This window comes from Pseudomonas sp. TE6288 (genome assembly GCF_054062095.1).
Map to the genome: position 1 here is coordinate 57672 of NZ_JBSSEW010000011.1, position 113127 is coordinate 170798.

Sequence of the window (113127 nt, forward strand, 5' to 3'; positions counted from 1 at the left end):
CAAAAAGCAGAACATCTGCCAGCGCTCACCCACGGAGATCCCGTAGCGCAGGGTGTAGTAGCTGAGACAGGCAGCAAAGCCAAGCAGCAGCATCTGCCCACGGAACTGCCGCCACCAGGCCGCCAGGCCATCCACCCTCGCCAATACCGCCAGCTGGGTCAACAGCCCGAGCAGCGCCACGCCGATCAACCAACGGTCGATCTGCACGGCAATATCCTGCACCAGCAATGGCGCAAGGCCACTGACCTTGAGCGCCGGCACCAACCCCACGTGGAACACCCACAAGCCACCGACCCAGAAAACCTGGGCCAGCTGCCAGAGGATCCCCTCGAGGGATGGCGCCCGCAGGCGCCGGTCAGATGTGCTTGACTTCGACAATCTCGTACTCGACCGTGCCACTTGGCGTCTTGACGACGACAGTATCACCTTCTTCCTTGCCGATGATGGCACGGGCGATCGGCGCACCGCTGGAGAGCTTGCCCTGCTTCACGTCGGCCTCGTCCTCGCCGACGATCTGGTAGGTCACCTCTTCATCGGTCTCGGTGTTCGCCAGCACCACGGTGGTGCCGAAAATCACCTTGCCGGTGTGGGCGATGGTGGTGACGTCGATCACCACCGAGTTCTGCAGGCGGCCTTCGATATCGCGGATACGCGCCTCGACCATGCCCTGCTCCTCACGGGCGGCATGGTATTCGGCGTTTTCCTTGAGGTCGCCCAGCTCGCGAGCTTCGCCGATTGCCTGGCTCAGGCGCGGACGCTCGGTCTTGCTCAGGAACAGATGCTCTTCTTCCAGGGCGCGAGCGCCCTGGACGGTCATCGGATACTTGGTAATGCTCATGCTTTGAGTCCTGCATGCAGATCCTGCAGGCGACGAACGGTCTTTTCCGGACCGAATTTCAGCGCCTCGCAGATGGCTTCACCGGCCGCAATGGTGGTGGTGCAGTAAATCTTGTGCTGCAGCGCATTGCGACGAATCGAGTAGGAGTCGGCAATCGACTGGCGGCCTTCGGTGGTGTTGATGATCAGCGACACTTCGTCGTTCTTGATCATGTCGACCACGTGCGGGCGACCCTCGGTCACCTTGTTCACACGGCGTACTTTCAGGCCGGCCGCTTCGATAACCTTGGCGGTGCCTGCAGTTGCAACCACTTCGAAGCCCAGGGCGATCAGGTCGCGAGCAACCCCAGCCACTTGTGGCTTGTCGTCGTCACGCACGCTGATGAACGCGGTACCGCCGGTCGGCAGCACTTCGCTGGCGCCCATCTGGGCCTTGGCGAAGGCTTCACCGAAGCTGTCGCCGACACCCATGACTTCACCGGTGGATTTCATCTCAGGGCCGAGGATCGGGTCAACCCCCGGGAACTTGGCGAACGGGAAGACGGCTTCCTTGACGCTGTAGAAGTTCGGGATGATTTCCTGGGTGAAGCCCAGTTCTTTCAGGGTTTTGCCAGCCATGACGCGCGCGGCGATCATCGCCAGCGAGGTGCCGATGCACTTGGACACGAACGGCACGGTACGCGAGGCGCGCGGGTTGACCTCGATCACGTAGATCTTGTCGCCCTGCAAGGCCAGCTGCACGTTCATCAGGCCGACCACGCCCAGCTCCAGGGCCATTTTCTTGACCTGTACGCGGACTTCGTCCTGCACTTCCTTGCTCAGCGAGTAAGGTGGCAGCGAGCACGCCGAGTCACCGGAGTGAACGCCGGCCTGCTCGATGTGCTGCATGATCGCGCCGATCACCACGTCGGTACCGTCGCAGACCGCATCCACGTCCATCTCGATGGCGCAGTTGAGGAAGTGGTCAAGCAGCACCGGGCTGTCGTTGGACACTTGCACCGCTTCACGCAGGTAGCGCTTGAGTTCGTCCAGTTCGTAGACGATCTCCATCGCACGGCCGCCCAGTACGTAGGACGGGCGCACCACCAGCGGGTAGCCGATAGTGCCGGCCGCCTTGATGGCTTCGTCTTCGCTGCGCACGGTGGCGTTTGGCGGCTGCAGCAGGTTCAGGCGCTGAACCATCTGCTGGAAACGCTCGCGGTCTTCGGCGCGGTCGATGGCGTCCGGGCTGGTGCCGATGATTGGCACGCCGGCTTCTTCCAGGGCACGAGCCAGTTTCAGCGGGGTCTGGCCGCCGTAGTGGACGATGACGCCCTTCGGCTTCTCGACGCGGCAGACTTCCAGCACGTCTTCCAGGGTCAGCGGCTCGAAGTACAGACGGTCGGAGGTGTCGTAGTCGGTGGAAACGGTTTCCGGGTTGCAGTTGACCATGATGGTCTCGTAACCGTCTTCACGCAGTGCCAGCGCGGCGTGCACGCAGCAGTAGTCGAACTCGATGCCTTGGCCGATACGGTTCGGGCCACCGCCCAGGATCATGATCTTGTCGCGGGTCGACGGGTTGGCCTCGCACTCTTCCTCGTAGGTCGAGTACAGGTAGGCGGTGTCGGTGGCGAACTCGGCGGCGCAGGTGTCGACGCGCTTGTACACCGGGAACACTTCCAGCTTGTGGCGGTGACGGCGCAGGTTCTTGTCGGTGATGCCGAGCAGCTTGGCCAGGCGCTGGTCCGAGAAGCCCTTGCGCTTGAGGCGCAGCATGTAGTCCTTGTCGATTGCCGACAGGGCCAGGGTCTTGACCTTCTCTTCTTCCTTGATCAGGTCTTCCATCTGCACCAGGAACCACAGGTCGATACCGGTCAGCTGGAAGATTTCCTCGATGGTCATGCCCGAACGCATGGCGTCGGCCACGTACCAGATACGCTCGGCACCCGGCACGGTCAGTTCGCGCTTGAGGATGCTGGCCGCTTCCGGGCTGGCCAGGTCGACTTTCGGGTCGAGGCCGCAGGCGCCGACTTCCAGGCCACGCAGGGCTTTCTGCAGGGATTCCTGGAAGGTACGGCCGATGGCCATGACTTCACCGACGGATTTCATCTGGGTGGTCAGGCGGGCATCGGCCTTGGGGAATTTCTCGAAGGCAAAGCGCGGCAGCTTGGTGACGACGTAGTCGATCGACGGCTCGAAGGACGCCGGGGTACGGCCGCCGGTGATGTCGTTCTGCAGTTCGTCGAGGGTGTAGCCGATGGCCAGCTTGGCGGCGATCTTGGCGATCGGGAAACCGGTGGCCTTGGACGCCAGAGCCGAGGAGCGAGAGACGCGCGGGTTCATCTCGATCACGACCATGCGGCCGGTGTTCGGGCAGATGCCGAACTGCACGTTGGAGCCGCCGGTTTCGACACCAATTTCACGCAGCACCGCCAGCGAGGCGTTGCGCATGATCTGGTATTCCTTGTCGGTCAGGGTCTGTGCCGGAGCAACGGTGATCGAGTCACCGGTGTGCACGCCCATCGGATCGAAGTTCTCGATCGAGCAGACGATGATGCAGTTGTCCTTCTTGTCGCGGACCACCTCCATCTCGTATTCCTTCCAACCGATCAGCGATTCGTCGATCAGCAGTTCCTTGGTCGGCGACAGGTCCAGACCACGGGTGCAGATTTCTTCGAACTCTTCACGGTTGTAGGCAATCCCGCCCCCGGTGCCGCCCATGGTGAAGGACGGGCGGATGATGCATGGGAAGCCGAGCTTCTCGAGGACCGCATTGGCCTCTTCCATGCTGTGGGCGATACCCGAGCGCGGGCACTCCAGGCCGATATCCTTCATGGCCTTGTCGAAGCGCGAGCGGTCTTCGGCCTTGTCGATGGTGTCAGCGTTGGCACCGATCATTTCCACGCCGAATTTTTCCAGAACGCCATGGCGTTCCAGGTCCAAGGCGCAGTTCAGCGCAGTCTGGCCGCCCATGGTCGGCAGGACGGCGTCCGGGCGCTCTTTCTCGATGATCTTGGCCACCGATTGCCATTTGATCGGCTCGATGTAGGTGGCGTCGGCCATGGCCGGGTCGGTCATGATGGTGGCTGGGTTGGAGTTCACCAGGATGACGCGGAAACCTTCCTCGCGCAGGGCCTTGCAGGCCTGGGCGCCGGAATAGTCGAACTCACAGGCCTGGCCGATCACGATCGGGCCAGCGCCGAGAATCAGGATGCTTTTGATGTCTGTACGTTTTGGCATGGTGGTCACTCAAATCCGGGGTCAGTCGGCAAGCCGCTTTGAACAATCTGGGTCAGGCGCTTCCGGGCACGGCACAAGCCGGCCCGGGGCCTTGAAGCAGGATGCTCAGCGGCGCTTGGCCATGGCATCGGTGAAACGATCGAACAGTGGCGCGACGTCGGTCGGGCCCGGGCTCGCTTCAGGGTGGCCCTGGAAGCTGAACGCGCATTTGTCGGTGCGCTCGATACCCTGCAGGGTGCCGTCGAACAGCGACTTGTGGATGGCGCGAACATTGCCTGGCAGGGTGGCTTCGTCGACGGCAAAGCCGTGGTTCTGGCTGGTGATCATGACCACACCGGTATCCAGGTCCTGGACCGGGTGGTTGGCACCGTGGTGGCCGTGGCCCATCTTCACGGTCTTGGCACCGGAGGCCAGGGCCAGCAGTTGGTGGCCGAGGCAGATACCGAAGACCGGAATCTCGGTCTCGAGGATTTCCTTGATCGCCTGGATGGCGTAGTCGCATGGCTCCGGATCACCAGGGCCGTTGGACAGGAACACACCATCGGGGTTGAGCGCGAGCACTTCGCTGGCCGGGGTCTGGGCAGGCACCACGGTGACGCGGCAACCACGCGCGACCAACATGCGCAGGATGTTCAGCTTGACGCCGTAGTCGAAGGCAACCACGTGGTACGGCAGGTCGGCAGCATCGATGGTCGGGTGGCTGTCGGTCTTCAGCTCCCACACGCTGGAACGCCACTCGTAGCGCTCCTTGGTGGAAACGACCTTGGCCAGGTCCATGCCCTTCAGGCCCGGGAAGGCACGGGCAGCGGCGATCGCCTGCTCTTCGGTGATGTTGTCACCGGCGAGGATGCAGCCGTTCTGGGCGCCCTTTTCACGCAGGATACGGGTCAGGCGGCGGGTATCGATGCCGGCGATGGCGACAACGTTGTTGGCCTTGAGGTACTCAGGCAGCGACTGGGTATTGCGCCAGTTGCTGGCCAGCAGCGGCAGGTCGCGGATGACCAGGCCAGCGGACCAGACGCGGTTGGATTCGGCGTCTTCCGGGGTAGTGCCGGTATTGCCGATGTGCGGGTAGGTCAGGGTGACGATTTGCTGCGAGTAGGAAGGGTCTGTAAGGATTTCCTGGTAGCCGGTCATAGCGGTGTTGAATACCACCTCGCCAACGGTCTGACCGTCGGCACCAATGGCTTCACCGCGAAAAATACTGCCGTCGGCAAGGGCGAGTATGGCTGGCTTTGTCAAGAAGACCTCCCGTAAATCAAGCATGAAAGGGCGATCGCAGGTTGCAAAAAAGCGGAGTGACGTATGGACACGTCACCCCGCTTTTAAGTGCTGAATTCAATTCGCTGCGCGCTTTTAGTGGACACACTAAAGCTGTAGCTTACAGAAAAGTGCGTTTTCGGTCTACCGTAGATGTGTCTCTAAAACACTTGGATGCGACAAGGGGCTGCCAGGCAGCCCCGCGGCATCAACGCAGCTCGAGCACGTCCTGCATGTCGTACAGGCCAGGCTCACGCCCTTCCAGCCACAGCGCAGCGCGCACGGCGCCCTTGGCGAACGTCATGCGGCTGGAGGCCTTGTGGGTGATCTCCAGGCGCTCGCCTTCGGCGGCGAACAGCACGGTGTGATCACCGACCACATCACCGGCACGCACGGTGGCGAAACCGATGGTCTTGCGATCACGAGCACCGGTCTGGCCTTCACGACCATAAACCGCCACTTCCTGCAGGTCGCGCCCCAACGCATTGGCAACCACTTCACCCATGCGCAGCGCGGTCCCCGACGGCGCGTCGACCTTGTGCCGGTGATGGGCCTCGATGATCTCGATATCCACATCATCGCCCAGCACCCGGGCCGCCATGTCCAACAGCTTGAGACTGAGGTTCACACCCACGCTGAAGTTCGCGGCGAAGACGATCGGGATCTCCTTGCCCGCCTCTGCCAGCAGCTCTTTCTCTTCCGGCGTGAAACCGGTGGTGCCGATAACCATGGCCTTGCCCGCCTTGCGACAGAACGCCAGGTTCTTCAGGGTCACCGAAGGATGCGTGAAGTCGATCAGCACATCGAACTCGTCGGCAACCTTGGCCAGGTCATCACAGATCGGCACGCCGATACGCCCCAGGGCCGCCAGCTCACCGGCATCAGCCCCGACCAGCGAGCTGTCCGGGCGATCGATCGCCGCCGTCAGGCCCGTCAGGGGCGCCTGCTGCTGCACGGCCTCGACGAGGGTCTTGCCCATCCGCCCCGCCGCGCCCATTACCGCAATACGTCGCATAGCCTGTTCCTTCTCAGAGATCGCCGAAGAAGCGCTTCATACCCTCGAACCAGCCACTGGCCTTGGGCGAATGGGAGCTGTCGCCCTCGAGCGAGTCACGCAGCTCTTCGAGCAGTTCGCGCTGGCGACGGCTGAGGTTGACCGGCGTTTCCACCGCCACGCGGCACAGCAGGTCGCCTGCCGCACCACCGCGCACCGGCGCCACACCCTTGCCACGCAAGCGGAACTGCTTGCCGGTCTGGGTGCCTTCGGGAATTTTCAGCTTCACGCGACCATCGAGGGTCGGCACTTCCAGCTCGCCACCCAGGGCGGCGTCGGTATAGCTGATCGGTACTTCGCAGTAGAGGTGCTTGCCGTCGCGCTGGAAGATCGGGTGCTCGCGCACATTGACGACCACATACAGGTCACCGGTCGGACCGCCATGGGCACCCGCCTCGCCTTCGCCGGACAGGCGGATGCGATCGCCGGTATCGACGCCAGCCGGCACCTTGACCGACAGGGTCTTGTATTCCTCGACACGACCTTCGCCGTGGCACGAGCCGCAAGGGTCGGTGATGATCTTGCCCTGGCCATGGCAGCGCGGGCACGTCTGCTGCACCGCGAAGAAGCCCTGCTGCATGCGCACCTGACCGATACCGCCACAGGTCGGGCAGGTCGACGGGGTCGAGCCCTTCTTGGCGCCGGAGCCGTCGCACGGCTTGCAGTTGACCAGCGTAGGGACGCGGATATTGACCGTGGTACCGCGCACCGCCTCCTCGAGATTGAGCTCGAGGGTGTAGCGCAGGTCACTGCCACGCTGGGCGCCGCCACGACCACCACCACGGCCACCGCCGAAGAAATCACTGAAGACATCACCGAAGATATCGGAGAAGTTGGCACCACCGAAACCGGCACCGCCGCCACCCATGCTCGGGTCGACGCCGGCGTGGCCGTACTGGTCGTACGCCGCACGCTTGCTGGCATCCGACAGCACTTCGTAGGCCTCGTTGGCTTCCTTGAACAGGTCTTCCGACTCTTTATCACCCGGGTTGCGGTCAGGGTGGTACTTCATCGCCAGACGGCGGTAGGCCTTCTTCAGATCACCTTCACTGGCGCCACGCTCGACACCCAGGACTTCATAAAAATCACGCTTTGCCATAGGTCATTTGCACTCTTGGGGGCGTTCGGCATACCTCTGCGCATCGGTGCGCCATGCCGTCAGCACCTGCCGCCATACGCGAATGCGCCCAGACAGATGCTGTAAATAATTCTCGTGTTCCAGACACGCCAACGCGGGAGCAAGCCCCCGCGCGGCGACATCCTACCAGCTCACCGGCAAACGACGGTGAACTGGGCGACAACATGCAGGACTTACTGCTTGTTGTTGTCTTTTACTTCTTCGAACTCGGCGTCAACCACGTCGTCGTGCTTGGCTTCCGGTTCGGCCTGCTGGGCGCCGCCCTGCGGTTGCTCGGCCTGTTGCTCGGCGTACATCTTCTGGGCAACAGGGGCCGAAACCTTGGACAGCTCCTCGACCTTGGCGTCGATGGCAGCCTTGTCGTCGCCCTTGACGGCGGCCTCCAGGGCAACCACGGCGGCCTCGATGGCAGTCTTCTCTTCGGCGGTGACCTTGTCACCGGCTTCAGTGACCATCTTGCGGGTCGAGTGGACCAGCGCATCACCCTGGTTACGGGCGGCGGCCAGCTCTTCGAACTTGCGGTCTTCCTCGGCGTTGGCCTCGGCGTCACGCACCATTTTCTCGATTTCTTCGTCGGACAGACCGGAGTTGGCCTTGATCACGATCGACTGCGCCTTGCCGGTAGCCTTGTCCTTCGCACCGACGTGCAGGATGCCGTTGGCGTCGATGTCGAAGGTCACTTCGATCTGCGGCACGCCGCGTGGAGCCGGCGGGATGTCAGCCAGGTCGAACTTGCCCAGCGACTTGTTCTGCGAAGCTTGCTTGCGCTCGCCCTGCAGCACGTGGATGGTCACGGCGCCCTGGTTGTCGTCGGCGGTCGAGAACACCTGCGACTTCTTGGTCGGGATGGTGGTGTTCTTCTCGATCAGCGCGGTCATCACGCCACCCATGGTTTCGATACCCAGGGTCAGCGGGCTGACGTCCAGCAGCAGCACGTCCTTCACGTCACCGGCCAGAACGGCACCCTGGATGGCGGCACCCATGGCAACGGCTTCGTCCGGGTTGACGTCCTTGCGCGCTTCTTTACCAAAGAAGTCGGCAACGGCTTTCTGCACCATCGGCATACGGGTCTGGCCACCGACCAGGATTACGTCGTCGATCTTGCTGGCATCAATGCCGGCGTCCTTCAGGGCGATGCGGCATGGCTCGATGGTACGGTTGACCAGGTCTTCGACCAGCGACTCCAGCTTGGCGCGGGAGATCTTCACGTTCAGGTGCTTCGGACCGGTTGCGTCTGCAGTGATGTACGGCAGGTTGACGTCGGTCGACTGAGCCGAGGACAGCTCGATCTTGGCCTTTTCAGCGGCTTCTTTCAGGCGCTGCAGGGCCAGGGGATCGTTCTTCAGGTCCATGCCGGACTCTTTCTTGAACTCGTCGACAAGGTAGTCGATCAGGCGCATGTCGAAGTCTTCGCCACCCAGGAAGGTGTCACCGTTGGTGGCCAGCACTTCGAACTGGTGCTCACCGTCGACTTCGGCGATTTCGATGACCGATACGTCGAAGGTACCACCACCCAGGTCATAGACGATGACGGTATGGTCGCCCTTGCCCTTGTCCATGCCGTAGGCCAGCGCGGCGGCGGTCGGCTCGTTGATGATGCGTTTTACGTCCAGGCCAGCGATGCGGCCGGCGTCTTTGGTCGCCTGGCGCTGGCTGTCGTTGAAGTAGGCCGGCACGGTGATGACCGCTTCGGTGACCGGCTCGCCCAGGTAGTCTTCGGCGGTCTTCTTCATTTTCTTCAGGACTTCGGCGCTGATCTGCGGCGGAGCCATCTGCTTGTCGGCAGCCTCGACCCAGGCGTCACCATTGTTGGCCTTGACGATCTTGTAAGGCACCAGCTTGATGTCTTTCTGTACGACATCTTCTTCGAAGCGGCGGCCGATCAGACGTTTCACCGCGAACAGGGTGTTGTGCGGGTTGGTGACCGCCTGACGCTTGGCCGACTGGCCAACCAGGATCTCGCCGTCGTTGGCGTAGGCGATGATCGAAGGCGTGGTGCGCGCGCCTTCGGCGTTCTCGATGACCTTGGCAGTGCCGTTTTCCAGCACGGAGACGCAGGAGTTGGTGGTCCCCAGGTCGATACCGATGATTTTACCCATGTTGATTCTCCCGAAACTTGAATTTGGTAGCAGCGACTGCTTTGGCCAACTGCGCTAATACTTGAAGGCTTGACACCTAGATGGGGGTGTCCGAAAAGATTTCAAGCCTTTTCGTTGATCGAAGGCTGCGGGGCGCTCGGCGCCTTGCTGACCACCACCATGGCGGGGCGCAGCAGGCGGCCATTGAGCAGGTAGCCCTTCTGGAACACGTTCAGCACGCTGTTCGGCTCGACATCAGCACTTTCCTGCATGGCCATCGCCTGGTGGTGCTCGGCGTTGAATGGCTGGCCGTGCGGCTCGATGGTCTCGAGGTTGTAGCGCTTGAGAGTGTCCTGGAACATCTTCAGGGTCAGCTCGATGCCTTCGCGCATCGGCTTGATGGTCTCGTCGTCGGCGCTGGACAGCTCCAGACCACGCTCCAGGCTGTCGATGATCGGCAGCAGGTCGCCGGCGAACTTCTCCAGGGCGAACTTGTGGGCCTTCTCGACATCCTGCTCGGCACGGCGGCGGATGTTCTGCAGGTCGGCAGCGGCGCGCAGGGACTGGTCCTTGGCGGCGGCCAGCTGCTCCTCGAGCTCCAGGACACGGGCATCGGCATTCGCGGCGCCTGCTTCTTCGGAATTCAGGTTCTTCTCATCCAGCTGTTCGTCAGCCATTGGGTTTCTCCTCCACGATTTCTGTCGTGCGAGCCAGGCTCGCCATGTCTTGCCGGCTATATGGGGTCGGAAAAACCAGGTTCAAGGGGGAAGGTGCTTTTCCACATTCGTCGACCGGCTATTGGCAGACTCGCGAAAAGCACTGTATAAATATCCAGACAAGACCCTTCGGGAGCCGCTCCATGCTGGTGCACCTGTCCATTCACAACTACGCCATCGTCGAACACCTCGACCTCGAGATCGCCCGCGGCATGTCCGTCATCACCGGCGAGACCGGGGCCGGCAAGTCGATCATGCTCGATGCCCTCGGCCTGGCCCTGGGCGACCGCGCCGACAGCGGCGTGGTGCGCCCGGGCACCGACAAAGCCGACATCCTCGCCACGTTTGACCTGGTCGACATCCCCGAGGCGCACGCCTGGCTCGCCGAGCGCGACCTGGAAAGCGACGGCCCCTGCATCCTGCGCCGGGTGATCACCGCCGAGGGCCGTAGCCGCGGCTACATCAATGGCACCCCTTGTCCGCTGGGCGACCTCAAGGCCCTGGGCGAGCTGCTGATCGATATCCACAGCCAGCACGAACACCAGTCACTGCTGAAAACCGACACCCACCGCCGCCTGGTGGACGAGTACGCCGGCGCCACCGATCTGGCCCGCCAGGTGCAGCTGGCCGCCAAGCGCTGGAACCAGACGCGCCAGGAGCTGGAGCGCCTGAGCAACTCCGGCGACGAGCAGCGGGCGCGCCACCAGTTGCTCAGCTACCAATTGGAGGAACTCGACAACCTCGGACTGGGCGAAAACGAACTGGAGCAGCTTGAGCAAGAGCACAAGAACCTGACCAACGCCGAGGCACTCTTCGGCATTTGCCGCCAGGTCATCGAACAGTGCAGCGAAAGCGATTCAGGCAACGTGCTGAGCGCCCTGACCATGAGCCTCAACCGCCTCGGCGCGGTAGGCAATGCACCCAAAGCACTGGGCGAGGCGGTCAACCTGATTGCCAGCGCGCAGATCCAGGTGGAGGAGGCCGTCGGCGAACTCAACCGCTTCCTCGACAACTTCGACGCCGACCCGATGCGCCTGCAGAGCCTTGAAGAGCGCCTGGACACCATCTACACCCTCGCCCGCAAGCACCGCGTGCATCCCACTGAACTGCCGCACCTGCAACAGCGCCTGATGGAAGAGCTGGAAGGGCTGAACGCCAGCGACGAATCGATCGAGCGGCTGGGCGAGGAGCTCGCGGCCTTCGCACAGCATTATAAAGAGAAGGCCATCGAGCTCAGCACCCTGCGCCGGCAGGCGGCCAAACAGCTGGCCACCGCCGTGGGGCAGGAAATCCAACGCCTGGGCATGCCCGGCGGACGCTTCTGCATCGAACTCACCCCCTTCGAAAGCACGGACCTCTCACCCCATGGCCTGGAGCAGATCGAACTGCTGGTCAGTGCCAACCCCGGCCAGCCACTCAAGGGCCTGGCCAAAGTGGCCTCGGGCGGCGAACTGTCACGCATCAGCCTGGCGATCCAGGTGATCACCGCACAGACCTCACGCATTCCAACCTTGGTATTCGACGAAGTCGACGTTGGCATCGGCGGCCCGACTGCCGAGATCGTCGGCCAATTGCTTCGCCGTCTCGGCGAGCGCGGCCAGGTGCTGACCGTGACCCACCTGCCACAGGTCGCAGCCCAGGGGCATCACCACCTGTTCGTGCACAAGGTGCGCAACAGCGACACCACGCACACCGCCGTGGCCAGCCTGGGCAAGCGCGAGCGGGTCGAGGAAGTGGCGCGGATGCTGGGCGGCATTGACCTCACCAAAGAGTCGCTGGCCCATGCGCGCAAGATGGTGGTGACCAGCAAGACCTGAGCGGGCCCACCCCACGCACGCTCCCCAGAACGCACAAAGGCGACCCGAAGGTCGCCTTTGTCGTCAATAACGAGATAAATCGTTACTTCTTTTTACGCACATACAGAACCAGATTGTGGTCCACCAGCTCGAAACCGTGCTCGGCAACGATTTCCTTCTGGCGCTTTTCGATCTCGACATCGAAGAACTCGATGACTTCACCGCTGTCCACGTTGACCATGTGGTCGTGGTGGCCGCCGTCAGCCAGCTCGAATACCGCGTGGCCGCCATCGAAGTTATGGCGAACCACCAGACCCGCCGCTTCGAACTGGGTCAGTACGCGATACACGGTCGCCAGACCGACATCCTCGCCAGCCTCCATCAGCGCCTTGTACACATCCTCGGCACTCATGTGACGCTGCTCGGTGGAGTCGAGCATCTGAAGAATCTTTACTCGAGGCAGGGTTACCTTGAGGCCCGCTTTGCGCAATTCGCTATTTTCAACCATGGTCAGCTTTCTCGCCGATGCTGCTTCGCAGCTTCTCTTAATACGGGTATGATCGGGGTTTACGTTGTCCAGCCAAGATAGTGGAAGTCGCCCACCGATGCAAAACACCAAGCTCTTGCTAACCAGCCTCACCCTAGTGGGACTGCTCGCACTCGCCGGTTGCTCGTTTCCCGGGGTTTACAAAATCGACATCCAGCAGGGCAATGTCGTCACGCAGGACATGATAGACCAATTGCGTCCGGGAATGACCCGCCGACAAGTAAGGTTTATCATGGGCAACCCCCTGCTGCAGGACACCTTCCACACCAATCGCTGGGATTATCTCTACAGCCTGCAGCCTGGCGGCGGCCAGCGCCAGCAAGAGCGCATGAGCATCTTCTTCAACGAGAACGATCAATTGGTCAACCTCTCCGGCGACTTCATGCCAGGCGTCAGCCGCGACCAGGAAATCCTCGGTGGCAGCGGTGACACCACGGTCAACCCGGACAAGCAGCCGAGCCAACCCGAGAAGCCAGCCAAGCCAGGCTCGCTGGAAGACTCGCTGCAAAAGGAAATCGACAACGTCGAGACCACCCCGGTGCCGACACCAGCACCGCTGGAAACTTCGCCGCAGTAAATGCGCCGATACTAAAAAGCCCGGATCTTGTCCGGGCTTTTTATTGCCTGCATGAATGGCGGGGCTTGCTCACCTGCCACGCGCGCCCTCAACCATTGAGCTGCTTGGCCCGCTGGCAGAAGGCATCGACCATCGTGTTGGCCGCCTGGTTGAACAGCGGCCCCAAGGTGGCCCGCACCAGGGCACCTGCGTAGTCGAACGACAGGTCGAGGCTGATCTTGCAGGCCTTATCTCCCAACGGCTTGAACACCCACAGCCCATGCAACTGGGTGAACGGCCCCTCCTCCAGGTTCATCTCGATCGACTGCCCCGGCACCAGCACATTGCGCGTGATGAACTGCTGGCTCATGCCACCCTTGGCCACTTCCAGCCTTGCCCGCATATGCGTGTCACTGGTCTCGAGCACCGTGGACGCCGAGCACCAGGGCAGGAACTCCGGGTAGCTCGCCACATCGTTGACCAGGTCGTAGAGCGCCTGGGCAGGGTACGGCAGCAGAGCGGAGCGTTGAATATGGGTAGTCATCCAGGCGTCACTTCCAAACTGGGCGGCAGCGCTTGTCAGCGCCTTGAAAACGGCTCTGCGCGGCAGAGCGTGGGTTGCATTGTCCGGGATTCACACAACAGGCTCAAGCGCAGCTAAACCCCGTAGCCGAGGACGCGGCGACTGCCTATAATGCCGCCCCTATGGCTAAACAAAAGAAGCATCCGACCGGGACCATCGCGCAGAACAAGAAAGCGCGACACGATTACTTCATCGAACACAAGTTCGAGGCCGGGCTGGTCCTGTCCGGTTGGGAAGTAAAAAGCCTGCGGGCCGGCAAGGCGCACCTGACCGACAGCTACGTGCTGCTCAAGGATGGCGAAGCCTGGCTGTTCGGCAGCCACATCACCCCGCTGAACACCGCCAGCACCCACGTCATCGCCGACCCCATCCGCACCCGCAAGCTGCTGCTGAACAAGCGCGAGCTCGAGCGCCTGGAAGCGGCCGTGGCGCAGAAGGGCTACACCTGCGTGGCGATGTCGCTGTACTGGAGCAAGCACCTGATCAAGTGCGAGATCGCACTCGGCAAGGGCAAGAAGGAGTTCGACAAGCGTGATACCGTGCGCGAGCGCGACTCCAACCGCGAGCTGCAGCGCACGATGCGCAACAAGGGCAAGGAAGAGTAGGGCTCGGCCTGACCTTTCCCGTGGGAGCGGGCTTGCCCCGCGATAGCGCCAGGCCAGGCAGTACTGCTGCCCCTGCTAGCGCGATCGCGGGGCAAGCCCGCTCCCACGAAGTCCAGAATCAGCGTCCGCTGCGCCGCTCCGCACGCGCCACCCGCTGCGCTTGCTGCTGCGCCTCCTGCAGCACCTCCTGCACATACAGGATGTGCCGGCTGGACACCTCCCGCGCGTCCTCCGCGCGCCCCTCGACAATCGCCAGATACAACTCGCGATGCTGGCTGATCAGCATGTCGCGGGTCTCCGTGCGTTGCTGGTACATGCCGCCAATGTTGGTCACCACATTGCGCTTGAGCAGGTCGAACAACCCGCGAATGGTGTGCAACAGCACGGCGTTGTGACTGGCCTCGGCAATGGCCAGATGGAAGCGCGCATCCGCCGCGCCCTCCTCCGCCCGGTCCACTTCACCGACACGGTTGTAGCAGTCCTGCAAGGCGTCGAACGCAGTCTTCAGCCGCTCGCGATCCGGCTCGGTGGCGCGCTGCGCCGCGTAGTAGGCGCAGGACGCCTCCAGCGTATGACGAAACTCCAGCAGGTCACGCTGCGCCTCGGGACTGGATTCGAGAAGTTTCAGCAAGGGGTCGCTGAAGGTCGAGCCCAATGACTCGGCCACATAGTTGCCGCCGCCCTGGCGACTGACCAGCAAGCCCTTGGCCACCAACTTCTGGATCGCCTCGCGCAGCGACGGGCGCGACACGCCGAACTGCTCGGCCAGGGCGCGCTCGGCCGGCAGGCGCTGACCCGAGGTGAGGGTGCCTTCGAGAATCATCCCTTCCAACCGATCGACGATGTCGTCGGACAGGCGCCGCTGGCGGACCTGATCAAAAACCATCACATGCTCTCCACGAACCCCGGGGATGCGAATCCGGGGGCGCCTATTCTGCGCCTATCCGGCTTGCGCCGACACCCATCAGGCGGCGTTTTTCCCAGCCATTCAGATGCCCGCTCATCGGCGTCCGACCAAAGTTTCCCCCAGGACAAATTGACACACCCGCTGCTGCGCTTTTAACCTAGCGACCAGCCATTGTAAATTGGTCTTACCAATTATCCAATGCCAGTGCCTTGACCAACAACAATTAGGGGCCACCCCATATGCAAACCTGGCAACAACTCTATACCCCGCTTGGTAGCCTTGGCCTGTCCGCGCTGGCGGCGGTCATCCCAATCGTGTTCTTCTTCCTTGCCCTCGCCGTGTTCCGCCTCAAGGGCCACGTCGCCGGCAGCATCACCCTGGCGCTGTCGATCCTGGTGGCGATCTTCGCCTTCCAGATGCCTGTCGACATGGCCCTGGCCGCTGCGGGTTACGGCTTCCTCTATGGCCTCTGGCCAATTGCCTGGATCATCGTTGCCGCGGTGTTCCTCTACAAACTCACGGTCAAGAGTGGCCAGTTCGAGGTCATCCGCAGCTCGGTGCTGTCGATCACCGACGACCAACGCCTGCAGGTGCTGCTGATTGGCTTCTGCTTCGGCGCCTTCCTCGAAGGCGCGGCCGGCTTCGGCGCACCGGTGGCCATCACCGCCGCGCTGCTGGTGGGCCTGGGCTTCAACCCGCTGTATGCCGCCGGCCTGTGCCTGATCGCCAACACCGCCCCGGTGGCCTTTGGCGCCCTGGGTATCCCGATCATCGTGGCCGGGCAGGTAACCGGCATCGACGCCTTCCACATCGGCGCCATGACCGGACGCCAGCTGCCGCTGCTGTCGCTGTTCGTGCCGTTCTGGCTGGTGTTCATGATGGACGGCGTGCGCGGCGTGAAAGAGACCTGGCCTGCCGCCCTGGTGGCCGGCCTGAGCTTCGCCGTCACCCAGTACTTCACCTCCAACTTCATCGGCCCGGAGCTGCCCGACATCACCTCGGCCCTGGCCAGCCTGATCGCCCTGACCCTGTTCCTCAAGGTCTGGCAGCCCAAGCGCGCGCTCGCCGAGGCCAAGGGCAGCGTCGGCGCCGCCGTCGTGCAGTCGAGCGGCAGCCAACCGAGCCCGTACAGCTTTGGCGAGATCTTCAAGGCCTGGTCGCCCTTCCTGATCCTCACCGTACTGGTCACCATCTGGACCCTGAAACCGTTCAAGGCAGCCTTCGCCCCGGGCGGCGCGATGTACAACTTCGTGTTCAACTTCGCCATCCCGCACCTCGACCAGCTGGTGGTGAAGACCGCCCCAATCGTCACAGCGCCCATCGCCATGCCGGCGGTGTTCAAGCTCGACCCGATTTCCGCCACCGGCACCGCGATCTTCCTATCGGCACTGATCTCGATGTGGGTGTTGAAGATCAACTTCAAAACTGGTCTGACCACTTTCAAAGAGACCTTCTGGGAACTGCGCTGGCCGATCCTGTCGATCGGCATGGTGCTGGCCTTCGCCTTCGTCACCAACTACTCGGGCATGTCCTCGACCATGGCCCTGGTGCTGGCCGGCACCGGCGCGGCATTCCCGTTCTTCTCGCCGTTCCTCGGCTGGCTGGGCGTGTTCCTGACCGGCTCGGACACTTCGTCCAATGCCCTGTTCAGCTCGCTGCAGGCCACCACCGCGCACCAGATCGGCGTCAGCGACACTCTGCTGGTGGCGGCCAACACCAGCGGCGGCGTGACCGGCAAGATGATCTCGCCGCAGTCGATCGCCGTGGCCTGCGCGGCCACCGGCCTGGTCGGCAAGGAATCCGACCTGTTCCGCTTCACCGTCAAGCACAGCCTGTTCTTCGCCACCATCGTCGGCCTGATCACTCTGGTCCAGGCCTACTGGCTCACTGGCATGCTGGTTCATCACTAAAGTGACAGGAGCCGGGCGCCTTAACGCGCCCGGCATTCCCCACAAGCAACGCTGCGAGAATCCATGATCATTTCCGCCTCCACCGACTATCGCGCCGCGGCCCAACGCAAGCTGCCTCCCTTCCTGTTCCACTACGCCGACGGCGGCGCCTACGCCGAGCACACCCTGCGCCACAATGTCTCGGACCTTGCCGGCATCGCCTTGCGCCAGCGCGTGCTGAAGAACATGTCCGAACTGAGCTTGCAGACAAAACTGTTCGACGAGACCCTGAGCATGCCCGTGGCCCTGGCCCCGGTCGGCCTCACCGGTATGTACGCCCGTCGTGGCGAGGTGCAGGCGGCACGCGCAGCGGCGGCCCATGGCATTCCGTTCACGATGTCGACGGTATCGGTGTGCCCGATCGAAGAAGTGGCCCCGGCCATCGACCGGCCAATGTGGTTCCAGCTGTATGTCCTGAAAGACCGCGGCTTCATGCGCAACGCCTTGGAGCGTGCGAAAGCGGCCGGCGTGAAGACCTTGGTGTTCACCGTCGACATGCCCGTGCCCGGCGCCCGCTATCGCGACGCCCACTCCGGCATGAGCGGCGCCAACGGCCCGCTGCGCCGCGTGCTGCAAGCCATGACCCACCCGCAATGGGCCTGGGACGTCGGCGTGATGGGCCGCCCCCACGACCTGGGCAATATCTCCGCCTACCGCGGCAACCCCACGGGCCTTGCCGACTACATCGGCTGGCTGGGCAACAACTTCGACCCGTCCATCTCCTGGAAAGACCTGGAGTGGATCCGCGAATTCTGGGACGGCCCGATGATCATCAAGGGCATCCTCGACGCCGATGACGCCCGCGACGCGGTCAAGTTCGGCGCCGACGGCATCGTCGTCTCCAACCACGGCGGCCGCCAGCTCGACGGCGTGCTGTCCAGCGCCCGTGCGCTGCCGGCCATCGCCGACGCGGTGAAGGGCGATATCAAGATCCTCGCCGACTCCGGCATTCGCAGCGGCCTCGATGTGGTGCGCATGATCGCCCTGGGCGCCGACACCGTGCTGATCGGCCGCGCCTTCCTCTATGCCCTGGCGACCCACGGCGAGGCCGGGGTGAAGAACCTGCTGGAGCTGTTCGAGAAAGAAATGCGCGTGGCCATGGTGCTGACCGGCGCCAAGTCCATCGGCGAGATCAGCAAAGACTCGCTGGTCCGCGAACTGGGCGCCTGAGCGCGCCCGCCAACGCCTGATTACCCGGGGCACGCCGCGCACCAGACGCCGCGGCCCCGCGAGGAGACTGCATGAGCCTGCCCGCCGCGTTCCTGCGTGATGCCGAGCGCCTGATCCCCGCCGAGCGCCGCTTCGACGACCCGACTTCGACCCTGGCCTTCGGCACCGACGCCAGCTTCTACCGGCTGATCCCCAAGCTGGTGCTGCGCGTGGAGTCCGAGGACGAAGTGGTCGCGCTGATCCAGCTGGCCCAGCGTGACCGGGTAGCGGTGACTTTCCGCGCTGCCGGCACCAGCCTGTCCGGCCAGGCCATCAGCGACTCGGTGCTGATCGTGCTCGGCGACAACTGGAATGGCCGGGAGATTCGCAACCACGGCGAGCAGATCCGCCTGCAGCCCGGCGTGATCGGCGCCCAGGCCAATGCCTGGCTGGCCCCCTATGGGCGCAAGATCGGCCCGGACCCGGCGTCGATCAACGCCTGCAAGATCGGCGGCATCGTCGCCAACAATGCCAGCGGCATGTGCTGCGGCACCGCGCAGAACACCTACCACACCCTCGCCGGTCTGCGCCTGGTGCTGGCCGATGGCACCCGCCTGGACAGCGAAGACCCGGCCAGCGTCGCCGCATTCGAGCAAAGCCACGCCAGCCTGCTGGACGAACTGGCCCGCCTTGGCCGCGAGACCCGCGCCAACACCACGCTGGCTGAGCGCATCCGGCACAAGTACCGGCTGAAGAACACCACGGGGCTTTCGCTTAACGCACTGGTGGACTACGACCAGCCGCTCGATATTCTGCAACACTTGCTGGTCGGCTCCGAGGGGACCCTGGGTTTCATCAGCGCCGTCACCTACGACACCGTGCCCGACCACCCGCACAAGGCCAGCGCGCTGCTGGTGTTCCCCAGCGTCGAAAGCTGCTGCCGCGCCGTGACCGTGCTCAAGCGCCAGCCCGTCTCCGCCGTGGAGCTGCTCGACCGTCGCAGCCTGCGCTCGGTGCAGGAGATGCCGGGCATGCCGGCGTGGGTCAAGGACCTGTCGGCCAACGCCTGCGCCCTGCTGATCGAATGTCGCGCGGCCAGCCAGAGCCTGCTACACGAGCAACTCGAGCAGGTAATGGCGTCCATCGACGACTACCCGCTGGAGCAGAAGGTCGCGTTCAGCGAAGACCCGGCGGTGTACAACCAGCTGTGGAAGATCCGCAAGGACACCTTCCCCGCCGTCGGCGCCGTGCGCCAGACCGGCACCACGGTGATCATCGAGGACGTGACCTTCCCCATCGAGCAACTGGCCGAAGGCGTCAACCGCCTGATCCAGCTGTTCGACAAGCACCGCTACGACGAGGCGATCATTTTCGGCCACGCCCTGGAAGGCAACCTGCACTTCGTCTTCACCCAGGGCTTCAACAGCGCCGAGGAAGTGGCGCGCTACCAGGCCTTCATGGACGACGTGGCGCAGCTGGTGGCAGTGGAATTCGGCGGCTCGCTCAAGGCCGAGCACGGCACCGGGCGCAACATGGCGCCCTTCGTCGAACTGGAATGGGGGCATGACGCCTACCAGCTGATGTGGAAGCTCAAGCGCCTGCTCGACCCCAACGGCATACTCAACCCCGATGTGGTGCTGAGCGAGGACCCCGACATTCACCTGAAGAACCTCAAGCCGCTGCCGGCCGCCGACGAGATCGTCGACAAGTGCATCGAGTGCGGTTTCTGCGAGCCGGTATGTCCGTCGAAAGGGCTTACCTTGAGCCCGCGCCAGCGCATCGTCATGTGGCGCGACATCCAGGCGAAGAAACGCGCCGGCGTTGATACCCGCGAACTGCTGCGCACCTACCAGTACCAGGGCATCGACACCTGCGCCGCCACCGGCCTGTGCGCCCAGCGCTGCCCGGTGGGCATCAACACTGGCGAGCTGGTGAAGAAGCTGCGCGGGCAGGCGGCCGAGCACGGCAAGGCCGCCGACTGGCTGGCCGAACATTTCCACGCCACCCTGCGCGGTGCCCGCTTCACGCTGGCCGCCGCCAATAGCGCGCGCAAGCTGCTCGGTGCCCCACGCATGAGTCGGCTCAGCGCCCGCCTGAGCAAGGCCAGCAAAGGCCGCCTGCCACAGTGGACACCCGCCATGCCACAGCCGTTGCGGGCCGTCGAGCTCCGCACTGCAAACCACGACGACCGCCCTCGCGTAGTCTATCTGGCCGCCTGTGTTTCGCGGGTGATGGGCCCGGCCTATGCCGACCGCGAGCAAAGCTCGCTGCTGGACAAGACCCGCGCCCTGCTGGAGAAGGCCGGCTATCAGGTAGTGTTCCCGGACAACGCCGACAGCCTGTGCTGCGGCCAGCCGTTCGCCTCCAAGGGCTACCCCGAACAAGCCGAGCACAAGCGCCAGGAACTGATCAACGCGCTGCTGCACGCCAGCCGTGGCGGCCTCGACCCGATCTACTGCGACACCAGCCCCTGCACCCTGCGCCTGGTGCAGGACCTGGGCGAATCGCGGCTGGACCTGTACGACCCGGTACGCTTCATCCGCACCCACCTGGTCGACAAGCTGGAGTTCACCCCCCAGGACGAGCCCGTGGCGGTGCACGTGACCTGCAGCACCCAGCACCTGGGCGAAAGCCAGGCGCTGATCGACCTGGCGCGGCGCTGCAGCAAGCAGGTGGTGATCCCCGAAGGCATTCATTGCTGCGGCTTCGCCGGCGACAAGGGCTTCACCACACCGGAGCTCAACGCCCATTCGCTGCGCACGCTCAAGGACGCGGTGCAGTATTGCAGCGAGGGGATCTCCACCAGCCGCACCTGTGAGATCGGCCTGTCGAGCCACAGTGGCATCGATTATCACGGGCTGGTCTACCTGGTGGACCGGGTGACGCGGGCGCGCAGTCTCTGAGGGCAGGGCTTTCTCGCACCGGCCTCTCGCCGGCAAGCCGGCTCCCACCCCGACCGCGCTAGCCCAAAGCAATGTGCCATCCTGTGGGAGCCGGCTTGCCGGCGAGAGGTCGGTACAGGCAAACAAGCCAGTTGCTCCCACAGGTATGGCGCATGCCGGCATGCGACTTCTGCACAAACCCCACGCACTCAAGTAAACTGGCGGCCTTTTCACGCAGCCTCGGGCTGCCCCTGTCGATTTACCAAAGGTGCCCGCCATGCCCTGGCTGCAAGTACGCCTGGCCATCAGCCCGGAACAAGCCGAAACCTACGAAGACGCCCTGCTTGAAGTGGGTGCTGTCTCGGTGACCTTCATGGACGCCGAAGACCAGCCGATCTTCGAACCGGACCTCAACACCACCCCACTGTGGTCGCACACGCACTTGCTGGCGCTGTTCGAGGCCGATGCCGAGCCCGAGCAGGTGTTCGCCCACCTGCGCCTGCTGACCGGCGCCGAGCTCCCCGAGTACCAGGCCGAGGTGATCGAGGACCAGGACTGGGAGCGCAGCTGGATGGACAACTTCCAGCCGATGCGTTTCGGCCAGCGCCTGTGGATCGTGCCGAGCTGGCACGAAGCCCCGGAAAAGGACGCGGTAAACCTGCTGCTCGACCCGGGCCTGGCCTTTGGCACGGGCACCCACCCGACCACCGCGCTGTGCCTGGAATGGCTCGACGGCCAGCAGCTGCAAGACACGCAAGTGCTCGACTTCGGCTGCGGCTCGGGCATCCTGGCCATTGCCGCGCTGCTGCTCGGCGCCCGCCACGCGGTCGGCACCGACATCGACGTGCAGGCTATCGAGGCCTCCCGTGACAACGCCCAGCGCAACGGCATTGCCGACGACACGTTCGACCTGTACCTGCCCGAGCAGATGCCGGCGATGCAGGCCGACGTGCTGGTGGCCAACATCCTGGCCGGCCCGCTGGTAGCGCTGGCGCCGCAGCTGTCCGGCCTGGTGCGCCCCGGCGGCCTGCTGGCGCTGTCGGGCATCCTCGCCGAACAGGGCGAGGAAGTGGCCGCTGCCTATGCCGCCGACTTCGACCTGGACCCGATCGTCGTGCGCGACGGCTGGGTACGTATCAGTGGTCGCCGCCGCTAAGCGCGCCTAGACTCATCTCCTGCACAGCTTCCCGGACAGCCGCATGACCGACAGTTTCGTCACCCAGTGCCCGCATTGCCAGACCAGCTTTCGCGTCACCCATCACCAGTTGAGCGTGGCCCGCGGCGTGGTGCGCTGCGGCCAATGCCTGCAGGTGTTCAACGCGGCGAAGCAACTGCTGGAGCAGAACCGCGCCACGGCTGGCGAAGGCGACATTCGTGCGCCGGTGCCGGCAGTCGAGCCGGCCGTGCCAGCGCCCGCAGCCGTGCAACCGGAGGCCGCCCCGCCGGCACCGAGCGAAGACAACTGGACGGTCACGGCCGAGGAACTGGATGCCCTCGACCTCGACCAGGAACTGGCGCGCCTTGAACGGCGCAGCCCGGGTGATCGGCGCGCAGCTCCGGCCAAGGGCATGCTCCAGGCCCGCCGCGACGATCAACTCGGCGATGGGCCTGGCGATGAACCGTTCGGCACCGCCACTGACGGCGACCGTGAGCCGGCGCAGGAGCGCGAGGACGCACCGATGCTGGTCGAGCAGGAGCCGCTTGACCTGGCACCGGCCGACGACGAGCGCACCGAGCCTACCCTCGGCGCGACCAGCCTCGATCTGGACGATGAACCACCAGTGCGCGATCGGACACTCGACGACGACCTCGACGAACCCTCGCGGCAGCTGTCCAGCCATGACGCACCGGTGCCGGAAAAGGGCCTTTCGGCGCTGGACGACGAGGTGCACAGCGCACCGTTCTCGGCCCGCGACGATGACCCCGACGAACATCCCGGGCAGCGCCTGGAACCGAGCCTGGCCGCCAAGCCCGAACGCTCGCGCAAGGAGCCGCTGGTCGACGTGGTCGACGACCCGTTGCAGTTGGGCTGGGAAAAGCCCGCCCCGAACTGGGGCAAGCGCCTGCTGTGGGGTTTCCTGACCCTGCTGGCCGCGGGCCTGCTGGCATTCCAGTACGTCTGGTTCCACTTCGACGAAATGGCCCGCCAGGACCAGTATCGCCCCTGGTTCCAGCAGCTGTGTCCGATGTTCGGCTGCCAGGTGCCGACCCGCGTCGACATCTCGCGGATCAAGAGCAGCAACCTGGTAGTGCGTAGCCACCCGGACTTCAAAGGGGCGCTGATCGTCGACGCGATCATCTACAACCGCGCGCCCTTCGCCCAGCCCTTCCCGCTGCTCGAGCTGCGCTTCGCCGACCTCAACGGCCAGCTGATCGCCAGCCGGCGCTTCAAGCCCAGCGAGTACCTGTCGGGCGAGCTGGCCGGGCGCGGCGAGATGCCCAGCCAGACGCCGATCCACATCGCCCTGGACATCCTCGACCCTGGGCCGAAGGCGGTGAACTACAGCCTGAGCTTCCGTTCGCCAGAATAAGCGACAGGCGGCAAGCTTCAAGCCGCAGGTAAAAGCCTGTCTGCAGGCCTCTTGCAGCTTGAAGCTCGCCACTTGGCACTGGGTGTCATAACGCCGCAACTGTTCAGATTTTATCCAGATTCATCTTTATCCGGTCATCGAGAGCGGGTATCATGCCATCCCTTTTTCGAACTCCAATGATTCGGCCCCACAACAGGGAACACCTATGTCGGCGGTACGCATCGGCCCTTACACACTGCAGAACAACCTGATCCTGGCCCCCATGGCCGGCGTCACGGACCAACCTTTCCGAACGCTGTGCAAACGCCTTGGCGCGGGCATGGTGGTGTCGGAGATGGTTTCCAGCGACATGCGCCTGTGGAACAGCCGCAAGTCGAGCCTGCGCCGCATCCACGAAGGTGATCCCGAGCCACGCTCGGTGCAGATCGCCGGTGGCGACGCGCAGATGATGGCCGAGGCGGCCCGGGCCAACGTCGAGGCCGGCGCGCAGATCATCGATATCAACATGGGTTGCCCGGCGAAAAAAGTCTGCAACAAGGCCGCAGGCTCTGCTTTATTGAGAGATGAAGCCTTGGTCACCGAAATCCTCCATGCCGTCGTCGGCGCCGTGGACGTACCGGTGACGCTGAAGATCCGCACCGGCTGGGACCGGGCGAGCAAGAACGGCCTGAACGTGGCGAAGATCGCCGAACAGGCCGGCATCCAGGCGCTGGCGGTGCATGGCCGCACACGCGCCGACCTGTACACCGGTGACGCCGAGTACGACACCATCGCCGCGATCAAGCAGGCGGTGTCGATCCCGGTATTCGCCAACGGCGACATCACCTCGCCGGAAAAGGCCCGGGCGGTGCTGCATGCCACCGGCGCCGACGGCCTGCTGATCGGCCGTGCCGCCCAGGGGCGGCCGTGGATTTTCCGCGAGGTCGAGCATTACCTGCGCACGGGCGAGCACCTCCCCGCCCCGGCGCTGGACGAAGTAGAACGCATTCTGCTGGAGCACCTGGCCGCGCTGCATGCCTTCTATGGCGATGTGATGGGCGTGCGGATCGCCCGCAAGCACGTTGGCTGGTACCTGGCAACCCGACCTGGCGGCAAGGAGTTCCGCAGCCAGTTCAACGCTTTGCAAGACACACAAGCGCAGTGCGCCAACGTTCAGGCATTTTTCGCCGAACGTCGACAGAGCCTTGGGACAGAGGACGAACAAGGGGTGGCCGCATGACGATGATGACCGAGACATTAGTGAGTGGAACAACGCCCGTGAGCGACAACGCCAACCTCAAGCAGCACCTGAACACGCCGAGCGAAGAGGGCCAGACCCTGCGCGACAGCGTCGAGAAGGCACTGCACAACTACTTCGCCCACCTGGAAGGCGCTACCGTCACGGACGTGTACAACCTGGTGCTCTCGGAAGTCGAGGCGCCGCTGCTCGAATGCGTGATGAACTACGTCAAGGGCAACCAGACCAAGGCCAGCGAGATGCTCGGGCTCAACCGAGGCACGCTGCGCAAGAAGCTCAAGCAGTACGATCTGTTGTAAGGCCAGAACCCCAACCAAAAAGGCGCTCATGCAAAGAGGCGCCTTTTTTGCTGACTCCACCGCGTTATGGAATCTGAAATGACCGACCAGACTACCCGCCTGCCGATCCGCCGCGCCCTGATCAGCGTCTCCGACAAGACCGGTATCCTCGAATTCGCCCGTGAGCTGCAACAGCTCGGTGTCGAGATCCTGTCCACCGGCGGCACCTACAAGCTGCTCAAGGACAACGGCGTCAACGCGGTGGAAGTGGCCGACTACACCGGCTTCGCCGAAATGATGGACGGCCGGGTCAAGACCCTGCATCCGAAGATACACGGCGGCATCCTGGGCCGTCGCGGCACCGACGACGCCATCATGAACGAGCATGGCATCAAGCCGATCGACCTGGTCGCGGTCAACCTGTACCCGTTCGAAGCCACCATCAGCAAGCCGGGCTGCGACCTGCCGACCGCCATCGAGAACATCGACATCGGCGGCCCGACCATGGTCCGTTCCGCGGCGAAGAACCACAAGGACGTGGCCATCGTGGTCAACGCCAGCGATTACGCCGGCATTGTCGAAGGCCTGAAAGCCGGCGGCCTGACCTACGCCCAGCGCTTCGACCTGATGCTCAAGGCCTTCGAGCACACCGCCGCCTACGACGGCATGATCGCCAACTACATGGGCACCATCGACCAGGCCAAGGACACCCTGTCCACCGAAGACCGCAGCGAGTTCCCGCGCACCTTCAACAGCCAGTTCGTCAAGGCCCAGGAAATGCGCTACGGCGAGAACCCGCACCAGAGCGCGGCGTTCTACGTCGAGGCCAAGAAGGGCGAGGCCAGCATTTCCACCGCCATCCAGCTGCAAGGCAAGGAGCTGTCGTTCAACAACGTGGCCGACACCGACGCCGCGCTGGAGTGCGTGAAGAGCTTCGTCAAGCCGGCCTGCGTGATCGTCAAGCACGCCAACCCGTGCGGCGTGGCCGTGGTGCCTGAGGACGAAGGCGGTATCCGCAAGGCCTACGACCTGGCCTACGCCACCGACACCGAGTCGGCGTTCGGCGGCATCATCGCCTTCAACCGCGAGCTGGATGGCGAAACCGCCAAAGCCATCGTCGAGCGCCAGTTCGTCGAAGTGATCATCGCCCCGAAAATCTCCCAGGCCGCCCGCGAAGTGGTGGCCGCCAAGCAGAACGTGCGTCTGCTGGAGTGCGGCGAGTGGCCAGCCGAGCGCGCCGCCGGTTGGGACTTCAAGCGCGTCAACGGTGGCCTGCTGGTGCAGAGCCGCGATATCGGCATGATCACTGCCGACGACCTGAAGATCGTCACCAAGCGTGCGCCGACCGAGCAGGAAATCCACGACCTGGTGTTTGCCTGGAAAGTGGCCAAGTTCGTCAAGTCCAACGCCATCGTCTACGCCAAGCAGCGCCAGACCATCGGCGTCGGCGCCGGCCAGATGAGCCGCGTCAACTCCGCGCGCATCGCCGCGATCAAGGCCGAGCATGCCGGCCTGCAAGTGCAGGGCGCGGTAATGGCCTCGGATGCGTTCTTCCCGTTCCGTGATGGCATCGACAACGCGGCTAAAGTGGGTATCAGCGCCGTGATCCAGCCAGGTGGTTCGATGCGCGATGCCGAAGTCATCGCCGCCGCCGACGAGGCCGGTATCGCCATGGTATTCACCGGCATGCGCCACTTCCGCCACTGATTATGGCAATCGGCCGCACTGAAGCAGGCATCTGCTGCGTTGGGGCCGGTTCCGCTGATGCTCATTGCCATAAGGCAACTGCGCTTATCGGAACCGTCCCCGCCTTGCATCTACCTGCTTCATTGCGACCTCGTAAAGCGAGGGGCGCTACCTCTCGTTCGACAGATTTCGAGGTTTTGACATGAAAGTTTTGATCATCGGCAGCGGCGGTCGTGAACACGCCCTGGCCTGGAAAGTCGCCCAGGACCCACGGGTCGAGAAAATCTTCGTGGCGCCGGGTAACGCCGGCACCGCCAGCGAAGCCAAGTGCGAGAACGTCGCCATTGACGTCACTGCCCTGGAGCAACTGGCCGACTTCGCCGAGAAGAACGTCGACCTGACCATCGTCGGCCCGGAAGCGCCGCTGGTCATCGGTGTCGTGGACCTGTTCCGCAGCCGTGGCCTGGACTGCTTCGGCCCGACCAAGGGCGCGGCCCAACTGGAAGGCTCCAAGGCCTTCACCAAGGACTTCCTGGCCCGCCACAAGATCCCGACTGCCGACTACCAGAACTTCACCGAGATCGAGCCGGCCCTGGCCTACCTGCGTGAGAAAGGCGCGCCGATCGTGATCAAGGCCGACGGCCTGGCCGCCGGTAAAGGCGTAATCGTCGCCATGACCTTGCAGGAAGCCGAAGACGCCGTGCGCGACATGCTTGCCGGCAACGCCTTCGGTGAAGCCGGTTCGCGCGTGGTGATCGAAGAGTTCCTCGACGGCGAGGAAGCCAGCTTCATCGTCATGGTCGATGGCCACAACGTGCTGCCAATGGCCACCAGCCAGGATCACAAGCGTGTCGGCAACCAGGACACCGGCCCGAACACCGGCGGCATGGGTGCCTACTCCCCAGCGCCAGTGGTCACCGCCGACGTGCACCAGCGCGTGATGGACCAGGTGATCTGGCCAACCGTGCGCGGCATGGCCGAGGAAGGCAACGTCTACACCGGCTTCCTGTATGCCGGCCTGATGATCGACAAGGCGGGCAACCCCAAGGTCATCGAGTTCAACTGCCGCTTCGGCGACCCGGAAACCCAGCCGGTCATGCTGCGCCTGGAGTCGAGCCTGGTGCTGCTGATCGAAGCCGCCTTTGCCAAGGCCCTGGACAAGGTCGAAGCGCAATGGGACCCGCGCCCGAGCCTGGGCGTGGTGCTGGCCGCCGGTGGTTACCCGGGCGACTACGCCAAGGGCGCCGTGATCAGCGGCCTGGACGCCGCCGCCAAGCTGCAAGGCAAGGTGTTCCACGCCGGCACCGCACTGAAGGACGGCCAGGTGGTCACCGCCGGTGGCCGCGTACTGTGCGCCACCGCCATGGGCGACACCGTCGAAGCCGCCCAGCAGCAGGCCTACCGCCTGGCCGAGCAGGTCAAGTGGGACGCCAGCTTCTACCGCAACGACATCGGCTACCGGGCCATCGCCCGCGAGCGCGGTGAGCAGCAGTAAAAGTGCAGCCAACGGTCGTGGCGCTCCCGGCGCACGGCCTTCGGCTCGTCGTCAAGGCCCCGCCGGGGCCTTGCCTTCGCCTTGGCGCGCCGCGCATAGTGGTTATCCGGCACATTAGCTAAGAAGGGATTTCGTCGTGCGTCGGCTTCGGATTGCCATAGCCCTGATCGTCAGCCTGCTGACCCTGCTCTGCCTGCTCCCGGCACACGCCGAACAGGCCGCGGGCTGGTCGGCGCTGCTCGATGAACAGGCCAACCTGCAGCTGTCCGACGTGCGCTCCGAACGCTACCGCAACCAGTTCAGCCCATTGGCCCTCGAAGAACTGGATGCCGCCCTCCCCGACCAGGCCCTGTGGTTGCACTACCGTCTGGATCCGAGCGACCAGGAACAACTGGTACGCATTTTCGCCCCCGACCTGTCACGCCTGGACCTCTACGCGCTGGAAGGCGGCAAACTGCTGCGCCAGTTGCACCATGGCCGGCAGGGCGACGGCCTCAGCCCCACCCTGCGCGGCAGGGACCACGTGCTGCCACTACCGCACAGCAACCAACCGCTGGATATCTACCTGCGGCTGGTTTCCGAACACCAGCTGCGCCCGGCCATCACTGTCGAGACCACCGCCCACGCTGCCGCCGACCAGCGCCAGTCGTTGCTGTTCGGCCTGTTGTTCGGTGGCCTGGTGATGCTGATCCTGCACAACCTGATCCGTTTTGCCTACACGCGTTCCAGTACCACGCTGGTGCTGGCGCTGTACCACGGCCTGATGTTGCTCAGCGCGCTGATCCTGCTAAACCTCAGCGGGCCCTGGTGGCACCTGTGGCACAGCGCGCAGACCCCGGCGGCCTACCTGACGCTGGTGCTGGCAGGCCTGGCCGGGTTGTATTTCACCCTGCACTTCTTCTCCCCCTGCAGTTCGGCGCGGCTCAATCGCCTGCTGCACCTGGAGATGCTGGTGGCCGCCGTCAGCGGCCTGGTGCTGCTGTTCGTCGACACCCTGCCGCTGAACCTGATGACCTACGCTTTGCTCGCCCTGGGCAGCGTGAGCATGCTGCTGGTCAGCGGCTATCACTGGTACAAGGGCTACGGCCCGGCGCGCCTGTTCGCCGTGGCGATGCTGGTGTTCAACCTCGGCGGCCTGGTGCTGTTGCCGGCCCTGCTGGGCCTCACCCGCACCTCCACGCCTTGGTTGCTGTGCATCCTCATGGCGCTGACCGTGGTCAGCGGCCTGCTGCTCAACCTCGCGGTCAGCGAGCGCCTGCGCCGGATCAGCGAGGAGCGCTTTCGCGCCAGCCGCGCCCTGGCCGCCAGCGATGCCGAGATCAACGCCAAGGCCGAGTTCCTGGCCAAGATCAGCCATGAGATCCGCACCCCCATGAACGGCGTGCTGGGCATGACCGAGTTGCTGCTGGGCACGCCGCTGTCGGTCAAGCAGCGCGACTATGTGCAGACCATCCACAGCGCCGGCAACGAACTGCTCACCCTGATCAACGAAATCCTCGACATCTCCAAGCTCGAGTCGCGGCAGATCGAGCTGGACGACGTGCAGTTCGACCTCAATGCCCTGATCGAGGACTGCCTGAACATCTTCCGGGCCAAGGCCGAACAGCAGAACATCGAGCTGATCAGTTTCACCCAGCCCCAGGTGCCCCGGGTCGTCAGCGGCGATCCGACACGCCTGCGCCAGGCCTTGTCGAGTCTGCTGGACAACGCCCTGAAGAACACCAGCCAGGGCGAGATCCTGCTGGTGGTGGCCCTCGACCAGCGCGGCGACAGCCCACGCCTGCGCATCGCCGTGCAGGACAGCGGCGAGCCCATGCCGCCGGCCGAGCGTGACGCCTTGCTGCAGGCCGAGCTGCACAGTCGCCACTTCCTCTCCAGCAACAAACTCGGTGGCCACCTTGGCCTGGTGATCGCCAAGCAACTGATCGGCCTGATGCAGGGCGAGTTCGGCATCAAGACCAGCACCAGCATGGGCAACACCCTGTGGCTGACCCTGCCGCTCGACCCGCTGCGCCTGGAGCAGCCGCCCACCGACCTCGACGGCCCGCTGCGCGATGCCCGGGTACTGGTGGTGGACGACAACGACACCTGCCGCAAGGTGCTGGTGCAGCAATGCAGCGCCTGGGGCATGAACGTCAGCGCGGTGCCGTCGGGCAAGGAGGCGCTGGCCTTGCTGCGCACCAAGGCGCACCTGCGCGATTATTTCGACGCGGTGCTGCTCGACCAGAACATGCCCGGCATGACCGGCATGCAGTTGGCGGCCAAGATCAAGGAAGACCCGAGCCTGAACCACGACATCCTGGTGGTCATGCTCACCGGCATCAGCAATGCGCCGAGCAAGATCATCGCCCGTAACGCCGGGGTCAAGCGCATCCTCGCCAAGCCGGTGGCCGGCTACACGCTCAAGACCACCCTGGCCGAGGAGCTCGCCCTGCGCGGTCGCGAGCAGGCCACGCCGCCGCTGCCGGTCGGCACCCCGGTGCCGCTGGACCTGCCCGGCGACTTCCGCATCCTGGTGGCCGAGGACAACAGCATCTCGACCAAGGTCATCCGCGGCATGCTCGGCAAGCTCAACCTCGAACCCGATACCGCCAGCAATGGTGAAGAGGCCTTGCAGGCGATGAAGGCCAAGCACTACGACCTGGTGCTGATGGACTGCGAGATGCCGGTGCTCGATGGTTTCTCCGCCACCCAGCAGCTGCGCGCCTGGGAAAGCGCCAACCAGCGCCCGCGTACCCCGGTGGTGGCATTGACCGCGCACATCCTCAACGAACACAAGGAACGCGCGCGCCTGGCCGGCATGGACGGGCACATGGCCAAGCCGGTGGAGCTGTCGCAGTTGCGCGAGCTGGTGCAGTTCTGGGCGGGGCAGCGGCAGGCGGTGTCCGACGACACCACGCAGATCCTGTAGGCGCTACCTCAGCCGCGAGGCAGCCACCACAGAATCTGGCACCCGCTTCGCGGCTGATCGCGGCTGAAGCCGCTGCTACAGGTTCCGTGCTATACAGGTGCCACCCATTCCCGCCGCGGACCCAGCGCCATGCTCCATGAGTTGTTCAGCGTTTACCTGAAAATGCTCGTGCTCTACAGCCCGTTCTTCGTGCTCTCATGTTTCATCGGCCTGACCCGCGGCCACTCCAGCAAGGAACGCAAGCAACTGGCCTGGCGGGTAGCCATTGCCACGCTGGTCGCCAGCGTGCTGCTGTACCTGTTCGGGCGGGTGATCTTCGGGGTATTCGGCATCACCGCCGACGCCTTCCGCATCGGCGCAGGCTCGGTGCTGTTCATCTCGGCGCTGGGCATGGCCCAGGGCAAGTCGGCGGTGCAGACCGACAACGTGCAGCAGGACGTGACCATCGTGCCGCTGACCATTCCGCTCACCGTCGGCCCCGGCACCATCGGTGCGTTGCTGGTGATGGGCGTGGGCCAACCGCACTGGGACGACAAGCTGCTGGCCATCGTCAGCATCGCCCTGGCCAGCTTCACCGTGGGCCTGGTGCTGTACCTCTCGCACCGTATCGAACGGATTCTCGGCGACCAGGGCCTGCAGATCGTCAGCCGCCTGATGGGGCTGTTCGTCTGCGCCTTGGCGGCGCAGATCATCTTCACCGGGATCAAGGGCTACCTGCTGCCCTGACCCCGGCTCCGCTCAGGGCTTGGCGGGGTACCAGCGCGGCGTGTACACCCACTGGCCGCCATCGGCACGGGGGAAGGTGCAGGTGGTCGAGGAGCCGACCAGCACCATGGTGCGCATGTCGACCATCTCCGGCAGCAGCTCGCCCAAGGTCACCACGCGCAGGGTCTGCCCTGGCCGGCCGATATCACGGCCCAGCACCACGGGGGTGCCTGCACCGCGATGGCGGCGTACCACCTCCAGCGCCATACCCAGCTGATGAGGGCGGGCCTTGGAGATCGGGTTGTAGAACGCCAGCACCAGATCCGCCTGGGCCGCCAGGTCGAGGCGCCTCTCGATGATCGACCAGGGTTTGAGGTTGTCCGACAGCGACATCACGCAAAAATCGTGGCCCAGTGGCGCCCCCGCCTGGGCGGCGGTAGCCAGCGAGGCCGAGACGCCAGGCAGGATCTCCAGCTCGACGCGCTGCCAGGCCGGGTCACTGGACTCGTGGAGCGCTTCGAGCACCGCGGCGGCCATGGCGAACACGCCCGGATCGCCCGATGACACTACCACCACCGAACGCCCTTGCGCCGCCAGCTCGAAGGCATGCCGAGCACGCTGCATCTCTTCGCGGTTGTCGGTGCAGTGCAGCACCTGATCGTCGCGGAAGGGGCCGGCCATGCGCACGTAGGTTTCGTAACCCAGCACATCCTGCGCACGCGCCAGCTCCGCCTTGACCGCCGGCACCATCAGCTCGGCGGCACCAGGGCCCAGGCCGATCACGGCCAGGCGACCACGGCGACGGCCAACGCGGTCGATGTCGACAGGTGCTGCGCAAACACCGTGGGCGAGCCCCGCCGACGAACCTACACGCGCTTGCGGCACTGCATCAGCCAGCATTCGCTCCAGGCTTTCGGCAGCCGGGGCGAAGCGCAGGGCAACATTCAGTGCCCGTGCAGCTTCGTGCAGGGCCGGCTCCGCCATCTCGGCTTCGCTCGCCAGCAGGCAGGCCAGCGCGGGCTCGGCGATGTTCGCTCGCAGCAGTTCCTCGCGTACCTGGTGCGCCAGGTCGGCGCTACCGGCCGTGACCGCCACCACCACGCAACGCGCATGGATCAGCAGTTCGTCACGGCTGGCCGGACGCAGTGCGCTGCCCACGTGGATAGTGCGCTGCGCCTCGTCACTGGCGGGCAGCTGCGCGTGTTCGAGCCATGGCGCGTCACCTTCGACACGCACCGCCTCGCCCGCCAGCAGGTCGGAGACGAAGCGCTTGCCCTGCTCCAGGTCCGCCAGTGCGTAACCCTCGGGCGGGTTGAGCAGACAGGTGCCGAAGCGCAGTTCGCCACTGGTGGTGATCGCCGCGCTCACACCCAGCGCCTCACCGATCTCTCGTGCCATGATATTGACCCCACCCAGGCCACCGAGCAGCGGCACCACGGCGCTGCCGTCCTCGGCCACCACCAGCACCGGTGGCTCCACGCCTTTTTCGCTCAACAACGGCGCCAGGGTGCGAATGACGATACCCGCCGCGCACAGGGCGATGATCGGTGTGTCCTGCTGGTACAGCGCACGCAGGGTGTCGCCAAATGCTGCGTAGTATACGTCGACCCCTTCCACGCGCCCTTCCAGGCCATGGATCAGCGCCTGTGGATAACAGGCCTGGATACGCCGCGCGGTGGCCAGGCTGCCCGGGCCGAGAATGACGATTGCCGGAGCCTTGTTCATCCCTGCCATTTCTCACCCGGCACGATGATCAGCGAGAAGTATGGCGAGGACTGTGGGTCGACCTCGTCCAGCGCGACGATCTTCTGGTTGGCCATGGTCGCCCGCTCCACGTACAGCGCACGGCTATCCATGCCCAGCTCGGCGAGCACCTGGCGCACCTTGGGGAAGTTGCGTCCCAGTTTCATGATCACTGCGGCGTCGGCATCGGCCAGACGGCGCTTGAGTTCCTCATGGGGCAACACGCCGGAAAGCACGGTGAGGGTCTGGTTGCGATACACCAGCGGCGCTCCGAGCACCGAGGCGCCGCCGAGCATCGAGCACACGCCCGGGATCACCTGGGCCTCATAGCGCGAGGCCAGGCGATCATGCAGATACATGTAGGAGCCGTAGAAGAACGGGTCGCCCTCACAGATCACCGCCACGTCACGGCCGGCATCCAGGTGTTCGGCCACCTGCACGCTGGCTTCGTCGTAGAAGTCGCTGATCACCTGTTCATAGGACAGTGGTGCCGGCAGCGCCTCGGTGGTCACCGGATACACCAGCGGCAACAAGGTCTGTTCGGCTTGCAGGTGCGCCTCGATGATGCCGAAGGCATTGCCGCGCTTGCCCTTGGCGACGAAGTACGCCACCACCGGCGCCTCGCGCAGCAGGCGCAAGGCCTTGACCGTGATCAGCTCGGGGTCGCCCGGGCCCACGCCCAGGCCCAGCAGTCGTCCGCGTGCCTGCATCATTCCACCTCCGTGGCCAGGGCGTTGACTGCCGCGGCGGCCATCGCGCTGCCGCCCAGGCGGCCCTGCATGATCACGAACGGCACGCCGCGGCTGTCGGCGGCGAGCATCGCCTTGGATTCGGCGGCGCCGACGAAGCCAACCGGGAAGCCAAGGATCAACGCCGGCTTCGGTGCGCCGGCATCGAGCATTTCCAGCAGATAGAACAGCGCGGTCGGCGCGTTGCCGATCACCACAACGCTGCCTTCCAGGTGCGGGCGCCACAGCTCCAGGGCCACGGCGGAACGGGTGTTGCCTTCGGCCTTGGCCAGGTCCGGCACGCTCGGGTCGCGCAGGGTGCAGATCACCGGGTTGTTGGCCGGCAGACGGGCGCGGGTGATGCCTTCGGCGACCATGTGCGCGTCGCAGAGGATCGGCGCGCCCTTGGCCAGGGCCTCGCGGCCGGCACTGCCGGCGCCTTCGGAGAACTGCAGGCCATCGATGGCTTCGACCATGCCGCAGGCATGGATCACGCGCACGGCGAGCTTTTCAAGATCGGCGGGGATCCGCTCGAGCCGGGCTTCCTCGCGGATGATGCGGAAGGAATTGCGATAGATCTCCTGACCATCGCGGATGTAGTCAATCATCAAGGTGCTCCGTCGGCAGGTCGAGCATGGCGCCTGCTTCTTCTGGGGTGAGGTCGGCGCCGCGCAGCCTGCCGAAGCCCGGCTGGCGCGCATCGCGCAAGTAAAGGTCATAGCGGCCCGGGGCGCGGGCCAGCAGGGTGGCCGGGGCCGTATGGGCCATGGCGCAGGAACGTGGGCAGGCGCACAGGTGCACGCTGCCTGGGGCGCCGTGGTGCAGCAAGCCGGCCAGGGTCACGGCATCGGCCTTGGTGTCGGCCTGGCCCTTGGCGCAGCCGCTGGAGCCGGTGCAGGCGACGACCCGCGCCAGCGGGTGCTCGCTGTGACACAGCAGGCCCAGGGCTGCAAGGTGTTCGCGGGCAGGCTCCACATGGGCCGGGTTCAGGTTGGTCAGTACCAGGCTTTGCCAAGGCGTCAGGCGCAAGCTGCCATCGCCCCATTGGCGGACGACATGGGCGGCGCCGCGCAGCATGGCCGGGGTCAGGCGTCCGAGGGGCGGCGCGACGCCAAGGGCCACGCCCTGGTGCTGGGGCAGCACGCCAAGCCAGGCACTTGTCGTAGCCGGGCGCTGCCAAACCAGCAATGAGGTGTCGATTTTCAGGGGCAGCCCTTCAAGGAAGTGCTCCACCGGGCACACCTGCAGCAATTGACGCATGCGCGACTGCTCGGGCGTCGCCAGGTCGAGGAAGCGCTCCAGCACCGCGCGCACCAACGCCAGCCCCTGCTCCACCGGCACCGCGCCCAGCGCCTGGCTATTCGACAGGCTGCTAGCGAGCCCGAACCGCAACCAGATCCGTCCTTCGCGTTGCATCGCGGACAGCCACAGATCATGGGCGTGCTCGAGCATCGCCAGCGCTTCGCCGCCATCGAGTTGCATGGCGAACTTGGCCGACAGCTTGTGGAACCTGGGTGTACTTTCCAGCAGGTCGAGAATCTGCCCGGCCAACGGTCGGGTGTCGAACACCATGGCCGGATCGAGCCCGGCCAATGGGCTGAGCATGAGATTGCGCACATCGTCACCGGCCGCATCACGCGGGCCGAGCCCTGCGGCCAGCAGATGTTCAACCAGCCCGCCATGATCCTGGCCAATGCCGCGAATCTGCAGGTTGGCTCGGTTGGTCGCCTCGATCACGCCTCCGGCAAAACGCTCGGCGGCGTCGGCCACGGCCTCGGCCTGGTCGGCCAGCAGCAGGCCACCGGGCAGCTTGATCCGGCAGATGCCGCCATCGCGCGCGGCGACGATGCGCCACAACCCCGGGCAGGCCGAGGGACGGGGCGAAACTTCGGGGGGCAGGGGCGGCGTCAAGGGGGCATCCGGCAATCGTGAAAGTGCGCTTCAGTGTAGAAGGCGCGGTATTATGCCTGCTTTGTCCGGCGGCATGAAAAACCGGTGGTCGAACGCCCCGCGATCAATAAACGGTATGAGGAACAGATGGTCCCCTGGCTGACAGTAATAGGCATCGGCGAAGACGGCTTCAGCGGCCTGGGCAAACAGGCCCGGCGCGCCCTGCTATCGGCCACGCGAATCATCGGTGCCCCGCGCCAGCTGGCCCTGTTGCCCCGCTGTGTGACCGCCGAGCAACTGCACTGGCCCAGCCCCTTCTCCCTGGCCCCGGTCCTGGCCCTGCGCGGTGAGCCGGTATGCGTATTGGCCAGCGGCGACCCGATGTTTTACGGCGTCGGCGCCAGCCTGGCGCGCCAGCTGCCCGCCGAGGAACTGCAGGTACTGCCGCTGCCCTCCTCCTGCGCCCTGGCCGCCGCCCGCCTGGGCTGGCCGCTGCAGGACGTGCAGGTGGTCTCGGTGGTCGCCCGCCCGCTGGCGGCGCTCAATGCCCACCTGTACAGCGGCATGCGCCTGCTGGTGCTGAGCAACGACGAAGGCAGCCCGGCGGCCATTGCCGCGCAGCTGCGCGAACGTGGCTTCGGCCCCAGCCGTCTCCAGGTGTTCGAACACCTCGGCGGCCCACAGGAACGAACGCTGAGCGGCACCGCCGACGATTGGCCACATACCGACATCGCCCCGCTCAACCTGGTCGCCATCGAATGCCAGGCCTCGCCTGATACCCCGCGCCTGCCTCGCGTGGCCGGCCTGCCTGACAGCACCTTCCGTCACGACGGCCAGCTGACCAAGCGCGACGTGCGAGCGATTACCCTGGCCCGCCTGGCACCGCAACCAGGCGAACTGCTGTGGGACGTAGGCGCCGGTTGCGGCTCCATCGGCATCGAATGGATGCGCGCCCACCCCAGCTGCCGCACCCTTGCGATCGAGGCGGACGAAGGCCGCCAGGGCTACATCGAACACAACCGCGACACCCTCGGCGTGCCCGGCCTGCAATTGATCCGCGGCAAGGCACCCGAAGCGTTGGCCGGGCTGGAACGTCCGGACGCGATCTTCATTGGCGGCGGCGTCACCCGCGAAGGCGTGCTCGACCTGTGCTGGGAGCGCCTGCTGCCGGGCGGGCGCCTGGTTGCCAACGCTGTCACGCTGCAAAGCGAGGTCGCCCTGGGGCAATTTCGCGACCAGCATGGCGGCGAGCTGACCCGTATCCATATCGCCCACACCCAGCCGCTGGGCAGTTTCGACACCTGGCGCCAGGCCCTGCCGATCACTTTGCTCGACGTGGTGAAACCCGTCGATGCGTGAAGAAACCCGCGAACAGCCCGCGCCCCTGCGCAGCGGCCTGACCACCGGCAGCTGCGCCACCGCCACCAGCCTGGCGGCGGCGCGCCTGCTGCTGACCGGGCAGCACAACGACGCGGTGCACATCACCCTGCCCAAGGGCAAGGTGGTGGAGATGCGCCTGGAGTTCTGCCATCTCAACGGCGAGACCGCCGAAGCCGGCACCCTGAAAGATGCCGGCGACGACCCCGATGTCACCCATGGCGCCCTGCTCTACAGCCAGGTGCGCCTGCTGGCCGAGCCCGGCATTCGCTTTGTCGCCGGGCAAGGCGTAGGGACCGTGACCCGCCCGGGCCTGGTGCTGGGCGTCGGCGAGCCGGCGATCAACCCGGTACCGCGCAGGATGATCGGCGACCACCTGCAACAGTTGGCCAGCGAATGCGGCTATGGCGGCGGTTTCGAAGTCACGGTCAATGTCCAGGGCGGCGAGTCGCTGGCCCTGAAGACCATGAACCCGCGCCTGGGCATCCTCGGCGGGCTGTCGATCCTCGGTACCAGCGGCATCGTCCGGCCGTATTCCTGCTCGGCCTACATCGCCTCGATCCACCAGGGCATCGACGTCGCTCACACCAACGGCTACACGCATATCGCCGCCTGCACCGGCAACGCCAGCGAAGACACCATGCGCCGGGTCTACAACCTGCCGGAGATCGCCCTGATCGAGATGGGCGACTTCGTCGGCGCCGTGCTCAAGCACCTGCGCAAGGTGCCGGTGCCGCGCCTCACGCTATGCGGTGGCTTCGGCAAGATCAGCAAGCTGGCGGCCGGGCACATGGACCTGCACAGCCGCCATTCGAGCATCGACCTGCCGCAGCTGGCGGGCTGGGCGGCGACCATTGGCGCCGATACCACCCTGCAACAGGCCATCGTCAGCGCCAACACCAGCCAGCAAGCGCTGGCCCTGGCCCATGCCGCCGGTATCGCCCTGGGCGACGAGGTCTGCCGTCACGCCCTGCTCTTCACCCGCAGCGTGGTGCCTGCCCAGGTGCAGGTCGAAGTGTTCGCCATCGATCGCCAGGGCGGCATCGTCGGCAAGGCGGGCGTGGCATGAACGGGCGGATCCTGCTGCTAGGCGGTGTCACCGAGGCCCTGGCCATCGCTCGCCAGTTGGGGCCGCAGCATGTCTACAGCCTCGCCGGCATCGGCCGTATTCCCCAGGACCTGACCTGCCAGGTGCGAGTCGGCGGCTATGGCGGCGCCGAAGGCCTGGCCGAGTACCTGCGCGCCGAAGGCATCGACCTGCTGATCGACGCCACCCATCCCTATGCCGCGCAGATCAGCCGCAACGCCGCCCTCGCCGCACGCAGCGCTGGCATTCCCTGCTGGGCCCTGCGCCGCCCGGCGTGGCAGGCGCAGCCCGGCGATGACTGGCGCGAAGTCGAGGACTGGGCCGGGTTGATCGAGGCACTCGCCCCGTTCGAGCGCCCCTTGTTCACCCTTGGCCGCGAACCCCTGCGACATCTGGACGAAATCCCCCCACACCAGTTCTGGACCCTGCGCGCCCTCGAAGCGTGTCCCGACAATGAACGCTGTGAGGTGATCGGTGCGCGCGGACCATTCCTCATCGACGATGAGCGTGCCCTGTTCGAACGTCGACGGATCGACGTGCTGGTGAGCAAGAACAGTGGCAGCACGGCCACCGAGCCGAAGCTGGAAGTGGCAAGGGAGCGCGGGATTCCAGTGCTGGTGCTCAAGCGGCCGGTGCTGCCGGAAGTGGATCGAACTTTCCCTGATCCGAAACGGCTATTTGAGGCTCTGAGCTTCCGTCCGGAATAACCCGGCATCTTCCGAAACACATTGACGCTTTCATCGCTCCACAAGATTAAGCAAGGTGTAGCCCTTCCCAGGTACTTCGAATGGAGCCACCTCATGCCAGATACGCCCAAACGCCCCCCAAACACAGCTTATGAAAATGCGCCCCCTGTCCTCGAAAGCGATTGGGACACCTGGTTTGCAAATGACGGTGTAACCAGCGACTTCGTCATTCAGCGCGAACAGCTGGCCGATCAGCGTCGCGACACACTCTCCAGCAGAGCTTGTTAGGACAGGTAAATGGCCCTGTGCCTTTATCCTGCCGTACAATCACCTTCCCTCTTCTGGAAGGCTCCACCCATATGGAAATGCAATGGTGGATCTGGCTCGTCTTCGGCGTGGCCCTGATCCTGCTGGAACTGGTGCTCCCCACCTTCTTCATCCTCTGGTTCGGCATCGGTGCCGTGCTGGTGTCGTTCATTTCGCTGCTTGCTCCCAGCCTGCAACTCGATATGCAGGGCCTGCTGTGGGTGGTGCTCTCATCGATCACCACCGCCCTCTGGTTCAAGGTGTTCCGGCGCAAGAAGCCGGACGTGCGCTGGACCGCCGACAGCGTGATCGGCGAAGTCGGCCTGCTGACCAGCGCCGTGTCGCAGTTCCAGAAAGGCCGCGTGCGCTTCCAGAAGCCGATCCTCGGCAACGAGGAATGGACCTGCGTTGCCGACAGCGACATCCCCGCCGGCGCGCGCGTGCGCCTGTCAGCCATCGAAGGCAACACCGCCCGGGTCACCCGGGCCTGAATCCGCACTAAAAGGAAGTTCGCAAGCATGACCAGCCTCATCGTCGTCGCCACCCTCGCTGTATTCGTCCTGATCACCGTGTTCAAGGGCGTGCGCATCGTGCCCCAGGGCGAGGAATGGATCGTCGAGCGCCTGGGCCGCTACCACAGCACCCTCAAGCCGGGCCTGAACATCGTCATCCCGTACATGGACGTGGTCGCCTACCGCCTGCCGACCAAGGACATCATCCTCGACGTGCAGCAGCAGGAGATCATCACCAAGGACAACGCGGTGATCGTCGCCAATGCCCTGTGCTTCGCCAAGGTGGTCGACCCGCAGAAGGCCTCGTACGGCGTGCAGAACTTCTCGTTCGCTGTCACCAGCCTGACCATGACCTCGCTGCGCGCCATCGTCGGCGCCATGGACCTGGACGAGGCGCTGTCCAGCCGCGAGCAGATCAAGGCGCGCCTGCGCGAGGCGATGTCCGAGCAGACCGAAGACTGGGGCGTGACCGTGCGCTCGGTGGAGATCCAGGACATCAAGCCGTCGCCGAGCATGCAGACTGCCATGGAGCGTCAGGCCGCCGCCGAGCGTGAACGTAAAGCCGACGTGACCCGCGCCGAGGGCAACAAGCAGGCGGCGATCCTCGAGGCCGAAGCGCGCCTGCAGGCGGCCAAGCTGGATGCCGAGGCCCAGGTGAACCTGGCCGAGGCGTCGGCGCGGGCGATCACCCTGGTCAAGGAAGCGGTGGGCAGCGAGACCGTGCCGGCCATGTACCTGCTGGGTGAGCGTTACATTGGCGCGATGGAGAACCTGGCGGCCAGCGACAATTCGAAAGTCGTGGTGCTGCCGGCTGACCTGCAGGAAACCGTGCGCGGCCTGATGGGGCGAGGCAAAGCTTGATATCGTCGGGGGGCGCTTTGCGCCCCCTTTCGCCGCGGTTCGTCGTCACGACAAGCCGGCTCCCACAGGGTTGCCGCAACACCTGTGGGAGCTGGCTTGTCGTGGCGACGAACCGCAGCGAAAGGGCTGCAAAGCAGCCCCAGGTGCGGCACTTCACCGCACCCCGGCTTTTTTACCTATACTCCGCCGTACAATAGCCATCACGATTCCTGACCGGATCTCTCCATGCCCCCACGTCGGCACATTGCCTGGATAGCCTGCCTTGCAGTGCTGTTCAACCTGCTGGCCATGCCGCTGTCCTCTGCCGCGCCCAAGGGCCCGGCCGAACAGCTGCTGTGGGGGGCTTTCTGCTCCAGCATGGCCAACAAGGCCAAGGTCGATGTCCAGGCCCTGGCCAAGATCGACCTGGGGCAGCAAAGCGACGACAGCGCCAGCATGATGAACTGCTGGTGCTGCCTGGGTGCAGCGCCACTGCTGGCCTTGCCCAGCTACCCGCCACAGTTGCACAACCCGCCGCTTCTGATCGCCGGGCACCTGCCGCACCTCGCCGACTACCAGCCCACGCCGCGCCAGCTCTGGCCCGCGCTCAATCCCCGTGCCTCTCCGTTGGTCTGAGTTCACTACGCTGTCCTTCAGAACCTGAACAGACCGGAGACTCACCCATGCTCAAGCAAGCCCTCGTCCTGGCCGCCCTGCTGCTGCCCGGCGCCTACGCCAACGCCCACGAGTACAGCGTCGGCGACCTGCACATCGCCCACCCCTGGTCGCTGGAGCTGCCGCCGAACGCGCCCAACGTCGCCGCCTACTTTGTCGTGCACAACAACGGCAAGGCCGATGACCGCCTGCTTTCGGTGAAAAGCCCCGTCACCGACGACGCCCAGTTGCACGAGCATGTGATGAGCGCCGCCGGCGCCATGAAGATGCAACATGTGCCCAGCGTGTTGGTCCCGGCCGGCAAGGATGTGGTGTTCGCCCCCAGCGCCTACCACGTGATGATCATGCAGCCCAAGGACCGCAGCCTGCTCACCGACGGCAAGCGCTTCCCGCTGACCCTGCACTTCGAGAAAGCCGGTGACGTCACGGTCGATGTCGCGGTGCAGAAGCAGCCGCCAGCCGAGCAGGCCGCAGTGCACGAACACACGCACTGACCGACTGACAGGCGCTCGCCATGAGCCTGCCGCGCTACAGCTCCGCCCGCAGCACCCGCCCTGATCGCAGGCGCGTCGGTGGCGGCTGGCTGAGCCTGTTCGCCATGTGGATGATCTTCATCGGCCCGCTGGTTTCCCAGTCGATGCCGATGGAGCACCACGCCGGCATGGCCATGCCCATGGACATGTCGATGAGCATGCCCATGGCCCACGACGAGCACCATGGCCACGGCAACGATGGCCAGCTGCATGTCATGTGGGAGAAGTGCGGCTACTGCAGCCTGCTGTTCAACTGCCCCGCCCTGCCCCAGACCCTCAGCCCGCTGACAGCGGGCAGCCAGATCCCCCCTGTCCACCTCACCAATGCCACGCGCCAGGGCCATGCCCGGCAGGCTGTATTCCCCGGCGCCCGCAGCCGCGCGCCGCCCCGTTCGATCGTCGCCTGAACACAACGCGATAAACGCCCGAAGCCAGGAGGCTTCGCGCTGACTCATGACTGATCGACTGGAATCATTATGTCCGGCTGCACCCCTGTTTTTGCCCTTTCCCTGCGTGGGACCATCGCCGTACTGTGCGGCTCGCTGCTCGCGCCACTGGCCTTTGCCGTCGAAACCGGCCATGAAGGCCACATCCACGACACTGCCGAGCTGAGCCCGACGGTGATCACCGCCATCGCCCCGAGCTCGCCGCTGACCGTGGTCACCAACCCCAAGGACCCGCGCCAGCCCGTGCCGGCCAGCGATGGCGGCGACTACCTCAAGACTATCCCCGGTTTCTCGGTGATCCGCGCTGGCGGCACCAATGGCGACCCGGTGCTGCGCGGCATGTTCGGCTCGCGCCTGAACATCCTCACCAACGGCGGCATGATGCTCGGCGCCTGCCCTGGCCGCATGGACGCCCCGACCTCGTACATCTCCCCGGAAACCTACGATCGCCTCACCGTGATCAAGGGCCCGCAAAGCGTGATCTGGGGGCCGGGCGGTTCGGCCGGTACCATCCTCTTCGAGCGTGAGCCGGAGAAATTCGGCGAGCTCGGCAGCCGGGTCAACGGCAGCGTGCTGGCCGGCTCCAACGGCCGCTTCGACAAAGTGCTAGACGCTGCGGCCGGCAACCAGCTCGGCTATGTGCGCTTCGTCGGCAACCAGTCGCACTCGGACGACTTCGAAGACGGCAACGGCGACACCGTGCCTTCGCGCTGGGACAAGTGGAACGGCGATGTCAGCCTCGGCTGGACCCCGGACGCCGACACCCTGCTCGAACTGACCGCCGGCAAGGGCGATGGCGAGGCGCGTTCCGCCGGGCGTGGCATGGACGGCTCGCAGTTCAAGCGTGAAAGCCTGGGGCTGCGCTTCGAGAAGTCCAACCTCGGCGAGGTGCTCGACAAGGTCGAGGCGCAGGTCTACTACAACTACGCCGACCACGTGATGGACAACTACACCCTGCGCACCCCGTCGGGCAGCGGCATGATGGGCATGCCCATGGTCAGCAACGTCGACCGCCGCACCCTGGGTGCGCGGATCAAAGCCACCTGGCGCTGGGCTGACGTGCAACTGATCAGCGGCATCGACGCGCAGACCAACGAGCACCGCCAGCGTGGCGGCATGGGGGTCAACGCGCATAAGGGCCAGCCCTGGACCAAGGATGCCGACTTCCACAACTACGGCGCCTTCGGCGAGCTCACCTGGTATGCGACCGGCGAGGACCGTCTGATCACCGGCGCCCGCCTGGACCGCGCCTCGGCCCGCGACTTCCGCAAGGGCAGCGCCACCGAGGGCGACACTCGCGCCGACACGCTGCCCAGCGGTTTCGTGCGCTACGAGCATGACCTGGCGGCGATCCCCGCCACCACTTACATCGGCCTCGGCCACACCCAGCGCTTCCCCGATTACTGGGAGCTGTTCTCGCCCAAGCGCGCCCCGGCCGGCTCGGTGAACGCCTTCGACGGCATCAAGCCGGAGAAAACCACCCAGCTCGACTTCGGCATCCAGTATCGCGACGAGCGTCTGGAAGCCTGGGCATCGGGCTATGTTGGCCAGATCCGCGACTACATCCTGTTCGACTACCAACGCAACATGATGGGCAACCTCACCTCCCAGGCGCAGAACATCGACGCCCGCATCATGGGCGGCGAACTGGGCGCGGCCTACAAGCTGACCGAGAACTGGAAGGCCGACGCCACGCTCGCCTACGCTTGGGGCAAGAACAGCAGTGATGGCAAGGCGCTACCGCAAATGCCGCCCTTGGAAAGCCGCCTGGGCCTGACCTACAGCCGCGACACCTGGAGCGTCGGCGCCCTGTGGCGCCTGGTGGCCGAGCAGAACCGCATCGCCCAGAACCAGGGCAACGTGGTGGGCAAGGACTACGACAAGAGCGCCGGCTTCGGCGTGTTTTCCCTCAATGGTGCCTACAAGGTGAACAACAACCTCAAGCTCAGCGCGGGCGTCGACAACCTGTTCGACAAGGCCTACGCCGAGCACCTGAACCTGGCCGGGAACGCCGGGTTCGGCTACCCGGCCAACAGTACCCAGCCGGTGAACGAGCCAGGCAGGACCTTCTGGACCAAGGTCGACTTCAGCTTCTGACAACAACAAACGGGCGCGGGGCCTGACCGCGCCCAATCAAGGTCTACGGGAGGCTCCCATGAGCAAACCAAACGTTTCCTTCTACAACCTTGCGTGGCGCTGGCATTTCTATGCCGGCCTGTTCGTGGCACCGTTCATGATCCTGCTGGCGCTTACCGGGATCATCTACCTGTTCAAGCCGCAGCTTGACCCGTTGATGTACCGCGAACTGATGGTGGTCGAGGCCGGCCATCACCGGCAAAGCGCCGACACCCTGCTGGCCAATGTGCGCCAGGCTTATCCACAGGGGCAGGTGGGCCAGTACCTGCCCGCGATCAACGCCGAGCGCAGCGCGCAGTTCGTGGTGCATGACGGCGGGCGCGAACTGAATGTCTTCGTCGACCCGTACAGCGGCAAGGTGTTGGGCGAGCAGGATGGCAAGCAGAACCTGCAGGCCATCGCCCGCGCTCTGCATGGCGAACTGATGGTCGGCACGGTCGGTGACCGGCTGGTGGAACTGGCGGCCGGCTGGGGCATTGTCCTGGTTGTGTCCGGCCTCTATCTCTGGTGGCCACGCGGGCGCAGCAGCGCGGGCGTGCTGTGGCCACGTTTCAGCGCGCGCGGCCGCTTGCTGTGGCGCGACCTGCATGCCGTTACCGGCTTCTGGGGTTCGGCCCTGCTGCTGTTGATGCTGCTCAGCGGCATGACCTGGACCGGGCTGTGGGGCAAGCAGTACGCCGACCTGTGGAACCGCTTCCCGGCGGCCATGTGGAACGACGTGCCGAAGTCCGATAAAGAAGCGCGCGACCTCAACAGCGCCCACCGCCAGACCGTGCCGTGGGCGATGGAGAACACGCCGATGCCGGTGTCCGGCGCCCATGCCGAGCATGCCGGGCATCACATGATGGATCACGCCCCGGCGGCGCCGCAGGTCAGCCTGCAGCAGGTCGAGGATGTCGCCACCCTGCGCAAGGTCGAACCGGGCTACAGCATCACCCTGCCGACCACGGCCGACGGTGTGTTCACCATCGCAGTGTTCGCCGACGATCCGCGCAACGACGCAACCTTGCATGTCGACCAGTACACCGGCCAAGTACTGGCCGACGTGCGCTGGCAGGACTACAGCCCGGTGGCCCGCGCCACGGAGCTGGGGGTGATGCTGCACGAAGGGAAGATGTTCGGGCCGTTGAACCAGCTCGTCATCCTGCTGGTATGCCTGATGATCCTGCTGGGTTCGGTAAGCGGGCTGGTGATGTGGTGGAAGCGCAAACCGGCCGGTGGGCTCGGCGTGCCGCCGCTGCGCCATGACCTACCGCGCTGGAAGACGGCGGTGGGGGTGATGCTGTTGCTGGGCGTCGCCTTCCCGCTGGTGGGGTTGTCCATGGTGGTGATGTGGGTGGTGGATAGCCTGGTGGTGCGGCAACGGGCCTTGGCCCGGGCCTGAGCCTTGCTTGGCTGTTCCGGCCTAATCGCCGGCAAGCCGGCTCCCACAAGGGTGGATGCGATCCCTGTGGGAGCCGGCTTGCCGGCGATTAGGCCAGCCCATGCAACCATTGACTCCAGTCATGTCGGGCATCGCGCCGTACCGCCAAGATCGTGCCGATCTGCCACACCCGCGATTGGAACGCGACGTGATAGCCTACTCGGCTTTCGCTCACAAAAAGACTGACCCTCAATGGAATGCAGCCTATGACCCGGACCTCCCAGACACCCTCCGAAGAGCAGCACCTGCAACGCAACCTGACCAACCGTCACATCCAGCTCATCGCCATTGGCGGCGCCATCGGCACCGGCCTGTTCATGGGCTCGGGCAAGACCATCAGCCTGGCCGGCCCGTCGATCATCTTCGTCTACATGATCATCGGTTTCATGCTGTTCTTCGTCATGCGCGCCATGGGCGAGCTGCTGCTGTCGAACCTCAACTACAAGTCGTTCATCGATTTCTCCGCCGACCTGCTCGGCCCCTGGGCCGGCTACTTCACCGGCTGGACCTATTGGTTCTGCTGGGTGGTCACCGGCATCGCCGACGTGGTCGCCATTGCCGCCTATACGCAATTCTGGTTCCCCGACCTGCCGCAGTGGATACCGGCGCTGAGCTGCGTGGCCCTGCTGCTGTCGCTGAACCTGGTGACGGTGAAGATGTTCGGCGAAATGGAATTCTGGTTCGCCCTGATCAAGATCATCGCCATCATGGGCCTGGTCGCCACCGGCCTGTACATGGTCATCACCGGCTTCCAGTCGCCGAGCGGGCACACCGCCACCCTGACCAACCTGTGGAATGACGGCGGCATGTTCCCCAACGGCTTGCTGGGCTTCTTCGCCGGCTTCCAGATCGCCGTGTTCGCCTTCGTCGGCATCGAACTGGTGGGCACCACCGCCGCCGAAGCGAAGAACCCCGAGCGCACCCTGCCGCGGGCGATCAACTCGATCCCGATCCGTATCATCGTGTTCTACGTGCTGGCGCTGATCGCCATCATGGCCGTGACCCCATGGCGCGACGTGGTGCCGGGCAAGAGCCCGTTCGTCGAGCTGTTCGTGCTGGCCGGCCTGCCGGCGGCGGCGAGCATCATCAACTTCGTGGTACTGACCTCGGCGGCCTCGTCGGCCAACAGCGGCGTGTTCTCCACCAGCCGCATGCTGTTCGGCCTGGCCCAGGAGGGCGATGCACCCAAGGCGTTCGAGAAACTCTCGCGCCGCGCCGTGCCGGCCAACGGCCTGTACTTCTCCTGCACCTGCCTGCTGCTGGGCGCGGTGCTGATCTACCTGGTACCCAATGTGATCGAAGCCTTCACCCTGGTGACGACGGTGTCGGCGGTGCTGTTCATGTTCGTGTGGACGCTGATCCTGCTGTCGTACCTGAGCTACCGCAAGCAACGTGCGGCGCTGCATGAGCAATCCACCTACAAGATGCCCGGCGGGCGCTTCATGTGCTACGTGTGCCTGGTGTTCTTCGCCGGCATCCTGGTGCTGCTGAGCCTGGAGGCCGATACGCGCTCGGCGCTGGTGGTGACGCCGATCTGGTTTGTGATCCTGGCGGTGACCTATCAGTTTGTGCGCAGCAGGCGTCAGCCGCGCAATGCGGTGAGAGGCGCGTCGAGCCGCTGATCGCAGGGGGCTGCTGCGCAGCCCTTTCGCTGGCAAGCCAGCTCCCACAGGGTCAGGATTGCGCAGTACCTGTGGGAGCCGGCTTGCCGGCGATTGGGCCGCACAGCGGCCCCGGCGATTGTCAGCCGTGCTCCAACCCTTCAAGCACAGCCTCAGCCAACGCCAACCCCTTCTCCAGCGAATTCTCCGTTGCCGTCAGCAAACTGCGCAACGGATCTGCGGCCTTCTCCAATGCCGCGGCATTGGTTTCATAGGCCGCCTTCAACGCCGCCACGGCACACACCAGCGCATCCTCGCTATCGACCCCGGCCTGTACCGAGAGCATCGGCGCGTGGGCGTGATTGCAGGTGCCAAAGTGGGAACTGGCGGTGACCGGACGTGATTTGCGCGGGGTGAGGTTGACCAGCGATTCCTGGTTCATGGCTGCACCTCTCGATGAAAGGTGGCGATCTCGATAAATACGAACGGTGGATCTGGAACGATCTTCTTGAGCATGGTGCATCTCCTTGCGGCTCTCCGTAATGACGCTCCGCACCCACACGCCAATATGGGTGGACGGAGCCGTGCGGGTTGGCGTGCCGGACAGAGAGAGCCGGTGAGCCCGAAGGCTCCCACACACGGCTCCGCCCATAACGGGTGCAGCCATGCAGGACACTTTTGAAAGTGCCCGCTCTCTGTATCCGGGACGCCAATCCCGAACCGCAGAAACTACTGCGGTGCGGCACGGTACTCAAGTACCGCTTATGTGTCAAAAGTGTTCATCGCCCCCGGCCCCAATCCTGTGCAGGCCTGTGCAGCAAGCACCATCCTGGCCCCACCCTGCGCCCCGATTCGTCGCACAACCGCTCTATCACGCACCTTCCATCGCTCGGCACAGCCCTTGCAATCTCCGATCTGGCCAACACCCACCATCACATCGGAGTGAGCACATGAAGCGACGCAGTCTGATCAAGGCCTTCACCCTCAGCGCATCGGTCGCCGCGATGGGCCTGAGCTGGAGCATCCAGGCCGCCGAGACCATCAAGGTCGGCATCCTGCATTCGCTGTCCGGGACCATGGCCATTTCCGAGACTTCGCTCAAGGACATGGCGCTGATGACCATCGACGAGATCAACGCCAAGGGTGGCGTGAACGGCAAGATGCTCGAACCGGTGGTGGTCGACCCGGCGTCCAACTGGCCGCTGTTCGCTGAAAAGAGCCGCCAGCTGCTGACCCAGGACAAGGTCGCGGTGGTGTTCGGCTGCTGGACCTCGGTGTCGCGCAAGTCGGTGCTGCCAGTGTTCGAAGAGCTCAACGGCCTGCTGTTCTACCCGGTGCAGTACGAGGGCGAAGAGATGTCGCCGAACGTGTTCTACACCGGTGCCGCGCCCAACCAGCAGGCGATCCCGGCGGTGGAATATCTGATGAGCGAAGACGGCGGCAGCGCCAAGCGCTTCTTCCTGCTGGGCACCGACTACGTCTACCCGCGCACCACCAACAAGATCCTGCGCGCTTTCCTGCACAGCAAAGGCGTGGCCGACAAGGACATCGAAGAGGTGTACACGCCGTTCGGCCACGCCGATTACCAGACCATCGTTGCCAACATCAAGAAGTTCTCCGCCGGCGGCAAGACGGCAGTGATTTCCACGGTCAACGGCGACTCCAACGTACCGTTCTACAAAGAACTGGCCAACCAGGGCCTGAAGGCCACCGACGTACCGGTGGTGGCGTTCTCGGTGGGCGAAGAAGAGCTGCGCGGCATCGACACCAAACCGTTGGTGGGGCACCTGGCCGCGTGGAACTACTTCGAGTCGGTGGATAACCCGGTGAACCAGAAGTTCGTCGCCGACTGGAAGGCCTACGCCAAGGCCAAGGGCCTGCCAGGCGCTGAAAAGGCGGTGACCAACGACCCGATGGAAGCCACCTACGTGGGCATCCACATGTGGGCGCAGGCCGCCGAGAAAGCCAAGTCCACCGACGTCGACAAGGTGCGTGAAGCACTGGCCGGGCAGAGTTTCAAGGCACCGTCGGGCTTCACCCTGACCATGGACAAGACCAACCACCACCTGCACAAGCCGGTGATGATCGGCGAGATTCAGGATGACGGGCAGTTCAGTGTGGTGTGGGAAACCGAGCAGCCGCTGCGGGCGCAGCCTTGGAGCCCGTTCATTCCGGGTAATGACAAGCGGCCGGATTATGCGGTGAAGGGTAACTGAGTGCACTGGGGCTGCTGCGCAGCCCTATCGCTGGCAAGCCAGCTCCCACAGGTACAGCACAGCTTCCGAATTCTTTGTTGGACCTGTGGGAGCCGGCTTGCCGGCGATGAATCCACCGCCGATTTTCCAGGACTGCCCGCATGTTCAGATTCCTGCTCACCTTTCTACTGCTACTGCCCCTGGCCACCCAAGCCAGCGAAGGCGAATTCTTCCTCAGCGCCAAGCCCGCTGAACAGGCGCGCCTGCTCGAAACCTGGGCCGCGCAACCCGATGCCGCCCGCCTGCCGCTGCTGGAAAACCTGCGCCAAGGCCGCATCGCAGAAAATGACACCCGCAAACTGCGCCTGAACAACCGCCTGCGCGGCCTGATCGATAACGCCCTGGCCAGCCATCAGTTACTCAGCGACCAAACCAACGTGCGCCTGGCCGCCGCCCAGCAACTGCAAAAATCCGCGCAACCGGCACAGATGGCCTTCCTCGACCGACGCTTTGCCGCCGAACCCGACGCCGCCGTGCACGCCGCCCTCGGCCTGGCCCTGGCCAATCTGCAACTGGGCGCCAGCGAGCCCGCGGTACGCCTGGCCGCCGTGCGCCTGCTCGGCGAAACCGGCGACCCGCTGGCCCGCACCCGCCTCGAAGCGCTACTACAACCCGGCGCCGAACCCGACGCCGCCGTGCGCACCGCAGCCGAAACCAGCCTGGCCCAGGTGCAGCGCAAGCTGCTGGTTGGCGAGCTGCTCGGCCAGGCCTTCAGTGGCCTGTCGCTGGGTTCGATCCTGCTGCTGGCCGCGCTGGGCCTGGCGATCACCTTCGGCCTGCTCGGGGTGATCAACATGGCTCACGGCGAGATGCTGATGCTCGGCGCCTACAGCACTTACATGGTCCAGGTGCTGCTGCAGCGCTACGCTCCGAGTGCCATCGAGTTCTACCCGTTGATCGCCCTGCCGGTGGCATTCGCCGTCAGCGCAGGGGTCGGCATGGCCCTGGAGCGCACGGTGATCCGCCACCTGTATGGCCGCCCGTTGGAAACCCTGCTGGCCACCTGGGGCATCAGCCTGATCCTGATCCAGGCCGTGCGCCTGCTCTTCGGCGCGCAGAACGTCGAGGTAAGCAACCCGGCCTGGCTGTCCGGCGGCATCCAGGTGCTGCCCAACCTGGTGCTGCCGTACAACCGCCTGGTGATCATCGGCTTCGCCCTCGCCGTGGTGCTGCTCACCTGGCTGCTGCTCAACCGCACACGGCTGGGCCTGAACGTGCGCGCGGTCACCCAGAACCGCAACATGGCGGCCTGTTGCGGGGTGTCCACCGGGCGCGTGGACATGCTCGCCTTCGGCCTCGGCTCGGGCATCGCCGGGCTCGGCGGCGTGGCCCTGAGCCAGGTCGGCAACGTCGGCCCGGACTTGGGCCAGAGCTACATCATCGACTCGTTCCTGGTGGTGGTGCTCGGTGGTGTCGGCCAGCTGGCCGGCAGCCTGTGGGCGGCCTTCGGGCTGGGCATCGCCAACAAACTGCTGGAGCCGCAGATCGGTGCGGTGCTGGGCAAGATCCTCATCCTTGCGCTGATCATTCTGTTCATCCAGAAGCGCCCGCAAGGCCTGTTCGCCCTCAAGGGACGGGTAATCGACTGATGAACCAGCCATTGATTGTCACTGCCACGCGCAAGGCCGGCACCCGGGTGTCGCTGGCCGTCGGCGCCGTTGTCGTCCTGGTGCTGCTGGCCCTGCCGCTGCTGTCGCTGCTGCCCGACGGGCACGCCTTGCAGGTCTCGGCCTATACCCTGACCCTGGTCGGCAAGATTCTTTGCTACGCCATCGTCGCCCTGGCCCTGGACCTGGTGTGGGGCTACGCCGGGTTGCTGTCGCTGGGCCACGGCCTGTTCTTTGCCCTTGGCGGCTATGCCATGGGCATGTACCTGATGCGCCAGGCGGCCGGTGATGGTCTGCCGGGCTTCATGGCCTTCCTGTCTTGGAGCGAGCTGCCCTGGTACTGGGCCGGCACCCAGCACTTCGCCTGGGCGCTGTGCCTGATCGTGCTGGCACCGGGGCTGCTGGCGCTGGTGTTCGGCTTCTTCGCCTTCCGCTCGCGGATCAAGGGCGTGTACTTCTCGATCATGACCCAGGCCCTGACCTTTGCCGGGATGCTGCTGTTCTTTCGCAACGAGACCGGCTTTGGCGGCAACAACGGCTTCACCAGCTTCCGCACCATCCTCGGTTTCGACATCGCCGCCCAGGGCACCCGGGCGGTGCTGTTCCTGCTGACAGTCGGTCTGCTGCTGGCCAGCCTGTACCTGTGCTGGCGCCTGACCCAGAGCAAGTTCGGGCGCCTGCTCACCGCCGTGCGCGACGCCGAGAACCGCCTGATGTTCTGCGGCTACGACCCGCGCGGCTTCAAGCTGCTGGTGTGGGTGCTCAGTGCCGTGCTGTGCGGCCTGGCCGGGGCGCTGTACGTGCCGCAGGTGGGCATCATCAACCCCAGCGAGATGTCACCGACCAACTCCATCGAGGCCGCCGTGTGGGTGGCACTCGGCGGGCGCGGCACGTTGATCGGGCCGCTGCTCGGTGCCGGCCTGGTCAATGGCATGAAGAGCTGGTTCACCGTGGCGTTCCCCGAGTTCTGGCTGTTCTTCCTCGGCGCGCTGTTCATCCTCGTCACCCTGTACCTGCCCAAGGGCGTGGTCGGCCTTGTGAAGAAAAGGAGCCAGCGATGAGAAGCGTGCCCCCGGTGCATCCGGAATTCATGCTGGAACCGATCTTCGACCAGGTCGGCAGCGGTCGCGAAGCCATCGGCCTGGGCCGGCGCCGCGAGGCCGGGCTCGACACCCGCCATGGCACGGTGCTGAGCCTGGAAGGCATCAGCGTCAGCTTCGATGGCTTCAAGGCGCTCAACGACCTCAACCTGTACATCGGCGTCGGCGAGCTGCGCTGCATCATCGGCCCCAACGGCGCCGGCAAGACCACGATGATGGACGTGATCACCGGCAAGACCCGCCCCGACACAGGTACCGCGTTTTTCGGCGACACCCTCGACCTGACCCGCATGAGCGAATGCCAGATCGCCCAGGCCGGCATCGGCCGCAAGTTCCAGAAGCCCACGGTATTCGAGGCGCTGACGGTGTTCGAGAACCTGGAGCTGGCGCTCAAGGCCGACAAGTCGGTGTGGGCCAGCCTGCTGGCACGCTTGAGCGGCGAGCAGCGCCAGCGCATCGACGAGGTGCTGGCCACCCTGCGACTGCTGCCCCTGGCCCAGCGCCAGGCGGGGTTGTTGTCCCACGGGCAGAAGCAGTTCCTGGAGATCGGCATGCTGCTGGTGCAGGAGCCGAAGCTGCTGCTGCTCGACGAGCCGGTGGCGGGGATGACCGATGCCGAGACCGAGTTCACCGCCGAGCTGTTCCGATCATTGGCGGGCAGGCATTCGCTGATGGTGGTGGAGCATGACATGGGCTTCGTCGGCAGCATTGCCGACCATGTGACGGTGCTGCATCAGGGGAGTGTGCTGGCCGAAGGGTCGCTGGCGCAGGTGCAGGAGGATGAGCGGGTGGTCGAGGTTTATCTGGGCCGCTGATCTTCGTTATCTGCACCGGCCTCATCGCCGGCAAGCCGGCTCCCACAGGACAACCACAGGATTCGAAAGCTGTGCTGTCCTGTGAGAGCCGGCTTGCCGGCGATGAGGCCGGTGCAGGCGAGGTAAAAACCAACAGGGACATGACATGCTGAAAATCGACACCCTGCACCAGTACTACGGCGGCAGCCACATCCTGCGCGGCCTGTCCTTCGAGGCCAAGGTCGGCGAGGTCACCTGCCTGCTGGGCCGCAACGGCGTGGGCAAGACCACCCTGCTGCGCTGCCTGATGGGCCTGCTGCCAGCCCGCGAGGGCCACGTGGAATGGGAAGGCAAGCCGATCACCACGCTCAAGCCCCAGCAACGGGTCCAGGCCGGTATCGCCTACGTGCCCCAGGGCCGCGAGATCTTCCCGCGCCTGACTGTCGAGGAAAACCTGCTGATGGGCCTGTCGCGCTTCCCCGCCCGCGAGGCACGGGATGTGCCGGCCTTCATCTACGAACTGTTCCCGGTGCTGGAGCAGATGAAACAACGCCGTGGCGGCGACCTCTCTGGCGGCCAGCAGCAACAGTTGGCCATCGGCCGCGCCCTGGCCAGCCGCCCGCGCCTGTTGATCCTCGACGAACCTACCGAAGGCATCCAGCCGTCGGTGATCAAGGAGATCGGCGCGGTGATCCGCAAGCTCGCCGACCGTGGCGACATGGCCATCCTGCTGGTGGAGCAGTTCTATGATTTCGCCGAGGAACTGGCCGACCAGTACCTGGTCATGGCCCGCGGCGAGATCGTCCAGCGCGGCCGCGGCGAAAACATGCAGGCTGAAGGTGTGCGCGGCCTGGTTACCATTTAATCTGCAACCACTTCCCTTGCGAGACGCTGTCATGAGTTACCAGATCCGCGACGCCCTGATCGACGACGTGCCGGGCATCCTCGACATCTACAACGACGCCGTGGCCAACACCACGGCGATCTGGAACGAAACCCCGGTGGACCTGGCCAATCGCCTGGCCTGGTTCGAGGCCCGCGCGCAGCAGGGTTATCCAATCCTGGTCGCGGTGGATGACAGCGGCGTGCTGGGTTACGCCTCATTCGGCGACTGGCGCCCCTTCGAGGGCTTCCGCCATACGGTCGAACATTCGGTGTACATCCGTGCAGACCAGCGCGGCAAAGGTCTGGGCCCGGTGCTGATGGAAGCGCTGGTCGAACGGGCCAGGGGCTGTGGCAAGCATGTGATGGTCGCCGCCATCGAGAGCGGCAATGCCGCGTCGGTGCGCCTGCACGAGCGGTTGGGGTTCGTGGTGACCGGGCAGATGCCGCAGGTAGGGGTGAAGTTCGGCCGGTGGCTGGACCTGACCTTCATGCAATTGATGCTCGATCCTGGGGCACAGCCGTGAAGCCCGAGGGGCCGCCGTGCGGCCCCACAACGTTTACATCTGGGTAAACCGGCCCAACCGTTGGCGCAGCATGTGGTTCTCGCTGCGCAACTGCTGTACCTCTTCCAGCAGCTCAAGCGCCAGGGCCACCCCTTCCCACTCCAGCTCCAGCTGATCATGCAGCTTCACCGCACGCTTGAGGGTGACCGGCGCGCGGTCGTCGAACACCCATTCCTCCGGCGTTCGCCCCGAAGGTTCAACAATGCCGTGCTCGACGATCTCGATCACGCAATCGGCCGTGAGGTCGGCTTCCTGGCAAAGGGTACGCATGTCCAGTTGAACGATCAGGGTGCTGCTCATGATCACTTACTCCATTGAGTCCTCGGGTTGAACGCGGCTTTCTCGGAGAGCTGGGTCCACAATGCGCGCGCTGCGTCATCGGATTGGGCAGGCATCACTACCTTCAGCTGGGCGTACAGGTCGCCGCGCTCGCCCTGCTTGTTCAACAGGCCCATGCCCTTGACCCGCAGGCGCTGGCCGCTCTGGCTGTCGGGGCGGATGGTCAGGTTGATCTTGCCGGTCAGAGTCGGCACGGCCACCTTGGCGCCGAGTGCCGCCTCCCACGGTGCCAGCGGCACGGTAATGATCAGGTCATGACCTTCGACATCGAACAGCGGGTGCGGTGCCATGCGGATGGTCAGGAACAAATCGCCGTTGGCCCCGCCGCCCACGCCCGGCGCGCCCTGGCCCTTGAGGCGGATGCGCTCGCCGTCGGTCACACCGGCGGGGATCTTCACGTTCAGGGTCTTGGTGGTGAACCCGGTGCGCTGGCCGGCAGCGTTGGTCTGCGGCACCTGGAAGCTGATCTGCTTGGATTCCTTGTTCAGGGTTTCCTCGAGGAACACCGCCAGTTCCAGTTCCACGTCCTGCCCTCGCCTGCCGGCACTGCGTTGTTGCCGGCCACCGCCGCCACCGAAGGGGTTGCCACCCCGGGCGCCGAAGATCGAGCTGAAGAAATCGGAAAAATCGCCACCTTCGAAACCACCGCCACCACCGCTGCGAGACTCCCAGCCAGGCGGCGCCTGGAACGGCCGGCCATGCTGGCCGCCGTATTTGCGGATTTCGTCGTACTCGGCGCGCTTGTCCTTGTCGCCAAGCACTTCGTAGGCCTCGTTGGCCTCCTTGAACTTGTCCTCGGCGTCACGCTCCTTGCTGACGTCGGGGTGATACTTGCGCGCGAGCTTGCGGTACGCGGCCTTGATCGCCTTGTCGTCCGCGCTCGCCTCGACGCCGAGTATCTTGTAATAGTCTTTGAAGTCCATCTATGGATCACCGATGTGAATGTACGTATTGCTACTGAAGATTGGGGTCAAGCATAGCCTTTCAAGGCTCATCCGGGGTTGCGCTATCGCAGACGACCGGTCTTGATTTAGCCGCAGAACGGCATAAACTGCGCGGCCGTTTTGCCTCCGGAAGCTTTCTCCATGTCTGACGTATCCCCGGCCCGTGCCCTCGGCATCGACTTCGGTACCTCCAACTCCACGGTCGGCTGGCACCGCCCTGGCGCCGAGTCGCTGATCGCCCTGGAAGACGGCAAGATCACCCTGCCGTCGGTGGTCTTCTTCAATATCGAGGAACGTCGCCCGGTGTACGGCCGCCTGGCCCTGCACGAGTACCTGGAAGGCTACGAAGGCCGCCTGATGCGCTCGCTCAAGAGCCTGCTGGGCTCCAAGCTGATCAAGCACGACACCAGCGTGCTGGGCAGCGCCCTGCCGTTCAAGGACCTGCTGGGCATGTTCATCGGCGAGCTGAAAAAGCGCGCCGAAGCCGATGCCGGCCGCGAATTCGACCAGGTGGTGCTCGGCCGCCCGGTATTTTTCGTCGACGAAGACCCGGCCGCCGACCAGGAGGCCGAGGATACCCTGGCGGAAGTTGCGCGCAAGATCGGCTTCAAGGACGTGTCGTTCCAGTACGAGCCGATCGCTGCGGCGTTCGACTACGAGTCGGGCATCAGCCGTGAAGAGCTGGTGCTGATTGTGGATATCGGCGGTGGTACCTCGGACTTTACCCTGATCCGCCTGTCGCCCGAGCGCCACCTGGTGGCCGAGCGCCAGGACGACATCCTCGCCACCGGCGGCGTGCACATCGGCGGTACCGACTTCGACAAGCAGCTGAGCCTGCAGGGTGTGATGCCGCTGTTCGGCTATGGCAGCCGGATGAAAAGCGGCGCGCTGATGCCCACCAGCTACCACCTCAACCTGGCCACCTGGCACACCATCAACGCCCTGTATGCGCAGAAGTCGCAGCTGGCCCTGGGCAGCATGCGCTACGACATCGAGGACACCCTGGGTATCGACCGCCTGTTCAAGCTGATCGAGCAGCGCGCCGGGCACTGGCTGGCGATGGAGGTGGAGGCCAGCAAGATCGAGCTGACCGAGCGCGACAGCCGGAGCATCGACTTTGGCCGGATCGAGCCGCAGCTGTCGGCCGAGCTGACCCGGGCACTGTTCGAAGATGCAATTGACGGTTTGCTCGAGCGCGTGCGCGGCAGCGTGAGTGAACTGCTGGCCAAGGCGGGCGTGAGCGAAAGCCAGGTGGACACGGTGTTCTTCACCGGCGGCTCCAGCGGCATTCCGGCGCTGCGCAACAGCGTGGCGGCGATGCTGCCCAATGCGCGGCATGTGGAAGGCAATATCTTCGGCAGCATCGGCAGCGGTCTGGCGATCGAGGCGCGCAAGCGTTACGGCGTGCTCTGATCGATTTGGGGCCGCTTTGCGGCCCTTTCGCCGGCAAGCCGGCTCCCACAAAAACTGGGTACGCACCTCTCCTGTGGGAGCTGGCTTGCCAGCGAAAGGGCCGCAAAGCGGCCCCGGTGATCCTCAGACCAGCTCAGCCCGCTTCAACTCGCTCTTCAAGTAGGCGTAGTAGATCGGCCCGGCCACCACCCCCGGCAAGCCGAACGCCGCCTCGAACACCAGCATCGCCAGCAACAGCTCCCAGGCCTTGGCACTGATCTGGCCGCCGACGATCCGCGCGTTGAGGAAATACTCGACCTTGTGGATAACGATCAAGTACCCCAGCGCCGCCATCGCCACCCAGATCGACAGCGACAGGCCGACGATGGTGATCAGGGTGTTGGACATCAGGTTGCCGATCACCGGCAGCAGCCCGAGCAGGAAGGTCAGCACGATCAGGGTCTTGGTCAGCGGCAGGTGCACGCCGAACAGCGGCAGCACCACGGCAAGGAAGATGCCGGTGAAGAAGGTGTTGAGCAACGAGATCTTGATCTGCGCGAAGACGATGTTGCGAAACGCCTGCACCAGCAGGCTCAGGCGCTCGAACAAGGCCGCGGCCAGGGGCTTGCGCCGGGAAATGTCGGGGATGCGCTGCAGGGCGACGATGGCGCCGAGGATCATGCCGATCAACAGGGTCACGAACATGTGCGCCATGCCCTTGCCGACCAGTTGCAGGTCGCTCAGGTGGCTCTTGATCCATTCGCCGATGGCCACCTTGAACTCGGCGGCGCTGGCCGGCAGGTAGGCTTCGATGAACGGCGGCAACTGGCCACGGGCACGCTCGACCAGGCCCATGAACTTGTCCAGCGAGGCGCCGGGGTTCTCGGCCTCGTGCAGGAGGAAACTGAAGGCGCCGGCAATCAGCAGGGTGAGCGTGCTCACCACCAATGTGCCGAGCAGCGCCACCGCCAGCCAGCGCGCACGCTGCCCGGCGATCAGCGGCTGCAGCCTGGGGGTGAGCATGTTGACCAGCTCGAACACCAGCAGGCCGGCGAGCAGGCTCGGCAGCAGCTTCAGGGGCAGCGCCAGCAACAGGCCGGCCATGACGATGATCCAGCTGGCCAGGGTGACCTGGCGGGGGGTGAAGGTCATACAGCCTCGACGGCAGACAGCGGAAAGTCCCGCAGTCTGCCAGCCTTCACGGCAGAGGCATAGGCGCAGGTCATTTCTTCTTCAGGCAGTCGCTCATGAAGGTCTTGCGCTCGTCGCCCTTGAGCGCCTTGGTGGTGGCATCGGCGTTGCAGGTCTTCATCTTCTCCTGCTGGGTGGCGGCAGGCTTGGCCTTGAGGCAAGTGCTCATGAACGCCTTGCGCTCGTCGCCCTTGAGCGCCTTGGCGGTCGCGTCGGCGTTGCAGGTCTTCATCTTTTCCTGTTGCGCGGTGGCGGCGAATCCTTGCCCCGCGATCAACATGCCCAACACCAGCAGGGGTACGTGCAGCAGCTTCATGGAGTGGTCTCCTTGCCTGCGCGCCGGATGCGCGCTCGTCGCAGCTGAGTGTAGACAAGAATTTTTACATCTCTGTCCGCGCCCGCCGTCGGTACTGTTCCGGCGTGCACTGGGCCTGGCGCTGGAACATGGCGATGAAGGCCGACGCGCTGCTGTAGCCGAGGTCGAAGGCGATGGCCTGGATCGCGGTGCCCGCCTCGAGCGCCTCGATGGCGCGCAGAAAGCGCAGGCGCAAACGCCATTCGCCGAAGCTCATCCCCAGTTCACGCAGGAACTGCCGGGCCAGGGTGCGTTCGCTGACATGCACCTGCGCGGCCCAGTGGGCCAGCGGGCGGTTGTCGCCGGGCTCGCCATGCAATCCTTCAAGCACCTGGCGCAGGCTGTCGCTGCGGGCGAACGGCAGGTAGCAGGTCTGGGTCTGCGCCAGGTGCAACTGGTCCAGCAGCACCTGTGCCAGGCGCTGGTCACGCTCGTCCCGGGCGATGCGCAGGTCGCGGCGGGCGAAGTCGCCGAGGATCGCCTTGAGGATGTCGCTGATCACCAGGCTGCAGGGTTGTGCAGGCAGCCCGGCACACAAGCTGCGGTCAAGGTAGACCGAGCGGTAGACGATGGCCTGGGGGTTGTAGCAGCCATGCTCGGTATCCGGCGGCACCCACACGGCGTAGTGCGGCGGCGAGATGAAGCGCTGGCCTTCGACGTCCAGGTGCATCAGGCCATGGGACGCGTAGTTGAGCTGGCCCCAGGGGTGACGGTGCGGGGCGCTGTGGGTGTCGGCGCCGAATTCGTCGTAGCGAAAGTACACCGGGGCCGGGAGCTGGTCGAAGCGCGGAATGTCGAGGTACTTGCGGGCCATGCTGTCTGCTTCGCGGGGTCGGTTGTCTGGATGGAAGTATAGGCATGCAAGCAGACAAGCGATAATACCCGCCGTCACACCCTCCCTGCAGGACCAGGCAAGCCCGCTCCTGCAGGGGACACCCGTTACCTGAGAGTCCCAATGAACTACCTCTTCCCCCTCATCGCCATCCTCATCTGGGCCGGCAACACCGTTGTCACCAAGATGTCCGCAGGGGCCATCTTCCCGGCCGAGATCGGCTTCTACCGCTGGTTGCTGGCCGGCCTGTTGTTCACGCCGTTCCTGCTGCCCCAGGTCTGGCGCAACCGCGCGGCGATCCGCCCGCACCTGGGCAAGGTGTTCGTGCTGGGCGTGCTGGGCATGGCCATCTACCAGAGCCTGGCGTACTTCGCCGCCAGCATCACCAGCGCCACCAACATGGGCATCATCCTCTCGCTGATGCCGCTGATGTCACTGGCCCTGTCCATCGCCTGGCTGGGCCAGCGCCTGAGCTACGGCGCGCTGCTGGGCGCGATCGTGTCGTTCTTCGGCGTGCTTGAAGTCGTCTCGGCCGGGCAGCCCGGCACGCTGCTGCACCAGGGCCTGAACAGTGGCGACCTGATGATGCTGGTGGCCACCCTCGCCTATGCGCTGTACAGCTTCCTGCTGAAGAAATGGCAGCTGCGCCTGCCGCCGCTGCAATTGCTCTACCTGCAGGTGCTGGTGGCGATCCTGGTGCTGCTGCCGCTGTTTGTGCTGTCACCGAAGACCGGGCTGAACGGCCACAACCTCGGCCTGGTGCTGTATGCCGGCCTGCTGGCCTCGATGGTCGCGCCGCGAGTATGGATGCAGGCCGTGCATCGCCTGGGCCCGAGCCGCACCACGCTGTTCTTCAACCTGCTGCCGGTGGTCACGGCGGTGATCGCCGCCGTGGTGCTGGACGAGCAATTGGCCAGTTATCACCTGGTCGGCGGTTTGCTGACACTGGTCGGCGTGCTGCTGGCCGAGCGCTGGACAACGCCAGTACGGCGCACGGTCACACCCCCGCGGCCTTGAGCCGCGCGGCATGTTCGGTGAACAGCCGCACAGGCTCGGCGCCCTTGCCCACGGCGCCGAGGGACTGGTTGACGATGTCCAGGTGGTCGAGCGGATAGTCGTCGCCGATCACTTGGCCCAGGTGCGAGCTGAAACGCCCGACCATGCCGTCGCAGTGGCCCTTCTCGCGCACGAAGCTACGGGCGAACAGACGGCAGAAGCGATTGCTGCCGTCGAAGCGGTTCAACCCCTGGTCGGTACGACCCGGCTGCAAGGTGCCTGACCAGGAGTAGTAACGCACACCGTTCACCTCGGCCGGCCCCTCGCCGCCCCAGACCTCGGGCAGCCCCTGTGGATAAGCCTGGTTGAACAGCGCCACCCCGGCGCTGGTCAGCGACTGGTGCGAGGCATGCACGTCGATCGGCAGCGGATCCCGGCGCCAGCCGGTCTCCAGCCAGCCCAGCAGCACGGCGAAACCATGCAGCACGGCCTTGAGGATGCGCCCCTTGGCAGAGTCGCCCGGCGCCGTGCGTTCAAGGTGGTCGGCCAGCTCCGAGCCATGGTTGGGGCCGGCCACCGAGGTCACCGAGGCCACCCGGTCTGGCCGCTTCGCCGCCGCATAGCGGGCACTGAGTGCGCCCTGGCTGTGGCCGATCAGATTGACCTTCTCGACCCCCGTCCGCTGGCAGATGTCCTCGATGATGATCAACAGCTGCTCGCCGCGCACCTCACTGGAATGCAGCGGCGATATCTGCACCGGATATACCTGCGCGCCGCCCCGGCGCAATGCCGGGACAATGCCGAACCAGTAGGGATACAGCAGTGCCCGCACGAAACCGAGCATGCCCGGCACCAGCACCAGTGGATAACGCGTGGCCAGTTCCTGACTCATCACCCTGCCCTTTTCCATGGACGACCGGCCCACACTACAGCGTGCCCTGCGTCATTCGCAATCGAACTCCCGGCGCGCTGCGCGGTTCCAAGCAGAACAGACCCTGAGCAAGGAGCGGGACCATGTACAAGCACACCCTGGCCATCCTTCTGGCAAGCGCGACCCTCGCCGCCTGCGGCAGCCGCCCGGAAAACCCGGTGGACTACGTCACCTACCGCGACGAGCCGCTGGTCAAGCAGGTGGAGCACGGCATGACCATGCAGAAGGTCATCGCCATCGGCGGCAGCCCGTCGAATGTCAGCGACCTGCCCCACGGCGGCACCTGCAATGACTACATCCTCAACCGCGATGGCCAGCAACAGCCCTATTACGTGCGCTTCGACGCCACCGGCCATGTCGACGCCAAGGGCTTCAAGACCTGCAAGCAACGCCAGGAAGACAGCGACGCCGTCCACGGCGCATGACACCCCATGACCACCCTGATCCTTTCGGAGATGAACATGAGCGTTGAACTGACCGATGTGAAAACCCTGCGCGAACGTGCCCGCCAGCATGTCGAGCAAGGCGCGGTGACCGAGGGTTACCACGCCGATCGCGAGAAGATCCTGCGCCTGCTCAACGAGTCGCTGGCCACCGAGCTGGTCTGCGTGCTGCGCTACAAGCGTCACTACTTCATGGCCAGCGGTATCAAGGCCAGCGTCGCCGCCGAGGAGTTCCTCGAGCACGCCACCCAGGAAGCCGAGCATGCCGACAAGCTGGCCGAACGCATTGTACAGCTGGGCGGCGAGCCGGACTTCAACCCCGACAACCTGACCAAGAATTCCCATGCCCAGTACGTGGCGGGCAGTTCATTGAAGGAGATGGTGCTGGAGGATCTGGTGGCCGAACGGATCGCCATCGACAGCTACCGCGAGATCATCCAGTACATCGGCGATAAAGACCCGACCACGCGGCGCATCTTCGAAGACATCCTGGCCCAGGAAGAAGAGCACGCCGACGATATGTCGGATCTGTTGCAGGGCTTGTAGTGTTGGGGGCGCTGTGCGCCCCAATCGCCGGCAAGCCGGCTCCCACAGGCGATCGGTGATAACTGTGGGAGCGATCGGGCCGCAAAGCGGCCCTACTTCTTGGCCTTCACCGCCGCCGGCGCCTTGCCGGCGCGCATCTGCTGCAACAACGGCGTGCACTGGTTGGGCACATCGCCGCTGCTCGGCGCGATCAGCGCCAGCAACCCCGCCGCCGGCCCCGCCACCACACCCAAGGCCACCATCCCCGCACCGCGCAAAGCCAGCGGTACTGCCTGCACGCCGGCACTGGGCTTGGCAAACGGCCCGCGCACATACAACGGCGAGCGCAGCGAGAACAGCCGCAACCCTTTCGATTCCGGGGTGATCTTCAGGTCCAGTTGCTCGCTGGCGAAATTGGCCGTTCCGTTAATGTAGATGATCGCGTTCTCGGTATCGAAAACGAACAGGCGGGTGGTCGCCAGGCCCTCCTTGATGCCGACATCGGCCGCGGCACAGTTGATCTTCACTTCCTCATCGCCAAACAGCTTGCCGATCACGTAGTTGCCCACGTTGAGCCCGGCGATCTCCATCAGGCTGCGGCTGATGGCGCCATCGTTGATCAGCAGGCGCAGGTCGCCGTTGGAAGTGCCGAGTAGCGCCGCCACCGAGTTGCCCCGGCCACTGATATCGGCGTCGCCGTTGAGCTCGCCGAAGCTGGTCTGCATGGGCGCGAAGCTGGGGAACAACTGCTTGAGCTTGAAGCCCCGGGCGGTGAGCTGGGCGCGCCCCTGCATCGGCGTGCTGCGCCCGTCCAGGCGGATGTTGGAATCGAGGCTGCCCCCGGCCACGCCGAAGCGCAGCGGTTCCAGGCGCAGCAGGCCATCCTCGAGAATCACGTGGGCAGACAGGTCATTGAACGGTAGTTTCTCGCTGTGCACGATGCGCTTGCCGGCGAAGGTCACGTCGGCATCCATCGCCCGCCAGCGCTCGGTGCGGAACTCCTCTACCGGCAACACCTTGTTGGCCGGCTGCTTGCTGGCGCCGCCACGGGCCTTCTGCTCGGCGTTCGAATCGGCGCCGATCAACGGTGCCAGGTCCTTGAACAGCAGTTGATTGGAAACCAGGTTGCCGGACAGTTTCGGCCGGGGCTGGCTGGCGACGAAGGCCAGGTCGCCATGGATATCACTGTCGCCGATCTTGCCGTTGAAGCCTTCATAGCGGAAATGCGCGCCCTCGGCGGCATGCAGGTTGGCGCTCAGATGGCCGTCGGTGGCGTAGGGTGGCGTGTCGGGCAGGGTCACGCCGGTCAGCGGGTAGAGGTTGCCCAGACTGCTGCCGGACAGCTTCAGGCGCAGGTCGAGGGCGCCCAGGTTGCGGGGGTCGGTCAGGGTACCGGCAAGGGCGACATGGGTATCGCCGATGCGCACGTCGGCCTGCAGCGGGAATGGCTGGCTGGCATCCTGCAGCGCCAGCAGGCCGCCGATCTTGCCGGTGCCGGCCACCGCCTGGCCCTTGTAGCGCCCCTGGGCCTTGAAGCCGAAGGCATAGTCCTGGGCATTGCCGGCTTTCTCGGCGCGGGCCTTGCCGACGATATCGCTGAACGGGATCGGCTTGCCCAGCGGGTCGACCTGCACCTTCATGCTGGTTTTCAGGGTCTGGTCGTCGAAGCTGACATTGCCCTGGTCGAAGCCGATCGCGCCGATATCCAGCACCCACTTCGACGGCTCCTCGTGCTCATCCTTGGGCCCGAAGTCGAACACCCAGTTGGCCCGGCCATCGGCCAGGCGGGTGAGGCCGGCACTGGGCTTGACCAGGTCGATACGCGGGATGCTGATGCGCTGGACGATCAGCGGCAACGGCGCCAGGCGAAAATCCACCCGCTCCAGGCCCACCATGCGCGGCTCCTTGAGCCATTCGGGGTTGCCCAGGGTGAGGTCTTCGGCGGTGAAGTGCGGCCAGGGCACGAAGGCACGCCAGCCGCCTTCCTCGGGTTCGGTGCGCCAGTGCACCGCGAGGTTGCCGTTGATCGCGAAAGGCCGGTGCAGGGCTTCGGAGACTTTCTCGTTGAGCAGCGGCTTGACGCGGTTCCAGTCGAAGGTGGCGATCACCACCACCAGGATTGCCAACAGGGTGGCCAGGGTGGCGAAGGTCCAGACGATGATTCTGGCAGGGCGCGTCATTGCGTGATTCTCCTGACTGCATGGAAGGCGGCGCGACGATGGCACTCATTATGTCGGACTGATGAAAACCCGCCGGGTTTAATCCGCGCAGCATGATAACCAAGATTTTCCTGACGATTTTCTCAGCTTTTGGTCTACGGAGCGTGGCAGTGTTACCGGGGAATCGGCGTGCCTCAATACTCGGCGCATCTCCGAAAACATTGAGCCAGAGCGCTCCACGCACAGTATCAATGCCGTCGATTGTTACCATTATCCTGATGAACTTTTCTCTGGAGTTACCGGGCGTAGCATTGGCTCCGTACCCACTTTCCAGCCCCCCAGAGGAGCACCGAATCATGAAACGCCATCTGCTGCTGAGCCTGACCCTGTCCGTACTTGCTGCCAACGCCTTCGCCCTGCCAGCCGAAGACCAGCACCTGAGCGCCGAATCGCGCTCCAGCGCCATCACCGTCAGCCAACCGCTGAACACCCTGGCAGAAGGTGGCGCCGAGCGCCTGCAGGAACGCGCAGGCCGCGTGGCCGAAGGCGGTGCCGAACGCCTGCTCGAACGTAACAACCGTGTTGCCGAAGGTGGCTCTGATCGCCTGATCGAACGCAATGACCGTGTCGCCGAGGGTGGTTCGGATCGCCTGATCGAACGCAACGACCGTGTCGCCGAAGGTGGTTCCGATCGCCTGATCGAACGCAACGACCGTGTCGCCGAAGGTGGTTCCGATCGCCTCAACGAACGCAACGACCGCGTCGCCGAAGGTGGTTCCGATCGCCTCAACGAACGCAACAACCGTGTAGCCGAGGGTGGCTCGGATCGCCTGGTCGAACTCAGCCGTGTGAGCTGATCGCCATGGCCGAAAACAACAACCCTCCGTACGGTAGCTGCTCCCCTCCAAGCCCGGTCCATTGACCGGGCTTCGTTTTTCTATCCAGAATGCCCAGCCGTACAGTCATAGAAGCCTGCCCCATGCTGCCGCGCGCCGAACAGAAGCTACAAACCCGCCAGGCCCTGCTGGATGCCGCCTGCCTGCTCATGGAGAGCGGCCGGGGTTTCGGCAGCATCAGCCTGCGCGAGGTGGCCAAGGCCGCCGGCATCGTGCCCACCGGTTTCTACCGCCACTTCCCCGACATGGACGCTCTGGGCCTGGCCCTGGTCGCCGAGGTGGACACCACCTTCCGCCAGACCATCCGCCTGGTGCGCCACAACGAATTCGAACTGGGTGGCATCACCGATGCCTCGGTGCGTATCTTCCTCGACGTGGTCGCCGCCCACCGCGCGCAATTTCTGTTCCTCGCCCGCGAGCAGTACGGCGGCTCGCAACCGGTGCGCCAGGCCATCGCCCGCCTGCGCCAGGACATCAGCAGCGACCTGGCCACCGACCTTGCGCGCATGCCGCGCTGGCGGCACCTGGACGACGCCGCCCTGGCGGTGATGGCCGACCTGGTGGTCAAGACCGTGTTCGCCACCCTGCCCGAGCTGATCGACAGCCCCGAACCAGGCCATGCACAGGCGCTGACGGCACAGGAAAAGATCACTCAGCAGCTGCGCTTCATCTTCGTCGGTGCGCGGCACTGGCAGGGCCTGGGCAATCCCGGCTGAGATTTTCGCCCAGGCCGGATCGTGGCAGCGGCGGTGCCCCACGAACCCCTTGTCACTTCTGCTACCATGGCGCCCTGCCCGATCGTCCACGAGCGCCACCATGTCCGACCCCCGTCCCGCACTGACCCATTTCCAACAGCACTTCGCCGAGCGCATCGTGCCGCTGTGGCAAGGCCCGGGCTGGAACGCCGACATGGCCCTGCCGTACGAAGCCCTGGACACCCAGCACCGGCCACTGCCGGTGCAACGCTACCGCGCCATGGCCTGCGCCCGCCAGCTGTACCTGTTCAGCAGCCGCATCGAACAACCTGGCGCGGCCGAACGCGCCGCGGCATTGTTCCGTTCGTTGCAGAAGCACTTCCACGACGCCGAGCACGGCGGCTGGTTCTACAGCATCGACGCCCAGGGCAAGCCGCTGGACCGGCGCAAGGACCTCTACACCCACGCCTTCATCGTCTTCGCTTGCGCCCATTACCTGGGCAAGGTCGGCGAAGGGCTGGTGGAAGCCACGCTCAATGGCGCCCTCGAGGTGATCCACGAGCAGTTCGCCCGCGACGATGGCCTGTACGAGGCCAGCCTGGGTGAGGATTGGTCAGACCTGGGCAGCGGCCCGCTGCAGAACCCGCAGATGCACCTGGCCGAGGCCTTCCTGCAGGTGCTGGCCGTACGTGAGGACGACGACGTTCGCGATTCGCTGCTGCAGCTGTGCGAAGCGCTGCAGGCGCAGTTCGTCGAACCGGCCCATGGCCTGATGCTGGAGAAGCCGCGCGGGGCTGTGGATAACTGGTTCGAGCCGGGCCACCAGTTCGAATGGTTCTACCTGCTCGACACTTCCGAGTTGCTGCGCGGTACTGCGCTGCATGCCTCCATCGAGCGGGCCTTCGACTTCGCCGAACAGTGCGGCGTGAAGGATGCTGCGGTACTGGCGATGCTGGATGTGGACGGCAAGGTGATCGACGCGACACAGCGTATCTGGGCCCAGGCGGAGTACCTGCGGGCACTGGCCCTGCGGCCGGGAAGCGAGGCGCGGCTGCTGGAGCAACTCACGGCGCTGGAGTCACGCTTCCTGCATGCAGGCGGCTGGCATGAGTGCCGCGATGGCGAGGGGGCGGTGAGCCGCCATGACATGCCGTCGACCACGCCCTATCATTTGGCGACCTGCCTCGACGGTCTGCAGCGCCTGATCTGACGCTATCGCGGGGCGGTGCGCCGATGCGACTTGCCCCGCGATCATCGGCGAATCAGCCTTTCGCCGACCGGTCGATCGAGAACCCTGCCCAGTCCTGGCTCACTGGCATCAGCTCAAGGCTGTTGATATTGATATGCGCCGGCTGGTTGAGGATCCAGAAGATGGTCTCGGCGATGTCCTGCGGCTGGATCGGCTCGGCGCCAGCGTAGGTGGCGTCGTACTTGGCCTGGTCGCCGCCGAAACGCACCAGCGAGAACTCGCTTTCGCACAGCCCCGGCTCGATGTTGCTGACCCGCACGCCAGTGCCGCGCAGGTCGCAGCGCAGGCTCAGCGAGAACTGGCCGACGAAGGCCTTGGTGCCGCCATACACATTCGCGCCCGGGTACGGGTAGTTGCCCGCCACCGAACCGACATTGAGGATCGACGCGCCGCGCCCGTGGGCGATCAGGCGCGGCAGCAACAGGCGGGTGGTGTACATCAGGCCTTTGATGTTGGTGTCGACCATGGTTTCCCAGTCGTCCAGGCTGCAGTTTTGCGCCGCATCCACACCCAGTGCCAGGCCGGCATTGTTGACCAGGCCCTGGAGCTTGTCGAAGCTCGGCGGCAGGCTGGCGATGGCGGCCTCCATGGCCTGGCGATCACGCACATCGACCACCAGCCCATGCACCTCGGTCTTGGCCGAGAGTTCTTGGCACAGCGCATCCAGGCGCTCCTTGCGGCGACCGGTGAGCACCAGCTTCCAGCCAGCATCGGCGAAACGGCGGGCGGTGGCCTCACCGAAACCGGAAGTCGCGCCAGTGATGAATACGGTGGACGTCATGCTCTTCTCCTTGGGTGTGCTCGGCAGGCCTTGCAGCATGCCCGGCGCAAGCGTTGTCGACAACCGTTTCAGCCACTGGTCAAAAAACGTACAGACGCTGAAAAGCCCCGTGATTGGGGGCTTTCGTCAGGCTATGCGCATCTTATCCACAAGGCTTTCCCCACAGATTGGGGGCAACTTGTCGGTTCCAGGGAACCTTTGCTTGCTGTGGACATCTGCCCGTGATGGCGCAACGCTTTCAACCTGCCGTCTGCGGCGGTCTGTCCAAAGTTTTTTCACAGACTTATCCACAGAACTCAGATAGCTGTGGATGAACCGCGCTGCTGCTAAAAACCCTCGATAAATCATGCACAAGCAAGACCTGATCAAAAAACGAACAGATCCTTGGAGGCTGCGGTATACAAGGGCTTGAGCAAGGTGCCACCATGTTTTCCACAGGCGGTTCCACATAATCCGTGGAAAGTTTTCCAGCTGTGGAAACAATAGCTTGCGTGGGAGTTATGGAGTGCTTCGAGAAAGATATGCGACAACTTGTCCACATCTCGACTGACTTGGGTTGGGGCTGCATGGCAGCCCCCTTCGCCGGCAGGCCGGCTCCCACTCCGGTTGCATGGCCCTCAAGCCAAGCACCACCCCTGTGGGAGCCGGCTTGCCGGCGAAAGGGCCGCGCTGCGGCCCCAGTGCTGGATCAGTGCCCGCCCAGGTAGGCGTTACGCACCTCCTCGTTGACCAACAGCTCCTGCCCAGTCCCGGTCATGCGAATCTGCCCGTTGACCATCACATAGGCCCTGTCCGACAGCTTCAATGCATGGTTGGCATTTTGCTCGACCAGGAAAATGGTCATCCCGGTCTGCGCCAGCTCGCGCAGGGTCGAGAAGATCTGCTTGACCACGATCGGCGCCAGGCCCAGCGACGGCTCATCGAGCAGCAACAGCTTGGGCCGGCTCATCAGCGCCCGGGCAATCGCCAGCATCTGCTGCTCGCCCCCGGACATGGTCATGGCCCGCTGGTTGCGCCGTTCCTTGAGCCGCGGGAACAGCTCGTACATGCGCTGCATGTCCTGGTCTGCATGTTTGTCGCCGATCGGGATGGTGCCCATCATCAGGTTTTCCTCGACGCTCATGTCGGGGAACACCCGGCGCCCTTCCGGGGACTGGGCGATGCCATTGGACGCGATGTAGTGCGACGACTTGCGGGTGATGTCGGTGCCGCGATAGACGATCTGCCCAGATGCCGCGCGCGGCTGGCCGAAGATCGACATCAGCAGCGTGGACTTGCCCGCGCCGTTGGCGCCGATCAGGCTCACCGTCTCACCTTCGTTGATGTGCATCGAGACCTTCTTCAGGGCCTGGATCGGCCCATAGAACACATCCAGGTCCTTCAGCTCGAGAATGGGCGCGCTCATGTCAGTTCCTCTTCGTCGGCACCCAGGTAGGCGGCAATCACCGTCGGGTTGTGGCGGATATCCTGCGGTGATCCCTCGGCGATCACGTTGCCGTGGTCGAGCACGACGATGTGGTCGGAGATGCTCATGACCATGCCCATGTCGTGCTCGATCAGCACCACGGTGATGTCATGCTCGTCGCGCAGCACGCGGATCATGCGGCTCAGCGCTTCGGTTTCCTGGGGGTTGAGGCCGGCAGCCGGTTCGTCCAGGCAGATGATCTTCGGCCGGGTGCACATGGCCCGGGCAATCTCCAGGCGGCGCTGCTGCCCGTAGGACAGCTCACCGGCCAGGCGGTTGGCGCAGTCCACCAGGTCGACCACCTCCAGCCAGTAGAACGCATGGTCGAGGGCATCGCTCTCAGCCTTGCGATAACCCGGGGTATTGAGCACCCCGGCCAGCAGGTTGCGGTTTACCCACATGTGCTGGGCCACCAGCAGGTTCTCCACCACCGACATTTCCTTGAACAGGCGGATGTTCTGGAAGGTGCGCGCCAGCCCGGCGCGATTGACCAGGTGGGTGCCGCCGAACATCTTGTAGTACAGGCGGTTGGCGAAGCGTGCCGGCGAAACGAAGTCCGCCGCCCGGAAGCGCTCGCCGAGCAGCTGGATGACGTTGGTGTGGCTGCCGCGCACGTTCAGCTCGATCCGCCCGCCGGTGGCCTTGTAGAAACCCGTGAGGCAGTTGAACACCGTGGTCTTGCCCGCGCCATTGGGGCCGATCAGGGCGAAAATCTGGTTACGCTTGACCTGCAGGCTGACATCGCTGAGCGCCTTGATCCCACCGAACTGCATCATCAGGTTGTCTACAGACAGAATGACTTCGTCGCTCATGGCGCCACTCCTTTACGCGGGACCACGCCGGTACGGCTGATGCGGATCAGCCCCCGCGGTCGCCAGATCATCATCAGCACCATCAGCACGCCGAACAGCAGCACACGGTATTCGGAGAAGCTGCGCAGCAGCTCCGGCGCCACGGTCAGCACGAACGCCGCGATCACCACGCCCACGGTCGAGCCCATGCCGCCGAGCACGACGATGGCGAGGATCAGCGCGGACTCGAAGAAGGTGAACGACGATGGGTTGACGAAGCCCTGGTAGGTGGCAAAGAACACCCCGGCAAGGCCTGCGGTGGACGCGCCGAGGGTGAACGCGGAAAGCTTGACCAGTACGTGGTTCAGGCCCATCGAGCGGCAGGCGATCTCGTCCTCGCGCAAGGCTTCCCAGGCGCGGCCCACCGGCATGCGGGTCAGCCGGTGCTTGACGTAGAGCACCGCCAGCACCACCAGGAACAGCACCGCGTAGATGAACACGAACTTGAGGTTGGCGTTGTATTCGAAGCCGAAGAACTCGTGGATCGGCACCCCGCCATCCTTGGCCCGGCGGCCGAACTCCAGACCCAGGAAGGTCGGCGACGGCGCCGGCATGCCGTTGGGGCCGCCGGTGAACGACAGCCAGTTGTTCAACACCAGGCGGATGATCTCACCGAAGCCGAGGGTGACGATGGCCAGGTAGTCGCCATGCATGCGCAACACCGGAAAGCCGAGGATGCACCCCGCCAGCGCCGCGGCGATGGCCGCCAGTGGCAGCACGCTCCAGAAGCCCAGGCCCAGGTATTGATAGCCCAGCGCCAGGCCGTAGGCACCGATGGCGTAGAACGCCACATAGCCCAGATCAAGCAGGCCGGCCAGACCGACCACGATGTTCAGGCCCAGCCCCAGCAACACATATATCAGGCCGAGGATGACCACGGTCAGCAGGTACTTGTTGGCAAAGATCGGGAACACGATGGCGATAACGATCAGCGCCGGGATGATGTAGCGCAGGCGCGACTTGTAGTTCGGCGCCAGCACATGCACGCCCGAGCCGCCGCTGTCGAAGCCCTGAAGCATGCGTTGGCCGGTCGGCGTTTGCAGGAACAGGCTGAGGATGAATCGCCCGACCATCACGCCGCCGACCAGCCAGGCGACGCGGGCGGGTTCGGCGTTGAACGTGTAGCCATCGAGCACCACGCCGACGACGGGGCCGAAGACGATAAGGGCCAGCAGGCCGGCGACGAGGGTCTCCAGCAGGCTGCGTTTAAGGTCGAAACCCTTGGTTTGCGAAGCAGGGGCAGTATTGGCAGCGGACATGTTCACACCTTAGCCACGAGCGGGCGACCCAGCAGGCCTTGGGGACGGAAGATGAGGATCATCACCAGCAGCGAGAAGCTGAACACGTCCTTGTAGTCGGAGTTGATCAGGCCGGAGAACAACGATTCGGAAATCCCCAGGATGATCCCGCCAAGCATGGCCCCCGGCAACGAGCCAATGCCGCCGAGCACCGCGGCGGTGAAGGCCTTGATACCGATGATGAAGCCGGCGTAGAAATCGAAGGTGCCGTAGTTCATGGTGATCAGCACGCCGGCCAGCGCGGCCATCACCGCACCGATGACGAACACGTAGGAGATTACCCGGTCGGTATTGATGCCCAGGATCGAGGCCATCTTGCGGTCTTGTTGCGTGGCCCGGCACATGCGCCCGAGCTTGGTGTACTTGATCACGTAGGTGAGCAGTGCCATGCCGACGAAGGCAGCCACCAGGATGAAGATCTTGGTGTAGGTCAGTTGCACGAAACCGGTGCCCACTTCGACACGCATGGCGCCTTCAAGCAGGGTCGGTACGCCTTGCTGGCGGGCACCCTGGCTGATCTGCGCGTAGTTCTGCAGGATCAGCGAAATGCCGATGGCGCTGATCAAGGGCGCGAGGCGAGTGGAGTTGCGCAGGGGTTTGTAGGCGATGCGTTCGATGGTGAAGCCGTAGACGCCGGTGACGACGATGGTGAACAACAGGGTGCCCAGCATCAGCAGCGGAAACGACTCGATACCGAAGTAGGCCAGCAATGCCAGGCTGATCGCCGCGAGGTACGCGGAGATCATGTACACCTCGCCGTGCGCGAAGTTGATCATGCCGATGATGCCATAGACCATTGTGTAGCCGATGGCGATCAGGCCATAGACCGACCCGAGGGTCAGGCCGTTGACCAGTTGCTGCAGGAAAATACCATCCATAACGCAATCTCACCTGATTGAGATTGCACGAGCGCCGACCACGCAGGGCCCGGATGCAGCGGCCCTCGCAGCGCAGAACTGTGCACATCTACTGACAAAGACAGGTACCGCGGGGCAACGGCCCGGGGCATCGCGCGCCCGGGCCGGATGCCATTGTTATTTTTGTTTTTCCAGCTGGTGGTACTTGCCGTTGGCATCCCACTGGTAGACCACGTAGTCGGAGACGGTCAGGTCGCCCTTGCTGTCCCACTTCTTCTCGCCCATGACGGTCTTGACCGGGTTGGCCTTGAGCCACTTGGCGGCGTCCTCGCCCTTGTTCGACTTGGCGCCGTTGAACGCGGCGGCCAGGGCCTGGACCGAGGCGTAGGCATACAGGGTGTAGCCTTCAGGCTCGGTGCCGTTCTTGCGGAACTCCTCGACCACCGCCTTGCTGTCGGGCAGCAGGCGCGGGTCGGCGCCGAAGGTCATGTACACGCCATTGGTGTACTGGGCGCCGCCGGCGGTGGCCACCAGTTCGTCGGTGACGATGCCGTCGTCGGACATGAATGCCACGTCCTTCAGGCCCTGCTCGCGCAGCTGGCGCACCAGAGGGCCTGCCTCCGGGTGCAGGCCGCCGAAGTAAACGACATCGGCACCTGCGGCGCGGATCTTGGTGACCACGGCGCTAAAGTCTTTCTCGCCGCGGGTCAGGCCCTCGTACAGCACCGGGGTGACGCCGCGCTTGATCAGCTGGGCCTTGGTGGCGTCGGCCAGACCCTGGCCATAGGTGTCCTTGTCGTGCAGCACCACCACCTTCTTGCCCTTGAGCACGTCGACAATGTAGTTGCCGGCAACGATGCCCTGCTGGTCGTCACGGCCGCACATGCGGAACATCGCGGACAGGCCGCGCTCGGTCACCTGCGGGTTGGTGGAGCCGGGAGTGATGGCGATCACGCCGGCCTCATCGTAAACCTCGGAAGCGGGGATGGTGTTGGAGGAGCAGAAGTGACCGACCACGCCCGCCACCTTGTCCTGGTCGACCAGGCGGTTGGCCACGGATACTGCCTGCTTCGGCTCGCAAGCGTCATCGCCCTTGACCAGCACGATCTTCTCGCCGTTGACGCCGCCGGCCTTGTTGATCACGTCGGCCGCGGCCTGCGCACCTTTCATGTACTGCTCGCCAAACGCTGCGTTGGCTCCGGTCATCGGGCCCGCGACGCCGATCTTGATGTCGGCCTGAACATACGAAGAAACACCCAGTGCGGTGGCTACAGCCAGTGCCAGGAAACCTTTCTTGTAAAACGTCTGCGACATGAGGTGGTGCTCCTAGAATATTTTTTTTGGTTGGCACTACAACTTCTCAGCCCTGTGCTCCGAGCAAGGGCCGTGCCAGTGGTTTTGTCTTCCGGGAAAACACACGACAAGGGGTGAACAGAGGCGACCGGCGGCCTTTTCTTTATTGAGCGTGCAACCGTCTGCCGCACGGCAAGTGGCACCCACACGCCTAGACAAGGAGCAACCAGCGCCCGCCATCATTGCAACCCTCGCAAGTGTTAACGTGCAACCGCGCTGTAACAGCGGACGTCACCGAACTGCACACCACTGGTGCGCGACTGCTACAGGGAGCACTGTTTGAAGGCTAGCTGGCGCACGGTAAATTACCTGTCGCGGCCATGATCGCGGGCGATGCGGGAGCAGGCTTGCCCCGCGATGTGAGCACATGCAAAAGCAAAAGGCTGGCACAATAGCCGCCATTGCCCGCTTTGGAGCTTCCCCCTGATGAGCGAGAGCGCATTCGCCGAGCGCATCGTGCACAACCTGCTCGACACCGACTTCTACAAGCTCACAATGATGCAGGGCGTCCTGCACAACTACCCGGACGCCGATGTCGAATGGGAGTTTCGCTGCCGCAACGGCGAGGACCTGCGCCCCTACCTGGGCGAGATCCGCAACCAGCTCGAGCTGCTCAGCGAGCTGACCCTGGATGACGGCCAACTGGCCTTCCTCGAGCGCATCAGCTTCCTCAAGCCGGACTTCCTGCGCTTCCTGCGCCTGTTCCGCTTCAACCTGCGCTATGTGCGCATCGGCATCGAGAACGACCAACTGTTCCTGCGCCTGAAAGGCCCATGGCTGCATGTGATCCTGTTCGAAGTGCCGCTGCTGGCCATCATCAGCGAAGTGCGCAACCGCCACCTGCACCCGCGCATGCGCCTGGCCGAAGCCCGCGACCAGCTATATGGCAAGTTCGACTGGCTGCGCGCCCACGCCAGCGACGACGAACTGGCCGAACTGCAGGTGGCCGACTTTGGCACCCGCCGGCGCTTCTCCAGCCGCGTGCAGGAAGACGTGGTGCGGGTGCTGCGCGATGAGTTCCCGGGCCGCTTCGTCGGCACCAGCAACGTCGACCTGGCATGGAAGCTGGATATCAAGCCCCTGGGCACCATGGCCCACGAATGGATCATGGCCCACCAGCAGCTAGGCCCACGGCTGATCGACAGCCAGATCGCCGCTCTGGACTGCTGGGTGCGCGAGTACCGTGGGCTGCTCGGCATCGCCCTGACCGACTGCATCACCATGGATGCCTTCCTGAAGGATTTCGACCTGTACTTCGCCAAGCTGTTCGATGGCCTGCGCCACGATTCGGGCGAGCCGGTGGCCTGGGCGGAAAAGGCCATCGCCCATTATCAGAAGCTCGGTATCGACCCGATGACCAAGACCCTGGTGTTCTCCGATGGCCTGAACCTGACCCGCTCGCTGGAAATCTTCCGTGCCTTGCGCGGGCGCATCAACGTCAGCTTTGGCATCGGTACCAACCTGACGTGCGACATCCCCGGCGTGGCACCGATGAACATCGTGCTTAAAATGACCGACTGCAACGGCTCGCCGGTGGCGAAGATCTCCGACGAAGCCGCCAAGACGCAGTGCCGTGACGAAAACTTCGTCGCTTACATGCGCCACGTATTCAAAGTCCCCAGCAAGGAGTAACCCATGCAAGCCGTTCAGCAAGAGATTGCCCGGGCGCTCAAGGTGCAGCCGCCATTCGCCGATGCTGCCGCCCTTGAGCAGGAAGTGGCCCGGCGCGTGGCGTTCATCAAGGACTGCCTGGCCAATGCCCGGCTCAAGACCCTGGTGCTGGGCATCAGTGGCGGTGTCGACTCGCTGACCGCCGCCCTGCTCGCGCAGCGCGCCATCAGCGAGCTGCGCGACGAAACCGGCGACAAGGCATATACCTTCATCGCCGTGCGCCTGCCGTACCACGTGCAGCACGACGAGCACGACGCCCAGGCCTGCCTGGAGGTGATCAAGGCCGACGAGGTGCACACCATCGACATCGCGCCAGCCGTAAAGGCCTTGGCGGCGGAGGTCGAGGAACTGGAAAACGGCTCGCCGACCCTGGTCGACTTCGTCGTTGGCAACGTCAAGGCGCGCACGCGCATGGTCGCCCAATACACCGTCGCCGGTGCCCGTGCGGGCCTGGTGATCGGCACGGATCACGCGGCCGAAGCGGTGATGGGCTTCTTCACCAAGTTCGGTGACGGGGCCTGCGACCTGGCGCCGCTGAGCGGGCTGGTGAAAAACCAGGTGCGCTCCATTGCGCGCAGCTTTGGCGCGCCGGAATCGCTGGTGGAAAAAGTACCGACCGCGGACCTCGAAGACCTCGAACCGGGCAAGCCGGACGAAGCGTCCCACGGCGTGACCTACCAGCAGATCGACGCCTTCCTGCACGGTGAGCCGGTGAGCCAGGAGGCGTTCGACATCATCGTCGCCACCTACCGCAAGACCCAGCACAAGCGCGAGCTGCCGTTCGCCCCTTGATCCGGCTATGGAAACAACTGTGGGAGCGTGCCTGCCCTGCGATGACGTTGGTGGTTTCACCTTCGCCATCGCGGGGCAAGCCCGCTCCCACAAGGGTACTGCGTCAGGCGTCGCTTACTTGACGACGACCTTGCCCTTCATCATCGAGATGTGGCCAGGGAAGGTGCAGAAGAAGCTGTAGTCGCCACCGGCTTCCAGCTTGGAAGTATCGAGCTTGAAGGTGTCTTTTTCGCCGGCACCGATCATCTTGGTGTGGCCGATGATCGCGGCGTTGTCGGCCTTGATGTAATCCTTGTCCAGGCCTTGCGACATGCCTTCGGTGGCGATGGCCTGCATGTCGGCGGTCTTGCTGATGACCAGGTTGTGGCCCATGACGTTCTTCGGCAGGCTGCCACCGTGGGTCAGTTCGATCTCGACGGTCTTGCAGCTCTTGTCGACGGTGAATTCCTTGGTGTTGAACGACATCTGGTCGGTCGAGTCGACAGTCACCTTGCAGTCGGCGGCAAAGACGGAGGCGCTGGCGAGGGTCAGCAGGGATACCGCTACAGCTTTCGCAAACATCATGAATCTCCTTGGCAGGGTTTTATCAATTGCGAGACTGCCTGAAAACCGGACGCTCGTACCTGATATGGGTCAAGAGGTGTCAAGTCGCCAGCCAGTAGATTTGTTCAATGGATTGTATACAACCAATCAAAGTGCACATCATGCCCTCTTGATAGACGATGGGACAACCTCTCATTTAGGAGTTAAATGAAATGTCCCTTACCAGCTTCATGAAGAGCCTGCTGGCCGCCTATGCCCACGGAGCCAGTGGTGCAATCTGCGAGTTCGCCCGTCCCGAATGATCCCCTTGGAACCGACAGGCATGCGCCTTACCCTGTGCGCGCATGTAAAGGGAGATAAGCAATGCCTGTACGTTCCGTTTGTGTCTTCTGTGGCGCCAGCATCGGTGCCAACCCTGCCTACCGTGAAGCCGCCGTCGCCCTCGGCCAGGCCATCGCACGCCGTGGCCTGACGCTGGTGTACGGCGGCGGCGCGGTCGGCCTGATGGGCACCGTCGCCGATGCCGCCATGGCTGCCGGAGGTGAAGTCGTCGGCATCATCCCGCAAAGCCTGATGAACGCCGAAATCGGCCACAAGGGCCTGACCCGCCTGGAGGTGGTGGACGGCATGCATGCGCGCAAGGCGCGCATGGCCGAACTCAGCGACGCCTTCATCGCCCTGCCGGGTGGCCTGGGTACGCTGGAGGAGCTGTTCGAGGTATGGACCTGGGGGCAGCTGGGCTATCACGCCAAGCCGCTGGGCCTGCTGGATGTGAATGGGTTCTATGCGAAGCTCGGCGGGTTCCTCGACCATATTGTCGAGGAAGGCTTCGTGCGACCACAGCACCGGGCAATGCTGTTGCTCGGGAAGCGGCCGGATGAGTTGCTGGACGGGATGGACAGCTTCGTTGCACCCGTGGTGCCGAAGTGGGTCGGCCAATTGCCACTCGGATAAGTACCCAGGATGCTTCTCCTCCAGTGCGTTGATCTGCAATCATCCAGTTTATCAATCTGGAAAATCACACCATCGCTCCGGACAATGGACCATTTTGGTGATTAAATAGTGCATCTCCCACGCCGCGCCCTCAGGAGCTCAGCCGTTGTTGACGCTGGTAATTCCCGTCTACCGAAACGAAGATTCGATTCCTGACCTACTCCAAGCACTTCGTGAGCTGAATCGACAGCTTGATGGTGAGCTGGAAGTAGTTTTCGTCATCGATGGCAGCCCAGACTGTTGTTACCAAATTCTGCGCGACTGTTTGGCCACTGGGCCCCTGCGTTCGCAATTGGCGCTGCTGTCACGCAACTTCGGCTCGTTCATGGCGATTCGCATGGGTCTCCAGTTAGGCCAGGGTGATCGCTTCGCGGTAATGGCAGCAGACCTTCAGGAACCGCCACAACTGGTTCTGGAAATGAATAAGGTTCTACTTGAGCGCCCTGTGGATGTAGTCATCGGTGTACGCGAAAGCCGCGACGATCCCTGGCCCAGCCGGCTGGCCGCTAACGTTTTCTGGGGCCTTTACAGACGCTACGTGGTTCCTGAGATACCACCCGGCGGCGTAGACATCTTTGCTTGCAACAAGACGTTCCGCGACACCCTGTTGACTCTGGAAGAGCGCCACAGCTCGCTCGTTTCGCAAATTTTCTGGCTGGGCTATCGACGCCAGGTCGTATCCTATGTGCGGCGGCAGCGGCAACACGGCCGTTCGGCGTGGACGGTACGGAAAAAACTCAACTACCTCATGGACAGCGTGTTCTCGTTCACCGACCTGCCGATACGCTTGCTGGTCCGAATCGGTGGTGGGGGAGCGTCACTGGCAGCGCTATTCGCTGTATTCGTGCTCTTCGCCAGACTTCACGGCATGATCGAAGTCCCCGGCTATGCCATGACCATGCTGATGATCACCTTCCTCGGCTGCCTCAATCTCCTAGGATTGGGCATCGTTGGCTCCTACGCGTGGCGTGCTTACGAAAACTCCAAGAACAGGCCCCTTGCGATACCGATGCGTATCGAGCATTTCGGTCCCGACCACCAGTGAACGGCCCAACGAGCTGCTCTGCCCCTATAGGGAATGATCGGTAAATGCTCCGAGGTTTACTGAGGCATCCACTTCCACGCTTTCTTCTTTCCGGCGGGCTCAACACTGTTGCTACCTATGCGCTGTATCTGCTGCTATTGAGTATCTTGCCTTACCGACTCAGCTACTCAGTTGCATTCGTCACCGGTATTGTCGTTGCCTACGTACTGAATCGCACATTTGTCTTCCAAAGTCATCGCGGGATCAAGTCAGTTGCGTGGATGCCCATGCTGTATCTGCTCCAATACCTGATAGGCATGCTGGTCGTCTGGCTCTGGGTCGAACAGCTTGGCTGGCCTCAAGAGCCGGCACCGCTGGCAGCGATCCTCGTCACTGTTCCAATAAATTTCGTTCTCTCGAGTTTTGCATTCATGAAACGCATCGGCAAAGAATAAAAGTGATGGCTACCTGGTTCCGCGTCCTAAGATCCTGGCGGCATCGCTCTATGCCCAGCAGCCTCATGATCGGGCTACTCTATGCGCTGCTGTTGGCGGTGCTGTACAGCATCGTAGGCCACATTCCAGTCAATGAAGGGAGGGGCTGGGACGGTCAGGTTTATCTCCAGTACATAGAATTGCTGGGCCATGGCCAAGCCATCGTCGGCGATCCCTATCGCAGCATCCGGATGTCTGGCTTTCTACCGTTGATCGGCGCCTCCGCCCTCGGTGTGCCTGCCAATTCCTTGAGCACGGCTCAGGCCGTTCTGAACATCATCCTGATCTCAACTTCTGCCGGCATGCTCCACGACACCCTGAGACAACTAGGTGTCGCTCCACGGGCTGCACTTCTTTCGCTGGCTACTGGGTTGCTGGCGTGGCCACTGCTGATTATGCCGTTCTACTATCCGGTACTCAGCGACAATGTCGCACTGGTAGTCAGCTGTCTTTGCCTATGGTGCTGGACACGAGGCCTTCAGTTCCCACTCTATACGCTTCTGGCGTATTCAGTCTGGGTTTTGCCGGGCTTGTTCCTGATCCCACTGGCACTGGCCGCCATGCCCAGAAATTTCGATCACAGCAGCGCGACATCTTTTAGCCCGAGACTGACCTTGCTGCTCTTCGCGGTGAGCCTACCCTTCGTCTTATCGCTCGTCATCAGCCTTGCAGGGCAACTCAGTGACGATGAAGTTGCCAGCCACAGCGCACACCTAGGGGGCCAAACAGCGCTGATTTCCTTACGCACACTGTCTTTCATGGCTCTCGTGACCAGCATCACCGTCGTGGTATGGCTTGGCGCACGCAGCGTGGTCGACAGCAGTTTCTGGAAAAGCGTTAGACCAACCAGCGCACTGGTCGCTGCGCTGGTGCTGGCCGCAAGCGCAGTGGCAATGTATCTGCTGATCGATTGGACCAATGGGTTCCAAGGGCCGCCGCTCCTGCATTACATGTTTATGCAGAGCCTGGCGGCTCCCTTCAAACCATTAGTGGCGCACTTCCTCAGCTTCGGCCCCGTCATCATCATCGCGATGGCAGGATGCATCGCCTGGGGTCTCGGAAAGTACCGGTACTTGCCCAAAGCACTTCTGGCAAGCCTGGTGTGTTTCCTTCCCCTGATGTTGGTAGGCTCGGAAAGTCGTCAATGGGTCGGCGCCCTCCCTGTCGCCATCGTGGTAGCGGCGATAATGCCGCTGAGTCTCTTGCAACGCCTGTGCTGCCTGGCCTTTGCCCTTTTGCTTGCACTCCCTTCACTTTGGCTGACGCCTGCCCTGGGACGAGCACTGGGACAAGGCGCTAGCTTCCAGAGTAGTGACTGGCAGCTCTATTTCGGGCGCAATGGACCCTGGATGTCCATCGAAACATATGAACTTGGAGCCTTCATGCTCGCGGCCTTTTGCCTGACGCTGACTGCATGCTGGGCCCAGGCCCAGCGCCGCTCAAGAGTGCTCGAGGACAGCGAGCGAACCTGACTCAAAAAGTTCGCTACACCACTCGACACTTATATCCTTTCAGCGCGGAATCACCGGCTGGCGCGGCTTCTTGCCCTTGCCGCCACCACCCTTGGCCGCTTCCTTGCGCTCCTTGGCCGCCTGCTGGTTGCGGGCGAACGCCTCGGCCTTGGCTTTCTCGCGCTTGTCCCACGGCTTGCTGCCATCGCTGGCACGCGGCGGCAGGCCGGTGTGCTGGGTGAGGATCTTCTGGTCCTTGCCCACCTTGTGGCTGCCGGCCGGAGTCGAGTTCTTGCGCCGCGCGCTCTGGTAAGTGTCGGTCGCCGGCTGGTGCAGCGGGATCAGCTGGTGCTTGCCTGGCCCGATCAGGTCGGCGCGGCCCATGCGCTGCAGCGCCTCGCGCAGCATCGGCCAGCCCTTTGGATCGTGATAACGCAGGAACGCCTTGTGCAAGCGGCGCTGCTCCTCGCTCTTGACGATCTCCACCCCTTCGCTCTTGTAGGTGACCTTGCGCAGCGGGTTCTTGCCCGAATGGTACATGGCGGTGGCCGAAGCCATCGGCGACGGATAGAACGCCTGCACCTGGTCGGCGCGGAAGCCATTGCCCTTGAGCCACAGGGCCAGGTTCATCATGTCTTCGTCGGTGGTGCCCGGGTGGGCGGCGATGAAGTAAGGGATCAGGTACTGCTCCTTGCCCGCCTCTTTCGAGAACTTCTCGAACATGCGCTTGAAGCGGTCGTAGGTGCCGATACCCGGCTTCATCATCTTGTCCAGCGGACCACGCTCGGTGTGCTCCGGGGCGATCTTCAGGTAACCGCCGACGTGGTGGGTGACCAGCTCACGCACGTACTCCGGCGACTCGACCGCCAGGTCGTAGCGCAGGCCCGAGGCGATCAGGATCTTCTTGACCCCCGGCAGGGCACGAGCCTTGCGATACAGCTCGATCAGCGAGCTGTGGTCGGTGTTGAGGTTCTCGCAGATGCCCGGGAACACGCAAGAAGGCTTGCGGCAGTGCTTCTCGATGTCGTGGCTCTTGCAGGCGATGCGGTACATGTTGGCGGTCGGGCCGCCGAGGTCGGAGACCACGCCGGTGAAGCCCGGCACCTTGTCGCGCATCTCCTCGATCTCGTGCAGGATCGATTCGTGGGAGCGGTTCTGGATGATCCGGCCTTCGTGCTCGGTGATCGAGCAGAAGGTGCAGCCACCGAAGCAGCCACGCATGATGTTCACCGAGAAGCGGATCATCTCGTAGGCCGGGATGCGCTCCTTGCCATACGCCGGGTGCGGGATGCGCGCATAGGGCATGCCGAACACATAGTCCATCTCTTCGGTGGTCATGGGAATGGGTGGCGGGTTGAACCACACATCCACCTCGCCATGCTTCTGCACCAGGGCGCGGGCGTTGCCCGGGTTGGTCTCCAGGTGCAGCACGCGGTTGGCGTGGGCATAGAGCACCGGGTCGTTGCGCACCTTCTCGAACGACGGCAGGCGGATCACCGACTTCTCGCGGGTGACGCTCGGGCTGTCGAGGATCTGCACGACCTTGGCTTCGTTCGGGTCTTCCTGGTCGCCCTTGGCCTGCTCGATGGCACAGGCCTGGGTGTCCTGGGTGTTCACGTACGGGTTGATGATCTTGTCGACGCGGCCCGGGCGGTCGATACGGGTGGAGTCGATCTCGAACCAGCCCTGCGGGGTGTCGCGACGAATGAACGCGGTGCCGCGCACATCGGTGATGTGCTCGATGCTTTCACCCTGGGACAGGCGCTGGGCAACCTCGACGATCGCGCGTTCGGCGTTGCCGTACAGCAGGATGTCGGCGCTGGCGTCGACCAGGATCGAGTGGCGGACCTTGTCCTGCCAGTAGTCGTAATGGGCGATACGGCGCAGCGAGGCCTCGATGCCGCCTAGCACGATCGGCACATGCTTGTAGGCTTCCTTGCAGCGCTGGCTGTACACCAGGCTGGCGCGGTCCGGACGCTTGCCGGCCAGGCCGCCGGGGGTATAGGCGTCGTCGGAACGGATCTTCTTGTCCGCGGTGTAGCGGTTGATCATCGAGTCCATGTTGCCCGCCGCGACCCCGAAGAACAGGTTCGGCTCGCCGAGCTTCATGAAGTCGTCCTTCGACTGCCAGTTCGGCTGGGCGATGATGCCCACCCGGAAGCCCTGGGCCTCGAGCAGGCGGCCGATGATGGCCATGCCGAACGATGCGTGGTCGACGTAGGCGTCACCGGTCACGATGATGATGTCGCAGGAATCCCAGCCGAGCTGATCCATCTCCTCCCTGCTCATCGGCAGGAACGGCGCTGGCCCGAAGCATTCGGCCCAGTACTTGGGATAGTCGTAGAGTGGTTTGGCTGCTTGCATGTCAGTGACCGGTTCTAATGTGCAGGAAAATCGCGGGCGCGGAATATAGCACAAATTTTGACCAAATCCGACGGTGGTGGTCGGATTCATCTGTAGCTTCCACTGGCCCTATCGCCGGCAAGCCGGCTCCCACAGGAGCGCTGCTGCCGGGGATAGGCTCGGTGATTACTCGTCGTCGTCGAAGTTGTACATGCCCGGTGCGAGGTTCTCGAAGCGGGTGTACTTGCCGATGAACGCCAGGCGAATGAAGCCGATGGGGCCGTTACGCTGCTTGCCGATGATGATCTCGGCCACGCCCTTGTGCTCGGTCTCGGGGTGATACACCTCGTCACGGTAGACGAACATGATCACGTCGGCGTCCTGCTCGATCGCACCCGATTCACGAAGGTCGGAGTTGACCGGGCGCTTGTTGGGGCGCTGCTCGAGGGAGCGGTTGAGCTGTGACAGGGCGATTACCGGGCAGTTGAATTCCTTGGCCAGCGCCTTGAGCGAGCGGGAGATCTCGGAAATCTCGTTGGTCCGGTTGTCACCTGCCGAACCCGGGATCTGCATCAGCTGCAGGTAGTCGACCATGATCATGGCGATCTCGCCGTGCTCGCGGGCCAGGCGGCGGGTGCGCGCACGCATTTCCGATGGGCTGATGCCGGCGGTATCGTCGATGAACAGCTTGCGGTCGTTCAGCAGGTTGACCGCCGAGGTCAGCCGCGGCCAGTCGTCGTCGTCCAGCTGACCGGAACGCACCTTGGTCTGGTCGATGCGCCCCAGGGACGACAGCATACGCATGATCAGCGATTCACCGGGCATCTCGAGGGAGAACACCAGCACCACCTTGTCGCTGCGCAACACGGCGTTTTCCACCAGGTTCATGGCGAAGGTGGTCTTGCCCATCGACGGACGGCCCGCGACGATGATCAGGTCGGCCGCCTGCAGGCCGCTGGTCTTCTCGTCGAGGTCGGTATAACCGGTGGAAACCCCGGTAATGTCGCTGTCGGAGTTGAACAGCGTATCGATACGGTCGATCGCCTTGGTCAACAGCTCGTTGACCCCCACCGGCCCACCGGTCTTCGGCCGCGCCTCGGCAATCTGGAAGATCTGCCGTTCAGCGTCGTCGAGGATCTCTTCGGCGTTACGCCCCTGGGGGTTGAAGGCGTTGTCGGCGATATCGGTACTGATGCTGATCAGCTGTCGCAGCGTGGCCCGCTCGCGGATGATCGCGGCATAGGCCTTGATGTTGGCTACCGACGGGGTGTTCTTGGCCAGCTCGGCCAGATACGCCAGGCCGCCGACCTGGGTGGACACGCCTTCCTTGTCCAGTTGCTCGTGCAGGGTGACCACGTCGAACGGCTGGTTCGCATCCACCAACTTGTGGATGGCGCGGAAGATCAGGCGATGGTCATGCCGATAGAAATCGCCGTCCGACACCTGATCCAGCACCCGTTCCCAAGCGTTGTTGTCCAGCATGAGGCCACCGAGCACGGCCTGTTCGGCCTCGATGGAATGCGGCGGCACCTTCAGGGCAGCGGTTTGCAGGTCGAGTTGTTCGGGGGTGGTGATCTCGTTCATGGCCACGAAAGAATTCTGGAAGATGAAAAAGACAAAGGGCACGGCCTGCGCAAAACAGGACCGTGCCCGATGTTAACCGCCTGGCCCGCGAGGGACCAGCCGATTACGCAGCTTAGGCAGCTACGACGACCACACGTACGGTGGCTTCAACGTCGCTGTGCAGGTGCACGGCTACGTCGTATTCGCCAACCTGACGGATGGTGCCGTTCGGCAGACGAACTTCAGCCTTGGCCACTTCAACGCCGGAGGCGGTCAGGGCGTCAGCGATGTCGTGGGTGCCGATCGAACCGAACAGCTTGCCTTCGTCGCCAGCGGTGGCAGTGATGGTCACTTCCAGCTCGGCCAGTTGGGCAGCGCGGCTTTCAGCCGAAGCTTTTTTCTCTGCGGCGGCTTTTTCCAGCTCGGCGCGGCGTTCTTCGAACGCGGCCAGGTTGGCGGCGTTGGCAACGGTGGCCTTGCCGAATGGCAGCAGGAAGTTACGGCCGTAACCAGCCTTAACGTTTACTTTGTCGCCCAGGTTGCCCAGGTTGGCGACTTTTTCCAGCAGGATCAGTTCCATTTGGTAAAACCTCTTAACTTTTAACCTTCACCGTTCGCGGAGTCGTCACCCTGTGAAGGGGACTTGCGACCGCGAAAATCAATCAGGCTGTCGACAATGGCCAGAACCACGAGCAACGGATACATCAGCTGCATGAGCAGCGGCAACGTCACGTACATCCCCACCAGCCAGAAACCGGCCAGTCGCCCTTGTGCCACCAGCCCGTGAATCAGGGCGATGCCAGCGAGCAGCAGCACCAGGCTGGACGCACTGGCCAGGACGATGAACTGAGACCCGATGAACGGGCCCAACACCATCAATGACACCAGCACCAGCATGGGTACCAGCGGCAGCCTCAGTTCGCGAAACTCGCGCCCGAAACCACCGGGGTTGTACAACGCAGCCTGCCAATAGCGCGCCAGCATCAAGGCCAGCAGGCTGAACAGCTGCAGCATTACCGCACTGGAAGCGACCAGCAAAGGGCCGATCAGCTCACCAGGTAGTACTGGTTGGCCCTCGAACTGCGGCAGGGCTTTTTCAAGCGCCTTGGCCAGCACCTCGAAGGTTTCGCGCATCACCGCATCCAGGATCAGGCTGTACAGCAAGCCTAATGCGACACTGGACAGCAGTACCCGGGTCCAGGAATGCCCGGCGCGCAACGAGGCGGCCAGACCCAGCGTTCCCAAAAGCACCAGCAAGGTGCTCGGTTCGCCGAAGAACCCCATGATCAACGCTGGCAAAAGGCCCCAGGCGATGACCGATGAAGCGTCCTTGAACCCGCGCCGCAGGAGCACAAGGCTCCCGGCAGCGGCACTCAACCAGAACAGCAGCGGCAGTACCGCGCTGATGACCACCACGAGGGTGGCCTGCACACGACCGCGCATGATGAAACTTGCCAACGCTCGCATGCTTATCCCTTGCTACTTAGTCGACGACCCGGTCTCAGCGGCCGTGGCTGTCGGTGTAGGGCAGCAGGGCCAGGAAGCGGGCGCGCTTGATAGCGGTGGCCAGCTGACGCTGATAACGAGCTTTGGTACCGGTGATGCGGCTTGGAACGATCTTGCCGGTTTCGGATACGTAAGCTTTCAGGGTGTTGAGATCTTTGAAGTCGATCTCTTTCACGTCTTCAGCAGTGAAGCGGCAGAATTTACGACGACGGAAGAAACGTGCCATGTAATAGGCTCCTCAAAAGGTCCGTGGATTACTCGTCAGCGTTATCGCTGTTGTCGCTGTCATTGCTGTCGTCGCCTTCGGCGCCATCAGCATGCTCAGGACGTTCACGACGCTCACGGCGCTCGCTGCGGTTCTCTTCTGCCTTGAGCATCTCGGACGGGCCGGTGACGGCTTCGTCGCGACGGATGACCAGGTTACGGATCACGGCATCGTTGTAGCGGAAGTTGTCTTCCAGCTCGGCCAGGGCCTTGCCGGAGCACTCAACGTTCAGCATCACGTAGTGAGCCTTGTGAACATTGTTGATTGCGTAGGCCAGTTGACGACGGCCCCAGTCTTCCAGGCGGTGGATCTTGCCACCATCTTCTTCGATCAGCTTGGTGTAACGCTCAACCATGCCGCCGACTTGCTCGCTCTGGTCCGGGTGAACCAGGAAGATGATTTCGTAATGACGCATGAATGCTCCTTACGGGTTAGTAGTCTGCCAGCAACCTGGTCAGACAAGGAGTGAATGACACTGTATGTCTTGCCCTAGAGAGAAGGCACATGCGCGCCTGCCAGCTCGGCAAGGGGCGCAATTGTAGAGAAGCCGGGAAGGACAAGCAAGGAGGTTGGCGAATATTTGAACAGCCGGAAACATATTCGCCCAATAGGCCGCAAGCCTGAGAAACAACGCGGGAGCGGCGGTGCGCCGCTCCCGCACACGATCAGATCAGCGCTTGACCTGACGCTGCCTCACGGCCTCGAACAGGCACACCCCGGTGGCCACCGAAACGTTCAGGCTGCTGACGCTGCCGCCCATCGGCAATTTCACCAGGAAATCACAGTGTTCACGGGTCAGGCGGCGCATGCCCTTGCCTTCGGCCCCCATGATCATCACCAGCGGACCGGTCAGGTCCTGCTGGTAGATTTCCTGCTCGGCCTCGCCAGCGGTACCGACCACCCACAGTCCGCGCTGCTGGAGTTTCTCCAGGGTACGCGCCAGGTTGGTCACGGCCACCAGCGGCATCACCTCGGCGGCGCCGCAGGCCACCTTGCGCACCACGCCGGTCAGGGTCGCGGACTTGTCCTTGGGGATCACCACGGCAGTCGCCCCGGCCGCATCGGCGGTGCGCAGGCAGGCGCCGAGGTTGTGCGGATCGGTAACGCCATCGAGCACCAGAATCAGTGGCGGCGTCTCGGTGCGCTCGAGCAACTCGTCGAGCATCGCCTCGCCCCAGACCTGGCTCGGGCTCACCTCGGCGACCACCCCCTGGTGTACACCTTCGACCCAGGCGTCGAGCTCACGGCGCTCGGCCTGGCCGACCTGGACGCGGTTCTGCGCAGCCAGCTCCAGCAGGGCCTGGATGCGTGGCTCACTGCGCCCTTCGGACAGCCAGATCTGCTTTACCCGCTTGGGGTGGTGTTGCAGCAGCGCCTGCACGGCATGCACGCCGTAGATCTTTTCCAGCTGACTCATGACTTGTTCTTGCCCTTGCGTGGCGCGCCGGACTTGGGCGGCCCCTTGCGATGCTTGGTCGGCTTGCCGGACGACTTGCCACCTTTTTCCGACTTGCCGCCGGCATGGCCGCTGGCACGCGCCTCGCCCATCAGCGCCTTCTTCATTTCACGGCTCTTGCGCACCTCGGCATTGCGCTGCACGGCGTCTTTCGGGAAGTACGCCTCGGAGGCCTCGCTCTTGCGGCTGCGCGGCTTGGGCGAAATCTTCGCTTCGGCGGCAGGCGCCTGCTCGGCCACCGGCTGCGCGGCAGCGCGTGGCTTGCGGCCGACCGGCGCGGTGACGGTCTTCTCCGACATTTCGAAGTCGATCTTGCGCTGCTCGAGGTCGACACGCATGACCTTCACCTCGACCGTGTCGCCCAGGCGGAAGCTGCGGCCGCTGCGCTCACCGGACAGGCGGTGATGCACCGGATCGAAGTGGTAGTAGTCACCCGGCAAGGCGCTGACATGCACCAAGCCTTCGACATAGATGTCGGTCAGCTCGATGAACAGGCCAAAGCCGGTCACCGCAGTGATCACACCTGGGAAGGTCTCGCCGACGCGATCACGCATGTACTCGCACTTGAGCCAGTTGACCACGTCGCGGGTAGCCTCGTCGGCGCGGCGCTCGGTCATCGAGCACTGCTCGCCCATCTGCTCGAGGCTGTTCTCGTCGTACGGGTAGATGCGCGCCTTGGGAATGCTCATGGCACCGGCACGCTTGACGTGCGGGGTGTCGACCTTGGAGCGGATCACGCTGCGGATGGCGCGGTGCACCAGCAGGTCCGGGTAACGCCGGATCGGCGAGGTGAAGTGGGTGTAGGCCTCGTAGTTCAGACCGAAGTGACCGTTGTTCTCGACGCTGTACACCGCCTGGCTCAGCGAGCGCAGCATGACAGTCTGGATCAGGTGGAAGTCCGGGCGCCCGGCGATGCTCGCCAGCAGCGCCTGGTAGTCCTTCGGCGAAGGATCCTTGCCTTTGTGCAGGCTCAGGCCCAGCTCACCGAGGAATGCGCGCAACTTCTCCAGGCGCTCGGGCGGCGGGCCGTCGTGCACGCGGTACAGCGCAGGCACATTGTGCTTCTGCAGAAACTCGGCCGTCGCGACGTTGGCCGCCAGCATGCACTCTTCGATCAGCTTGTGGGCGTCGTTGCGCACGGTCGGACGAATTTCGTCGATCTTGCGGTCATCGCCAAAGATGATCCGGGTTTCCTGGGTTTCGAAGTCAATCGCGCCGCGGGTGTGACGGGCCGCCAGCAGCACCTTGTACAGGGCGTACAGGCTCTTCAGGTCCGGCAGCACCGCGCTGTACTCCTCGCGCAGGGCCTTGCCTTCGCGGGTGCGGGAATGCTCGAGCATGCTGCTGACCTTGTTGTAGGTCAGGCGCGCATGGGAGTGGATCACACCCTCGTAGAACTGGTAGTCGACCATCTGGCCGGCCTTGTTGATGGTCATTTCGCAGACCATGGCCAGGCGATCGACGTGCGGGTTCAGCGAGCACAGGCCGTTGGACAGCTCTTCGGGCAGCATCGGCACGACGCGCTCGGGGAAGTACACCGAGTTACCCCGTTGCTGCGCTTCGGTATCCAGGGCCGAACCCAGGCGCACGTAGCTGGAAACGTCAGCGATCGCCACGTACAGGCGCCAGCCGCCGGAGAACATGCGCAGCTTGCCGAGCGGCTCGCAATACACCGCATCGTCGAAGTCGCGGGCGTCTTCGCCGTCGATGGTGACGAAAGGCAGATGGCGCAGGTCGATGCGCTTCTCTTTATCTTTCTCCTCGACTTCGGAGCGGAACTTGCGCGCTTCCTTGATCACCTCCTGCGGCCAGACATGCGGGATGTCATAGCTGCGCAGGGCGATGTCGATCTCCATGCCCGGCGCCATGTAGTTGCCGATCACCTCGACCACATCACCCTGCGGCTGGAAGCGCGGGGTTGGCCAGTGGGTGATCTTGATCGACACGAACTGGCCGATCTTGGCGCCGCCGTTGCGCCCGGCGGTGACCAGCACTTCCTGCTGGATCTTCGGGTTGTCGGGGGTCACATAGCCGATGCCGCCCTCTTCGAAGTAACGGCCGACCACGCTTTCGTGGGCGCGGGAGATGACTTCCACCAGCACACCTTCGCGGCGGCCACGGCGGTCCACGCCGGAAACACGGGCCAGGCCGCGGTCGCCGTCGAACACCAGGCGCATCTGCGACGGGCTGAGGAACAGGTCTTCGCTGCCATCGTCGGGAATCAGGAAGCCGAAACCGTCGCGGTGGCCGGACACGCGGCCACAGATAAGGTCAAGCTTGTCCACCGGGGCATAGGTGCCGCGCCGGGTATAGATAAGCTGACCGTCGCGCTCCATGGCACGCAGGCGGCGGCGCAGGGCTTCGATCTGGTCTTCTTCGTAAAGACCGAACTCTTCGGCCAGCTGTTCGCGGGCAGCCGGCTCGCCACGGTCGGCGAGGCGCTGCAGGATCAGCTCACGGCTGGGGATAGGGTTGTCGTATTTTTCCGCTTCGCGAGCGGCCTCGGGATCGAGGGATTGCCAATCGGCCATCAGAAGGGGTTCACCTTGGGGTATATAGATATGAATTCTGGCATAGGCGTATTGAAACCGGAAATGTCAGCCTTGGACAGCCCCGGCGTGGTATCCGCCGAACGGAAATAGGCGCGTGGAATCAACGGGTTGAATTTTTTGAATTTTTTTTCGATCAGGGGCTTTACAGCCATCAGGAGCGTCCGTATAGTGCGCACCACAACGACGGACAACCCCGAAGTTGTAGTAGAGATGAACGACGCTGTAAAGCATCTTTTAATCTCGAATGTGTGCCCAGGTGGCGGAATTGGTAGACGCGCTGGTTTCAGGTATCAGTGACTTAACGGTCGTGGAAGTTCGAGTCTTCTCCTGGGCACCAAAAATTTTCAAGTAACAGATGACCAAGGATCTGTTACTACTGTGTGAAAGCAGACGAAAGTCGCCTTCAGCAGACGATGCAAAGCTTTGCCCAGGTGGCGGAATTGGTAGACGCGCTGGTTTCAGGTATCAGTGACTTAACGGTCGTGGAAGTTCGAGTCTTCTCCTGGGCACCATACAAAAACCCACTAGCTTGCTAGTGGGTTTTTTCTTGCCTGCGATTTCATGTCGCCGGGCAGCCCCCCCTCCTTCGTCTACCCATGAATTTCCCGTCATGCGCCCATTTGAGAAACAATTTCGTTTACCATTGTTTCCAAATATGTAGCCGTAAGCGAGGAAGCACCCGCATGACGATCCGCCCGCAACCGCTGATGCGCACCCTGGCCGCCGCAGTCCTGAGCCTGGTGATCGGCGCTCCGGCCGCCCTGGCAGACGAACCAGTCACGTTGACAATGTACAACGGCCAGCACAAGGAAATCGGTGAAGCCATCGCCAAGGCCTACGAGGCCAAGACTGGCATCCATATCAATATCCGCAAGGGCAGCAGCAACCAGCTGGCCAGCCAGATCATCGAGGAAGGCGAACGCTCGCCGGCCGACATCATCTATACCGAAGAGTCGCCACCGCTGAACAACCTGGGCGAACTGGGCCTGCTGGCGAAGATCGACGACGCCACCCTGAACATGCTGCCCAAGGAGTACGTGGGCGCCAACGGCACCTGGATGGGCGTCACCGCGCGCACCCGCGTGGTGGTCTACAACCCGAAGAAGATCGATGAGAAGGACCTGCCGACCACGGTGATGGATTTCGCCGGCCCCGAATGGGACGGCCGTGTCGGCTACGTGCCCACCAGCGGCGCCTTCCAGGAACAGGCGGTGGCCATCCTCAAGATGCACGGACGCGAAGCCACCGAAGAATGGCTGACCGGCCTGAAAGCCTTCGGCAAGACCTACACCAACAACATGGTCGCACTGAAGGCCGTGGAAAAAGGCGAAGTCGCCGCGGTACTGGTGAACAACTACTACTGGTACGCCCTGGAGCGCGAGCGCGGCAAGCTCGATTCCAAGCTGTACTACCTGGCCGACGGCGACGCGGGCAACCTGGTGACCATCTCCGGTGCCGCCGCGGTCAAGGCCAGCAAGCACCCGAAAGAAGCACAGGCCCTGCTCAACTGGATGGCCAGCGAAGAAGGCCAGCGCGTGATCACCCAGACCACCGCCGAATACCCGCTGCATAAAGGCATGGTTTCCGACCGTGGCCTGAAGCCGTTCGATGAGCTGCGCCCGCCGAAGATCTCGCCGGCCGACCTTGGCAATGCCGAGGAAGCCATCGAACTGGAACGTGAGGTTGGCCTGCTCTGATGACTGCCGCCCTGCCCTCACCCGCCTTGGCGCGCTTTGTCCCCAAGCGCAAGCGCCCGTCCACCTGGGTGGTGCTGCCCGTGCTGTTCCTGGTGGCCATGAGCCTGCTGCCATTGCTGTACGTCGGGCTCAAGGCCTGGGATGCCGGCTGGCATGAAGCCCTGCGCCTGCTATGGCGTCCGTTCGTGTGGGGCTTGCTGCGCAACACCCTGCTGCTGATGGTCGGCGTCACCGCGCTGTGCCTGGTGGTGGGCGTGGCCCTGGCCTGGCTGCTGGAGCGCAGCGACCTGCCGGGCCGACGCCTGTGGGGCGTGGTGCTGTGCCTGCCATTCGCCGTGCCATCGTTCGTCAGCAGCTTCACCTGGGTGTCGCTGAGCTCGGACTTCGAAGGACTGGGCGGGGCGATCCTGGTGATGGCGCTGTCGAAGTACCCACTGGTGTTCCTGCCGGTGGCCGCCACCCTGCGCAACCTGGATACCGCGCTGGAGGAGTCGGCGCGCACTCTGGGCTGCAGCCGCTGGGGCGTGTTCCGCAAAATCACCCTGCCGTTGCTGTGGCCGTCGATGCTCGGCGGCGGGCTGCTGATTGCCCTGCACATGCTGGTGGAGTTCGGCGCCCTGTCGATCCTTGGCCTGCAGACCTTCACCACAGCGATCTACCAGCAGTTCGAGCTGGAGTTCAGCAACGCCAACGCGGCGATGCTCTCAGCGGTGCTGCTGGTGCTGTGCCTGGCAATGCTATGGCTGGAACTGCGGGTACGCGGCAAGGCGCGCCATGTGCGCATTGGCCAGGGCGTGGCACGCCGCGCTCAACCCTTGCGGCTGCGCGGCTGGATGCCTCTGAGCCAGCTGTTCTGCCTGGCACTGGCGGTGCTGGGCAGCGGCATTCCGCTAGCCATGCTCGGCTACTGGCTGAGCGTGGGCTCATCGGCGGCCTTCCCGGTCGCGGCCATCGGCAAGGCCCTGGGCACCTCGCTGTCGGTGTCATTGGGTGGCGCCGGCTTCTGCGTGCTGCTGGCCTTGCCAATCAGCTTTCTGGTGGTGCGCTACAAGGGGCGTCTGGCGATCTGGGCCGAGCGTTTGCCGTACCTGCTGCACGCCCTGCCCGGGCTGGTGATCGCGCTGACCCTGGTGTTCTTCGCCCTGCATTACGTGCCGGCGCTGTACCAGACCACCGCGCTGCTGATCCTGGCCTACGCCTTGCTGTTCCTGCCGCTGGCACAGTCGCCGGTACGCACCGCACTGAACAAGGCCTCGCCAACTCTGGAAGAGGCGGCGCGTACCTTGGGCGCCACCAGCTTCGCAGCCTTCTGCCGGGTTACCTTGCCGATCATCTTCCCGGCAATGGCAGCGGCTTTCGCCCTGGTGTTCCTGGATGCGATGAAGGAGTTGACCGCCACCCTGCTGCTCAGCCCGACCGGGATGACCACATTGGCCACCGAGGTATGGGCGCATACCGCCAACGTCGAGTTCGCGGCGGCGGCGCCTTATGCGGCGTTGCTGATCGTGGTGTCGGGGTTGCCGGTGTATCTGCTGACTACCAGGATGTACCTGAACAAGGCGTGACAGCCTCCCCTTGGGGGCGCGTTGCGTCCCTTTTGCCGCGGTTCGTCGCCACGACAAGCCGACTCCCACCCCTACCGCGTCGCTCTCAAGCCCGCACTGTAATTGTGGGAGCCGGCTTGCCGGCGATGAAGCCCCCACCTTTCCTCAGGCCCTGAACTGCCCCAGGCTGGCCCGCAACTGCGCCGCCAAGTCATCCAGTACCTTGCTGCTGGCCGTGGTCTGCATCACCACCTCGGCCGAACGCTCGGCCTGGGCATGGATGGTTTCGACTCGCCCACGCACGGCCTGCGCGCCGCTGGCCTGCTGCTCGGCCGCTCGCGTGGCCAGGCCGATCGCCGCATGCACCTGCTCGACCGCAGTCTGCACCGATTGCTGGCGCCGCTCATTGTCGCGCAACACCAGCAAGCCTTCACTGGCCTGGCGCCCGGCCTGGCTGATGGTCGCCACCGCCTCCTTGGCGCCTTGCTGCAGCGCAGCGATATGCGACTGGATATCCCCGGTCGAGCTCTGCGTCTTGCTCGCCAAGGCACGCACCTCATCGGCCACCACGGCGAAACCGCGCCCGGTCTCTCCGGCCCGCGCAGCTTCGATAGCAGCGTTAAGCGCCAACAGGTTGGTCTGCTCGGCAATGCCATGGATCACCGTCAGCACCACCTCGATCTGCTCGCTCTGCTTGGCCAGCCGCTCGATCACCTGGGAGCCGGTCTGCACTTCGCCGGCCAGGTTCTCGATCAACCTCGCCAATTGCGTCGAGGCACGACTGTTCTCGTCGGTCGCCTGGCGAATATCCACCACCTGCTGCAATGCCGCCTGCATGGCATGGCTCTCGGCCTGGGCCTCGTCAGCCATGCTCGACAGGTCGCGCAGGCTGGCAGCCACTTCGTCGCGCTGCAACGCGGCGGCGGCATCGGCCCCGGCGTTGCGCTGGGCCATGCTGTCGATCTCCACGCCGGTACGCTGCGCCACTTCGCCGGCCTCGCGGACGATCGGCTGCAGCTTGTCGACGAAGCGGTTGACCGCCGAGGCCATGTCGCCGATCTCGTCACGGCTGTCGAGCTTGACGCGCTTGGTCAGGTCGCCTTCGCCGGCGGCCAGGTCGTTCAACGCGGCGATCAGCAGGCCGAGCTTGCTCAGGACGCGGCGCCCGAGCACCACCGCCACCACCACCAGCACACCCAGACCGACCAGCACCAGACCCAGGCCGATGCGCCAGCGCAGCTCGGCGGCGGCATCACGCACGGTCTGCGCGGTATTGGCCTGCATGGCCGTGGCGCTGTGCTGGGCTGTCTCCAGGCGCGCACGCAAGGCCTTGCCACTGTCGGCGGCGGCGGCTACCAGGCTGTCCCCGACCAGTTGCTCGCCACTGGCGATCAAGGCCGCGAAGCGCTGATCCAGGGCCTTGAGCTCCTGGTCGATGCCCGCGGTCGACACGCCCATCAGCACCTTGCCGATCTCTGCGCCATTGGGGTTGATCGACGCTTCGACGAAGTACACCGACGGATCCTTGCGCGCGGCATCCAGCACCTTGTCCAGCGCCCGCTCACCCTGGCCCTTTTCCATCAATGCCTGGTTGATCGGGTTCTGCCGGTTGAGGTAGCGGGTCAGGTGCTGGCCCTGGGCATCGTCGTAGATCACGAACAGCACATTGGGATTGCGCTGGGCACGGCGAGCGAAGTCCGAGAGCATCGGCACGTCGTTGTCCCAGATCGCCCGTGGCGCGACCGAAGCCAACAGATCGGCCATTTCATGAGCCGAGTCCCTGAGATTTTCCTCCAGCGTTGCGCGCAACTGCTGCTGCTCATCCTGCAGGCGGCTGGACAGGCCCGCACTCAAACGCTGGCGCGTACTGACGGAAAGGCTGTCGAGCCCAGCCCGGACATCCTCCCCGGCCTGCTCCAGTTCGGCAGCCAGTTTCTGGCTGTCATTGCCTAGGCGCGCCCCCAAATCGGCCTCCAGGGCGGTGACCGTGCTCCGCGTCAGTGCAACGGCAACCAGCACCTGCACCAGAAGAGCGATACCAAGCGCAACAAACACAGGCCGCAAGAGGCGGCTTCGTAACAGTGAAAGGATGGCAGACACGTTGTAACCCTCGTGTTTCTGGCGCCATTACTTTGATGGCATCTACAGAAACTTCTTACAGCAAGGGTTGTGCCTGAGACAGCAGGTATAAATGCCAAAGGTATGAGGTAATTATCCATGGCAGCGAAATTGCCCACGCCGATGCCATGCGCGGGGCAAGTCCGCCGCTACTTCGTACCCCATATGAAAACGCCGCGCCTCCTTGCGGGGGCGCGGCGTTCAGTCAGCTAGCGAGTAGCTGATCAGGCGAACGGATGACGCAGCACGATGGTTTCGTTGCGGTCCGGGCCAGTCGAGATGATATCGATCGGCGCGCCGACCAGTTCCTCGATGCGCTTGATGTAGTTGCGCGCGGCCTGCGGCAGCTCTTCCAGGGTTTTAACGCCCAGGGTCGACTCGCTCCAGCCTGGCATCTCTTCGTACACCGGCTCCAGGCCGATGTAGCTGTCGGCATCGGAAGGCGCGTCGATGACTGCACCGTTCTCGTTCTTGTAGCCAACGCAGATGTTGATGGTTTCCAGGCCGTCCAGCACATCCAGCTTGGTCAGGCAGATGCCCGAGATGCTGTTGACGTCGATGGCGCGACGCAGGATCACGGCATCGAACCAGCCGCAACGACGGGCACGGCCGGTGGTGGAGCCGAACTCGTGGCCACGCTTGGCCAGAGTGGCGCCGGTCTCGTCGAACAGCTCGGTCGGGAACGGACCGGAACCGACGCGGGTGGTGTAGGCCTTGGTGATGCCCAGGATGTAGTCCAGGTACATCGGGCCAACGCCGGAACCGGTGGAGATGCCGCCGGCGGTGGTGTTGGAGCTGGTGACGTACGGGTAGGTACCGTGGTCGATGTCCAGCAGCGAGCCCTGGGCGCCTTCGAACATGATGTCCTTGCCGGCGCGGCGCAGGTTATGCAGTTCGGCGGTGACGTCGAGCATCATCGGCTTGAGCTGCTCGGCATAGGCCATGCACTCGTCCAGTGTCTGCTGGAAGTCGATGGCCGGCTCTTTGTAGTAGTTCACCAGCTGGAAGTTGTGGTAGTCCAGCAGCTCACCGAGCTTGGCGGCGAAGCGCTCACGGTGGAACAGGTCGCCGACGCGCAGCCCGCGACGGGCCACCTTGTCTTCGTAGGCCGGGCCGATACCACGACCGGTGGTGCCGATCTTGGCTTCGCCGCGGGCTTTTTCACGGGCCTGGTCGAGGGCCACGTGGTACGACAGGATCAGCGGAGCAGCCGGGGAAATGCGCAGGCGCTCGCGCACCGGTACGCCCTTCTCTTCCAGCTTGGTGATTTCACGCATCAGGGCATCCGGGGCAACGACCACGCCGTTGCCGATCAGGCATTGCACGCCTTCACGCAGGATGCCGGACGGAATCAGGTGCAGAACAGTCTTCTCACCGTTGATCACCAGGGTGTGGCCCGCGTTGTGGCCACCTTGGTAGCGCACGACGGCGGCAGCATGTTCGGTCAGCAGATCGACGATCTTGCCTTTGCCCTCATCACCCCACTGGGTGCCCAGGACGACGACATTCTTACCCATTACATTTGTCCTCATTCACGCAAACTTGGTGCCGGCCCATTGCCGGCGAAGAATCTCAATGGGTCAGCGGCAGAACCTGCCAGCGCCCGTCTTGCTGAATCAATTGCCGATCACAATCCGCCTCGAGGGCAGCACTCAGCGGCTGGCCAGGCAAAGCCTGGACCACTCGCTGGCCCTCGTTGCGCAACTGGCAGACCATCTGCCAGAGGGCCGCATCGCTGCTGTCGGGCATCCAGATGCCGCCAACAGGCAATACGACCTCCGCTCGCCCCAGTGTGACCAGGGTCTTCAAATCCGTGGAGAATCCGGTGGCCGGGCGTGCCCGGCCAAAATCGGCGCCGATGTCGTCATAGCGGCCGCCCTGGGCGATCGATTGACCTTCGCCAGGCACGAACACGGCGAACACCACGCCAGTGTGATAGTGGTAGCCGCGCAGTTCGCCGAGGTCGAAGTACAGTGGCAGATCCGGGTAGCGCGAAGCCAGGCGGTCGGCGATCGCCAACAGGTCGTCCAGCGCCGCCAGCACGCTGGCCGGGGCACGGCCCAGGCGCACACGGGCCTCGGCCAGCACTTCACGGCCACCGCACAGTTCGCACAGGGCGCGCAGCATGTTGCCCAGGTCCTTCGGCAGGTCTGCGGTCAGCGCCTGCACTTCATCGACGGCCTTGCGCTGCAGGGCATCGAACAGTTGTTGCTCGACCGCGCCGGACAGGTTGGCGGCACGGGCCAGGCCGCGATAGATACCGACATGGCCAAGGTCCATGTGCACATCGGCGACATCGGTCAGCTGCAGTGTGGCGAGCATCAGGCTGATGACTTCGACATCGCTGGTAGGGCTGGCGTCGCCGTACAGCTCGGCGCCCAGCTGGATCGGGCTACGCGAGGTCGACAAGGCACGCGGCTGCGCATGCAGCACGCTGCCGGCATAGCACAGGCGGCTCGGGCCTTCACGGCGCAGGGTGTGGGCGTCGATGCGCGCCACCTGCGGCGTGAAGTCGGCACGGAAACCCATCAGGCGGCCGGACTGCGGGTCGACGACCTTGAAGGTACGCTGGTCCAGGTCCTGGCCGGCGCCGGTGAGCAGCGACTCCAGGTACTCGATATGCGGGGTGACGACCAGTTCGTAACCCCAACTCTGGAACAGGTCCAACACCTGACGACGCGCGATCTCGATGCGCGCCGCCTCAGGTGGCAGTACTTCCTCGATGCCATCTGGCAGTAGCCAGCGGTCTACCGTTGCCATTACGCCATTTCCCCTCTGGTCCGGGCGGCCAGCCAGCTGGCGAGCCGTGAGTAAAGCAGGCATTGACGCACAACAGCGGGCAGCACCGATCCCAGCGCAACCACCGTAGCCAATACCCTCGAATTGCCTTGCGACCTGACCAAACCGTCAACTGGCCGTTTGCCAATCAACCTTGCAGACGCAAAAAAGCCGGGAATTTCCCGGCTGACTCATCATACACCCCTTTTCATTCAGGATGCACCCCGCCAGGCATTTTAGCTGCCCGGCGGGGCGAATCCCTCATGAGAGCACGATCAGGGCTTGCTCTTGTCCAGGAACCTGAAGAACTCGTTCTTCGAATCCAGGACCAGTACATCGCTCTTGCTGGAGAAGCTTTCGCGGTAGGCCTTGAGGCTACGGTAGAACGCGTAGAAATCGGCGTCCTGCGTGTAGGCCTTGGCATAGATGGCAGCCGCCTGGGCATCGCCATCACCACGGGTCTCTTCCGCTTCGCGGTACGCTTCGGCCAGCAGCACTCGGCGCTGACGATCGGCGTCGGCACGAATACCTTCGGCCAGCTCGTTACCCTTGGCGCGATGCTCGCGGGCTTCACGCTCGCGCTCGGTGCTCATGCGGTCGAACACGCTGCGGTTGACTTCCTTGGGCAGGTCGATGGCCTTGACGCGAACGTCGACCACTTCGATACCCAGCTCCTTGCTGGCCATGCGGTTCAGCGACGCGGTGATGTCTGCCATCAGCGCATCACGTTCACCGGAAACCACTTCGTGCAGGGTGCGCTTACCAAACTGGTCACGCAGGCCGCTCTCCAGACGACGCGACAGGCGCTCGTCGGCGATCTGCTTCATACCCGAGGTTGCGGTATAGAAGCGCTCGGCGTCCTTGACTCGCCATTTGGCGTAGGCATCGACCATCACCGCTTTCTTCTCCAGCGTCAGGAAACGCTGGGTCGGTGCGTCGAGGGTCATCAGGCGGGCGTCGAACTTGCGCACCTGGTTCACGTACGGCACCTTCACGTGCAGGCCAGGCTGGACATCGGCCTTGACCACGCGGCCGAACTGCAGCAATACCGCGCGTTCAGTCTGCGAAACGATGTAGAAGCAGTTCCAGGCGGCGATCGCCAGCACCACGGCGCCGATCAGGGCGAACAGTGACTTATTGCTCATCAGCGGCTCTCCCTGGAACGCAGCGGCGGTTGTGGTTGCAGGTCCTGCGCGGCACGCGCGGCGGCGTCATTGACCGACGGCGATACGCTGCTGGCCGGCGCTGCACTGTTGCCACGGCTGCCTTCGACCATCTTGTCCAACGGCAGGTAGAGCAGGTTGTTCTGCCCGTCCTTGGCCGTGACCAGAACCTTGCTGGAGTTGCTGTAGACCTCCTGCATGGTATCCAGGTACAGACGCTGGCGCGTGACCTCCGGTGCCTTGCGGTACTCGGCGACCAACTTGGTGAAGCGATCGGCCTCACCCTTGGCGCGGGCAATGACTTCATCACGGTAGCCGTTGGCGTCCTCGATGATGCGCTGCGCCTGGCCACGGGCCTCCGGTACCACACCATTGGCGTAGGACTCGGCCTGGTTGCGCGCACGCTGCTCGTCCTCACGGGCACGGATCACGTCGTCGAAGGCTTCCTGCACTTCACGCGGGGCTGCCGCGCTCTGTACGTTGACCTGGGTGACAGTGATACCGGTGCGGTAGGTGTCGAGGAAACGCTGCAGGCGCTCGCGGATATCCACCGCCATCTGCTCGCGGCCTTCGGTCAGCACCTGGTCCATCGAGGTGGAACCCACCACGTGGCGCAGGGCGCTTTCGGTCGCATGCTGCAGGCTGACTTCCGGCTGGTCGACGTTGAGCACGAAGTCCTGCAGGTTGCTGATGCGGTACTGCACGGTCAGTGGCACTTCGACGATGTTTTCGTCTTCGGTGAGCATCTGCCCCTGCTTGGTGTACGCCCGCTCGCGGGTCACGTTTTCCATGTACTTGCGGTCGATCGGCGGGAAATAGATATTCAGGCCGGGACCAACGGTCTCGTAGTACTTGCCGAAGCGCAGCACCACGGCCTGCTCCTGCTCGTCCACGACATAGACGGCGTTATACAGCCAGATTGCCGCCAGAGCCGCCAGGCCGATGCCCAGCAGGCCATAGCCGCCACCCTTGCCGATATTGCGGTCACCGCCGCCGCCACGTTTCTTGCCACTGCCGAACATGCCGTTCAGGCTGTCCTGCAGCTTGCGGAAGGCCTCGTCCAGATCCGGTGGACCTTTCTTGTCGCCACCACCGCCGCCACCATTACGGCGGCCGCCCCAGGGATCCTGATTGTTCGAGTTGCCACCCGGCTCGTTCCAAGCCATAGCGCTCTCCATCTGATAAAGCAAAGACGCGCCCACGGCGCGCCGTCCAATGCTACAGAATGCCTGTCACGGCTGCCCGGCGACCTCGACGGGCATTTATTGCAAAGTGTGTTGCTCGACAAACACTTGCGGCTCCATGCCTTCGCGGCTGACCAGGCGATTCAACTCGACCCTGGGCAGTCGCACGTTCAGCAGGCTGCGCCCTTCTTCATCATGCTCTTCACTCTGCACGGCACCCAGGGCAAAGAATTGCGCGCGCAGGCGGGCAAACCGTTGCTCCAGGCACAGGGTCCCGACATACAGGTCGTCCCCCAGCAACTCGGCAATCGCCTGGCCAACCAGCTCCAGGCCTCGTCCATCACGTGCCGATACCCAGACTCGCTGCGGCTTGCCATCGGCATCGCGCTGGATCTGCGGCTCGACATCTTCGAGCAGGTCGAGTTTGTTATAGACCTCGAGGATCGGCAAGCTCTCGGCACCGATCTCGCCCAGCACCGCCAGTACCTGTTCAATCTGCTCCATGCGCTCGGGCTCATGGGCATCGATCACGTGCAGCAGCAGGTCAGAGTTGCTCGACTCTTCGAGCGTAGCCCGAAATGCCTCGACCAGCTTGTGCGGCAGGTGGCGGATGAAACCTACGGTGTCGGCCAGCACGATCGGCCCCAGGTCGGCCAGCTCGAGCCGGCGCAAGGTCGGGTCGAGGGTGGCGAACAACTGGTCCGCGGCATACACATCGGATTCGGTCAGCGCATTGAAGAGGGTCGACTTGCCGGCGTTGGTATAGCCCACCAGCGACACCGACGGGATGTCCGCGCGCTTGCGCCCACGGCGGGCCTGTTCGCGCTGGCTGCGCACCTTCTCCAGGCGTGCCTTGATCTGGCGCAGGCGCACCCGCAGCAGGCGGCGGTCGGTTTCGAGCTGGGTTTCACCCGGGCCACGCAGGCCGATACCGCCCTTCTGCCGCTCAAGGTGGGTCCAACCGCGTACCAGCCGCGTGCTCATGTGCTCGAGCTGGGCCAGTTCGACCTGCAGCTTGCCTTCGTGAGTACGCGCCCGCTGGGCGAAAATGTCGAGAATCAGCCCGGTACGGTCCAGCACGCGACACTCGAAGACGCGCTCGAGGTTACGTTCCTGGCTGGGCGTGAGGGTGTGATTGAAAATCACAAGGTCGGCTTCGGCCGAATGGACCAGGTCGCGCAACTCCTCGACCTTGCCGCTGCCGATCAGAAACTTGGCGGTGGGCTGATGCCGCGCCACTGTTACCAGCGAAACGATATCGGCTCCGGCCGACAGCGCCAGCTCCTGAAACTCCTGCGGATCTTCGCGCGCCTCAGGGTTCTGACCTTCCAAGTGAACGAGCAGCGCTCGCTCACCACCACCGTGGCGCTCAAAGAACAATGCAGGCTCCTACTTTTTTCAAGCGTTACCTGGCTCGCTGTCGCCGTGCTCACCATCGGTCGGGCTTGGCAGACGAACCGGGCGTGCGGGGACGACGGTCGAAATGGCGTGCTTGTAGACCATCTGGCTGACGGTGTTTTTCAGCAGCACGACGAACTGGTCGAAGGATTCGATCTGGCCCTGCAGCTTGATCCCGTTGACCAGATAGATCGAAACCGGGACTTTTTCTTTTCTCAAGGTGTTCAAGTAAGGGTCTTGTAGCGAATGCCCTTTTGACATATGCCGCACTCCTGTAAGGATCAATAATAGAAAATCAAGAAAATCGATAAATTATGCCGCCCCTTCGCAAGAATAGACGGCAACTGGCAGGGACTCAGCTCAATATGGAGACGGTCCCCAGGTATTTCAAGGTGCGGGACAGATTGTCGCAGGCCAGGCTATCCAGCCAGTGGACGTCGGACCAGCCGCGCAACCAGGTGAATTGCCGCTTGGCCAGCTGACGCGTGGCAATGATACCGCGTTCACGCATCTCATTCTCAGTCAGCTTGCCGTCGAGGTAGTCCCAGACCTGCCGATATCCCACTGCCCTTATAGACGGCAGCTCCGCATGCAAGTCACTTCTGGCCCGCAGCGTTCGGACCTCGTCGACAAAGCCCTGTTCCAGCATCTGTGAAAATCGTAACGCAATTCGCTGATGCAAAATGTGACGATCTGTAGGCGCTATCGCCAGGCTGGCGACAGTATAGGGCAAATGCTCGCCCGCGCCTGCGTCTGCGCCGCTACTTTCCGCGTATTGACGCTGACGGTGGGCGGTCATGCTCTCGCCACTCACTTTGTACACTTCAAGCGCACGGATCAGCCGCTGCGGGTCATTCGGATGAATGCGCGCCGCCGACTCCGGATCGACTTCGGCCAGTTGGCGGTGCAATTCGGCCAAACCGAGCGCCTGCGCCTGTGCCTCCAGCTCGGCACGCACCATGGCATCGGCTGGCGGCATGTCCGCCAGGCCATCGACCAGTGCCTTGTAATAGAGCATGGTGCCGCCAACCAGCAGTGGGATCTTGCCGCGCGCGGTGATCTCGGCCATGGCTTGGAGAGCATCGGTGCAGAAACGCTTGGCCGAGTAGCTTTCGGCGGGGTCAAGAATGTCGATCAGGCGGTGCGGATGCGCGGCCAACACTTCCTTGGAGGGCTTTGCGGTACCGATGTCCATGCCGCGATAGACCAGCGCCGAGTCGACACTGATCAGCTCGCAGGGCAGCTTGCTGGTCAGCTCGATCGCCAGGTCGGTCTTGCCGGCCGCGGTCGGGCCCATGAGGAAAATCGCCGGAGGTCTGGCACTCATTTCATCGGCCCCGCAGGAACAGCTTGTCCAGATCGTCCAGGCCCATCTGGGTCCAGGTCGGTCGGCCGTGGTTGCACTGGCCGCTGCGCTCGGTGTTCTCCATGTCGCGCAGCAAGGCGTTCATCTCGGGGATGGCCAGGCGCCGGTTGGCCCGCACCGCGCCATGGCAAGCCATGGTCCCCAGCAGTTCGTTCAAGTGCGCCTGGATACGATCACTGGTGCCGTACTCCATGAGGTCGGCCAGCACATCCTGCACCAGGCGATTGGCCTCGGCCTGCTTGAGCAGGGCCGGGATCTGGCGGATCGCCAGGGTTTCCGGGCCCAGGCGCTGCAGCTCGAAGCCCAGGCGCTGGAACCATTGGGCATGTTCCTCGGCGCAGTCGGCTTCGCGCTGGCTCAACGCCAGCGACTCGGGCACCAGCAACGGCTGGCCGCTCAAGCCTTCACTGGCCATCGCCACCTTCAGCCGCTCGTACATGATCCGTTCATGGGCAGCGTGCATATCCACCAGCACCAGGCCGAGGGCGTTCTCGGCGAGGATATAGATCCCCTTGAGCTGCGCCAGGGCGTAGCCCAGCGGTGGGATATCGCCTTGGCTTTCCGGCAACGCGCTCGGCGCGGCGGCGGCATTGTCCAGGGGGGCGTAGAATTCACGGTAGGCCGCCTGGGCCTCGCCGGCATTCAGCGGCTGGGAGGGCCTAGGCGTGTACTGGTACTGATAGCCCGCGCCCGAGCCGCTCGAAGCGAACCCCCGCTGCTCGCCCTGAGGCTGCTCGAGCACTGGCGAGGCCAGGCGCATTTCGCCTTGGGGGCCGAACTCGCCGGCCTGCAAGCCGCTGGGGCGGACCAGTTCGTCGGTGGCCGCCGGTGCCGCAAGCTGGTCTTCCGGGCGCACATCGGCCAGGGCGCGGTGCAAGGTGCCATAGAGGAAGTCATGAACCATGCGCCCTTCGCGGAAGCGCACCTCGTGCTTGGTCGGGTGGACGTTGACATCAACGCCGGCCGGGTCGCACTCGAGAAACAGCACGAAGGTCGGGTGCCGGCCATTGAACAGTACGTCGCGATAGGCCTGGCGCACCGCATGGGCTACCAGCTTGTCGCGCACGGCCCGGCCATTGACGAAGAAATACTGCAGATCGGCCTGGCTGCGCGAGAAGGTCGGCAGACCGACCCAGCCCCACAGTCGCAGGCCGTTGCGCTCGACATCAATGGGCAGCGCCTGCTCGAGAAAGCCCGGGCCGCAGATGGTGCCGACCCGCCGCGCCCGGGCCGTTTCGTCGGCGGCCTCGTGCAGGCTGAAGATGGTCTTGCCGTTGTGCCGCAGGTGAAAACCGACGTCGAAACGCGCCAGCGCCAGGCGCCGGATCACTTCCTGCAGATGATCGAATTCGGTCTTTTCGGCCTTGAGAAACTTGCGTCGCGCCGGGGTATTGAAGAACAGATCACGCACTTCGACGGAGGTGCCGACCGGATGCGCGGCAGGCTGCACCCGCGGGGTCATGTCGCGCCCCTCGGTTTCCACTTGCCAGGCTTCGCTGGCATCGGCGGTACGCGAGGTAAGGGTCAGGCGCGCCACCGAGCTGATCGATGCCAGGGCCTCGCCGCGAAAGCCCAGGCTGAGCACGCCTTCAAGGTCTTCCAATTCGCGGATCTTGCTGGTGGCGTGGCGGGCCAGCGCCAGCGGCAGGTCATCGGGGGCAATGCCACCGCCGTTGTCGCGCACCCGCAGCAACTTCACGCCGCCCTGTTCGACCTCGACCTCGATGCGCCGAGCACCGGAGTCGAGGCTGTTCTCCAGCAATTCCTTGGCCACCGAGGCGGGGCGCTCGACTACCTCGCCGGCGGCGATCTGGTTCGCCAGCCGCGGGCTGAGCAGCTGGATACGCGAGCCGCCACTCATTGCTGGGACGCCAGGGCGGTGGTGGGGATGTCAAGGTGCTGGCCAACCTTGAGCTCGTCGGTCTTCAGGTTGTTGCTACTGCGCAGGCCAGCCACGCTGACCTGGTAACGCACCGCAATCATCGCCAGCGTCTCGCCGGGGCGCACGGTGTGTTCACGCGGGCCCTGGACGATCTTGCCACTGTCGCGCAGCCAGGCGATGTAAGTGCCAGGCGGCGGGTTCTGCTGGAAGAATTGACGCACACCGGTATGAATCGAACGTGCCAAGGCCTGCTGATGGCTACGGGTAGCCAGCTTGGCCGCCTCGTTGGCGTTGGAGATGAACCCGGTTTCAACAAGGATCGATGGGATATCCGGCGACTTCAGCACCATGAACCCGGCCTGTTCCACCCGTTGTTTGTGCAACGGCGTGACCCGGCCCATATTGCCCAGCACCTTCTGCCCGACATTGAGGCTGGAACTGAGGGTGGCGGTCATCGACAGGTCGAGCAGCACCCCGGCCAGCATGCGGTCCTTGTCGTCGAGGCTGACGTTGCCGGCGCCGCCGATCAGGTCGGAGCGGTTTTCCGTGTCGGCCAGCCAGCGGGCGGTCTCGGAGGTTGCGCCACGGTCGGACAGGGCGAACACCGAAGCGCCAAAGGCAGCCTTCGACGGCGCGGCGTCGGCGTGAATCGAGACAAACAGATCGGCGCCCTTCTTGCGGGCGATCTCGGTGCGCTTGCGCAGCGGGATGAAGTAGTCACCGGTGCGGGTCAGCTCGGCGCGGTAACCCTTCTCGGAGTTGATCTGGCGCTGCAGTTCCTTGGCGATATCCAGCACGATGTCTTTCTCGTGCTGGCCACGCGAGCCGGACGCGCCCGGGTCTTCGCCGCCGTGACCGGCGTCGATGGCGACCACGATGTCACGCTTGCCACTCGGTGCTGGCGGCAGCTTGATCGCCGGTTGCGCCGGGGTGACAGGCACCGCCGGCGTGGTGGCCGGTGGCTGCGGTGTCGGGGGCGGTGTCGGGTTGCTGGCGGCGATGGCGTCAGCTTCCTGATCGTACAGGTCGACCACCAGGCGATTGCCGTACTGGGCGTTCGGCGCCAGGGTGAAGCTCTTCGGCGACACGGCTTTCTTCAGGTCGACCACCACGCGCAGGTCGGTGGGCGTGCGCTGGGCCGAACGCACACTGGTGATTGGCGTGTTCGACGTGGAGACGTTCAGCGGCGCCCCCAGGGTGGCACCGTTGATGTCGATCACCAGGCGATCAGGAGCGGTGAGGGTGAAGACGCTGTGCTGCACAGGCCCGGACAGGTCGAAGACCAGCCGCGTATTGTCCGGAGCGCGCCACAGGCGCATGCTCTTGACTTGAGTGACGGCCAGAGCGTCAACGGTCACCGCGGTCAGCAGCAGCCCAACAACAGCGACCAGTGCGCGTATGCGCATACCTTTCCCCACTTACTGTATGAATTCTTTGGCCAGAACGGCACACCAGGCTTCGCCGCGAGCCCCTTGCGGCGACAGGTTAAGCGAACGTCCGCCCGCTTGCGGGCTTATGGTAATGGTCAGGTCGGGCTTTGGCAAAACGCCCGCACCTTTATCGGGCCATTCGAACAGGCACAATGCATCGCCCTCGAAATAATCGCGAATGCCCATGAATTCAAGCTCCTCCGGGTCGACCAGGCGATAGAGGTCGAAATGGAAGGCGCGAACCTCACCAATCTCGTAGGGTTCAACCACGGTAAATGTCGGACTTTTTACCGGGCCGGTATGACCCAGGCCACGAATCAGCCCGCGGGACAGGGTGGTTTTGCCTGCCCCCAGGTCGCCCTCGAGAAAAATCACACCATGACCTTTGGTCACTTCGGCCAGTTTCGCGCCAAAGGCGACGGTGGCGTCCTCGTCGCCCAGAAACAGGGTTATGCCTGACACGCTGAATGCTCCTCCAATAACGCTCTAATGACCGGCACCAGATCACTGGCCGCCAGCCCTCTACCTTTGACACCCAGCCGCTCGCCGGCGCAGGCATGCAGCCACACCCCCAGGCACGCGGCCTGCCAGGCGTCCAGCCCCTGGGCCAGCAAGGCTGCGAGCACGCCTGTCAACACATCGCCCAATCCGGCACCAGCCATGGCTGGGTGCCCACGGCCGCAAACCGCCAGTTGCCCGCCAGGGTCGGCCACCAACGTGCCGGCGCCCTTGAGCACGCAGACGCTGGCGTAGCGACGCGCCAGCTTGCGCGCCGCCCCCGGCCGGTCGGCCTGCACCGCCTCGGTGGAAATCCCCAGCAGGCGCGCGGCCTCGCCGGGGTGCGGGGTGAGAATGCTACCGCTGGGCAGTGCCAGTGGCGTGCGCGCCAGCAAGTTGAGCGCATCGGCGTCCCACACCTGTGGCCGGTGGGCATTGGCCACCGCCGACAACAGGCTGCGCCCCCAACCGGCCTGGCCGAGGCCAGGGCCGACCACCAGCACCGTGGCACGCTCGAGCAACGCCATCAGTTGGTTGGCCGAGCTCACGCCCATCCACATGGTCTCGGGCAGGCGCGTCAGCCCCGCAGCTACGTGTTCGGGGCGGGTGGCCACGCTGACCAGGCCGGCGCCGCAACGCAACGCCGCCTCGCCACTGAGCATCACCGCGCCGCCTGTGCCCAGGTCGCCGCCGACCACCAGCACATGGCCGAAATCGCCCTTGTGGGCATCAGCGGCACGTGGCGGCAGCCTGGCCAAGGTCAGGCTGCTGAGCGGTAATGGGGGGTGTTTGGTCTGAGGCATGGGGTCAAAGGCTCCGATGTCTGGCAGAATTATACGCACCTCCGCTTGTAATGCTTGTTCATCCATGTCCGCCGACCTTCCAGACATCGCCACATTGGCCCAATCGATCAAGGATTGGGGCCGCGAACTCGGTTTTGCCCATGTCGGCATCGCCGGTGTCGACCTTGGCGAGCACGAACAGCATCTGCAGCGCTGGCTGGCGGCAGGCTACAACGGCGAAATGGAGTACATGGGCGAGCATGGCAACAAGCGCTCGCGCCCGGCCGAGCTGATCCCCGGCACGTTGCGGGTGATCTCGCTGCGCATGGACTACCTGCCCGGCGACACGCAAATGGCCAAGCGCCTGGCAGAGCCGGAAAAAGCCTACATCTCGCGCTACGCCCTGGGCCGCGACTACCACAAGCTGGTGCGCAAGCGTGTGCAGCACTTCGCCGACCGCATCCAGGAAGCCATCGGCCCGTTCGGCTACCGCGCCTTCGTCGACAGCGCTCCGGTGCTGGAGAAAGCCCTGGCCCAGGAGGCTGGCCTTGGCTGGATTGGCAAGAACACCCTGCTGCTCAACCGCAAGGCGGGCAGCTATTTCTTCCTCGCCGAGTTGTTCGTCGACTTGCCGCTGCCGATCGACGGCGTGCAGGGCAGCGATCATTGCGGGCGTTGCCAGGCCTGCCTGGACATCTGTCCGACCCAGGCGTTCGTCGGGCCCTATCAGCTCGATGCCCGGCGCTGCATCTCGTACCTGACCATCGAGTTGCGCGGGGCCATTCCACTGGAACTGCGCCCACTGATCGGCAATCGGGTGTTTGGTTGCGACGATTGCCAGATCGTCTGCCCGTGGAACCGTTTCGCCAAGACCACGACCGAAGACGACTTCATGCCCCGCCGGGGGCTGGACAATATCGAGTTGGCCGAATTGTTCCTGTGGGATGAAAAGCGTTTTCTCGGCTGCACCGAAGGCTCGCCACTGCGCCGGGCGGGGTATGAACGCTTCCTGCGCAACCTCGCGGTAGGGCTTGGCAACGCACCGTCGACCATCCCCGTGCTGGAGGCGCTCAATGCGCGTAGGAATGATCCTTCGGAACTGGTACGCGAACACGTGGAATGGGCCCTGGCTCGCCACAACGCCCTTTGAAGCTCGCTGCTTCGCCTTTGCCTTTGCCTTTGCCTTTGCCTTTGCCTTTGGCGATCAAAAGGTCAACCCCATAGCCCGCGAGCGCCAGCTGCGCCAGTGCAGGCGCCGCCCGTAACTTCGCGACTTCAGGAGGCCGAACGCAGGTCTTGCGGAGGGAGGTGACGGGCATGGATGCCCGTCAAGCGCTGCGCCCCAGGATGGGGCGTTCAGCGCGGTCCTCCCGGGAGCAAGGCCGGAGTGAGGGAACCCGGAGCGAAGCGGAGGGCCGGATGAATGGAGCGCAGCGTTTTTTGGTTACTTTTTGTCGCGTTTGACAAAAAGTGACTCGCCGGGTGGCGAAAGGGTGACTATGCGTCATTATAGCAAATGAATGCGCTTACAACTGTAAAAACCCACACCAATCGCATTTGACTTTGACTTTGACTTTGACTTTGACTTTGACTTTGACTTTGATTTACACAGCGTGTGTTTTAAAAGTTATATGCGCATTCATTCGCCATGTCGACGCACACTCACCTTTTCGCCTTTACGGCGACCTTCTTTTGCACGCGGGCAAAAGAAGGCAAAAACCGCCCGCTCCATTCATCCGGCCCCTACGCTTCGCTCCGGGGTCCCCTCACTCCGGGCTCGCTCCGGGAGGACGCGCCGACGGGCCATCCATGGCCTGATCGGCGCTTGACGGGCATCCATGCCCGTCACCTCCCTGCGCAAGCCCTCCGTTCGGCCTCCTGAAGTCGCAATTTGTGTCGCCTGAACTATCGCGCACTTAGAAGCAAAAGCAGAGCAAGAGCAAGAGCAAGCAACTCTTCTGAACAATGGCTATATGACTACAGCTACAGCCCTGCCAGAACAATTCTGAATATAGTGGCTGCGCCGCAAAAATTCGCTATTGCTGATCATTGTAATGAAACTTCGGCATCTCCCAATGAAACCGAATCGCCAACAACCGCACCAGAAAACCGCCAAACAGTGTCAGCAGCATGGCCTGCTCCGCCGGCACCTTGAAGTAAACGCACCCCAGATAGAACCAAGCCGCCGCGAACGAAACACTGGCATACAGCTCACGCCGAAACACCAACGGAATATCATTGCAGAAGATGTCCCGCAGGATGCCGCCAAACACCCCGGTAATCACCCCGCTGATGGAGGCGACAAGGAACCCCTGCCCCATCTCCAGCGCGGTCATGCAGCCGATCAGGGTGAACGCCACGAGACCCAGGGCGTCGAGCACCAGGAACAGCGACCGCAGGTGGCGCATCAAGGGCGCGATGAAGATGGTCAGCAGCGCCGCGAAGCTGGTCAGCACCAGGTACTCGGGATGCTTCACCCAGGTCAGCGGGTAGTGCCCGAGCAGCACATCACGCACTGAGCCGCCACCCAGCGCAGTCACGCAGGCGATCAGCACCACGCCGAACCAGTCCATGCCACGGCGGCCAGCGGACAGGGCGCCGGTCATGGCTTCGGCGGTGATGGCGATGAGATAGAGCATCAGCAACATGGTGCAGGTCCGTGCGGGAAAGGCGCGCAGTCTACCCAGTCACGCGGAGCACCAAAAGGGGCGCGCCGATGATCGTCGGCGCACGGCAAGGTCAGACCTTGATGAAGTGCTCGCGATAGTGGCGCAGCTCACCGATCGACTCGCGGATGTCATCCAGCGCCAGGTGGGTGCTGCCCTTCTTGAAGCTGTCACGCACCTCCGGCGCCCAGCGCGCGGCCAGTTCCTTGAGCGTGGACACATCAAGGTTGCGATAGTGGAAGTAGTTTTCCAGCTCGCGCATGTGCCGATAGAGGAAGCGGCGGTCCTGGCAGATACTGTTGCCACAGATCGGCGACTTGCCCTTCGGCACCCACTGCTCGAGGAAGGCGATGGTCTGCGCCTCGGCCTCGGCCATGCTCACCTTGCTCTCGCGTACGCGCTGAGTGAGTCCTGAGTTGCCATGGGTGCGGGTGTTCCACTCGTCCATCCGCGCCAACACCTCATCACTGTGGTGAATGGCGATCACCGGCCCCTCGGCCAGGGTATTGAGCTCGCTGTCGGTGACGATGGTAGCCATCTCGATGATGACGTCGTTGTCCGGGTCCAGGCCGGTCATCTCCAGATCGATCCAGATCAGATTCTGTGGGTTCTGCATGAAAAGGCTCCTCGAATAGCCCGTCATATTAGCCTAGCGGGGCAGCTCGTGGGCGTGCCGTGCTAAACTGCCCGCCGTTTTCTTTCTGCCCCGCCTACTCGGAACCTTCATGGCCAAACGCCAGCTCAACCGCCGCCAGAACTGGCGCATCGAAAAGATCCAGGGTGAGCGCGCCGCCCGCGCCGCCAAACGCGAGCAGCACGTGCTGCAGGAACTGGAAGGCGGCGACCTGGGGCCAGAGCAACTGGGCCTGGTGATTGCCCACTTCGGCGTGCAGGTCGAGGTCGAGGCCCAGGACGGCGAGGTTGCGGGCCAGGTGTTCCGCTGCCACCTGCGGGCCAACCTGCCGGCGCTGGTGACCGGCGACCGTGTGGTCTGGCGCGCTGGCAACCAGGGGATCGGCGTGATTGTCGCGCAGATGCCGCGCAGCACCGAGCTGTGCCGGCCGAACAACCATGGCCAGCTCAAGCCGGTGGCGGCCAACGTCGACCTGA

The 113127-nt window shown here is 64.0% G+C and carries 100 protein-coding genes, 2 tRNA genes and 2 pseudogenes (2 of these 104 running past the window's edge); 50 read left to right on the top strand and 54 right to left on the bottom strand.

Features of this window, described 5'->3' with window-relative positions; all coding sequences use genetic code 11:
- The 8 genes from ACVWY1_RS13070 to grpE form a co-directional block, all read right to left on the bottom strand.
- On the bottom strand, positions 1-378 hold the 5' portion of the coding sequence (locus ACVWY1_RS13070; RefSeq protein WP_102683190.1) for an MFS transporter. The gene continues 60 nt to the left of window position 1, outside the view; only the first 378 of its 438 coding nucleotides appear in the window; the start codon lies at positions 376-378; its stop codon lies beyond the left edge, outside the window.
- A complete protein-coding gene (gene greA / locus ACVWY1_RS13075; RefSeq protein ID WP_011532131.1) occupies positions 356-838 on the bottom strand; it encodes a transcription elongation factor GreA in 483 nt (160 codons plus the stop codon). The genes ACVWY1_RS13070 and greA overlap by 23 nt, the downstream gene beginning before the upstream one ends.
- Entirely contained in the window at positions 835-4056 is a 3222-nt protein-coding gene (gene carB / locus ACVWY1_RS13080) for a carbamoyl-phosphate synthase large subunit (protein ID WP_031314636.1), read from the bottom strand. The genes greA and carB overlap by 4 nt, the downstream gene beginning before the upstream one ends.
- A gap of 105 nt (positions 4057-4161) precedes the next feature.
- On the bottom strand, positions 4162-5298 hold the full coding sequence (gene carA / locus ACVWY1_RS13085; RefSeq protein WP_102683188.1) for a glutamine-hydrolyzing carbamoyl-phosphate synthase small subunit: 1137 nt from the start codon (positions 5296-5298) through the stop codon (positions 4162-4164).
- Positions 5299-5524: 226 nt separating this feature from the next.
- The gene (gene dapB / locus ACVWY1_RS13090) at positions 5525-6331 is read right to left on the bottom strand and encodes a 4-hydroxy-tetrahydrodipicolinate reductase (RefSeq protein ID WP_102683187.1); all 807 of its coding nucleotides are present in this window, start codon (positions 6329-6331) and stop codon (positions 5525-5527) included.
- Between the two features lie 13 nt (positions 6332-6344).
- Complete coding sequence (gene dnaJ / locus ACVWY1_RS13095) at positions 6345-7469, bottom strand: molecular chaperone DnaJ (protein WP_102683186.1); 1125 nt, start codon at positions 7467-7469, stop codon at positions 6345-6347.
- Positions 7470-7681: 212 nt separating this feature from the next.
- Entirely contained in the window at positions 7682-9607 is a 1926-nt protein-coding gene (gene dnaK / locus ACVWY1_RS13100; protein WP_102683185.1) for a molecular chaperone DnaK, read from the bottom strand.
- A 101-nt stretch (positions 9608-9708) separates the two neighbouring features.
- Positions 9709-10263: a nucleotide exchange factor GrpE gene (grpE, locus tag ACVWY1_RS13105; RefSeq protein ID WP_050706997.1), complete on the bottom strand. Its 555-nt coding sequence runs from the start codon at positions 10261-10263 to the stop codon at positions 9709-9711.
- A 182-nt stretch (positions 10264-10445) separates the two neighbouring features.
- Between grpE and recN the strand changes: the two genes are divergently transcribed.
- Positions 10446-12119, top strand: a complete 1674-nt coding sequence (gene recN / locus ACVWY1_RS13110) for a DNA repair protein RecN (RefSeq protein ID WP_457378382.1) — start codon at positions 10446-10448, stop codon at positions 12117-12119.
- Between the two features lie 82 nt (positions 12120-12201).
- On the opposite strand, the gene fur is transcribed toward recN, so the two are convergent.
- A complete protein-coding gene (gene fur / locus ACVWY1_RS13115; protein WP_110701757.1) occupies positions 12202-12606 on the bottom strand; it encodes a ferric iron uptake transcriptional regulator in 405 nt (134 codons plus the stop codon).
- Between the two features lie 97 nt (positions 12607-12703).
- Here fur and ACVWY1_RS13120 point away from each other — a divergent pair, with 97 nt between their 5' ends.
- Positions 12704-13222, top strand: coding sequence for an outer membrane protein assembly factor BamE (locus ACVWY1_RS13120; RefSeq protein WP_046854057.1), 519 nt, complete (start codon positions 12704-12706; stop codon positions 13220-13222).
- A gap of 88 nt (positions 13223-13310) precedes the next feature.
- Here the strand turns inward: ACVWY1_RS13120 and ACVWY1_RS13125 are convergent, their stop codons facing one another.
- The gene (locus ACVWY1_RS13125) at positions 13311-13745 is read right to left on the bottom strand and encodes a type II toxin-antitoxin system RatA family toxin (RefSeq protein ID WP_457378383.1); all 435 of its coding nucleotides are present in this window, start codon (positions 13743-13745) and stop codon (positions 13311-13313) included.
- A 161-nt stretch (positions 13746-13906) separates the two neighbouring features.
- On the opposite strand from ACVWY1_RS13125, the gene smpB reads away from it, so the two are divergent.
- A complete protein-coding gene (gene smpB / locus ACVWY1_RS13130) occupies positions 13907-14389 on the top strand; it encodes an SsrA-binding protein SmpB (protein WP_023629355.1) in 483 nt (160 codons plus the stop codon).
- A gap of 118 nt (positions 14390-14507) precedes the next feature.
- Here the strand turns inward: smpB and ACVWY1_RS13135 are convergent, their stop codons facing one another.
- Positions 14508-15275 carry an FCD domain-containing protein gene (locus tag ACVWY1_RS13135; protein WP_102683182.1) on the bottom strand — a complete coding sequence of 256 codons (768 nt, stop codon included), beginning with the start codon at positions 15273-15275 and terminating at the stop codon, positions 14508-14510.
- Between the two features lie 260 nt (positions 15276-15535).
- Here ACVWY1_RS13135 and ACVWY1_RS13140 point away from each other — a divergent pair, with 260 nt between their 5' ends.
- From ACVWY1_RS13140 to ACVWY1_RS13190, 11 genes are all read left to right on the top strand, one after another.
- Entirely contained in the window at positions 15536-17206 is a 1671-nt protein-coding gene (locus ACVWY1_RS13140; protein WP_457378384.1) for a lactate permease LctP family transporter, read from the top strand.
- A 63-nt stretch (positions 17207-17269) separates the two neighbouring features.
- Entirely contained in the window at positions 17270-18415 is a 1146-nt protein-coding gene (lldD, locus tag ACVWY1_RS13145; protein ID WP_102683180.1) for an FMN-dependent L-lactate dehydrogenase LldD, read from the top strand.
- Between the two features lie 71 nt (positions 18416-18486).
- Positions 18487-21297, top strand: coding sequence for an FAD-binding and (Fe-S)-binding domain-containing protein (locus tag ACVWY1_RS13150; protein WP_258599785.1), 2811 nt, complete (start codon positions 18487-18489; stop codon positions 21295-21297).
- Between the two features lie 256 nt (positions 21298-21553).
- Positions 21554-22432, top strand: coding sequence for a 50S ribosomal protein L11 methyltransferase (gene prmA, locus ACVWY1_RS13155; protein ID WP_110701763.1), 879 nt, complete (start codon positions 21554-21556; stop codon positions 22430-22432).
- 43 nt (positions 22433-22475) lie between these two features.
- Positions 22476-23807, top strand: coding sequence for a DUF3426 domain-containing protein (locus ACVWY1_RS13160; RefSeq protein WP_457378385.1), 1332 nt, complete (start codon positions 22476-22478; stop codon positions 23805-23807).
- A 205-nt stretch (positions 23808-24012) separates the two neighbouring features.
- Positions 24013-25026: a tRNA dihydrouridine synthase DusB gene (dusB, locus tag ACVWY1_RS13165; protein ID WP_102683176.1), complete on the top strand. Its 1014-nt coding sequence runs from the start codon at positions 24013-24015 to the stop codon at positions 25024-25026.
- Positions 25023-25343, top strand: coding sequence for a DNA-binding transcriptional regulator Fis (gene fis / locus ACVWY1_RS13170; protein WP_011535876.1), 321 nt, complete (start codon positions 25023-25025; stop codon positions 25341-25343). Before dusB ends, fis begins: the two co-directional genes overlap by 4 nt.
- 78 nt (positions 25344-25421) lie before the next feature.
- Positions 25422-27029, top strand: coding sequence for a bifunctional phosphoribosylaminoimidazolecarboxamide formyltransferase/IMP cyclohydrolase (gene purH / locus ACVWY1_RS13175; protein WP_023630842.1), 1608 nt, complete (start codon positions 25422-25424; stop codon positions 27027-27029).
- 181 nt (positions 27030-27210) lie between these two features.
- The gene (gene purD, locus ACVWY1_RS13180; protein WP_046854049.1) at positions 27211-28503 is read left to right on the top strand and encodes a phosphoribosylamine--glycine ligase; all 1293 of its coding nucleotides are present in this window, start codon (positions 27211-27213) and stop codon (positions 28501-28503) included.
- Positions 28504-28639: 136 nt separating this feature from the next.
- Positions 28640-31414: a hybrid sensor histidine kinase/response regulator gene (locus ACVWY1_RS13185; RefSeq protein ID WP_277502151.1), complete on the top strand. Its 2775-nt coding sequence runs from the start codon at positions 28640-28642 to the stop codon at positions 31412-31414.
- 129 nt (positions 31415-31543) lie between these two features.
- Positions 31544-32140: a MarC family protein gene (locus ACVWY1_RS13190; protein WP_023633040.1), complete on the top strand. Its 597-nt coding sequence runs from the start codon at positions 31544-31546 to the stop codon at positions 32138-32140.
- A 12-nt stretch (positions 32141-32152) separates the two neighbouring features.
- On the opposite strand, the gene cobJ is transcribed toward ACVWY1_RS13190, so the two are convergent.
- From cobJ to cobG, 4 genes are read right to left on the bottom strand one after another with little or no spacing between them, the layout of a single operon-like run.
- Complete coding sequence (gene cobJ / locus ACVWY1_RS13195) at positions 32153-33853, bottom strand: precorrin-3B C(17)-methyltransferase (protein ID WP_457378386.1); 1701 nt, start codon at positions 33851-33853, stop codon at positions 32153-32155.
- Complete coding sequence (locus tag ACVWY1_RS13200) at positions 33841-34575, bottom strand: precorrin-2 C(20)-methyltransferase (protein ID WP_102683173.1); 735 nt, start codon at positions 34573-34575, stop codon at positions 33841-33843. Before ACVWY1_RS13200 ends, cobJ begins: the two co-directional genes overlap by 13 nt.
- The gene (locus ACVWY1_RS13205; RefSeq protein WP_046854044.1) at positions 34572-35198 is read right to left on the bottom strand and encodes a precorrin-8X methylmutase; all 627 of its coding nucleotides are present in this window, start codon (positions 35196-35198) and stop codon (positions 34572-34574) included. The genes ACVWY1_RS13200 and ACVWY1_RS13205 overlap by 4 nt, the downstream gene beginning before the upstream one ends.
- The gene (cobG, locus tag ACVWY1_RS13210; RefSeq protein WP_457378387.1) at positions 35191-36516 is read right to left on the bottom strand and encodes a precorrin-3B synthase; all 1326 of its coding nucleotides are present in this window, start codon (positions 36514-36516) and stop codon (positions 35191-35193) included. The genes ACVWY1_RS13205 and cobG overlap by 8 nt, the downstream gene beginning before the upstream one ends.
- A 111-nt stretch (positions 36517-36627) precedes the next feature.
- Between cobG and cbiE the strand changes: the two genes are divergently transcribed.
- From cbiE to cycA, 11 genes are all read left to right on the top strand, one after another.
- A complete protein-coding gene (gene cbiE, locus ACVWY1_RS13215; RefSeq protein ID WP_457378388.1) occupies positions 36628-37839 on the top strand; it encodes a precorrin-6y C5,15-methyltransferase (decarboxylating) subunit CbiE in 1212 nt (403 codons plus the stop codon).
- On the top strand, positions 37832-38926 hold the full coding sequence (locus ACVWY1_RS13220) for a cobalt-precorrin-5B (C(1))-methyltransferase (RefSeq protein WP_457378389.1): 1095 nt from the start codon (positions 37832-37834) through the stop codon (positions 38924-38926). The genes cbiE and ACVWY1_RS13220 overlap by 8 nt, the downstream gene beginning before the upstream one ends.
- Positions 38923-39651, top strand: a complete 729-nt coding sequence (locus ACVWY1_RS13225) for a cobalt-precorrin-6A reductase (RefSeq protein ID WP_457378390.1) — start codon at positions 38923-38925, stop codon at positions 39649-39651. Before ACVWY1_RS13220 ends, ACVWY1_RS13225 begins: the two co-directional genes overlap by 4 nt.
- A 338-nt stretch (positions 39652-39989) precedes the next feature.
- Positions 39990-40427, top strand: coding sequence for an NfeD family protein (locus tag ACVWY1_RS13230; RefSeq protein WP_457378391.1), 438 nt, complete (start codon positions 39990-39992; stop codon positions 40425-40427).
- 27 nt (positions 40428-40454) lie between these two features.
- A complete protein-coding gene (locus ACVWY1_RS13235) occupies positions 40455-41309 on the top strand; it encodes an SPFH domain-containing protein (protein ID WP_023631114.1) in 855 nt (284 codons plus the stop codon).
- A gap of 225 nt (positions 41310-41534) precedes the next feature.
- A complete protein-coding gene (locus ACVWY1_RS13240; RefSeq protein WP_031315367.1) occupies positions 41535-41924 on the top strand; it encodes a DUF2946 domain-containing protein in 390 nt (129 codons plus the stop codon).
- A gap of 47 nt (positions 41925-41971) precedes the next feature.
- Positions 41972-42457 (top strand): copper chaperone PCu(A)C, encoded by a 486-nt coding sequence (locus tag ACVWY1_RS13245; protein WP_102683976.1) that lies wholly within the window; start codon positions 41972-41974, stop codon positions 42455-42457.
- Positions 42458-42477: 20 nt separating this feature from the next.
- Entirely contained in the window at positions 42478-42903 is a 426-nt protein-coding gene (locus ACVWY1_RS13250) for a DUF2946 domain-containing protein (RefSeq protein ID WP_102683975.1), read from the top strand.
- A gap of 69 nt (positions 42904-42972) precedes the next feature.
- The gene (locus ACVWY1_RS13255) at positions 42973-45039 is read left to right on the top strand and encodes a TonB-dependent copper receptor (RefSeq protein WP_277502157.1); all 2067 of its coding nucleotides are present in this window, start codon (positions 42973-42975) and stop codon (positions 45037-45039) included.
- Between the two features lie 58 nt (positions 45040-45097).
- Positions 45098-46462 carry a PepSY-associated TM helix domain-containing protein gene (locus tag ACVWY1_RS13260; protein ID WP_277502158.1) on the top strand — a complete coding sequence of 455 codons (1365 nt, stop codon included), beginning with the start codon at positions 45098-45100 and terminating at the stop codon, positions 46460-46462.
- A 245-nt stretch (positions 46463-46707) separates the two neighbouring features.
- Complete coding sequence (gene cycA, locus ACVWY1_RS13265; RefSeq protein ID WP_198755609.1) at positions 46708-48123, top strand: D-serine/D-alanine/glycine transporter; 1416 nt, start codon at positions 46708-46710, stop codon at positions 48121-48123.
- Positions 48124-48244: 121 nt separating this feature from the next.
- Here the strand turns inward: cycA and ACVWY1_RS13270 are convergent, their stop codons facing one another.
- Entirely contained in the window at positions 48245-48544 is a 300-nt protein-coding gene (locus ACVWY1_RS13270; protein WP_198755610.1) for a hypothetical protein, read from the bottom strand.
- Between the two features lie 508 nt (positions 48545-49052).
- Here ACVWY1_RS13270 and urtA point away from each other — a divergent pair.
- The 6 genes from urtA to ACVWY1_RS13300 all read left to right on the top strand — a co-directional run bounded on the left by urtA (position 49053) and on the right by ACVWY1_RS13300 (position 55267).
- Complete coding sequence (gene urtA, locus ACVWY1_RS13275; protein WP_277502159.1) at positions 49053-50318, top strand: urea ABC transporter substrate-binding protein; 1266 nt, start codon at positions 49053-49055, stop codon at positions 50316-50318.
- Between the two features lie 140 nt (positions 50319-50458).
- Entirely contained in the window at positions 50459-51946 is a 1488-nt protein-coding gene (gene urtB, locus ACVWY1_RS13280) for an urea ABC transporter permease subunit UrtB (protein WP_277502160.1), read from the top strand.
- The gene (gene urtC, locus ACVWY1_RS13285) at positions 51946-53025 is read left to right on the top strand and encodes an urea ABC transporter permease subunit UrtC (RefSeq protein WP_277502161.1); all 1080 of its coding nucleotides are present in this window, start codon (positions 51946-51948) and stop codon (positions 53023-53025) included. Before urtB ends, urtC begins: the two co-directional genes overlap by 1 nt.
- Positions 53022-53879 carry an urea ABC transporter ATP-binding protein UrtD gene (gene urtD, locus ACVWY1_RS13290; RefSeq protein ID WP_277502162.1) on the top strand — a complete coding sequence of 286 codons (858 nt, stop codon included), beginning with the start codon at positions 53022-53024 and terminating at the stop codon, positions 53877-53879. The genes urtC and urtD overlap by 4 nt, the downstream gene beginning before the upstream one ends.
- Positions 53880-54024: 145 nt before the next feature.
- Entirely contained in the window at positions 54025-54723 is a 699-nt protein-coding gene (gene urtE / locus ACVWY1_RS13295) for an urea ABC transporter ATP-binding subunit UrtE (protein WP_102683967.1), read from the top strand.
- Positions 54724-54754: 31 nt separating this feature from the next.
- A complete protein-coding gene (locus ACVWY1_RS13300; RefSeq protein ID WP_139673784.1) occupies positions 54755-55267 on the top strand; it encodes a GNAT family N-acetyltransferase in 513 nt (170 codons plus the stop codon).
- A 33-nt stretch (positions 55268-55300) separates the two neighbouring features.
- On the opposite strand, the gene ACVWY1_RS13305 is transcribed toward ACVWY1_RS13300, so the two are convergent.
- Both ACVWY1_RS13305 and cbpA read right to left on the bottom strand, forming a co-directional pair.
- On the bottom strand, positions 55301-55606 hold the full coding sequence (locus ACVWY1_RS13305; protein ID WP_023630087.1) for a chaperone modulator CbpM: 306 nt from the start codon (positions 55604-55606) through the stop codon (positions 55301-55303).
- A gap of 2 nt (positions 55607-55608) precedes the next feature.
- Positions 55609-56568 carry a curved DNA-binding protein gene (cbpA, locus tag ACVWY1_RS13310; protein WP_102683965.1) on the bottom strand — a complete coding sequence of 320 codons (960 nt, stop codon included), beginning with the start codon at positions 56566-56568 and terminating at the stop codon, positions 55609-55611.
- A 162-nt stretch (positions 56569-56730) separates the two neighbouring features.
- On the opposite strand from cbpA, the gene ACVWY1_RS13315 reads away from it, so the two are divergent.
- Entirely contained in the window at positions 56731-58002 is a 1272-nt protein-coding gene (locus ACVWY1_RS13315) for an Hsp70 family protein (RefSeq protein WP_046854026.1), read from the top strand.
- 123 nt (positions 58003-58125) lie between these two features.
- Here ACVWY1_RS13315 and ACVWY1_RS13320 read toward each other — a convergent pair whose 3' ends face one another.
- From ACVWY1_RS13320 to ACVWY1_RS13330, 3 genes are all read right to left on the bottom strand, one after another.
- Complete coding sequence (locus tag ACVWY1_RS13320) at positions 58126-59133, bottom strand: AI-2E family transporter (protein ID WP_046854025.1); 1008 nt, start codon at positions 59131-59133, stop codon at positions 58126-58128.
- A 70-nt stretch (positions 59134-59203) separates the two neighbouring features.
- A complete protein-coding gene (locus tag ACVWY1_RS13325) occupies positions 59204-59488 on the bottom strand; it encodes a PsiF family protein (RefSeq protein WP_046854024.1) in 285 nt (94 codons plus the stop codon).
- A gap of 64 nt (positions 59489-59552) precedes the next feature.
- Positions 59553-60341, bottom strand: a complete 789-nt coding sequence (locus tag ACVWY1_RS13330; protein WP_102683964.1) for an AraC family transcriptional regulator — start codon at positions 60339-60341, stop codon at positions 59553-59555.
- A 141-nt stretch (positions 60342-60482) separates the two neighbouring features.
- Between ACVWY1_RS13330 and ACVWY1_RS13335 the strand changes: the two genes are divergently transcribed.
- Positions 60483-61376 (top strand): DMT family transporter, encoded by an 894-nt coding sequence (locus ACVWY1_RS13335; protein WP_102683963.1) that lies wholly within the window; start codon positions 60483-60485, stop codon positions 61374-61376.
- On the opposite strand, the gene ACVWY1_RS13340 is transcribed toward ACVWY1_RS13335, so the two are convergent.
- Positions 61357-62247, bottom strand: a complete 891-nt coding sequence (locus ACVWY1_RS13340; protein ID WP_102683962.1) for a lipase family alpha/beta hydrolase — start codon at positions 62245-62247, stop codon at positions 61357-61359. The two genes, ACVWY1_RS13335 and ACVWY1_RS13340, sit on opposite strands and share 20 nt — an antisense overlap.
- 122 nt (positions 62248-62369) lie before the next feature.
- On the opposite strand from ACVWY1_RS13340, the gene osmE reads away from it, so the two are divergent.
- On the top strand, positions 62370-62711 hold the full coding sequence (gene osmE / locus ACVWY1_RS13345) for an osmotically-inducible lipoprotein OsmE (RefSeq protein ID WP_102683961.1): 342 nt from the start codon (positions 62370-62372) through the stop codon (positions 62709-62711).
- Positions 62712-62717: 6 nt separating this feature from the next.
- On the top strand, positions 62718-63275 hold the full coding sequence (locus ACVWY1_RS13350) for a ferritin-like domain-containing protein (protein ID WP_232968180.1): 558 nt from the start codon (positions 62718-62720) through the stop codon (positions 63273-63275).
- Between the two features lie 92 nt (positions 63276-63367).
- Here ACVWY1_RS13350 and ACVWY1_RS13355 read toward each other — a convergent pair whose 3' ends face one another.
- Positions 63368-65434, bottom strand: coding sequence for an AsmA family protein (locus ACVWY1_RS13355; protein ID WP_457378392.1), 2067 nt, complete (start codon positions 65432-65434; stop codon positions 63368-63370).
- Between the two features lie 335 nt (positions 65435-65769).
- On the opposite strand from ACVWY1_RS13355, the gene ACVWY1_RS13360 reads away from it, so the two are divergent.
- The 3 genes from ACVWY1_RS13360 (at position 65770) to ACVWY1_RS13370 (ending at position 68214) form a co-directional block, all read left to right on the top strand.
- Positions 65770-66270 carry a phage infection protein gene (locus ACVWY1_RS13360; RefSeq protein WP_457378393.1) on the top strand — a complete coding sequence of 167 codons (501 nt, stop codon included), beginning with the start codon at positions 65770-65772 and terminating at the stop codon, positions 66268-66270.
- Positions 66271-66392: 122 nt separating this feature from the next.
- Positions 66393-67025 (top strand): TetR family transcriptional regulator, encoded by a 633-nt coding sequence (locus tag ACVWY1_RS13365; protein WP_277502168.1) that lies wholly within the window; start codon positions 66393-66395, stop codon positions 67023-67025.
- A gap of 100 nt (positions 67026-67125) precedes the next feature.
- On the top strand, positions 67126-68214 hold the full coding sequence (locus ACVWY1_RS13370) for an AGE family epimerase/isomerase (protein ID WP_277502169.1): 1089 nt from the start codon (positions 67126-67128) through the stop codon (positions 68212-68214).
- A gap of 52 nt (positions 68215-68266) precedes the next feature.
- Here the strand turns inward: ACVWY1_RS13370 and ACVWY1_RS13375 are convergent, their stop codons facing one another.
- The 6 genes from ACVWY1_RS13375 to ACVWY1_RS13400 form a co-directional block, all read right to left on the bottom strand.
- On the bottom strand, positions 68267-69034 hold the full coding sequence (locus ACVWY1_RS13375; protein ID WP_023629361.1) for an SDR family oxidoreductase: 768 nt from the start codon (positions 69032-69034) through the stop codon (positions 68267-68269).
- A 688-nt stretch (positions 69035-69722) separates the two neighbouring features.
- Positions 69723-70439 carry an ABC transporter ATP-binding protein gene (locus ACVWY1_RS13380; protein WP_102683956.1) on the bottom strand — a complete coding sequence of 239 codons (717 nt, stop codon included), beginning with the start codon at positions 70437-70439 and terminating at the stop codon, positions 69723-69725.
- Positions 70436-71311 carry an ABC transporter ATP-binding protein gene (locus ACVWY1_RS13385; protein ID WP_031314650.1) on the bottom strand — a complete coding sequence of 292 codons (876 nt, stop codon included), beginning with the start codon at positions 71309-71311 and terminating at the stop codon, positions 70436-70438. The genes ACVWY1_RS13380 and ACVWY1_RS13385 overlap by 4 nt, the downstream gene beginning before the upstream one ends.
- Entirely contained in the window at positions 71308-72609 is a 1302-nt protein-coding gene (livM, locus tag ACVWY1_RS13390) for a high-affinity branched-chain amino acid ABC transporter permease LivM (protein ID WP_102683955.1), read from the bottom strand. The genes ACVWY1_RS13385 and livM overlap by 4 nt, the downstream gene beginning before the upstream one ends.
- A gap of 2 nt (positions 72610-72611) precedes the next feature.
- Entirely contained in the window at positions 72612-73526 is a 915-nt protein-coding gene (locus ACVWY1_RS13395) for an ABC transporter permease subunit (protein ID WP_102683954.1), read from the bottom strand.
- Positions 73527-73682: 156 nt separating this feature from the next.
- Positions 73683-74819, bottom strand: a complete 1137-nt coding sequence (locus ACVWY1_RS13400; protein WP_102683953.1) for a branched-chain amino acid ABC transporter substrate-binding protein — start codon at positions 74817-74819, stop codon at positions 73683-73685.
- Between the two features lie 465 nt (positions 74820-75284).
- On the opposite strand from ACVWY1_RS13400, the gene pncB reads away from it, so the two are divergent.
- Positions 75285-76490 carry a nicotinate phosphoribosyltransferase gene (gene pncB, locus ACVWY1_RS13405; RefSeq protein ID WP_277502170.1) on the top strand — a complete coding sequence of 402 codons (1206 nt, stop codon included), beginning with the start codon at positions 75285-75287 and terminating at the stop codon, positions 76488-76490.
- Positions 76491-76493: 3 nt separating this feature from the next.
- Entirely contained in the window at positions 76494-77321 is an 828-nt protein-coding gene (gene nadE / locus ACVWY1_RS13410) for an ammonia-dependent NAD(+) synthetase (protein ID WP_277502171.1), read from the top strand.
- A 114-nt stretch (positions 77322-77435) separates the two neighbouring features.
- On the opposite strand, the gene azu is transcribed toward nadE, so the two are convergent.
- A complete protein-coding gene (azu, locus tag ACVWY1_RS13415) occupies positions 77436-77882 on the bottom strand; it encodes an azurin (protein WP_102683950.1) in 447 nt (148 codons plus the stop codon).
- A 345-nt stretch (positions 77883-78227) separates the two neighbouring features.
- Here azu and ACVWY1_RS13420 point away from each other — a divergent pair, with 345 nt between their 5' ends.
- From ACVWY1_RS13420 to ACVWY1_RS13435, 4 genes are all read left to right on the top strand, one after another.
- Positions 78228-78818, top strand: coding sequence for an LOG family protein (locus ACVWY1_RS13420; RefSeq protein ID WP_277502172.1), 591 nt, complete (start codon positions 78228-78230; stop codon positions 78816-78818).
- Positions 78819-78963: 145 nt separating this feature from the next.
- On the top strand, positions 78964-79902 hold the full coding sequence (locus tag ACVWY1_RS13425) for a glycosyltransferase family 2 protein (protein ID WP_102683948.1): 939 nt from the start codon (positions 78964-78966) through the stop codon (positions 79900-79902).
- Positions 79903-79946: 44 nt separating this feature from the next.
- The gene (locus tag ACVWY1_RS13430) at positions 79947-80336 is read left to right on the top strand and encodes a GtrA family protein (RefSeq protein ID WP_102683947.1); all 390 of its coding nucleotides are present in this window, start codon (positions 79947-79949) and stop codon (positions 80334-80336) included.
- A 5-nt stretch (positions 80337-80341) separates the two neighbouring features.
- Entirely contained in the window at positions 80342-81847 is a 1506-nt protein-coding gene (locus ACVWY1_RS13435) for a hypothetical protein (RefSeq protein WP_102683946.1), read from the top strand.
- 39 nt (positions 81848-81886) lie between these two features.
- On the opposite strand, the gene ACVWY1_RS13440 is transcribed toward ACVWY1_RS13435, so the two are convergent.
- The 9 genes from ACVWY1_RS13440 to ACVWY1_RS13480 all read right to left on the bottom strand — a co-directional run bounded on the left by ACVWY1_RS13440 (position 81887) and on the right by ACVWY1_RS13480 (position 91663).
- Positions 81887-84190 carry a YgiQ family radical SAM protein gene (locus ACVWY1_RS13440; protein WP_110701825.1) on the bottom strand — a complete coding sequence of 768 codons (2304 nt, stop codon included), beginning with the start codon at positions 84188-84190 and terminating at the stop codon, positions 81887-81889.
- A 165-nt stretch (positions 84191-84355) separates the two neighbouring features.
- On the bottom strand, positions 84356-85753 hold the full coding sequence (gene dnaB, locus ACVWY1_RS13445; RefSeq protein ID WP_102683944.1) for a replicative DNA helicase: 1398 nt from the start codon (positions 85751-85753) through the stop codon (positions 84356-84358).
- A 112-nt stretch (positions 85754-85865) separates the two neighbouring features.
- The gene (gene rplI, locus ACVWY1_RS13450; RefSeq protein WP_046854006.1) at positions 85866-86312 is read right to left on the bottom strand and encodes a 50S ribosomal protein L9; all 447 of its coding nucleotides are present in this window, start codon (positions 86310-86312) and stop codon (positions 85866-85868) included.
- A gap of 20 nt (positions 86313-86332) precedes the next feature.
- Positions 86333-87199, bottom strand: coding sequence for a hypothetical protein (locus ACVWY1_RS13455; protein ID WP_046854005.1), 867 nt, complete (start codon positions 87197-87199; stop codon positions 86333-86335).
- A gap of 34 nt (positions 87200-87233) precedes the next feature.
- A complete protein-coding gene (gene rpsR, locus ACVWY1_RS13460) occupies positions 87234-87464 on the bottom strand; it encodes a 30S ribosomal protein S18 (RefSeq protein ID WP_003249563.1) in 231 nt (76 codons plus the stop codon).
- Positions 87465-87492: 28 nt separating this feature from the next.
- A complete protein-coding gene (gene rpsF, locus ACVWY1_RS13465; protein ID WP_023629370.1) occupies positions 87493-87918 on the bottom strand; it encodes a 30S ribosomal protein S6 in 426 nt (141 codons plus the stop codon).
- A gap of 255 nt (positions 87919-88173) precedes the next feature.
- Positions 88174-88920, bottom strand: coding sequence for a 23S rRNA (guanosine(2251)-2'-O)-methyltransferase RlmB (gene rlmB / locus ACVWY1_RS13470; RefSeq protein WP_104444841.1), 747 nt, complete (start codon positions 88918-88920; stop codon positions 88174-88176).
- Positions 88917-91490: a ribonuclease R gene (gene rnr / locus ACVWY1_RS13475; RefSeq protein ID WP_139673819.1), complete on the bottom strand. Its 2574-nt coding sequence runs from the start codon at positions 91488-91490 to the stop codon at positions 88917-88919. The genes rlmB and rnr overlap by 4 nt, the downstream gene beginning before the upstream one ends.
- Complete coding sequence (locus tag ACVWY1_RS13480; protein ID WP_158247513.1) at positions 91490-91663, bottom strand: hypothetical protein; 174 nt, start codon at positions 91661-91663, stop codon at positions 91490-91492. The genes rnr and ACVWY1_RS13480 overlap by 1 nt, the downstream gene beginning before the upstream one ends.
- Positions 91664-91761: 98 nt before the next feature.
- Between ACVWY1_RS13480 and ACVWY1_RS13485 the strand changes: the two genes are divergently transcribed.
- The 4 genes from ACVWY1_RS13485 (at position 91762) to ACVWY1_RS13500 (ending at position 94773) form a co-directional block, all read left to right on the top strand.
- Positions 91762-91848, top strand: a tRNA-Leu gene (locus ACVWY1_RS13485).
- An 88-nt stretch (positions 91849-91936) separates the two neighbouring features.
- Positions 91937-92023: transfer RNA gene (locus tag ACVWY1_RS13490), tRNA-Leu, on the top strand.
- Between the two features lie 171 nt (positions 92024-92194).
- Positions 92195-93208, top strand: coding sequence for an extracellular solute-binding protein (locus ACVWY1_RS13495; protein ID WP_023629373.1), 1014 nt, complete (start codon positions 92195-92197; stop codon positions 93206-93208).
- The gene (locus ACVWY1_RS13500) at positions 93208-94773 is read left to right on the top strand and encodes an ABC transporter permease (protein WP_457378394.1); all 1566 of its coding nucleotides are present in this window, start codon (positions 93208-93210) and stop codon (positions 94771-94773) included. The genes ACVWY1_RS13495 and ACVWY1_RS13500 overlap by 1 nt, the downstream gene beginning before the upstream one ends.
- A gap of 144 nt (positions 94774-94917) precedes the next feature.
- Here ACVWY1_RS13500 and ACVWY1_RS13505 read toward each other — a convergent pair.
- The 13 genes and pseudogenes from ACVWY1_RS13505 to ACVWY1_RS13565 form a co-directional block, all read right to left on the bottom strand.
- Positions 94918-95433: pseudogene (locus ACVWY1_RS13505) on the bottom strand (methyl-accepting chemotaxis protein); the annotation flags it as partial.
- Between the two features lie 390 nt (positions 95434-95823).
- Positions 95824-96516: pseudogene (locus tag ACVWY1_RS13510) on the bottom strand (methyl-accepting chemotaxis protein); the annotation flags it as partial.
- 578 nt (positions 96517-97094) lie between these two features.
- Entirely contained in the window at positions 97095-98387 is a 1293-nt protein-coding gene (locus ACVWY1_RS13515; protein ID WP_028688256.1) for an adenylosuccinate synthase, read from the bottom strand.
- A gap of 55 nt (positions 98388-98442) precedes the next feature.
- Positions 98443-99630 carry an ATP phosphoribosyltransferase regulatory subunit gene (locus ACVWY1_RS13520; protein ID WP_102683938.1) on the bottom strand — a complete coding sequence of 396 codons (1188 nt, stop codon included), beginning with the start codon at positions 99628-99630 and terminating at the stop codon, positions 98443-98445.
- Positions 99631-99923: 293 nt separating this feature from the next.
- Positions 99924-100793, bottom strand: a complete 870-nt coding sequence (hflC, locus tag ACVWY1_RS13525) for a protease modulator HflC (RefSeq protein ID WP_023629896.1) — start codon at positions 100791-100793, stop codon at positions 99924-99926.
- Positions 100793-101977, bottom strand: coding sequence for an FtsH protease activity modulator HflK (gene hflK, locus ACVWY1_RS13530; protein ID WP_102683937.1), 1185 nt, complete (start codon positions 101975-101977; stop codon positions 100793-100795). The genes hflC and hflK overlap by 1 nt, the downstream gene beginning before the upstream one ends.
- A gap of 96 nt (positions 101978-102073) precedes the next feature.
- Complete coding sequence (hflX, locus tag ACVWY1_RS13535) at positions 102074-103375, bottom strand: ribosome rescue GTPase HflX (protein ID WP_457378395.1); 1302 nt, start codon at positions 103373-103375, stop codon at positions 102074-102076.
- 18 nt (positions 103376-103393) lie between these two features.
- Positions 103394-103654: an RNA chaperone Hfq gene (hfq, locus tag ACVWY1_RS13540; RefSeq protein ID WP_023629894.1), complete on the bottom strand. Its 261-nt coding sequence runs from the start codon at positions 103652-103654 to the stop codon at positions 103394-103396.
- Positions 103655-103748: 94 nt separating this feature from the next.
- Complete coding sequence (gene miaA / locus ACVWY1_RS13545; RefSeq protein ID WP_102683935.1) at positions 103749-104720, bottom strand: tRNA (adenosine(37)-N6)-dimethylallyltransferase MiaA; 972 nt, start codon at positions 104718-104720, stop codon at positions 103749-103751.
- A 1-nt stretch (position 104721) separates the two neighbouring features.
- The gene (gene mutL, locus ACVWY1_RS13550) at positions 104722-106620 is read right to left on the bottom strand and encodes a DNA mismatch repair endonuclease MutL (protein WP_277502175.1); all 1899 of its coding nucleotides are present in this window, start codon (positions 106618-106620) and stop codon (positions 104722-104724) included.
- Complete coding sequence (locus ACVWY1_RS13555; RefSeq protein WP_102683933.1) at positions 106617-108047, bottom strand: N-acetylmuramoyl-L-alanine amidase; 1431 nt, start codon at positions 108045-108047, stop codon at positions 106617-106619. Before ACVWY1_RS13555 ends, mutL begins: the two co-directional genes overlap by 4 nt.
- A gap of 12 nt (positions 108048-108059) precedes the next feature.
- Positions 108060-108533 carry a tRNA (adenosine(37)-N6)-threonylcarbamoyltransferase complex ATPase subunit type 1 TsaE gene (tsaE, locus tag ACVWY1_RS13560; protein WP_139673831.1) on the bottom strand — a complete coding sequence of 158 codons (474 nt, stop codon included), beginning with the start codon at positions 108531-108533 and terminating at the stop codon, positions 108060-108062.
- Positions 108521-109372 carry an NAD(P)H-hydrate dehydratase gene (locus tag ACVWY1_RS13565; protein ID WP_214500921.1) on the bottom strand — a complete coding sequence of 284 codons (852 nt, stop codon included), beginning with the start codon at positions 109370-109372 and terminating at the stop codon, positions 108521-108523. The genes tsaE and ACVWY1_RS13565 overlap by 13 nt, the downstream gene beginning before the upstream one ends.
- Before the next feature lie 64 nt (positions 109373-109436).
- Here ACVWY1_RS13565 and queG point away from each other — a divergent pair, with 64 nt between their 5' ends.
- Positions 109437-110501 carry a tRNA epoxyqueuosine(34) reductase QueG gene (queG, locus tag ACVWY1_RS13570; RefSeq protein ID WP_277502176.1) on the top strand — a complete coding sequence of 355 codons (1065 nt, stop codon included), beginning with the start codon at positions 109437-109439 and terminating at the stop codon, positions 110499-110501.
- A gap of 886 nt (positions 110502-111387) precedes the next feature.
- Here the strand turns inward: queG and ACVWY1_RS13575 are convergent.
- Positions 111388-111999, bottom strand: a complete 612-nt coding sequence (locus ACVWY1_RS13575; protein ID WP_023630647.1) for a trimeric intracellular cation channel family protein — start codon at positions 111997-111999, stop codon at positions 111388-111390.
- Positions 112000-112090: 91 nt separating this feature from the next.
- Positions 112091-112633, bottom strand: a complete 543-nt coding sequence (orn, locus tag ACVWY1_RS13580) for an oligoribonuclease (protein ID WP_139673846.1) — start codon at positions 112631-112633, stop codon at positions 112091-112093.
- Between the two features lie 109 nt (positions 112634-112742).
- Between orn and rsgA the strand changes: the two genes are divergently transcribed.
- Positions 112743-113127, top strand: partial view of a small ribosomal subunit biogenesis GTPase RsgA gene (rsgA, locus tag ACVWY1_RS13585; RefSeq protein ID WP_102682170.1) — the start only. Its footprint extends 647 nt past the window's final position; 385 of the gene's 1032 nt are visible here — the first part of the coding sequence; it begins with the start codon at positions 112743-112745; its stop codon lies off the right edge, out of view.

What these genes read in the sequence shown, in the direction of transcription:
- ACVWY1_RS13385 (WP_031314650.1), bottom strand. Translation starts at nt 71,311, where the DNA reads ATGAGCGACGAAGTCATTCTGTCTGTAGACAACCTGATGATGCAGTTC.
- urtC (WP_277502161.1), top strand. Translation starts at nt 51,946, where the DNA reads ATGAACCAGCCATTGATTGTCACTGCCACGCGCAAGGCCGGCACCCGG.
- miaA (WP_102683935.1), bottom strand. Translation starts at nt 104,720, where the DNA reads ATGAGTGCCAGACCTCCGGCGATTTTCCTCATGGGCCCGACCGCGGCC.
- ACVWY1_RS13240 (WP_031315367.1), top strand. Translation starts at nt 41,535, where the DNA reads ATGCCCCCACGTCGGCACATTGCCTGGATAGCCTGCCTTGCAGTGCTG.
- ACVWY1_RS13135 (WP_102683182.1), bottom strand. Translation starts at nt 15,275, where the DNA reads ATGGTTTTTGATCAGGTCCGCCAGCGGCGCCTGTCCGACGACATCGTC.
- ACVWY1_RS13140 (WP_457378384.1), top strand. Translation starts at nt 15,536, where the DNA reads ATGCAAACCTGGCAACAACTCTATACCCCGCTTGGTAGCCTTGGCCTG.
- ACVWY1_RS13360 (WP_457378393.1), top strand. Translation starts at nt 65,770, where the DNA reads ATGAAACGCCATCTGCTGCTGAGCCTGACCCTGTCCGTACTTGCTGCC.
- rpsR (WP_003249563.1), bottom strand. Translation starts at nt 87,464, where the DNA reads ATGGCACGTTTCTTCCGTCGTCGTAAATTCTGCCGCTTCACTGCTGAA.
- ACVWY1_RS13250 (WP_102683975.1), top strand. Translation starts at nt 42,478, where the DNA reads ATGAGCCTGCCGCGCTACAGCTCCGCCCGCAGCACCCGCCCTGATCGC.
- dusB (WP_102683176.1), top strand. Translation starts at nt 24,013, where the DNA reads ATGTCGGCGGTACGCATCGGCCCTTACACACTGCAGAACAACCTGATC.
- ACVWY1_RS13125 (WP_457378383.1), bottom strand. Translation starts at nt 13,745, where the DNA reads ATGACTACCCATATTCAACGCTCCGCTCTGCTGCCGTACCCTGCCCAG.
- ACVWY1_RS13395 (WP_102683954.1), bottom strand. Translation starts at nt 73,526, where the DNA reads ATGGATGGTATTTTCCTGCAGCAACTGGTCAACGGCCTGACCCTCGGG.
- purD (WP_046854049.1), top strand. Translation starts at nt 27,211, where the DNA reads ATGAAAGTTTTGATCATCGGCAGCGGCGGTCGTGAACACGCCCTGGCC.
- rplI (WP_046854006.1), bottom strand. Translation starts at nt 86,312, where the DNA reads ATGGAACTGATCCTGCTGGAAAAAGTCGCCAACCTGGGCAACCTGGGC.
- carB (WP_031314636.1), bottom strand. Translation starts at nt 4,056, where the DNA reads ATGCCAAAACGTACAGACATCAAAAGCATCCTGATTCTCGGCGCTGGC.
- ACVWY1_RS13245 (WP_102683976.1), top strand. Translation starts at nt 41,972, where the DNA reads ATGCTCAAGCAAGCCCTCGTCCTGGCCGCCCTGCTGCTGCCCGGCGCC.
- ACVWY1_RS13255 (WP_277502157.1), top strand. Translation starts at nt 42,973, where the DNA reads ATGTCCGGCTGCACCCCTGTTTTTGCCCTTTCCCTGCGTGGGACCATC.
- ACVWY1_RS13455 (WP_046854005.1), bottom strand. Translation starts at nt 87,199, where the DNA reads ATGCGAGCGTTGGCAAGTTTCATCATGCGCGGTCGTGTGCAGGCCACC.
- ACVWY1_RS13380 (WP_102683956.1), bottom strand. Translation starts at nt 70,439, where the DNA reads ATGAGCGCGCCCATTCTCGAGCTGAAGGACCTGGATGTGTTCTATGGG.
- osmE (WP_102683961.1), top strand. Translation starts at nt 62,370, where the DNA reads ATGTACAAGCACACCCTGGCCATCCTTCTGGCAAGCGCGACCCTCGCC.
- ACVWY1_RS13230 (WP_457378391.1), top strand. Translation starts at nt 39,990, where the DNA reads ATGGAAATGCAATGGTGGATCTGGCTCGTCTTCGGCGTGGCCCTGATC.
- ACVWY1_RS13370 (WP_277502169.1), top strand. Translation starts at nt 67,126, where the DNA reads ATGTCCGACCCCCGTCCCGCACTGACCCATTTCCAACAGCACTTCGCC.
- ACVWY1_RS13315 (WP_046854026.1), top strand. Translation starts at nt 56,731, where the DNA reads ATGTCTGACGTATCCCCGGCCCGTGCCCTCGGCATCGACTTCGGTACC.
- ACVWY1_RS13160 (WP_457378385.1), top strand. Translation starts at nt 22,476, where the DNA reads ATGACCGACAGTTTCGTCACCCAGTGCCCGCATTGCCAGACCAGCTTT.
- ACVWY1_RS13200 (WP_102683173.1), bottom strand. Translation starts at nt 34,575, where the DNA reads ATGATGCAGGCACGCGGACGACTGCTGGGCCTGGGCGTGGGCCCGGGC.
- urtA (WP_277502159.1), top strand. Translation starts at nt 49,053, where the DNA reads ATGAAGCGACGCAGTCTGATCAAGGCCTTCACCCTCAGCGCATCGGTC.
- ACVWY1_RS13190 (WP_023633040.1), top strand. Translation starts at nt 31,544, where the DNA reads ATGCTCCATGAGTTGTTCAGCGTTTACCTGAAAATGCTCGTGCTCTAC.
- purH (WP_023630842.1), top strand. Translation starts at nt 25,422, where the DNA reads ATGACCGACCAGACTACCCGCCTGCCGATCCGCCGCGCCCTGATCAGC.
- ACVWY1_RS13235 (WP_023631114.1), top strand. Translation starts at nt 40,455, where the DNA reads ATGACCAGCCTCATCGTCGTCGCCACCCTCGCTGTATTCGTCCTGATC.
- queG (WP_277502176.1), top strand. Translation starts at nt 109,437, where the DNA reads ATGTCCGCCGACCTTCCAGACATCGCCACATTGGCCCAATCGATCAAG.
- ACVWY1_RS13335 (WP_102683963.1), top strand. Translation starts at nt 60,483, where the DNA reads ATGAACTACCTCTTCCCCCTCATCGCCATCCTCATCTGGGCCGGCAAC.
- nadE (WP_277502171.1), top strand. Translation starts at nt 76,494, where the DNA reads ATGCAAGCCGTTCAGCAAGAGATTGCCCGGGCGCTCAAGGTGCAGCCG.
- ACVWY1_RS13355 (WP_457378392.1), bottom strand. Translation starts at nt 65,434, where the DNA reads ATGACGCGCCCTGCCAGAATCATCGTCTGGACCTTCGCCACCCTGGCC.
- ACVWY1_RS13340 (WP_102683962.1), bottom strand. Translation starts at nt 62,247, where the DNA reads ATGAGTCAGGAACTGGCCACGCGTTATCCACTGGTGCTGGTGCCGGGC.
- prmA (WP_110701763.1), top strand. Translation starts at nt 21,554, where the DNA reads ATGCCCTGGCTGCAAGTACGCCTGGCCATCAGCCCGGAACAAGCCGAA.
- dnaK (WP_102683185.1), bottom strand. Translation starts at nt 9,607, where the DNA reads ATGGGTAAAATCATCGGTATCGACCTGGGGACCACCAACTCCTGCGTC.
- cycA (WP_198755609.1), top strand. Translation starts at nt 46,708, where the DNA reads ATGACCCGGACCTCCCAGACACCCTCCGAAGAGCAGCACCTGCAACGC.
- dnaJ (WP_102683186.1), bottom strand. Translation starts at nt 7,469, where the DNA reads ATGGCAAAGCGTGATTTTTATGAAGTCCTGGGTGTCGAGCGTGGCGCC.
- dapB (WP_102683187.1), bottom strand. Translation starts at nt 6,331, where the DNA reads ATGCGACGTATTGCGGTAATGGGCGCGGCGGGGCGGATGGGCAAGACC.
- cbpA (WP_102683965.1), bottom strand. Translation starts at nt 56,568, where the DNA reads ATGGACTTCAAAGACTATTACAAGATACTCGGCGTCGAGGCGAGCGCG.
- ACVWY1_RS13220 (WP_457378389.1), top strand. Translation starts at nt 37,832, where the DNA reads ATGCGTGAAGAAACCCGCGAACAGCCCGCGCCCCTGCGCAGCGGCCTG.
- ACVWY1_RS13495 (WP_023629373.1), top strand. Translation starts at nt 92,195, where the DNA reads ATGACGATCCGCCCGCAACCGCTGATGCGCACCCTGGCCGCCGCAGTC.
- greA (WP_011532131.1), bottom strand. Translation starts at nt 838, where the DNA reads ATGAGCATTACCAAGTATCCGATGACCGTCCAGGGCGCTCGCGCCCTG.
- rlmB (WP_104444841.1), bottom strand. Translation starts at nt 88,920, where the DNA reads ATGAGTCAGCTGGAAAAGATCTACGGCGTGCATGCCGTGCAGGCGCTG.
- ACVWY1_RS13325 (WP_046854024.1), bottom strand. Translation starts at nt 59,488, where the DNA reads ATGAAGCTGCTGCACGTACCCCTGCTGGTGTTGGGCATGTTGATCGCG.
- ACVWY1_RS13350 (WP_232968180.1), top strand. Translation starts at nt 62,718, where the DNA reads ATGACCACCCTGATCCTTTCGGAGATGAACATGAGCGTTGAACTGACC.
- hfq (WP_023629894.1), bottom strand. Translation starts at nt 103,654, where the DNA reads ATGTCAAAAGGGCATTCGCTACAAGACCCTTACTTGAACACCTTGAGA.
- fis (WP_011535876.1), top strand. Translation starts at nt 25,023, where the DNA reads ATGACGATGATGACCGAGACATTAGTGAGTGGAACAACGCCCGTGAGC.
- urtB (WP_277502160.1), top strand. Translation starts at nt 50,459, where the DNA reads ATGTTCAGATTCCTGCTCACCTTTCTACTGCTACTGCCCCTGGCCACC.
- recN (WP_457378382.1), top strand. Translation starts at nt 10,446, where the DNA reads ATGCTGGTGCACCTGTCCATTCACAACTACGCCATCGTCGAACACCTC.
- ACVWY1_RS13205 (WP_046854044.1), bottom strand. Translation starts at nt 35,198, where the DNA reads ATGATTGACTACATCCGCGATGGTCAGGAGATCTATCGCAATTCCTTC.
- ACVWY1_RS13270 (WP_198755610.1), bottom strand. Translation starts at nt 48,544, where the DNA reads ATGAACCAGGAATCGCTGGTCAACCTCACCCCGCGCAAATCACGTCCG.
- cobJ (WP_457378386.1), bottom strand. Translation starts at nt 33,853, where the DNA reads ATGGCAGGGATGAACAAGGCTCCGGCAATCGTCATTCTCGGCCCGGGC.
- ACVWY1_RS13400 (WP_102683953.1), bottom strand. Translation starts at nt 74,819, where the DNA reads ATGTCGCAGACGTTTTACAAGAAAGGTTTCCTGGCACTGGCTGTAGCC.
- lldD (WP_102683180.1), top strand. Translation starts at nt 17,270, where the DNA reads ATGATCATTTCCGCCTCCACCGACTATCGCGCCGCGGCCCAACGCAAG.
- azu (WP_102683950.1), bottom strand. Translation starts at nt 77,882, where the DNA reads ATGTTTGCGAAAGCTGTAGCGGTATCCCTGCTGACCCTCGCCAGCGCC.
- orn (WP_139673846.1), bottom strand. Translation starts at nt 112,633, where the DNA reads ATGCAGAACCCACAGAATCTGATCTGGATCGATCTGGAGATGACCGGC.
- ACVWY1_RS13150 (WP_258599785.1), top strand. Translation starts at nt 18,487, where the DNA reads ATGAGCCTGCCCGCCGCGTTCCTGCGTGATGCCGAGCGCCTGATCCCC.
- grpE (WP_050706997.1), bottom strand. Translation starts at nt 10,263, where the DNA reads ATGGCTGACGAACAGCTGGATGAGAAGAACCTGAATTCCGAAGAAGCA.
- cbiE (WP_457378388.1), top strand. Translation starts at nt 36,628, where the DNA reads ATGGTCCCCTGGCTGACAGTAATAGGCATCGGCGAAGACGGCTTCAGC.
- ACVWY1_RS13375 (WP_023629361.1), bottom strand. Translation starts at nt 69,034, where the DNA reads ATGACGTCCACCGTATTCATCACTGGCGCGACTTCCGGTTTCGGTGAG.
- ACVWY1_RS13565 (WP_214500921.1), bottom strand. Translation starts at nt 109,372, where the DNA reads ATGCCTCAGACCAAACACCCCCCATTACCGCTCAGCAGCCTGACCTTG.
- ACVWY1_RS13305 (WP_023630087.1), bottom strand. Translation starts at nt 55,606, where the DNA reads ATGAGCAGCACCCTGATCGTTCAACTGGACATGCGTACCCTTTGCCAG.
- rnr (WP_139673819.1), bottom strand. Translation starts at nt 91,490, where the DNA reads ATGGCCGATTGGCAATCCCTCGATCCCGAGGCCGCTCGCGAAGCGGAA.
- mutL (WP_277502175.1), bottom strand. Translation starts at nt 106,620, where the DNA reads ATGAGTGGCGGCTCGCGTATCCAGCTGCTCAGCCCGCGGCTGGCGAAC.
- ACVWY1_RS13320 (WP_046854025.1), bottom strand. Translation starts at nt 59,133, where the DNA reads ATGACCTTCACCCCCCGCCAGGTCACCCTGGCCAGCTGGATCATCGTC.
- smpB (WP_023629355.1), top strand. Translation starts at nt 13,907, where the DNA reads ATGGCTAAACAAAAGAAGCATCCGACCGGGACCATCGCGCAGAACAAG.
- ACVWY1_RS13420 (WP_277502172.1), top strand. Translation starts at nt 78,228, where the DNA reads ATGCCTGTACGTTCCGTTTGTGTCTTCTGTGGCGCCAGCATCGGTGCC.
- ACVWY1_RS13225 (WP_457378390.1), top strand. Translation starts at nt 38,923, where the DNA reads ATGAACGGGCGGATCCTGCTGCTAGGCGGTGTCACCGAGGCCCTGGCC.
- ACVWY1_RS13575 (WP_023630647.1), bottom strand. Translation starts at nt 111,999, where the DNA reads ATGTTGCTGATGCTCTATCTCATCGCCATCACCGCCGAAGCCATGACC.
- hflK (WP_102683937.1), bottom strand. Translation starts at nt 101,977, where the DNA reads ATGGCTTGGAACGAGCCGGGTGGCAACTCGAACAATCAGGATCCCTGG.
- ACVWY1_RS13515 (WP_028688256.1), bottom strand. Translation starts at nt 98,387, where the DNA reads ATGGGTAAGAATGTCGTCGTCCTGGGCACCCAGTGGGGTGATGAGGGC.
- ACVWY1_RS13365 (WP_277502168.1), top strand. Translation starts at nt 66,393, where the DNA reads ATGCTGCCGCGCGCCGAACAGAAGCTACAAACCCGCCAGGCCCTGCTG.
- ACVWY1_RS13260 (WP_277502158.1), top strand. Translation starts at nt 45,098, where the DNA reads ATGAGCAAACCAAACGTTTCCTTCTACAACCTTGCGTGGCGCTGGCAT.
- ACVWY1_RS13555 (WP_102683933.1), bottom strand. Translation starts at nt 108,047, where the DNA reads ATGCGCATACGCGCACTGGTCGCTGTTGTTGGGCTGCTGCTGACCGCG.
- ACVWY1_RS13480 (WP_158247513.1), bottom strand. Translation starts at nt 91,663, where the DNA reads ATGGCTGTAAAGCCCCTGATCGAAAAAAAATTCAAAAAATTCAACCCG.
- hflC (WP_023629896.1), bottom strand. Translation starts at nt 100,793, where the DNA reads ATGAGCAATAAGTCACTGTTCGCCCTGATCGGCGCCGTGGTGCTGGCG.
- pncB (WP_277502170.1), top strand. Translation starts at nt 75,285, where the DNA reads ATGAGCGAGAGCGCATTCGCCGAGCGCATCGTGCACAACCTGCTCGAC.
- ACVWY1_RS13300 (WP_139673784.1), top strand. Translation starts at nt 54,755, where the DNA reads ATGAGTTACCAGATCCGCGACGCCCTGATCGACGACGTGCCGGGCATC.
- livM (WP_102683955.1), bottom strand. Translation starts at nt 72,609, where the DNA reads ATGTCCGCTGCCAATACTGCCCCTGCTTCGCAAACCAAGGGTTTCGAC.
- ACVWY1_RS13330 (WP_102683964.1), bottom strand. Translation starts at nt 60,341, where the DNA reads ATGGCCCGCAAGTACCTCGACATTCCGCGCTTCGACCAGCTCCCGGCC.
- ACVWY1_RS13120 (WP_046854057.1), top strand. Translation starts at nt 12,704, where the DNA reads ATGCAAAACACCAAGCTCTTGCTAACCAGCCTCACCCTAGTGGGACTG.
- ACVWY1_RS13430 (WP_102683947.1), top strand. Translation starts at nt 79,947, where the DNA reads ATGCTCCGAGGTTTACTGAGGCATCCACTTCCACGCTTTCTTCTTTCC.
- ACVWY1_RS13435 (WP_102683946.1), top strand. Translation starts at nt 80,342, where the DNA reads ATGGCTACCTGGTTCCGCGTCCTAAGATCCTGGCGGCATCGCTCTATG.
- rpsF (WP_023629370.1), bottom strand. Translation starts at nt 87,918, where the DNA reads ATGCGTCATTACGAAATCATCTTCCTGGTTCACCCGGACCAGAGCGAG.
- urtE (WP_102683967.1), top strand. Translation starts at nt 54,025, where the DNA reads ATGCTGAAAATCGACACCCTGCACCAGTACTACGGCGGCAGCCACATC.
- dnaB (WP_102683944.1), bottom strand. Translation starts at nt 85,753, where the DNA reads ATGAACGAGATCACCACCCCCGAACAACTCGACCTGCAAACCGCTGCC.
- ACVWY1_RS13520 (WP_102683938.1), bottom strand. Translation starts at nt 99,630, where the DNA reads ATGGCAACGGTAGACCGCTGGCTACTGCCAGATGGCATCGAGGAAGTA.
- ACVWY1_RS13500 (WP_457378394.1), top strand. Translation starts at nt 93,208, where the DNA reads ATGACTGCCGCCCTGCCCTCACCCGCCTTGGCGCGCTTTGTCCCCAAG.
- urtD (WP_277502162.1), top strand. Translation starts at nt 53,022, where the DNA reads ATGAGAAGCGTGCCCCCGGTGCATCCGGAATTCATGCTGGAACCGATC.
- ACVWY1_RS13440 (WP_110701825.1), bottom strand. Translation starts at nt 84,190, where the DNA reads ATGCAAGCAGCCAAACCACTCTACGACTATCCCAAGTACTGGGCCGAA.
- fur (WP_110701757.1), bottom strand. Translation starts at nt 12,606, where the DNA reads ATGGTTGAAAATAGCGAATTGCGCAAAGCGGGCCTCAAGGTAACCCTG.